The following is a 115,343-nucleotide window of genomic DNA, read 5'->3' on the forward strand; positions in this document are numbered from 1 at the left end:
TGCTGATTTTATCACCCAGTCAGTTTAAAAGATGTTGGTAATGACAAGCTTTTTAGGGAGGGGCTGGTCGATGTGAGTGCGTAAATCCTAAAAGTGACCATCAACGGGCATTGAATACGCTGCGGTATATTCACGCCAATCCGAAAGCGGCGGGAATGCAAGAAGGCTTTTTCTATGATTTTAGTAATTATGGAATCTATGACCGACTGGGGGATGATGGTTTAACAACTTGGCATCCGGCTTTTTTGACGTTGGGTAAAACTTTGAATGAATGTGCTGCTAAATATCGGTTTTTTTGTAAGAAGTACAAACCAAAAGCAAAAACAGAAAAACGGTATTTTTGGGGTAATCAATTTTTGCCTAAAGTAATTAAAGGCAAAAGTAAAAAAACATCACCAGGACAGATGCGATTGCCTTGGGATAGTTGGGAAACAAGTAATCCAGAAATTGTTGATGTGGCTGAAAAATTTATTTTTGCTAATTGTTACAATCCGCAAGTTGCAGGGATGATTTTTCGAGATCACAGTCAATGATTTGAGATGAAGATAGGAGTAGTGTCTCTATTTATCAGTAAAAATGTCTTTTTTAGAGGAATTTGCTACTTACTGGTAATCTCAGCGACTCTAAATTACCTCTTTTCAATTCCTTTTGTGTTATTTGTTTTTTTCTTTGGGTTGTGCATTACAATTCTCTGAAAGCCCTATCTGCTACAATTTACAAGTCTCTGCAAGAAGAGAGAAAACAACTCAAATGAACTCAACGACGATGCCCCGTAGGACTCCACCCCCCTCGCATAAGGCACAAAAACCCCCCTCTCCTAATTGTAGTAAGGGAGTTCTCCCCTCCTAGATATAGATACCCCTCCCTGATCCTTCAGCTTCATGGGTAATTCCTCATATTTAATCAACTTTCCATCCTGTCCTTTCCATCCCACACTTTTTGTAAAATCATTATACCCTTTCTCGTTCCTATTTTTCCATCCTCCCTTCTCCCAGTCAAAATCGAGAGAATTTCCACTAGCCAAATATATTTTTTTCTGGACACTATAACCAAAATACCCCTTAGAGTTATTAACCCAAAGTGTATCTAGTTGTTTTAAATCCTTACAATTAAAGTTTTTGACATCAATTAAATCTAAATAGAGTTGTTCTTCCTTTCCTGCTGAATAGACAATAAACTCCCAATTTTTTGAATCTGCTTCCCTCCATCTTTCTTGCTTCATAAAATAGTCTAATTCATTTAATAAATGTTCCTTTAAATATTGATCATAATCTGAATTTGAGCCGTCTAATTCTTTAAGTTTACGATAAAGCAAAGTCACAATATCAGCATTGCTATTGTAAAGAATATTTAGGTCTAAAGTAAATAGATCAAGATTAGATTTAAACTGAGATTCTAGACTGTTGATATTTTTAAATGCTTTTTTGTAATCTGCTAAAGCCCTAACTTTATCTGAGCGTTCTTCTACTTTACCTTTAACATAGTTAATATAAACTAAAGTTGCTAAATTATTTGAATTATTCTCAACTTCATTTTCTACTTTTGATAATTCAGGTAGGATTTTTTTAAAATTTATTTCAGCTTTTTTTAAATCATTTTTTTTATTTACCTCGTTTATTGAATCAACTAGATATTGATATCCTAAAACCAGAGAACTATCTAATAAAGCCTCTTTTAACTTGGGATTATTAATTTTACCCTGCAAAACCAAACCTGTAATATTTAAAAACTGATTGGCTTGGTTTGTTTCCCCTTTTTGTTGAAGTTGAGAAGCCACCGTTGATAGTTCTCTAATTTTAGCAATTGATTGGTTGAGTTCCTTTGTATTTCTGTTAGCGGTTTCAAGCCCAATAAATGCACCTATTCCTATCAAACATGTAAGCCCTAAAGTAACAAACAAAACCACTATTCCAAAACGTATTCTTTTCCTAGCAATTACCAATTGCTTTTCTGCTTTCTGTTTAGCATTACCTTCAATTTGTCTAGCTCTTTCTGCTGCTTCCTTTTCTTTCCTTTCTCTTTCTAATTCTGCCTGGATTTCTGTTTCTGCTAGTTCCTCTTTTCGCTGTAGTGTGCGACTAGCGGCTAAAAATTCTCCATCTTGAAAACTTAAACTTTTACCTTTTGCCCAATTTTCCGCTTCTACTAAAGCTTGACCCCGCAATAAACGAGACTCATCCTCTTTTTTTGATAATATCCACTGACGATAATTCTCTGCATAAGGGCGCAAACTGCCTAAAGTTTTCTCAATCCATAAATTATTAAAAATAGTTTGATAAATCAGATTATAAACCTTTAATGTACTCTCTTTTTTAACAACGATTCCCGCTAACTGTAAATCACTCTGCTCAATACTATTATCAATATCAATTCCGCCTGAGTACCATACTTGCTGATATAAATCTAATAAATATGCGGCTTTCTGTTCATCTCTTTTTAAAATTCTATCCCGAATCGTTCTAAAGTGTTCCGGTTCATCTTGAGATTCCCAATTCTGAATCACTCTATTTCTGACTAAATTCTCTACAAAATGAGCTTCTTCACCTGGGAGAATTACAGTTGCAGATTTACGGACAAATTCACAGATTTTCTGAGTTAAAAAGGGCTGTCCCCCAGTCCAGTCTAAAATCGCTTTTAGTACGGCTTCGGGGTTGCTAGTTTGTCCAGATAATCCGTTAATTAAAGGTAAAGCTTCTGCAAATTCAAATCCGGTTAATTCAATTCCTTTGCCAATATTAAAAGGAGTACGCTTTTTATCTTGAATTAACTCAGAAGGAGTAGCTACTCCCAAAAGCACAAAATTAATGCGCTGATATTCAGGATTATCAACTCTTTGATTAAAGAATGCTCGAATTAAAGCAAAAAAATCATCAACTGGAAATTTTAAACTGAGAACACTATCAATTTCATCTATAAAAATAACAATTTGTGTGGAAACTAATTTGAGTAATTTGTCAATAAACTTACCAAAAATCTGCACATCAGAAAATCGGGAATTTTCTTCCCATAACTCATCTATATCAAACTGCTCACCTAAGTTTAAACTTTCAGAACCAGCAATAGTATCAATAATCCCAGAATACCATTGTTCAGACTTTAGCCCTGATGTTCCAATTGCGGTTAAATCAATAGATACACAAGCAATTCCTTCATTTTGTAACCTTTGCATTGTGCGGACACGCAGACTGGATTTTCCCATTTGTCGAGAGTTGAGGACAAAACAAAACTCTCCAGCTTTCACAGCCTGATACAAATCTGCATCAGCTTTGCGTGTGACGTAGGTAGGTGCATTAGCAGGAAGACTACCACCAAATTGATATTGATAATCTTGGGGAACTGGCAAATTCATAGTCATATTCTACATTGCTAATACCCAGGTGATATGTCAATTAAGACACAATATACTACTTGAAGGCTGAAGTTTCTTTCATAAGTGTATGAAAATTTTGATTGACCAATTAAGAGAAGTAAGCTAAAACCCAATCTACAATATCAGGCGATCGCGTAGCCCAGAGTAGGTATCGCACTTTTGATTTCAATGTCTGAGCCGTCCTCTCTTATTAAGGCTACCGTGTACACACAAGTCTGAAATAGCTGATTAACTAGGATTTTACCCCACCCTAACCCTCCCCTTGGAAAGGGGAGGAAACTAGATTTCTTTTTTCCCCCAATGCATCGGGGGGATTAAGGGGGGTAATCCAACTTGTGTGTACACCGTAGCTTACCAAGGCAGGACTACACGGGGGTTAAAACGATCTTAAATTCTCACGAATGATTTAGGACTGCTATATAAGCAACAGATACCTCGAAGTCATGTTGAAGTACTCCAAAGTCGTTTTGAGGTACTTAAAAGTCGTTTTGAGGTACTTAAAAGTCGTTTTGAGGTACTCCAAAGTCGTGTTGAGGTACTCCAAAGTCGTGTTGAGGTACTCCCAAGTCGTGTTGAGGTACTCCCAAGTCGTTTTGAGGTACTTCAAACTTTGTCGCACCGGGATCAAGTACACAGGTACGTAGGCGTAGCCTGCACTTGACTTTTAAAACAGTCGCTACAATATCAGGCGATCGCACTTAACAATCAAGACAGTCGCTACAATTATCCTTAAGTGAACCGTAGTGACTTATATTTAGGAATAGGCTGATTGCTAATCACTGCATAGAGAACATCTGGATCGAGGTCGGCTCCCGATCGCCATTGGATTGTCCCTAATTCGTGGTTTAATTCAACCTGAGCAAAGTATTTTTGATCTTGTAAAGGTGCAAAAACACCTGTAAATTTAATCAGCTTACTAACATCAATTATTCCTTCCACTTCGTCTTCAAAACGGATATATAGTTGATAATTTTCCCTTGGTTCTACTGCAATAATGTCTTTTAACATATTTTACTACTCCAATGGTAAGACGCTATTGAGGATTTGATTGTCTCTAGCTAGTTTCCAGTTTTCTATCAATTCATTTTGATGTAAATTTGCTCATTCTAATATAAGTTTAAAAGCTCTGGAGCTAAGTTTACCTTCTAAAATTTCTAAAGTTTCAATACTAATAATGGCTTTTTGCTGGATTATATCTTACGTGAAAATGTGGGGGCGGATGGTCATTGTAATACATAGTGACGATCATCCCGAAAAAACGACTAATTTCTGGCATACTTTATTTACTCTTCAGAATGTATTGGAAGCCAATGTGCGTCTACGTTCAAGGGATTCATGGTAAGTCAGACGATTGCCACTTTGCTACTTCTGAAAATATCAACTAGGCAATTGATTTCTTAAGGAAATATCGCCAACTCAGTTTCCGGATCAAAAAAGTGAATTTTCTCTGGAGTTAGCGATAACCATAGTTGCTCACCAGCTTTTACAAATCGGTCTGGTGGGATTCGCACTTGCAGGGATTTGGCTGTATTGGCTCTTTGAGATTCTGGTTCGGCAATCTTAACAGCAAGAAAGGAATCGTTACCGAGATTTTCTACCAAATCTACTTGTACGGGTAGATTTTTGGTGGCAGGCATACTCAAGTTCAAGTGTTCTGGGCGAATGCCTAAAATTAGAGTTTTCCTATCATATTTTTGTAAAGCTTTTCCCCAAACTTCTGGCAGGGTGAAACGCAATTGTGAATGAGTAATCAACTGCGGAGCATGAAATTCTACAGGAATAAAATTCATCGGTGGTGAACCAATGAATTCTGCTACAAAAAGATTGGCTGGGCGGTTGTAAAGTTCTAAGGGAGAAGCAACTTGTTGAATTTTACCCTCAGACATAATCGCAATGCGATCGCCCATTGTCATCGCTTCTGTTTGATCGTGGGTAACGTAAATTGTCGTTGTCCCCAATTGGCGCTGCAATTTAACAATTTGGGCGCGGGTTTCCGCCCGTAGTTTGGCATCTAAGTTAGAAAGCGGTTCATCCATTAAAAATACTTGCGGGTCACGCGCGATCGCTCTTCCCAATGCAACCCGTTGTCTTTGTCCCCCAGATAGTTGTTTGGGTAAGCGATTCAACAATGTTTCGATTTGCAACAGTTGAGCAACACTACGCACCTGTTCATCCACCGCCCGTTCTTTGTCAGAAGTGTAGCGCAATCCTTTAGGTAACTTTCTGGTCGCTCCTACAAAAAGATTTTCCGCCCACGTCCGAAAATAAGGAGACGAGGAAGTATATCCTCTGCTCCTCTGCTCCTCTGCTCCTCTGCTTTCCCTGCGGCGCAACCCAAAAGCGATGTTGTCATACACCGTCATGTGAGGATAAAGGGCGTAATTTTGAAACACCATTGCAATGTCGCGTTCCTTGGGTGGTAAGTCATTGATCAAGCGATCGCCTACCCAGATATTACCGCCAGTCATCGTTTCCAACCCAGCGATTAACCGCAGCAAGGTACTTTTACCACAACCAGAAGGGCCTACCAGCACCATAAATTCACCGTTTGCGATCGTTAGGTTAATCCGCCGCAAGACATTGACACTTTCTGCCCGTTCTTGGGCTACATCGATTTTTTCCCCAGGCGTGAGAGGAGATTGGGTTTGTGAGGTAACACTTTCCCCTTTACGCGAGGAAAAACTTTTATAAACGTTTTCTAAAATAACTTGGGACACAACTAATTATTGTGATTGGGGATTGGGGATTGGGCATGGGGCATGGGGCATGGGGCATTGGGCATTGGATTTGGACTAATGACCAATGACAGTTTAGCGCCCATCATAATACACCTTCAGGGTAAATACGAAAAGTTAAAAAAACAGCTTGCAGTATCAAAAGCAAACTATTCTAAATTTTAGGGCTATCAAGAGGTGTTGTGATGACTACCGATGTACCTAAAAATCTTTCCCCAGATCCAAGTATTAACCCTGTCCATGACATTGTAGACGTACAAACCACAGATTGTTGCATTGTGGGGGGTGGCCCAGCAGGAGCAGTATTGGGGCTGTTGTTAGCGCGTCAAGGCATTTCGGTGATGCTGCTGGAAGCACACAAAGACTTCGATCGCGACTTTCGCGGCGATACGATTCATCCATCGGTGATGGAAATTATGGAGGAATTGGGATTAAGCGATCGCTTGTTAGAACTTCCCCATACCAAAATGCGCCAAATTAGTATTCAAACTCCTCAAGATACTGTCACATTCGCAGATTTTAGCCATCTGAAAACCCATTATCCCTACATTACAATGCTTCCCCAGGTAAAATTCTTGGAGTTCATCACCCAAGAAGCACAAAAATATCCTAGTTTCCATCTGGTGATGGGTGCGAATGTGCAGGAATTAATTACCGAAAATGACGTGATTCAAGGTGTCCGCTATCGGGGAGGCGGTGGTTGGCATGAAATCCGGGCAATATTGACAGTGGGTGCAGACGGTCGCCACTCACGTTTACGCCACTTGGGAGAGTTTGAGTCCATCGAAACTTCGCCGCCAATGGATGTCCTCTGGTTTCGCCTACCGCGTCAGCCAGAAGACTCTGAAGGGGGAATGGGGCGCTTTGGTCAAGGTAAGCTAATCGCCATGCTTGACCGTGGTGATGAGTGGCAAGTTGCCGATGTCATCCCGAAGGGAGGCTATCAACAACTGCGGGCTGCGGGTTTGGAGGAATTAAAAAAATCGGTTGTCGAAGTAGTGCCAGAATTCCAGCAACGCATCGAAAATTTACATGACTGGTCACAAGTAGCTTTTCTCTCTGTCGAGTCCAGCCTTGTCAAACGCTGGTATCGTCCGGGACTGTTACTCATTGGTGATGCAGCTCATATAATGTCCCCTGTTGGTGGAGTTGGCATTAATTACGCGATTCAGGATGCTGTAGTCGCGGCGAATGTACTCAGCAAACCGCTCAAAAACCGACAAGTACAACTGAGTGACCTAGCAAAAGTACAACGTCAACGCGAATTGCCCACACGCATCATTCAAGCGTTTCAGACTTTTGTCCAAAAGCGGGTATTGGCCCCGGTTATCACCTCAAATCGTAGCTTTGTACCACCTGCATTTTTGCGCTTACCCATCTTGCGCGACCTTCCAGCCAGGTTGATCGCCTTGGGTGTTTTTCCAGTTCACGTCAAGGCTTAATTTTTGCCAAGAATTTTTTCTATTTAATGGGACTTAGTGGTACAATTATACTACTCTATGCAGAATTGAATGCTCAATTTAGTCAAGCGAGGGTGGCGAACGGTATACTCAATGCTGTTCAAAGCGATCGCTTGGCTTTTATGCTAGAAAGGACTAAAAAGAATTCAGCACCCAGGTGGTCGCCGAGCGTAGCCGAGGTGAGTCAGAAGTCAGAATTGATCGGGAGTTTAGTATGATTAATATATTCACTGATCAAGTGTTCTCCTGACTGTTGAATTCTGACTCCTGAATTCTGTTAGAAAATTTGTTCAAACATTATTAAAAAATGCAAAAGATTAAACCTATTTAGATATTAATTGGCACTACATAGAAAAACCTTCTCTTTTTGAATCAGTACTTTTTGCAGTCAGGAGTAATTTTAATGAACAGCTGCGTTTTGATGGCGGAAATTATTAACGAACCGCAACTCCGCTACACAGCCGATAATCTGGGAGTCACGGAAATGTTGGTGCAGTTTCCCAACTCCCAAAAACCCGAAGATCCGCCAGCCACCCTAAAAGTTGTCGGCTGGGGGAATTTAGCGACAGAAATTCAGCAAAATTACCACCAAGGCGATCGCGTCATCTTGGTAGGACGTTTAAGTATGAATACTGTCGATCGTCAAGAAGGTTTTAAAGAAAAACGCGCTGAATTGACAGTACAACAAATTCAATCTGTTGGAGGTAGTTTTAATACCGATCCATTACCCTCAGCAACCCCAACTTCATCATTTACTGAAACTACTCCCCGACAACCATCAGCATCTCGTCCGGTACAGAAAGACGTTCCCACTTACGAGTCACCACGTCCAGCGCCTACCCCAGCGACAAATCCTGTTGGCGTTGCTCCCCAAGCGAAAACTTACGAACCCGTACCCCAACCCACAAATTATGAGCGAACCACTTATCCAGCAGTGAAAGAGGAAGAACCAGATCCAGATGATATTCCGTTCTAAAAGTTGGTAGTTGAGCGTGTATTCAATTTGCTAAGTATGATTAGCAAAAAGGATTGCGATTAGACAATTTCTACAAGTAGCCATCCTTCAGGATGTGCTATTTTTTTTGTTTGCGTTGAAGCTTTGCATTTTGTTGTGAGACATTTACCTACTCTTACTCAACAATTCTCCATACATATCTGGGTTGTTGTGGGCACTACTCACCTTAGAGATGCATTGTTATTGATTATTAATTAAGAGATTTGCTTTCTATAAAGTTGATCTGCTCTACATTTTTTAGCAACCGTGGCATTTTGAACTGTGCTTCTGAAGTACCTTGAGAAATCATTTGGTTTTTAAACATTTTGAAACTGTCTCTTTCAACAAGTTTAATTTCAGGTGCGCCAATAATATTCGCTTTCCTTGTATTCAGATAAAGCACATTTAAATCATAAATAATCTGTTCAAATTTATCTTGAAATGATGTTAAATCAGGAAGAATTGTAAAGATTTTTGAAACCTCTAGGTAAATAATGTAACTCAACGGAAATGATGAAACATCAATGCTTGTGGTATAGTCTATTATTTTGCAGTCGTCTCCCCAAATTTTGCAAGCTTCAGTAATAGCAGCAAAAATTTCGTTTTCAGAAATTTTAACTCCGCTAATATTTAGCAGCGAACCTTGGCGATACAAAAATTCAATCATGGGACTTTGGTTATAGTAGCCCACACATTTAACGATATCCCCCATCCTGTACCTGTAAAGTCCAGCTACTGTCGTCACAACTAATTCGTAACTTTCACCTACCTCTAGAGAAGTCAAGTCAACTGTAGTGGGTTTTTCTGCATCAATTTGGGAAATAGGTATAAACTCAAAAAATGCCGAATGAGGAGTAATTACGTAAGCTGGAGAATCTTTTTGTGGCTCTAGGTTACACCCGATCCAAGCTTCAGAAGCACCATAACCATGTGAGTAAATTGGTATTTCACCTGCATAAAATTTCAAACTTTCTTTATATAGTTGCAGCGACCCAGTTATAATACATTGTATGTTAGACAACTGCGGCCATATTCTGGGTATAATACCCTCAAATCCTTTTTCAAATTCAGTTCGGAGTGTGTTACTTTTTTCTGGATTAGGTTTGAGCCTATTTTGTAGCTCATTTCTTGTAGCTGTATCCAGTTCCAAGTTGGAATTAATTTGACCGTGGTAAATATCATTTATTATTTGTGACCACTCTCGTTCTAATATTTGTAGAGCATCCAAAACATTGGAGGCAAAGTTTGCCGTAATATAAGTAAGCTTTGGCTCCAAGAGAGCAAAAAGCATATGGCAATAATAAGCGCTCCTATAATCGGGAATCAAGAATATGCTAATGGGGCTAGAAAAATTGAGACTGACTATTTTTTGAAATAATTTGGATTGTCTAATTCCTCCGCTAGTTCCTGAACCTCTAGGAATACCGCTAGGTGTAGATTTAAGTGGTTGTGCACTAGCCAAAGCCAAACCAAGACTGTTTTTTGCGTATGCTTTACCATTGAGATAGTAAGAGCGTGCGATCGCGTTTATAGCCTGAAAAGATTTTTGTGAAGTTGATAGTAAGCGTTTTGTTCTGGGTATAAGTTTAGATTTGCCCGTTGTCCCCGACGTTTCTTGAAAAAGAATAATTGGCTCTGCTACCAGTTGAGAGAAATTTCCACTCTTAGCAATATCTTCGATAATTTCGCGGTAATTTTCATAAGTGGTCAGAGGATGTATCCTTTGGAATTCTGCAACCGAACCTATAGCCGCCAAATTATACTTCTTACTGTATTCCGTATCCTTTTGAAGTTTGAGAATATTTCTAAGAAGCTTTTGTTGGACAGAGACAGCATTAACAGTGTCTTTTTGCAAACTTTTCAGGCTTCTTTTCGCTGCTACTTGCAACAAATAAAGGAGAAAAATCTCTGAAATTTTATTGAATATTTCTTGTGCTTGTTCTCGAATTTTTAAGTTCATACGCAGCAATGGTTCTATAAAATACCTTATCCCAATCTGGAAGTCTTGTATCGCCTCAAAAGAATTAAATCTGGGCTTCAATCATTGTTTGCGACCGAAGTCAAGGATGAGTAGCCTGTAGGCGATGTCTTACGACAAGCTGCTTTGCATCTACTCCCAAAGCAGGGAGTTAATTAAGAGATATTACCGCTATCTGTTCAGTGTAGACGCTTTTGAGGCATTGTTTAGTACAGCACTTGATAATCCAAAATCCTTTTTAGCGGTAGCAATCGAGACAACAGAATTGTTTCAAATTACAACAGCAGATTTGGCAGCACAAATAGCTGTAAAGAAAGCTAATGCAACTCAATCAGCCGAAAATTATCTTGATGGATGAGGCAACTAGTTCTCAAAACATTGAAAATTGTAGTTGAAGTCTAAGCAGTGAAAAACCGCCAAGAAGTGTAAAAACCAAATTTATTGACACATACATCAAAACTATTGTTAAAATCCAAATAATTTTAAGTTAGAATTCCTACCCAACTCCTATGAGAGAAACTGTCCTAGAGGTTCACAATCTCCAAGTTGAATTTCCCGGTGATGGCAACACTGTCAGAGCTTTGGATGGTATTTCCTTTGCGCTGCATCGAGGTGAAACTCTAGGAATAGTAGGAGAATCGGGAAGTGGTAAATCGGTGACAGCCTTAGCTGTGATGGGTTTGTTGCAAACTCCTGGCATAGTGAGTGGCGGTGAAATCTGGTTTCGTCCTCAAGAGAATGGCAACCCCATCGATTTGGTAACATTGCCTCCTGAGCAAATGCAGTTACACCGGGGTGGCGACATCGCCATGATTTTTCAAGAACCGATGAGTTCGCTTAATCCGGTTTATAACATCGGGTTTCAGCTAACAGAAGCGATTATGCGGCATCAAAATGTGTCAGCAGCCCAAGCACGACAAATTGCGATCGCAGGTCTGCAAGAGGTTAAACTTCTACCTAGCGATGAGGATATCCAGCAGCAGTATATCGAAACTTGGCATCAAACCAACGCCAATTTATCGAAACCAGATGCACCAAAGTTGGCACAGTTGGTTAAAGAACACAAAGAAGCTATGCTGGAACGCTATCCTCATGAACTTTCTGGAGGTCAGTTGCAACGGGTGATGATTGCAATGGCAATTTCTTGCAACCCATTAATCTTAATTGCCGATGAACCAACCACAGCTTTGGATGTGACGGTGCAAGCGACTATTTTAGAGTTAATGCGAGAATTGCAGCAAAGCCGTGACATGGCAATGATTTTCATCACCCACGATTTGGGGCTAATTTCAGAAATTGCTGACCAAGTAGCGGTGATGTATAGAGGTAAAGTTGTCGAATCTGGTACTTCTCGGCAAATTTTCAGTAGTCCCAAGCATCCATATACTAAAGGTTTGATAGCTTGTCGCCCCACACTCAACCGCCGTCCCCAAAAATTACTCACTGTTTCCGACTACATGAGTGCAGAAGAGACGCCAACGGGACAAGTCGTAATTCAGCCGAAAGAACCCGCACAACCCACAGAAGTTACCAAAGAAGAGATTGCTACAAGATTGGCAAACTTGAATGAATTGGAACCCCTGCTGCAAATCCGCAACTTGAAAGTTAGTTTTCCAGTGCGTGGGGTGTTCGGTAGTATAAAAAGTTATAATATGGCAGTTAATGGCGTTTCTTTTGATGTTAAACCAGGAGAAACACTAGGTTTGGTGGGAGAATCTGGTTGCGGTAAAACGACCCTTGGCAGAACCTTGCTGCGCTTAATTGAACCGATGAGTGGTCAGATTATCTTTGAGAAACAAGATATTACTAGCCTCAAAGGAGAACGGTTGCAAAAACTGCGGCGGGAAATGCAAATAGTCTTCCAAAATCCTTTTAGTTCCCTCGATCCCCGGATGAAGGTTGGGGATGCGGTAATGGAACCTTTGTTAATTCACGCTGTTGGGAAGACAAAACAACAACGACGACAGCGAGTAGTCGAACTTTTAGAACGGGTGGGGTTGAGTGCAGATGCGATTAACCGCTATCCTCATCAGTTTTCTGGCGGTCAACGCCAACGGATTTGCATAGCTCGTTCTTTGGCGTTAAATCCTAAGTTTATCATCTGCGATGAGTCAGTTTCAGCGCTAGATGTTTCAGTACAGGCGCAAGTATTAAATCTTCTCAAAGAATTACAGTCAGACTTTCAGCTTACTTATATCTTTATTTCTCACGATTTAAGTGTAGTGAAATTTATGAGCGATCGCATTTTAGTCATGAATCGCGGTCAAATTGTTGAAGAAGGGACAGCTGAAAGCATTTACCAAGAACCTAAAGAAGAATACACGCAAAAATTAATTGCTGCGATTCCTACCGGTAGTGCTGAACGGGTGCGAAGTCGTCATCAGAAGGCTTTATAGAAACAGAATTCAGGAGTCAGGAGTCAGAATTCAGCATAAATTCTGTACAAGTGGCGCATAGCCAAGGGGTAGCGATGCAAACATCTGAATAAACGACGTTTTTGCACACCCACTCAATATGCAGATTTAATTGTCTTGATTCTGACTTCTGAATTCTGACTTCTGAATTCTGAATTCTTTTTCAACAGATATTGGTGCAAACAAAGTTAATTACATCTGCAAGTCCAGAGTGAGTTTTTAAATTAGTAAAAATAAAAGGTTTATCGCCGCGCATTTTTTTAGCATCTCGTTCCATCACACTTAAATCTGCACCAACATAAGGTGCTAGGTCAGTTTTGTTAATCACCAATAAATCAGACTTGGTAATACCGGGGCCACCCTTGCGGGGAATTTTATCACCAGCTGCAACATCGATGACGTAAATCGTTAAATCCACCAATTCTGGACTAAAAGTAGCAGCTAAATTGTCGCCACCACTTTCCAAAAACACCAAATCTAAATCGAGAAAACGTTCTTCTAATTGTTCAATTGCTGCCAAATTCATCGAAGCATCTTCGCGAATAGCAGTGTGAGGACAACCACCAGTTTCTACACCCAAAATGCGATCGCTAGCCAACGCCTGAGAACGCACTAAAAACTGAGCATCCTCTTGAGTATAAATATCATTCGTCACCACCGCAATCTGATATTGCTTGCGCAATCCCTTACACAAAGCATCAACTAAAGCCGTCTTCCCTGAACCCACTGGCCCAGCAACCCCTACTCGAAATGCATTCATTTTTATTTGTCCTTTGTCATTTGTCATTTGTCATTTTTTCTTGGTACATGCTTATCGGGACTTAGTTTTTGACCAATGCCCAATGACCAATGACCAATAACTAATGACTAATTCCTAAATAACCTTGTATACTGCGTTTCATGCTGCATACTTGCCAGCGATAAACCCCAACTACAGCAGGCGAGTTCATCGTCATCCAACGCGAGAATTTCTAATGCCGCCGCACTGAGTAGTGGTTGCAAATCTAGCAATAACTGCTGTCCTGCGGTTTGTCCAAGGGGGATCAGTTTCACGCCAGCAGTAATCAAATTACTTGCCCAACTATGCAGATATGCGAGTAATGCGGCTTGGATGCTGATTTGCCAATGGGCAACGGCAATACCAAAAGCGATCGCATAATTGCAAGGATTACCTACAGCATTGGCAATAGGCATAATCTGCGGTTCTAGTTTACCAAGTAATTGGATGAGCGATCGCCCCATCTGCCAACTAGAGGCGCGTAATTCTTCTGTTTCCCTAGCGGCAGATAACCACAGATTCCAACGGCATAGCGACTCTACATTACCTATTTTTACAGCTTGCTGCGATCGTACCATCACCGCCGCCTCTAACCGAATTGCCCCGTAGAGCAACTCTGCTTTTAACCAATCTTTGAGATGTGTGTGGTTAGCGATCGTACTATTTTCTACCAGCATTTCCAAACCTTCAGAATAACTATATGCTCCCACAGGTAAAGCGGGGCTAGCCAGCTGCAAAATATTCAAAAGATGGCTATCAGTGAGGATGATGGTGTTGTCCATAAGCTCCTAATTCTGGTTGAAATGGTAAAATTTCCTCTTTAATTTCTAACCCCAATTGTTCCAACATAGTGCGTAAAACTGAATCTGAAGACAAGCGTAAATAAGTTGGAGTAATTTCTACAGGTACATGGCGATTTCCCAAATGATACGCCGCCCGTAATAATAAAAGTGGTGTTTGGGCAAAAGCAGTTATTACTAGTTCTGGTTTGGCAGTAATTCTGATTAAACTGCTATGGGTTTCTTCTTGCAGAATATCGCCATCATGTAAGACAGTTCCTCTCGGTAAATGTAAAAACACAACCTTACCATCTTCAGTTTCAAAACGATGACGACTGCGGGTACGTTCTTCTGCTGTTAGCGCCAGAGTAAAAGTAACAGCGGCATCGTAATTAGGTGGTTTAAGTTGGGTAAATGTCAGCATACAGAGTTTCGCCTGAACTTTTGCTTTTCATTATGGTTCTAATTTAAATACAATATCTGCCTTGCCGGAAGAAAAGATAAAATTAAACAAAGGCAACGAGCTAAATGGGGACAATTATGAACCAAGCCATTGAGGGAGTACGCTGGACAATTCACGATTTAGAGGTTCTACCCGAAAATGAGTGGACGCGCTATGAAATTATTAATGGAGAACTCTTTGTGACTCGCACACCTCACCGCCGTCATCAACAAGTTTGTGTAAAAATTGCTCGACAACTCGATGTTTGGTCAGATTTGAGTGGTTTAGGGGAAACAATTGTGGCTCCAGGCGTGATTTTTTCGCAAGCAGATAGCGTTATACCGGATGTAGTTTGGGTAAGTCGAGAACGACTGGCGCAAATTGAAGATGAAGCAGGACATTTGACAGGCGCACCAGAGTTAGTAATAGAGGTTTTATCCCCAGGTAAACAAAACGAACTTCGAGACAAGGAAGCAAAACTGAAACTTTATTCAGTTCAAGGCGTGCGTGAGTATTGGATTGTCGATCGCTTCACTAAACAAGTCGAAGTTTATCGGCGAGAAAAAGCACAGTTGGTTTTAGTTGCTACTTTATTAGGCGATGATGAAATAACATCGCCACTTTTACCCGGATTTTGTTGTTCTATTCGTTTCTTTTTTCCTGAATAATAGCAAATTTAAAAAAATATTTTTGGTAACAAAAAGGTTTAATTAGCAACTTCATGCTGTGAGCTACTAATTGGTAAGGTAAACCAAAATGTTGCCCCTGCATTCAATGCACTGTTCACACCAATTTCGCCACCGTGAGCATGAATAATTTGCTTGCATAGATACAACCCTAATCCCAAACTTACAGAATTGCCGATACTTGCACCCCGAAAGTAAAGGTCAAAAAGCCGATCGCTTTGTTGTTGACTAATGCCCACACCGTTATCACTAACAGTACAATAAATCATGTCATCCTGACGGGTAGCATTGATTGTCAAAAGCAATTCAGGGGGATTATGTTTCAAAGCATTGACAATTAAGTTAGAAAAAACTCGCCATAGTTGCGTAGGATCTACATTCACTAATGGCAAATCTGCGGATACCAGATTTGTCAGCTTGGCTTGATTTTGCTCTAGCAATGGCTCTAAATCTGCGATCGCAGCTTCGATAACTGGCAGTAATTGTACGGCTTGGCGTTGTAAAACAACACCTTGCACCTCACTGATATGAGTTTCCATCAACGAATTAATTAAGTTCAGTTGGCGATCGCTACTTTGAATCATTCGCTCTAAAATTGAACGGGAAATCGTAATATTTTCCTCTGAACGGGCCAACAAATTCTTCAGTACCATTAAAGTACCTAGTACTGGGTTGCGTAAGTCGTGGGAAACTGCATGGAAAAACACTCGGAGTTCTTCTTCAGTTTGCTTGCGCTGGGTAATGTCTTCAATCAAACCTTCGTAGTAAAGCAGTTTTCCTTGTTCGTCACGGACTGTATAGGCTTTTTCGGAAATCCAGACAATACTCCCGTCTTGACGATAAATTTGGGACTCGAAATCGGAAACGCTGCCATACTTTTCCATCAGACGCACAAATTCTGCTCGGCGGTTCGGGTCAACGTACAATTGTTGAATATCAGTAAAATTTGCTGTCACGTCGTCTACTAAAGAGTAGCCATAAATCCTCGCTAAAGCAGGATTTGCCGTAATGTAATGTCCATCGGGACTGCTTTGAAAAATCCCTTCAACAGCGTTTTCAAAAATACTGCGATATTTAGCTTCGGCAACCTTGAGTTTTTGGTAGGCAGATTCTAGTTCTTGGCGGGCGAAAAATTCCGAACGTTGCAGGCGATCGTACAGATAAACACCGATGTCACATATAGTACAAAACCAGAAAATATATAAAATGAAGGTTACATTATATATTCCTGGGTGGTCGGGGATTGGTGTTTTTAGCCCAAGTACTGTATTCACACCAAAATAATAAATCAGCACACTCACTTGAGTCAGCAAGTGAAGAATCCAGCAAACAGGCATCAACACAGCTTGGCTCAAGAACAATAGCGACCAGCCGATGGTATCGGGTAGTGCGAAACCGCTGATGGTTGCAAACAACTGCGACGCTAAACTAAGTGACCAAGAAGACCCCAAAAATAATAAATCTGGACGATGACGACCTAATTTAGTTTTATGTAAAGCAAAGCAAATAATTATACTTGCAAGCATTGCAACATTAATTACCAGGCGTTGAGTTCTAAGTACTTCTGGCAGCGGCTGCAACTCTGCAAAAGGAAAAAACAAGCCGTAAAAGTCGCGCAAAGTAAAAGTCAACAGACAAATCAGCGCCAGCCATAACCATAAACGTAATCTTTGCCACAAAAAACGGTTACGCCAAACTCTGTAAAGAGTAACGATTTCATCAGTTGTTGGTGCAAAAAAGGTTTTTTTCCACCACCTTTGCACTGTTGTCAATGGAGTAGCCAATAGCATCCGAGCAACTTTGCCCATATCTTGAGGGTGTTTCCTTTACTCAACATTGCCATAAATAACACCCTCTCATTTTTTGGTGATTTATGGGCGATTTGTTGCGGATGAAGTTGCCAAAGGTAGTGTAAACCAGAAAGTTAACCCACGCTTGCGGTTATTTATAACTCCGATTTCGCCGCCATGCGCCTTAATAACTTTCCGACAAAGATACATTTTTAAGCCAATGCTTGTAGAGCAGCAATCTTGAGGATCGCGGACATGCAGATCGAAGAGGCGATCGCATTCTACTTTACTCATTCCCACACCGTCATCTTGAATCTGAGTGCGAATCATTCCCCCTTCAACGGTGGCGCTCAGGGTAAAATTTAATCCTGGCGGATTATTTTGCAAGCCATGTGCGATCAAATTGACCAAAACTTTCTGCAATCGAATCTCATCTGCCATTACTAACGGTAAGTCTGCCCGAATTAAGTTCTTCAGAGTCGCTTGATTTTGTGTCAGCATAGGTTCCAACTGAGAGGAACATTCGCCCACTAGGGTGCTAAGTTGTAGAGGTTCGAGTTTGATTTCAATACCCTGTTTTTCACAAGAATTAATTTCTAGCAATGAGTTAATCATTGTTAGTTGGCGATCGTTGCCCTGAATCATTCGCTCGATGATTGAGCGAGATATTGGAATTGAAGATTGGGCAGAAGAGGCAGGGGAGCAGGGAGCAGGGAGCAAGGGAGAAGAGTTTTCCCCTCTGCCCCCCGCACCCTGCCCCTCTGCCTCTTTTGCTCCCCTGCTCCCCTGCCCTTGATTTAATAAATTCTTTAACACCATCAAGTTACCCATCACGGAAGTTCGTAAATCGTGGGCAACTGTATGCAAAACAACATCTTTGACACGATGCAAATTTTCAACTTCTTGCATTTTCTGCTGCAACTGTGCTGTCCGTTCTTGGACTTGGTATTCTAAATTAGTGTTGAGTTCTGCTAGCTTTTGGCATATCTGACTTTGTTGAATCGCGATCGCTAGCTGTTCTGACATCTGCTGTAACAAATCAATTTCTATGGGCTGCCAATGACGCGGCCCTGAACATTGATTGGCAATTAACGCCCCAAATAATTCATTGCCTAGCATAATTGGTACAGCCAAGCTAGCCTTGGTTTGGAATTTTTGACAGTGTGCTTTTACTTTGGGAGATGCTGATATTTGCGTTACGTCTTCAACCACACGCACACGATTATCTTTTAATAAGTTTCTTAATTCTTGTAGATAAGCTTCATCATTAGTAGACCAACCTGAGACTGATGGATACTTATGATCTACTGATTCGGCAAGAGTTTTGACTCCTAAATTGGCATTATTTAAACCAATGAAAACTCGATCTGCTTGCAGAAATTGCCTGACTTCCGTCACGGTGGTTTGAAGAATTTCCTCTAATTTCAGTGAAGACCGAATTCTTACTAGGGTTTCTGCCAACAAGCGATCGCGTTGGGCACAAAAGCGTAATTGTGCTTCTACTTGTTTGCGTTCTGTAATGTCGTGATGCACTGCTAAAATGGCAGGAATACCATTCAAATCAATGACTTCAGCTGACAGCAGCGTTGTAATTATCTCGCCAGATTTTTGCCGAAAATCAATTTCTAAGTTACGAGCAACTCCCGTGCTTTGCAACTCTTGCACTAAGTTTAGGCGATCGCGATCGTTTACCCAAAGATTTAATTCAAAAGAAGTTTTACCAATTGCCTCATCTCGCCCATAACCGGAAAGATTCACAAAACTGTCGTTAACTTCGATAAAGCGTCCTTCTTGCAGCGTGCTAATAGTAATTGAATCGGGGCTGCAACTAAAAGCTTTCGCAAATTTTTGGGCAAGATTTTGTAAGGCGACTTCCCCTTGTTTGCGATCTGTGATGTCTCGGACAATTGCTAGTACCTCATCTGTACCACTAACTACCAATCGCGCCTCATAATCTTTGATTCCCAAAGATGTTGGTAGTTGATATTCACAAGTTTGCAAAATTCCCGAATCTAAAGTTTTAGCGATCGCTACTTGGCTAATGGCTGCAACATCACTCGGCAATAACTCTTGCAAATTTTTTCCAACTATTTCTTCTCTCGAAAGAGTGATATTTGCCCCCTCACTTTTCAAATCTAGATACTCGCCATCGCGGCTGATGCGAAACATCAAATCGGGGATAGCATCCAAAATTGCTTTATATCGTGCCTCACTCTCAAGCAATTTTTCTTGGGCTTGTTTTCGGTCTGTAATATCCATAACCAAACCATGCCAAAGAAAATCACCTGTTGCTTGTAATTCTGGCTGCAAAGTACCTTGAATCCATTTAAGTTTGCCACTAGGCGTAATAATCCGACTTTCCCAATGCCAAGGTGTAAGAGTAGTACGACAAACAGCAATAGATTCTGTAAAAGCTTTTATATCTTGTGGATAAATCAGTTTGCATAACATTTGAAAGTCTGGCTGTATAGCCTCTGGTTCTAATTCATACAAATATTTACAACCAGAACTAATATAAGGAATAAATACAGAACCATCCTGCCGTTGGAGAATTTGGAAAATCATTCCCGCTAAATTGGCAGCAATTGTTTCCAGCAGGGGGATCTTCTCTGGTAGAAAATCTGGTTTCTGCGATGATTTTACAATTTCATCCACTCTTAGACCCTTTGATATATAAGCAATTGGCATAATATTCAAGGTAATCATAGCCATTGTAAAAGTTTTTTAGCTGTCAGCGCGGTCACTAAGAGCAAAAAAGTGGCTCTACTTTCAGCGTAGTTCTGGATGCTGCGATCGCATTCACCCAATCGGGTGAACCATTTGTCAAAGAGCGAATGACATTCAGGAGTGCTGACAGAATACCCTGAGATCGTCAACTTCGATCGCAACAATCAGATAGAAAGTAGTTTAACGATACATTTAATCTAGTTTTACCTAAAGGCAAAAACTAATCATGGGCAATCCAAAGTGGGGTATTTTGCAATAGATTTGAGGAGGGATGAATGCAATTACAACAGACACAAATTTTAGAAGAAACACTATGGGAAGCAGTTCTCAATCGAGACTTTGCTTTTGAAGGTAAGTTTTTCTACGGTGTTCGCTCCACAGGCATTTATTGCCGACCTATTTGCCCTAGTCGCAGACCGAATCGGAATCAAGTTTGTTTTTTCCAGTCGGTACAAGATGCTGAAATTGCAGGTTTTCGACCTTGTAAGCGCTGTCAGCCACAATCTGAAATAGTTCCAAATACAGCCAAAATCTTAGCAGTATGTCGATATATTGAAGCACAAGTTGATCGCATACCAACTTTATCGGAATTATCCTCTCAGGTAGAAATGAGTCCTAGTTACCTACAAAGAATATTCAAGCAGATAATTGGCGTATCGCCTTTTCAATATGCAGATGCGCTGCGTAGCCAGCGATTGAAACAGCGTCTTCAGTCGGGGGAAGAAATTGCTGATGCAGTTTACAACACGGGGTATGGTTCAAGTAGCCAATTGTATGAGAAAGCACCTAAACAATTAGGAATGACACCCAAAATTTACCAACAAGCTGGAAAAACAATTAACATTATTTATGCGATCGCTTTATGTTCGCTAGGATATTTGCTGGTGGCAACAACAGAGAAGGGTATCTGTGCCGTTAAACTAGGTGATGAAGCAGACAAGCTTGAACATATCTTAAACCAGGAATTTCACCAAGCGCACATCAGACGTGATGACCACACACACAAGGAATGGATACAAGTAATTCTTGACTTTATAGCAGGAGGTGAAACAAATCTCGATCTACCACTTGATGTCCGTGGGACAGCATTTCAGAAACAAGTGTGGGAAGCATTACAAAAAATTCCTTACGGCCAAACCCGCACTTACGCTGATATTGCCCGTAATATTGCCAAACCCCAGGCAGTCCGCGCTGTAGGTAATGCTTGTGGCGCTAATCCGATCGCGCTGATTGTACCATGTCATCGGGTGCTGTGGACTGATGGCAGTCTTGGTGGTTATCACTGGGGGATTGAGCGCAAACAAAAACTGCTTACACAAGAATCAACCCCAAAGGAGAATTCAAAATTCAAAATTCAAAATTCAAAATTACAATCTCCATAAATCAATTCACTTGCTCTGTATCCTATTCTTTTTAGGTTGAAATTTCTTAAAGATGACAGTGGAAGAAACAGCTGCACAAACACTTAAACTAGAATCGCTGACTGAAGAAAGTTTAACCCGTGGTTTAATGGTGCTTGCCAATCTTGATAGCGATTTGGCTCGGATTTTAGAAACACTGGGGCCACCACCGATGTGGTCAAGAGAAGCGGGTTTTGCAACGCTGTTGTGTATAATTCTGGAACAGCAAGTTTCTGTAGCGGCTGCAAGAGCAGTATTTACAAGACTTTGTGCGGTTGTTGTAACTTTAACGCCAGAAAATTTTCTGATTTTAGATGATGCTCAATTAAAAGCGATTGGATTTAGTCGGCAAAAGATTTTATACTGTCGTGGGTTGGCTCAGGCGATCGCAACCGGTCAGCTTGACCTAACCAAGCTCCAAACAATGGACGAAACTACTATCAGAACTGAGTTAAAGCGCCTCAAAGGTATCGGAGACTGGACAGTTGATATTTATTTGCTCATGGCGCTGCAACGTCCTGATGTCTTTCCTAAAGGCGATTTAGCGATCGCGATCGCTCTACAAAAACTCAAAAACTTGGCGACGCGTCCAACACCAGCACAACTAGAAGCCATGACACAGCACTGGCGACCGTGGCGAGCAGTTGCGGCAAGACTTCTATGGCATTATTACCTGAATAAGGGACTGACAAATAAAAAAATATCCAATTAACTCCTGTGAGGTGGGTCGAAAAGCCCGTCCCTTGTATTTTAGGCCTCTCGTGTCGCCCACCCTACAAGAATCATCCCTTGATTCAGCAACGCCTCAAAATTTAATCTAACTCCCGGCGTCCTTCCAACGCCCTCGCCAAAGTAATTTCATCTGCGTACTCCAAATCGCCACCTACAGGTAAACCAAAAGCAATCCGCGTCACCTTAGTAAATGGTTTCAATAGCTGACCGATATACAGGGTTGTTGTCTCCCCTTCTACACTCGGACTAATTGCCAGAATTACTTCTTGAGGTTTTTGCTGACTTACCCGGCGCTGCAAAGCGAGTATATTCAGCTGGTCTGGGCCAATTCCATCAATTGGCGAAATCACCCCGCCTAAAACATGATACTTGCCTTTGTATTCGCGGGTTTTTTCTAATGCAATCACATCGCGAGGATCTGCAACAACACAGATAGTGTCGTTTTCACGGTTGGCATTGCGGCAAATTTCACAAACAGGTTCAGCAGATAAGTGAAAGCAAACAGAACACAAGCCTATCTGTTTTTTTGCCTCAACTAAAGCTTGCGCCAAAGCTTCTACTTCTGCTTCTGGTCGCTTCAAAATATGCAAAGCCAGTCGTTGAGCACTTTTGGGGCCAACTCCCGGTAGGCGTTGCAATTGTTCAATTAACCGTGCTAAAGGGCGTGCGTAAACCGTTGTCTTGTCTCCAGAATGTTTTGACTTTAACTATGATGACATTTTTTGAGTAATTCCATCAGGCGCAACACTTCCAACTCGCGATCGCTCAGTTCTGGACTTTGCAGCCGCTCTACTAGTTTTGTGTCCACAGCAGGATATACGCTTGTTTGCTGTGAACTTTAGTTTTCAAACACGCCCTAGCAAAAACTTATCCTAACCACTCAGGATTTTTGGCTGTACTATCAAATTGATTAGTGGTTTTAAACAATTCATACTGACCTTTGAGAGCAGCTTGGCGAGTCCGATTCAGTAATGCTCTAACTTGTTCCTGACTCATGGGTTTAAAAGTACGTACTGCCTCGAAAGCCTGGTTTAAGATAGGCATACTTTCAATGCCTGTAATCACCGTTGAAGTTGGCAGATTCATCGCGTAATGCAGACATTCGATTGGTTTCACCACATTGCTTTTGAGAATGTTTTGGTCGCCCATTGATTTCATCCCCAGTACAGCAATTCCGTCTTGAACCAGTTTGGGTAAAACTTGCCTCTCAAAACTGCGGAAATGGGCATCCATAACATTTAATGGCATTTGCACTGCATCAAAACGGAAGTTGTTTTGATTGGCAACTTCCAACATTCTTAGGTGTACTAAAGGATCTTTGTGTCCAGTAAAGCCTATGTAGCGAATCTTGCCAGCTTTTTGTGCTTCCACAACTGCTTCCATCGCACCACCCGGGGCAAAAATCCGGTCTGGGTCTTCCATGCGAATGACTTCATGATGCTGTAACAAATCAATGTGGTCTGTTTGCAAACGTTTTAAAGATTCATCAATTTGTTTGGCAGCCGCCGCCTTTGTGCGACCGTCGATTTTAGTCATCAGAAAAGCTTTTTGACGATAACCATTTTGCAGGGCTTTACCCATGCGGATTTCGCTACCTCCATTATGGTAATCCCAGCTATTGTCCATAAAATTAATTCCGCGATCGAGAGCAGTACGGATCAGATTAATACCCTCTTGCTCATCTTTTGGTCTACCAATATGATGACCACCTAGACCAATTACAGATATTTGTTCTTTAGTGCGTCCTAGTTGCCTGTAGAGCATTTCCCCTTTTTTAATCTGGAGTGGGGTAGACTGATTTTGCGCTAAAACCTGTTTGGTTAAACCTTGTAAAGCAAATACCCCAGCTCCACCTAAACCAGAAGCAGAAACTACCTTCAGTAAATTTCGTCTGCTAATATCCACAAATTTATCCTTTGACCACAGTATGATAACTTTCTTTCATAGCTTTGCATAAAGCAAAATTCGTTGCTTCTAGCTGTTGAAGGATAAAGGCAGTGAAATAGAGATAGATTTTTGATAGAGGGAAGGTGATAGAAAAATATTTTATCGTTGTGTAAGTAGAGGAAGCATTGGAGACATCGGCAGCAGAGGAAGAATCTGATAGTTATATTCCTGCTCTCTTTTAAGTAGTTCAAATGTCAACTCCAACACAATACTTTAGTCCGAAAGTTTTCTGGGAGAATTGTTTGTAAATCTTGGCAAATATTATTTGTATTGCTAAACATTTCTTGCAAGATTTTTAAACACAGGACTTATACAAAAATAGCCAAAAAGCTTAATTTATCGAACCATCTTTTCTGCGAGAGGCTGACGCCAACGCGCAGCGTCTCGTAGAGAATACGCCAACAAAGCCAATAGTTCGTAGAGTTTGCGTAAGTCCGTAAAGCATTTAGGGCGTGGTTCAAGAGTTGATAAAATCGAGAAAATTTATTTAGAAAAATCGTAATTTTAAAATTGATTGCGATAATACGTTTAGGTAAATCAAACCTGTTTACCTTAAACTATTAAAGTTCCCGTACTAAACATGAGTAGAGTCAATGACTGCTTCATCACCAGAAAATTTAATCAGTTCATCAAGTACTCATACTTTAGATATAGCTAGGCAAGAGTATCAATATAACTACATCCATATTCCATCAATTGCAATGCTAGATCAGCTTTCTATTGCCGAAGAGTTCACCACTAACTGGTATTTTTTATTAGCCCAGCAGTTACGAATTGTGTTTATTAATACCTTGATTGTCAACAGAGGCAATCAAGGTTCTAAATCGATTCGTGATGATGTCGAAAAGTTTATTTTAGAAGCCTTGCTCAAGGGAGCAGTACCAGTAAAAATCAGTATTCTGGTAAGAATCTTGCAAATTATCCCTCAGTTTTTACTCAGAGGCATCTCTAAGGATGTTAGAGAACTCGACGATCTTTTTTATTCTATTTTGAAAGAAAACGGACTTGTGATCCTCAGAGATGCTCTAAATAGGATAATTAACCTTCTATACGAAGGACAGCCGACAGGACATGCAACCAGTCTCAAGGATTACGAAAATTTGTTTCAAGTGATTGGTGTGCCAGCGATTGCTAAAACTTACCAAGAAGATGAAGTATTTGCCTATATGCAAGTGGCTGGCTACAATCCCGTCACGATCGCGCGAGTCACGACTCCAGGCGATCGCTTCCCAGTCACAGAAGAACATTACCAAGCAGTGATGGGAACTGACGATTCATTAGCAGCAGCCGGACTTGAAGGCAGACTCTACTTAGCTGACTATAAAATTTTAGATGGTGCGGTCAACGGTACATTCCCACACGAGCAAAAATATCTCTATGCTCCCCTAGCACTGTTTGCCTTACCCAAAGGCTCAGACCCCACCCGTTTATTGCGGCCGATAGCCATTCAATGCGGTCAAACCCCAGGCCCAGATTATCCAATTGTTACCCCTAACTCAGGTAAATACGCTTGGCTTTTTGCCAAAACAATAGTCCAAATAGCAGATGCCAACTACCACGAAGCTGTTACTCACCTAGCAAGAACTCACTTATTGATTGGTGCTTTTGCGATCGCCACCGCAAGACAACTACCACTTACCCATCCCTTAAGAATTCTACTACACCCGCATTTTGACAGCACCTTAGCAATTAACGATGCCGCCCAACGTATTCTCATAGCTCCAGGCGGTGGTGTCGATAGATTACTCTCATCATCAATCGATAACTCTCGCGTATTAGCAGTGCTAGCCTTGCAAAGCTATGGTTTTAACAGCGCCATCTTACCTAAGCAATTCCAACAGCGTGGTGTAGACGATTCCAACCTCTTGCCCGTTTATCCTTACCGAGATGATGCCCTACTAGTCTGGAATGCGATTCATCAATGGGTTGCAGACTACCTGAACCTTTACTACCCCACCGATGAAGACATTCAAAAAGATAGAGCATTGCAAGCGTGGGCAGCCGAAATCCCAGCTTACGATGGTGGTCGCATCCCCGATTTTGGCGAAGATGGAGGCATCAAAACGCTCAATTACCTGATTGATGCCACTACGCTGATTATTTTCACTGCCAGCGCCCAACACGCTGCGGTTAACTTTCCGCAAAAAGATTTTATGGGCTACGCCGCAGCCATACCATTGGCAGGTTATTTACCAGCCTCAACTCTCAAAAGAGAAGTTACTGAGCAAGACTACCTTAATTTGCTCCCTCCCTTAGATCAGGCGCAACGGCAATACAACCTACTCAGCTTGTTAGGGTCTGTGTACTACAACAAGCTGGGCGATTATCAGCAAGGATACTTTACAGACCAAAAAGTAAAACCATTGCTACAAACATTCCAGAGTAATCTTCAACAGGTAGAAGATACCATCAAGCAACGTAATTTACACCGTCCACCCTATGAGTATCTACTTCCTTCTAAAATTCCTCAGAGCATCAATATCTGAATTAGAGACAAATGACCAATGACCAATGACAAATGACAAATGATTAATGACCCAAAATAAATACCATGACACTTAAAGATAAAGTCCTCAAAAATCACGATCGCCAGCTTTGGCTTGCACCTATACTAGCTAAAGTAGGTTACGATACTGCGATCGGCAAGTTTCTCCGCTTGATTTTTTATTACATGGATGCGTCAATCATGCTCAATGCATGGCGGGACTTTCTCTACATCCGTAAAGACAATATTGGAGACAAGTATTTTGCAGTAGACCAAGCAATTATGCATTCCTCTCACTCCCAGGTGAAAGAACTAATGCAAACCCAACCACAACTGCGAGGAAATGATTTAGGTATCATCAGAATATTAGCTCCAAGCTACTTGCTGGATAATCCTCTGAGCTTGGGAACAAACGGTAACGAACACACAGGACTACGTACTGTAATCTTACAAGCTTTACCAGAACCGTCAGGGCAGATAGACTTTTTAAGGGATTTAGTTGAGCAAAGCCTGTTAGAGGCTGCTAAACAAGGCAAATTACACATCGGCAACGATTTGCCAAAGATTATGCTGTCGAGTTTGCATCAACTGGTTTTTCAGATATCTTTATCTGAGGAAGAAATCACAGCATCCGATAGTTACATTAAAAATTTGGCTCTTGCATCCTTGCCTAATTTTATCAGCAAGTATCTGCTGGCAATATTAACAGCGCCAAAAATTCGGCATCGTCAATATTTAATTAACCGATATAAACAATCACCTAAATGGGCATCTTACTTTGAAACAGGCGCTCAGTATCAGTTGAACGAACACCAAATTGCTAATACCCTTTTCGATATGATTCATATCGCCGGAACTGCCGGCACGAGTGCGCTTTTAGGATCTGTGATTGGTGTTCTTTGCTTAGATAATACCCTCAGAAATAATGTAGTGTCAGAGGTGAATGCAGTCTGGAATGGCAAGAAAACTTTAGATTCAGACGCTCTAGAAAAGTCAACACTTCTCAATCAAGTGATTTTAGAAACGGCTCGTCTCTATCCACCTGTGCGATTTGTTAGCCAACTCACCACTGAAGCAGGTGAAGTTGAGATTGGAAAACAAAAATGTCCATTCCAAAAAGGTACTCGCTTGCTTGGCTCTATTCTTACAGCTAATCGGGATGCCAATAGATACCAAAATCCAGATGATTTTGACCTAACACGGAATTTTTCAGATATCTTATCTTGGAATGGCGAAGAGCATGAACGAGCCTGTCCTGGTAAATCTTTATCAATTGGCTTTATCAAAATTTTCTGTTTACATCTGTTCCACAACTATCAATGGGACTCAATTACAGAAGTCAAATGGGATTTTGAAAAAGTGACTGCCGTTACTCCTAATAATTTAGTACTACAAGGTTTTGCTCAACGACTGTGAGTAAGAGACTTACAGTAGGGACACACAGGTGTCATTGGTCAGTTTTCATCTATTAAATCTCGTTTCCAGCCTCTGGGCTGGAAATGCACTTCAATGGGGCTGCTGCCGCCAGCAAGGGAGGCGGAGCCTCTAGGACGGCATTCCCAGTTTGAGACTGGGAAAGAGACAACGAGACAACGAGACAATATCTAAAAGCTTGTTATACCAATTTGAAAAATGATTGCGACAGATGGAAAACTGAAACATTTATCCAATGGATGTTTCACAATCCAAAATCTAAAATCTAAAATCCAAAATGGTATTATATGCTGGCTTTCACGTTAAGTTGACACCAATGCACATCTAGTGAAACCCTACTTATCATGCGGAATATAATTTGGTAATTGTTCTGGATTTTTGAGTTGATTTTACTCTTTTTCTAGCGCCAGATTACTCATCTTTCTCTGACTCGGTTTGTTAAAAATTTAGGTATTCTTTTAGCACAAAGTAAGTAATTACAAATAATATGGCTGAATTAATTGAAAAGAAGCAACTTAATAATATTGCAACCTGGATGATTCCAATTAAAGAAACAAACTTACCATCTGTCCTTAAAGGTGTGTTTTTTATGGATGGCAATCCACTGCCAGATACTTGCATTACTATGTACAATTTAGAATGGGATATACAGAATAGAACTTTGCTTTTACCGATATTTGCCCCGCTACAGTGGACTTTTCATGACTCGATTGCTGGCTGGATATTACTACGTTCAATTCAATGGTTTAGAGTAAGTTACAAAATTCAGTTTGAAGATGAAACTTTGCAACAAGCTCAAGTCACACCTGTTTTTCTAGGAATATCAATTCCAAAATCAATTGTCAGTTTCACAATGTCCCAAGACAAAAATTCTCTCAATGGAGATATTTGGCACAGAAATAACGTTTGGTTCGGCGGACTTTCTCGTGCTGGTGAGTATACTCTCCGTAAGGTTGTTGATAAAGATGGTTGTTATACTCCTGCTTTTAACGATATGCTTACCAGAGTACAAAATGAATGTTTAGTAATTCAACGCCACTCAAATTGATTCGGCTTAGGTTAGTCAGCTAAAGCTTAAAGCCTTATCGCCCTACATCGCTAACTTTAAATACAGATTTTATTCTTCTTTAATTTCTGTTTTTGCCAATCTGAAATTGCATTTTTTGTACTCCAAATTCCCAAAGCCAGCAACCCGAATATGACAGAGGGTTCCGGAACAGAATTAACTCGACGGAATTCAATGGGTGTGGCTACAAGTAAATTGCCTTTCTTGTCAAAAATTTTGTCTAAGGAGTCGATGCTACTTTGCTCAATAGTTATATCAGAAACCACTTTGAAGCCATTATTTGTTATACAGCCATTGGGAGCGTTATTGCCAATGTAGCTGTTCGGCTCCCAAAATAGTTGCAGATTACAGGTATTCTTCTCAACATTGTTAACACTAAGCTGTCGCCTAGATGGAGAATGATTGCATAACCCGCGTACAGTATTTTCATTTAAAAAGCTGTTAATACTTAGATTCACAGCCAAATTTTCTTGATTAAAAGAATAAAGACGTAGCCGCTCAAAACCTGGGCTTTCTTGCTCTAGATAAACGTTCTGTGTTTCAGCCAAAGGATTAGTACCATCCAGTTGAACACTACAACTTGATATAGTAATTAATGGCACAGAGGGGCTATTAGCAACCTGTTGAGCGTTATCAAAAAAACCAGTGAACCACTGTGCTACTTGCTGAACCTGTGTCTTAATTGGTGGCGCACTGGTATCAGCATGGCTTTGTTGAACAAATGAAAATGTAGTAACAAAAAATGTCAAAATTGATACTTTAAGTAAATGCATAGAGGTTAGATTCCAACAAGAGCAGATTACAGACTTATGGATAAATAATTTACACTATCAAGCTCCATTTTCCGTCATGAAATAAATTCCTTAGCTGTTGGCTAATAACCCTCTTGTGTCATTTTCCAGATTAAGCAAGTAGTAAATAAGTTCAATTATTTAGATTAGCTACTCAGTTTAATTTTAAAGAGAACTTATCAAGTAGTTAGCTATTATAGGCGAATATCAAAAATTCAGTGCCTTCATAGATGAACTCTGCCATTTTACACATACCCATCTTTTGATGTGCTTGAAGTGATGCTTTGTTGTTTGCCTTGATGAACAGTATTCCTTCCCGCTTTGGTAGCAAATCTTTCAACTTAGCAAACATTACCGCAGCAATACCTTGCCCACGCATCGTTTCATCAACACAAATAGGGCCATACAAGTAAGCATCTTTTGTACCAGGATAGGTTTCTAACATCACCTTTATAATTGGTAGATTAGCAGTTGTCTTTGACCAACTGAGTAAGAATCCCACAACTCGATCATCTTTACGGGCTACAACGCTCGGCATTGTAGATATAGTCATCATCACAGCCTCTGGCTCAAGATGACCTAATAACATACCACCATGTTCTGCGTCATTGGCTTGGGCCAACTTGACGATTCCAGTAACATCACTGGGGCTGGCACGGTCGATCGCTACATCATTGAGACACATACCTGGTTAATATAAATAGGAGAAAGACTTGGAGCAAAAGAATTTTCTTTTAGAAGAATAACAGAAATGACTTTAAGATTGACTGCTTTACTTTATAAGCCAGTAGTCTTTATGATATTTCTCGTTCAGTTTCAGTCAAAATTTTAACTAAACCTCCTATGCCCACCGTTGCGATTATCTATTTTTCTGGTGCAGGTCATACTCATCTTATGGCCCAAGCTATTGCTGAAGGTGCAAGTAAAGTTAAAGACACTACTGTTGAACTGCTACGCGTTACTGGAGAGCAGATAGTCAATGGTCGTTGGAAGAATGATGAGGTAATAGCAACTCTCAATCAAGCTGATGCAATTGTTTTTGGCTCTCCTACTTATATGGGTGGTGTTGCGGCTCAGTTCAAGACATTTATTGATGCTGCTAGCGAAGTTTGGTTCCGACACGGATGGAAAGATAAAATCGCTGGAGGTTTTACCCATTCCAGCTCTCCCAGTGGCGATAAACAAGGTACACTCCTCTATTTAGCTACCAACGCAGCTCAACATGGCATGATTTGGGTAAATGTGGGAGACTTGCAAAGCTTTTTATCTGGTAAAGATGATGGGGTAAATCGATTAGGAGGATTTCTAGGTGTAATGGGTCAAAGTCAACTCGATATGAGTGGCAAAGAACCAGTGCTAGATTCCGGCGATTATCTGACTTCACTACGCTTTGGGGAACGCATTGCAGAGGCAACTAAACGTTGGGTTAAGTAGCTTTTAACACTTGTATTCGGTTATAGCACCCTTGTATTTGATAAAAAATTCAAAGAGTCAAAGTTGTACCAAAACAGCGATCGCGTGAAACAAGCAGTACACTGCTACTATGCCAACCAAAACTTCTAAAGTGCAAAGTGCGTAGGCGTAGCCCAACCTCAGCATCGCTGTTTTTTCTACTAGTAAGAGTGCTTTTCTAATGGGAATACTTTATATATAGTAATTCCAACAAATAGAACTCCTGTAGTATGAGCTACTGTACCAATATTGATTGCCTACGTCCACAAAATTCTGACAGTTCTCGTTTTTGCAATAGTTGTGGTCAGGAATTATTACTTAAACAGCGATATCGTCCACTTGCGGTCATTGGAAGCGGTGGCTTTGGGAGAACGTTTTTAGCTATTGATGAACATCTTCCAGATCGACCCAAATGTGCGGTCAAACAACTATGTTTTCAAAAAGAAAATACTGAGATTTGGCACAAGGCTGTCAATTTATTTCATCAAGAAGCCCTTCGTCTCAATGAACTAGAACACTCTCAAATACCCAAATTACTAGCGCACTTTGAACAAAATCAGAAGTTTTATATAGTTGAAGAATTAATAGATGGACAAACACTCGCTCAGGAATTACAAAAACAGGGCGTTTTTCAAGAACCGCAAATTTGGGAGATATTAAAAAGTTTATTGCTTACATTGCAATTTATCCATTCCCGACAAGTAATCCACCGAGATATTAAACCGGAAAATATTATGCGCCGTTCGGGTCGAGGAGACCTGGTTTTAATCGATTTCGGAGTTGCTAAATTCGCCAATAAGATGAAGCAGCTTCGTACAGGCACCATAGTAGGTAGCCCAGAATATATCGCTCCCGAACAAATGCGAGGAAAGGCATTGCCAGCCAGCGATCTTTACAGCTTGGGTGTAACATGTATTTACTTACTCACCAATGTTTCTCCCTTTGATTTGTTCGATATTGCTAGCGATCGCTGGGTATGGCAAGAACATTTACCAGCATTCAATACTGTTAGCGTTCACCTCTGTGAAATCTTAGATAAACTTTTACAAAATGCCGTTTGGCAACGCTTCCAATCGGCAACAGAAGTTTTACAGACACTGGAGCAACAACCAAATAAATTGCTAAATATTTCTAATTATCGTACAGTAAATACTATTGATTATACGCATTTGCGTGATTTATTAGCAAAGGGAAAATGGGAATCAGCAGATCGAGAAACTTGGGAACTAATATGTCAAGCGCTAGCAAAGCCTAGAGGTAGCTATATATTTAGTAGCGATCTTGAAAAACTTCCCTGTGAAGATTTGCAGACTATTGACTTTTTATGGGTAAATTATAGTCATAAACGCTTTGGTTTTAGCATACAGACACTTATTTACAAAAACGTCAATGGCGACTATGGAATTTTTTGTCATCAAGTTGGTTGGCATATATACAATTCTAGTTCTGCCAATTCGGAATTCAATTTTAGTCTCAAAGCACCAATCGGTCATTTACCCTCACGTCTTTGGATTGGTGGTTCTCAACTGTGGCGCTACCCGGATGCTTTAGCTGTAAAATTAGCAGCTTGTGGTATTAGTTAGTTTTTATAAAAAAATTGTTGAATAAGATTACTAATCAACCTACTTGCTGTTGATCGCTCTTCATCTTTATGAAAAAAGTTAGGTTTAAAACCTCGCCCGCAAGTGGGAAACCCTCCCACGAGAGTGGCTCCCCTTTGTGGGTGGCTGAATTGAATTTTGAATTTTGAATTTTGAATTTTGAATTGATTATTTATGCCCCAGGTATCGCTCCCCCAATCGTTCTATCCACACCTACCCCTCACCGCTCTTGCGCCCATGCAGGATGTGACTAACCTCTGGTTTATGAAGGTGATTGCCCAGTATGGCAGCCCTGACTACTTTTTCACCGAATATTTCCGCGTCAATGATACTTCACGGCTCAATCGTGGCATCTTAGCAGCAATCACCGAAAACGACACGGGTCGTCCCGTTTTTGCGCAAATGATTGGCGAAAGCATTCCAGATTTAGTCAGAACAGCAAAGGAACTCTGCAACTATAATATCGCTGGAGTTGACTTGAACATGGGCTGTCCAGCACCTAGAATCTATCGCAAAAATGTTGGGGGTGGATTGCTGCTCTTGCCGGAAAAAGTAGATCGGATTTTGGGAGAACTACGGCAAGCAGTTAGCGATCGCCCTTTGACTGTCAAGATGCGCGTAGGCTTTGAAAATACAGATAATTTTGACAAAATTCTAGATATAATCAATCGCCACAACATTGATTTGCTCTCTTTGCATGGTCGCACCGTCAAAGATATGTACCACGGGGCAGTGAAATATGATTTAATCGCTGAAGCAGTTAGACGAGTCGATTGTCCAGTGCTGGCTAATGGCAATATCAACTCGGCGACAACTGCTGTTAAAGTGCTTTCTCAAACGGGCGCGGCGGGTGTGATGGTGGGACGCTGGGCGATCGGGAATCCTTGGATTTTTAATCAAATTCGGCAAGCTTTGCGAAAAGAACCGATCGCACCCGTTCCTTTGGCGGAGGTACGCAACTATATCGATCGTTTATGGCAAACCCCCACAGCAGCAAATATGCCAGAGCGATCGCGCGTCGGCTATCTGAAAATGTTCCTCAACTACATTGCCCTGAGTGTTGATACTGAAGGTGATTTTTTACGGTTGATGCGACATACTTCTACTGAGGCAGAATTGTTTAACCTGTGCGATCGCGTTCTCCTTACCGATCTGACAAAAACTTTAGCCTTAGTACCTTCTTTGAGCGTGTGATATCGGGCGTTGTCGATTTGGTTGTGATTTATGGTAAATTCAACCGCTTGCGCGCACCAAATCGAAATAAGCGATCTGGCAATATTGCTTTTAAGCGAGGCAACCATTGTGCCTCATTGCCAACACGATAGCGTAATCGTGGCAACCGACTACGAGCAGCAAATAGAATCGTCTGTGCGACTTTTTCAGGATCGTCGCCTTGTGCAATTGCTTGACTAACAGTTGAGCGAATCACATCGCGTACATTGTCGTAATCAGCGTAATTCAATGTGGATGACAACATGGCGTGGTTGAAGTTGGTCTTAAAGTAACCAGGCTCAATTAAAGATATTTTAATATTGAAAGGGTCTAGTTCCACGCTCAATGCTTCGCTATAACCTTCGAGTGCAAACTTACTTGCACTGTAAAAACCTTGGCCTGGTGCGCCAATCAATCCCGCCACTGAACTGATATTAATAATATGCCCACTACGCTGCTGTCTCATAACTGGCAAAACAGCATTGCTAACTCGGACAATACCCCAAAAATTGGTTTCAAAAACCTCCTTGGCTTGTTCTAAAGAAGTTTCTTCAATCATGCTGGCATGAATTTGTCCAGCATTGTTAATCAGTAAATCAATGCGATTAGTCTGCGCAAGCAACTGTTTGATACATGATTGGACTGAAGACTCAGAGGTAACATCGAGTGTTAACATTTCCACATCTTGTACAGTCGGATGTTCCTTGCGACTAGTGCCGAAGACCCAGTAACCTTCTTGAGCAAGCTTTTGAGCAGTTAACAGCCCAAATCCAGATGATGCTCCTGTTACTAGCACGACCTTTTTATCAGTCATCGGTTCTCCTTTTGCTTGTGAATTCTTTGATACTGCGATGGACTACACCCTGCCTAATAGTCACGTTTTTTCTAAATCTTATTTGTTCTCAATAAAAACATAATTTTAGCAGTGCTGCACTTTGTACATCATCTATTTAAGAACTGCTGTATATGTTTTTATAGCAATTTCATCAGTAACACCAGAACAAAAATATCCCCGACTTCTTTAAAGAAGTCGGGGATCTCAAGCTCTCAATTAGAATTACCAAAGCTATTTAATCACACACCATATCACTCAAATTGCACAAGCGATCGCCCCGATACTACAATAAAACCCACAGAATCAAGTCTCAGAAGTGGCTGGCGAATTCCCTCTAGAATGGCTGCATTTAAAGCAGTTTCTATCTTCAATTCTTCAGCTAATGCGTTATCCCAATTTTGCTGATTTAAACGTAGTCGTAATTGTTCTACTCTATTGGCTAATTTTTTTTCGGCGACTTTAGCACAACTTTGACATAAATCAATAAAATCGGGACGATTGGCAAGTAATTCGGAAGAAGCGTTACGCACTTGATAGCAAAAATTTTGCCATTTACTAGGATCGACAAAATCGTCAATAATTCCTAAGCGCTCTTTTGCTAAGTTGTAATCTCGTCCTTGATTATTGTTTTTATCTTTATATGGACGTTGCAGAATACTTAAAAGAGCTTTATCCTCAACAACCCGGATTGGCTGCTTGCGACCATCAACATAGATAGTTTCTATAATTGGTGGAAATAGAGCATCAACGCGGCGCTGCAAGTTTTTGAATTGAGAATTATCTAGTTTGTTATCTAGTAAAACTTGTTTGGCAATTTTCAAATTTGCCTCGACTACATAATTGCATTGGAAACCGAACCACTCTTTCCCTTCTTTCGCATCCCAAGATGCATCAGTGCGCCACAGAGCAAAGGCTTCACCTCGGTCATCCCAGTTGATATAGTTCAAGAGTGCTTCGATAAATCCTTCGCCAACTCGAAAGAGTTTAACACCAGCTTTCTGGTTTGCCACTCTGCGATTATAAGTACCAAATTGGTCTAGATAACTCTCAGCAAAACGGTCTTTTAACTCATTTATCGGCACCAATGTCCGCGTTGTAGGTTGATAACGTCGCATCTCTGATGAATCGGGGTTATTTAGTCCTCTGAATCCCAGCGCGTCGCAAATCCAGCCTTCAATTGCTCGTTTCATTTCTAGATGACGAGCATCGTAATTATCTAGCTCTTGAAAATACTCGGTAGCAATTTCATGGTTTGCATCAATTTCATCGAGAGCATTTTGTTCGCTAATTTTGGCGATTTCCGCTTCAATTTGCTCTTGGATTGGTGAAACCATCTCTAACAATCCAGCCGCACCTGATTGAAACAAAACTGTTTCTAATTCTGCAAGTTTCTCATCAACATAAAACTGGAGACTGGCAATTGATTGCTGGAAAATACCAAACCCATCTTTTAATACTTTATACCAAGCATTGTGAGGGCTATCTTCCAAATAGGGGCCAATCAAGGCACTAGATTGGATGCCAATTTTGCTGCCAATGCGGTCAAGTCTACCAATTCTCTGCTCTAATTGATTAGGCGACCAAGGCAGGTCAAAATGAATTAACCAATCGGCAAACTGGAGGTTACGCCCTTCTTCTCCAGAGCGATCGCATACTAAAATAAAGCAGTTGGGGTTATTCTTGAACCGATTTAAGCCTTCCTCAACTTTGTCTGGTGATTCTCCAAATTGATGGCTGGCTATTGTCTCTGCACCAAAGGTATCAGATAAATACCGGACAATTTCGCCACAAGTTTGCACAAAACTGGTAAACACAACAAATTTGGGCAGAATATCGCCAGCAATTGGTCTTTTAATTCTCTGCTGTATCCTGGTGATGAATTCCTTTTGATTCTTCCGAACGTTTGCGGGAATTTTGAAATATGTACCTAGCTGATTCAGCAGCACTGTTTTTAAATTTTCCGTCCGCTGTCCGTCCTCTTGAGGTTGACGAATAATTTTTAGTAAGGATTGGAGAATCTCTTCTTCTCCTGAGAATTTGGGGGTTGTAGTTAACAGGCGAACATCATCTTCTTTAAACTCCTGGATGAGTTTAGCATGAGGTTTCGCAGTTAAACGCGCCGTAATTACCTGCTCTAAAATCCCTAACCAAGTACCAGCAGCGAGAAATAACAGCAGAAAAATTCGCTGATATGGCTTTTCATTAGGAGCAACACTTTGCCATTGATTGAGCAGTTCGTGGATATCAAGCGATCGCTCGTCTAAATCATACTCTTCTTTGGGCGTAAAGTTGCGGTCAAATATCACATCTTCCACCGCCGCGCGACGGTTGCGAAGCATTCGCCGATGTAGTCGATAAATATCGCTGACGTGGACGCGAATTGCTTGAACGATTTGCTCTTGTTCAGGAGAATTTGCTGGTAAATTTTCCAAATCATCCGCCAGCTTCAGTAAATACTTATCCTCAGCCAAAAGGTTTCGCAATTGCTGCAAGTTGCTTTTGAGAACCTTTGGCTCTGCACCTTCTTTAAAAGAAAGCAGAAGTTTACCAATTTGCTGACGGCTTTCAACTTTGGCGCGAAAACCTGCTAAATCGCCAATTTTATAGGTTGTCGGGTCGAGCAAGTGCAACATCGCCAGAAAATCCTGCTCGTGATTGAGAACCGGAGTGGCAGATAATAAAAGTAAGCGATCGCTTTTATGAGCAAGTTCTTTGCAAGTCTGAAAACGCTGGCGCACTGTTGCATCCTTAGAGGTTGCCATTGCTGCAATATGATGGGCTTCATCTAAAATTAAGCAGCCTATCTTCGCTTTCAGGTTGATTTTATGAATATCTTCAACCGCCAGCACCGCTACCCGTTTGCCAAAATGGGAGATGTAAAACTTGTTTTCTAACTCAGTCCGCCATTGTTTGAGCAAATATTGCGGAACTATCACCACCGCACCTTTTTTCGGTTCATCGAGAAGAAATTGACGCAGAATCGCACCCGCTTCGATGGTTTTTCCCAGTCCCACCTCGTCTGCTAACAAGTAGCGTTGAATTGGGTCTTCCAGTACCCGCCGCACTACTTCAACTTGGTGAGGATAAAGATTAATATTTGCCGAAATCAGTCCCGTCATCCCGCGACTGACAGCGCGTTGCTGAATTAAGGATTTCACGAAAGCCAATCTTTTGTCGTGGAAATAGGGCGTTTCGTGACCCTTCATCGCTAGAGTTTGGATGGGGTCTGTATTTGGTAGATTACAACGAACGTAAATATCTTCAACAGATGCGATCGCAGTTTTCTTATCTGGTAAATCAATTTGATACATTTCTGTATCATCATCCCAAATAAAAACTCTGCCTACTATCCATTTATCCTGAGTTTGGGACTTAATATAGCATCGAGCCTGGGGTTCCAGCTTCACTTGCGAGAGCGAACTTAAAGGTAAAGTTTTTTGGAGACGTTGCCCTATAGAGCAGAAATACTCAACGTTTGCATTAGTATCAGATATTTCCGTAACTTTTCCGATACCCAAAGAGTTATTCTGGGACTGTACCAATAAACCAAGCTTAATCATAGATCCAGTCCCCTGAACACACTAAAAGAACCTTCCAGAGTAGTTTTTAGCCCATATCTGGCAGTTTTGTCGATCAACATTATAGATAATAACTGGTATTACAGTTTTTGTTAGAGCGATATCTACGACGGGCAATGACGCTCTCTACGAGACGCTACGCGTAGCTTGCTTCCCCATAGGGGTACGTAGACTCGCTAACGCTTTGCTATCGGCGTCGCTTCATCACAGCCAATTAATAAAATTAGCAATTTTCAGGTAAATACACCACACAGTAGAGGTACAGCATTGTTGTGCTTCTACAACATATACAGTTCAATTAAATGAAAACTGCTGTAAATTCACATTTCTCAGCAAAGTTTTGCTTAAAAGCATCACGTTGTTAAACGCAGGGCGACACAACGGCATTGTTCGCCAACGCATTGATATTGCAGGGTATTGCCAAATTAAATTTGCTACGAATTAATGAAATACTGTACTTAGCTGATTATCTGGTGTAACAGATTTACGCTTTAGCTTGATAAGGTAACGGTACAATTAAGATCGTGTAGATTTATTTACTATGAAGAAAATTAGAGACAACACAATTAAGTTAAATCAATTTTTAAAGTTGATGGGTATAGTGCCAACTGGAGGCCAAGCCAAGTTGATGATTCAAGGTGGTGATGTCCAAGTAAACGGGATGCTGGAAACTCGACGAGGACGGCGACTAGTACCGGGCGATAAAGTGACAATCCAAGGACAGACTTTAGAAGTGAATTTGAACAACAATGAAGACCCAGATTTAATGATAGATTTAGCCAAGCAAACCGAGTAAAGAAAGTTTATCTCAAAGTTACAAGTTTCTCTTTTGCCTTGTGAGTAATGCTGCAAATTTCCAATAATGTTATTATCCCACAGACTGAGATTGAAATTACTGCGATTCGCTCTCAAGGAGCAGGAGGACAAAATGTAAATAAAGTTTCCACCGCGATCCACTTGCGCTTCGATATTGCGGCTTCATCATTACCTGATTATTATAAACAACAGCTTTTAAAGCTCAACGATCGCCGCATTAACCAAGAAGGAGTAGTTGTAATTAAAGCCCAGGAACATCGAAGCCAAGAGAACAATCGCGAGTCAGCCTTGAAACGACTTCAAGAACTCATTCAAAGCGCAGTTGTCGTGACAATCAAACGCAAACCCACTAAACCAACTCGCAGTTCTCAAAGAAAACGCCTCGATCGCAAAAGTAAGCGCGCACAGATTAAATCTAACAGAAGACAGGTGACAGATTGTTAATTTATCGATTATTTGTAGAGAACATAAGTAGGTAGACATAATTAAATATCAAATAAACTCCTAGTTTATAGTGAGCGATTTATCGCTCAGAGCAAGGATTATCAGGACTAAAGTCCTTACTACAAACTTGAAATTTATTTATGCCTAGATACTGACATATTATTCAATATCAAAAAAGATGAATAAGACATTACTAAATATTTTGATGTTTGCGCTTTTAATATTGTTTATCATTTCTCCCTTTGCGGCTCTTGCGGGTTTAATGCTTGTAGTGTTAGTTGCGGCATTTTTCTTTTTACTAGGGGACGTGTTTCAAGCAATTATTGGTCGCAACACCGACCCGAAAAAGTCATAAAACCAAAATTCCAAATGGAGATAGGGATTTCCCGCCGTTAAGCAACCAACTAGCGCTGTATTGGATTCAACACAGAAGCGCTATAAACAGCGTTTGTCTCCTTCCCCTGCTCAGACTAGGAATGCTGTTCTAGAGGCTCCGCCTCCCGAACTCGCGGCAGCAGCCCAATTAAAGTGCATTTCCAGCCCAGAAGCTGGAAACGAAAGTTTGACAAAGCTTTTAGCTTAAGTTGACACTTATGAATATTGTTGTGCCCTTACAATAATCTGTACATCACAAAGTTGCAATCTGCTGTAAATGTATCTATTTTAATGAAAAATATCCCTTGTGTTTGGCATAATAATATTTGAACAACTCGCTATTTGATAAATAAAAACACCTAAAATTCATTTATTTGAGGAGTAATAATTATATTTGCTGAAGATAAACACACTGAGGGCAAGTAGAGCTAAACTAAAGAAAAATTAAAAATTAATAGTCACAATATAATAAGTGTTATGAAAATGAATTTTTGATAAATTTCATCACAACATAAACACTTTTTTAAAGTCAACATCAAGCAGAATACACAGATGCGGATAATTGGACATATCAACAACAAAAGGTACCACCCATGAGTTCCCGCGCACTGCTGTTAGTAAATCGTCATGCTCGCCAAGGGCAAAAGGGTCTATCGGAAGCGATTCAAAGTCTGAAAACATTAGGCTTTGATTTAATTGAGGAGTCTACAGAAGATCCCAAACATCTTGCTGAAGTTATACTTCGCTATAAGGATCGAGTTGAGTTGGTAATTATTGGCGGAGGAGATGGTACTCTCAATGCTGCCGTAGATGCCTTAATTGAGACTCAGTTACCTTTGGGAATCTTGCCTCTGGGAACTGCCAACGATCTAGCGAGAACTTTAGGAATCCCAAATACCCTCAACGAAGCTTGCAAAATTATTGGAGATGGACATTTACAGCGTATCGACTTGGGTTGTGTAAATGGCAAGCACTTTTTTAACGTTGCCAGTATGGGATTAAGTGTAAAAATTACCCAACGACTTACCAAAGAAGTTAAGCGCCGCTGGGGAGTATTTGCCTATGCTGCCACTGCATTGCAAGTGCTTTTGGAAGCCAGACCTTTTACAGCAGAGATTGCAATCAACGGTGAATTGATTCGCGTCAAAACAGTTCAAATTGCAGTCGGTAACGGCCGCTATTACGGTGGTGGTATGGCAGTGGCTGACGATGCCACAATAGACGATCAAAGGCTAGACCTTTATAGTTTGGAGATTGAACACTGGTGGCAGGTTATATTATTACTACCCGCAATGCGAGGAGGGCGACATATACATTGGCAAAGTGTACGCTCCCATCAAGGTCAAGAAATAGAGATACATACTCGCAAACCTCGCCCTATTAATACAGATGGTGAAATCACTACCTACACACCTGCTCATTTTCGGGTTATACCTAAAGCTATAGCTGTTTTTGTACCCCCAGAAAGCAGGAGTTAGGAGTCATTCAATTTTAGATTTTAGATTTTCCTGAAATTCAAAATCTAAAATTGGCAAAGTTTAAAAGTTATTCTCTCTCATCTTCTTCTACTACAAAGTGGGAACTCGCATTAACTCACGCCAAATGCATCTGAGATTTTCTCAAGATATAAAATCCCTGTTGCAACGCCTAGCTGAACAACCGCTGACTCTAGGCGATATTCTGACAGAAACCTCAGAACGGGGTTTTAGTCTGGTAATTACATTATTAGTTTTGCCTTTTTTGCTTCCTATGCCACCGGGATTAACAGGCCCATTTGGTGGTGCTTGTTTACTGTTGTCAGTGCAAATGGTTTTAGGAAGGCGATCGCCTTGGCTACCGAAAAGAATCGCTAACTACAAATTTCCTCGTTCCTTCGCCCAGTTACTTTTGCAAAATTTGGGACGGCTTACCAAAGTTTTCCAGAAAATCGCTCGTCCCCGATTAGCAAAAATAGCTCATAATCCTTTAGTTTGGCGACTTAATGGGTTTTGTATCTCTTTATTAACAGTATTACTAATATTACCAATTCCATTTACAAATCCTATCCCGACTATCGGTATTTTACTTTTAACTGTTGCCACCATCGAATCTGATGGTTTATTAATTTGCATCAGTTACGGTATTACTGCCCTAATTACCTTGCTGTTTGGATTTATTGGTTATGCAGTGTGGTTAGCTCCCAGTTTGCTGCCATCAATATTGAAATAATAAAAGCCTCCAGCTTTTGGCTGAGGGCTGTAAATTCTTAGGGTGCATCTACCATTTATTAATCCGCTTTATTTATTGCCATATCCGGGAAAATTAGACTTTTGAATGAATTTATTTTTTCAGAATAAAAAATATCAGCAATAAAAAAAAGCCCTCAACTAAAAGCTGAAGGCTGTGATTTAATTAAGGTGCATCTACTATTTATATATCCGCTTTAGTTATTGGTGCATCAGGAAGAATTGAAAAAAAAGGATGGCTGTGGAATTGATTTCGTTAGCTAAAACGGTAGTACTGACCTCAATGAGGATTACCTACGGTATTTGACTAGGTAGTCATTGACTAACTTCACATTAATTTTACAATTCTCACAATTTTCCTCTGAATACACAAAGTTTCTGTTAATATCTCTGAATCGATATCCGCAATAGTACGAATTTAGTTTATTAGTTGGGTATATGACTATGAAAGTTAGATACACCCAACTTGATGAAGCGATCGCAATTTCTATTAGCCCTTGCTAGTCTTAGTATTGTCGGGGGAAGCTTTTTTCTGAGAACAACTTTTAGCAGTACTAGCGAGCCTAAAATTATAACTGATACATCACGCTACAAAGAAATTCGTAATCAACTATGGTCTGAAAATGACCAAGTAAAACATTTTCCTAATGAGATTCCCCTTGATGCTAAAGACGTTCGTATTGCTTACTCTCCCAAAGTTTTACAAGGAAGTAGTTTTTTTCAAATTAGGTTGAAAGAGCCACCAAAGAAGATAGAAAAATTACTTTCACAATATAGAAATAGTGCCAAGCACAAATATATAGGTGGTGACACAAACGACCACATAAACCAACCTAACGGTGTGCCGACAACTTTCTTCTATACTAGTGATTCTCCTACAGAATCTTTTCCAGTTACTTATGAAATATTAGTATTAAATACAGATGACAAAGGTAGACCTGGCTTTAAGTGGAATCATGGAGACAGCTACGGCGTTGCTATTAATAGTTCCACTTCAGAAATTATCTATTGGTCTGAAAAATGGTAATTGACAATTCAAAATTAATTTGAATGGCTATCAAAAAAATCATTATTTATGACCGAATTAGACGAAGCCAACGGAAGCAAATATTTTCTCATCTTAAGCATTTGAACTCTAAAATTGTATTTGAGCGATCGCGCCAGGACGCAGAATTAACAGAAAAAATCGACTCGTCTATTCAATATACAGATGAAGAAGATTTAAAAATCTCCCCTATTGGTATATTTGGAGAATTAATATAGTTTCTAAAAGTCACTAAGTGTTGCTTTTACCCTTTTGGATATATCACTTTGGGTAGTTAAAACTTATAGTCAACATAGCTAAGATTTATAAGTGCTTAAAAATTATCTGAATATGTAGAATGTCAACTGCTTTAATTACTGGTGCTTCTAGTGGTATTGGTAAAGCCTTTGCTCAAGAACTAGCTGCACGCAAGACAAATCTTGTACTCGTTGCTCGTTCTGAAGAGAAACTAAACCAATTAGCTAAACAACTACAAGAACAATACAACATTCAAATAGATGTTATAGTAAAAGACCTCACAGAACCTAATGCAGCAGCTAGTGTATTTGATGCCACAAAATCAAAGGGATTAATCATTGACTTATTAGTCAACAATGCTGGTTTTGGTTACTATGGCGATTTTGCTGAAGGAGATGGAGAAAAACAAGTCAAAATCTTACAATTAAACATTTTGGCATTGGTAGATTTAACCCACAAATTTTTACCCTTGATGCGGCAACGTCGTTCTGGAAGTATTATTAACGTATCTTCGATTACCGCATTTCAACCAATACCATACCTTTCTGTTTATGCTGCTAGTAAAGCTTTTATTCTCAGCTTTAGTGAAGCATTATGGGCAGAAAATTATCAGTATGGTGTGCGTATTTTAGTCACTTGTCCAGGGCCAATAGAAACAAACTTTTTTGCAGAAGCTAATTTTCCTCCAGCGCTGGCAGGTAGTACAGATAAAGTTTATTCTTGCGAAAAAGTGGTTAAGGAATCTTTAGAGGCTTTAGAAAAAGGCTATCCAACTGTTATTAGCTCTGATAGTACTACTCAAATTAGAAGCAAATTATCTCGGCTTGTACCGCGCAAACTTCTACTGAATATGTTAGCGAAACGTTTTAAAGCCTAAGTATTAAGTATCTATTTAGGAATAGATACATGATTCATCGCGTCTGTACAAGAGTTTGGAGTTAAATAAACTGATGTATTTAAAACTCCTCACTCCTAACTTTTCACTCCTAACTTATTACATATATCTTGTTAATTGAACTCGGTAACGCTCTTTTTTGGTAACGGCTATTTCTCCAACCTCTAAACGTCCTTTAGAGCGAATGGCGATTAAGTCGCCTGATTTGACTTGAGAACTAGCTTGGGTAACTTCCTTCCAATTGACGCGGACATCACCAGCATCGATGAAATCAACCATTTTGCTGCGGGACATACCAAAACCAGCAGATGCGATCGCATCTAATCTTAAAGAAGCCTCCACAGTAGTTAATTCTTTTTTCTTGGGTTCCCGAACCTTTAATTCTGTTAGCTCAATCTGCTGAGTTTTCACAGGAACCGATCGCACCTGTTTGAGGCTCATTGACAAAAATTCTACCAACTCTGGTGTAACAATCGCCTGCGCCCCTCGTTCTCCTAAGACAATCACATCTCCCGTCTTTTCACGAACAATTCCCGTCCCCAACATTGCGCCTAAAAAGTCGCGGTGAGAGGCGGTATCAAACAGAAAATTACCTGCAATTTCTACAGCTACAAGGCTGACTTGAGATCGATCTAAGGGAAGTTCCGAACGAGCGATCGCTATTCTTTGGCGTTCAGCTTGCGGATATCCACCCCACGCCACCAATTGCACTTCTGTTAATCGGTTAAATACCCTTTGAATTTCTGCCAATTCTGGGGGAGATAGAAAATCTGTCAAAACCACTTCCCAAGTTTTGATTGCTTGCTCTGCTTGATCGATTGCACGAGCTACACTATCTCGATTTTCAACACCTTTTAAAAGTTCTTCTCGTGGCAACATTCTTAAAAATTATCAGTTATTAATTGAGAATTAATTTGCTATAACTATCTTGATTCTAGCTTTAATTCCCATTTCTACAGTTTCTGTCCAGATTGGGTTAGCCTTTCTACTTGAGATTTGTTGGCGATCGCAGCGGCTGACGCTATCTCCAAAGAACAGGAAAGTAACTCAAGCCGCTGTGTGGCGATCTGTAAACTATGATTTATTTAATACACAGTATTTGTATCGGCATAACCTTGCATATTTTCTGGATCGAATTGACGTAATATTTTAGTTGCTTGGCGAGTCAGAGTTTCAGAACCTTGAACGACGACTAAATATTTACCTGCATCTAAGCGGTTGCGATAAGGTAAAGCATCACCACCACCTACAAGTAAACCGACTCCGCCACCGACAAAGACACCACCCATTGCACCACTAGCAGCACCCAGCAGTCCGCCAACAATGTGATTGCCAACTTCACCCGCCCAGGCAAAAGTATCTAAACCAGTAATCAGGCTGAATGTAAAACCTGCAAAAAAGCCAAATGGTATCAGCCAGGTTGCCATCTGTTTTGCTTGCTTTTTAGCTTGATCTTTGGGGTCAATTAAGCCAAACTCGTCAGCCGTTTTATACCCCCTTCCCAAAATAGTGCTGTTAATGCCTTCTTTTTCTAAAGCTAAGTAAGCAGCTTCGGCTTGAATGCGGTCTGGTAATACGGCAACAAGGTAATTCATTGATTTTACAATTTGTCTAATAGAAGTTTTGCCTTAATTAACAGCGTATCAGTCCTGGTGGATTGACCCTCGCATAGACCTCTTGGCAAAAGTGCTTTTTGCACCCAATTCTGAGTTCAAAATCCAAAACGCGAGTAGTATTAGGCTCACATCTTGCACCAAAGCACTACAAGGACTACACAAATGCAGTGGAAGTCTTCCCACAGGCTAGTCTGTCTGCACGGACTAAGGTCAGATTAAGGGCTTTGAAGCCGCTTTGCGTCTATGTTTGCGTAGCCGCGATTTTAATCTCACGATTAAAATATGGGACGATCATTTTAGCAAATCTAGTGGCTCACAAAAATTGTTTACGCCTTGCTTGAGGACATATAGCAAAACTGGCGTTGCCAAAATCTTAGGAAACGTTGGCGTTGTTTTTAGATGTTCCATCATCTTCACAAGAGAAGTATTAAGCAAATCTTCTCGATATTCTGGTTCGCAAACGACCACACGCCATTTTCTAGCCAAGGCATCTAACCACTCGGAATTTGCTCTTTCTGGTTGTTGTCCTGCTCGGATAGCTAGCGTCATCGCTGCATCTTCCAAATCTCCATCACAGTCTTCAATTAAATCCAGCGCTTCCATATCGCTAGGATCGTCTGCCAATTGAGAGCGAAACTGTGCAATTTCTTGAGATGTTACTTTAGTCATGAGTCTTTGACAAGGCAAGCGAGCGAACACTCAGTTATGTTAGTCCAAATTTGACTATAGCGCTTATCTGTTAAGTCCAATACATATCTCACAAAAACAACTCTCAATACTGCTCGGGTTTTGGATTTTTGACTCGGAATTGGATTTGGGGAAAAGGTTAAAGGTTTTTTCTTTCCCCTTTTCCCCAAAACCCGACAAGTATTGAAACAACTCTTACCCTTCAGATTTTGTTGGCGTAATTCTTTAGCGATCGCTAAAGAATGTCTCAAGAATTACAATTTACAATATTGCTTTTTGGACTAAAAAGCCTCATCTTTCCAGTTAATACACTGAATAAATGAGGCTTTTAGCTAGCTTTTTATCAAAAACGTTACTGGAATCTGCGATCCTCTGATAGAAGGTGCAAAGTAGATTACAAAACACAACAGCAGTCAAAAATACTGATTCAGTTGAGTTTCAGCTAATTAGCGGAATGCTCTGAGGGTAACAGACCGTTGTAACTGAGCTAAAGCGCGGTTGTAATCCAAAATTGCTGTAACTCGATTACCTTCAGCTTGTGTGAGGTCGTTTTCAGAGTTAATCACATCAGTTTGAGTACCTACACCAGCTTGGAATCGCAAACGCGCTAGACGTAGAGCTTCCCTGGCTTGTTCTAAAGCTGTATTAGCGGTTTGAACATTCTCCAAACTAGATTGCTGGGTAGAATAAGCTTGTTCTACCTGAAACCGAATTTGGTTGCGCTGTTCAGCAAATTGAGTTTCTGCGATCGCAATATTAGCTCTCTGTTGAGATGCTCTTGCTCTTGCTGCTCCGCCATCAAACAAACTTAGAGTTGCCCTAACTCCGAATGAATAACCATCAGTAACGCTGACATTATCATTGAACTGATCGAGCAGGTCGTAGCTGGCGACCAAACTAACTTGGGGGCCCAGTTCTGCAAGAGCCTGTCTACGCTGTTGCTCACTAGTATTGCGTTGTGCCAAAAACTGTTGCAGTTCCGGACGATTTTGATAAGCCAACACAATACTTTGTTCTAGGGTTGGGTTCCAAAGACCAGCTAATTGTACAGGGTCAGCGGCACTGATATTTATTCCTTGCGGCAAACTTATCCGAGTTGCTAATTGACGACGGGAAATCAACTGCTGGGATCTAGCATTAGTTAAATTTTGTTGGGCATTTGCTAAATTCACCTGCGATCGCAACACATCGAACCGCGTACCAACCCCAGCTCGCTCTAAAGCTTCTGCATCACGCAAACTAGCTTCAGAGTTTACCACAGCCGACTGACTAATGCGTACTTGTTCATCCGCTTGTTGCAAATTGTAGTAGTCTGTGGCAACATTCAAACGGATTGTCTCAGACTGAGTTTCTACGGCAAGCTCATAGTAGCGTACCTGTTCTTCAGCCGCTCTGATGCTAGCTTGCACTCTTCCAGAAGTATAAAGGTTATATGAAAGTTGTGCTTGACCAGAAAAAGATGTACTGGGTCGATCTTGGTTAGCGGCAAACGGTCCGCTTAATTCGTTCTGAAGTTGACCGCTAGAAGACTGACTACGAGTCAGATCCGTGCTAACTCCCAGAGTGGGCAATAAAGCAGCTTGTGCCTCGCGTAGAGCCGCTCGATTGCGTTCTAGCTCCAATAAGGACACCTGTAGATCCCGATTGTTACGCCGTGCCAACTCCAGAGCCTGTGCCAAAGTAATCGGCTGATTTCCTTGAAGTTGCACCTCCTCCGGTTTGGTGGGAAATTGCAGGGGATTTGAGTTAGGAATCAGGTTCTCTGGAATTTGCACCGACCCTGACAGTGCAGGAGTTACGGTTCCTGGCAGAGTAGAAGGTTGCCCTGACCCTGACGGTGCAGGAGTTACGGTTCCTGGCAGAGTAGAAGGTTGCCCCGACCCTGACGGTGCAGGAGTTACGGTTCCTGGCAGAGTAGAAGGTTGCTCCGACCCTGACGGCACAGGAGTTGCAGTTCCTGGCACAGTGATTGGCGTCGAATCCGCCGGAATCGTGGTATTACTCTGAGCCAAGCGACCAATAGCATTTTGTTGTAAGCAGGTGCTTGAGGTTAGCAGCATAGCCAAGGAGTCAGTTTTACTTTTGCTCAACTCCTGTGGACACCTCTGCGCTGACAAAAGTTTTGCTGCTCCTGCACCTGTGGCTGAAGTTTGTAAAAATGTTTGCAACTGAGTAACAGTATTTTTCTTTTGAACCACTGGCTGCTGTGCAGAAGACAGGGACAAAATTTCTTTTTGGACAGAAAGGGGTTTTGAAGTATAGTTGGGAACTAGTATCTTCTTTAATTTCTGCCCAGAAGCACTCGAATTACTCTGTTTTTGGTTCTTTTGAGTTTCGGAAGAATTAGAGGTAGGTGTCAAACTAAAAAATCTACCTTTATCTTTCTTAAGTAGTTGTTTTATTGGCACAACAGTATTTTCAGCCGTAAATACGGGAATACTGTTATTACTTAAAGGTTTCACACTAAGTTTAGTAAAACCCAAAGCAGGTATTAGGGTTGGAACACTAACATTTGCACTGTTAGGCAGTTGCCTATTTTTTATGGTATCCACAACCAAGCCTTGACCATAAGTAGAAGTCAAAACACTAGGAGAAGATGCCAGTTGTATCCCAGTTAGTTTCGCAGTACCAGCCCAAGCAGGCTGAGTTGTTAAAACTGCTGCCGTTACACCAGGTAAGAAGCTATAAAATAATTGCTGTCCTTTCACCGCATCCCTCACACGAAAATCAATCTAGCGGCAGAAAACCTTTCTTCACCACAGAATATAGCACGATACTAAACTTAGGAAAGAATATACTACGATACTAAATTTAGGGTTCGGAACTCTGTTTGTCTTCAAAACGTCTAACAATGCGAGAAAGTTCCGCCTTTTCATCGATATTAACGCGAGTAGGAGCACCGCTGATAATCCGTTCGTAGTTTCGGAAAGAATCTTTAATTTCGGGCCCATCAGCAGTAATATTATACTCACGAATGCCCTTATCATGCCAAGATCCGCGCATTTTGAATACGTTAATTGCCCGCGACATTTCTCCACGAATTTCTACGTACTGTAACATCAGAATTGTATCGGTAATCGTGGAAATGTGAGAGTCAGTAATCGAATGCGCTCCTAGAAATTGGTCGGTTGTGTTGGTAAAAAAACCAGTAATTTCTTCTTGTTTAGCATAACCTGTCACACCAATTACAAACTGCCGAAATGCATTATTCGTAACTCCTCTAGCTAATGCTGATAAAGAATCAATGGCGATTCGAGCAGGTTTGAAAATAGCAATTTCTGATTTAATAATTTGTAAGTGGTCTTCTAAACCAGTTGATTCAGGATAGGTACAAATTATTTTGAGTAAACCTTGATGTTCTAATTCTTCAAAATCAATTCCCCAAGAGGAAGCATTACGAGATAGTTGGGCGCGTGACTCTTCATAAGCAAATAATATCGCCTGTTCTCCATTGAGACAGCCATCTTGAATAAATTTACTTACTAACAGCGTTTTACCAGTACCTGTAGCTCCTGTCGCCAAAATAATTGAATCTTTAAAGAAACCCCCACCGCACATTTCATCTAAAGTTTTGACACCAGAAGATACCCTGACATTAGAAGAACGTTGAGTCAAGCGCATTGCTCCGAGTGGGAAGATGTTAACTCCTTCATTAGTAATTGTGAAAGGATACTCGCCTTTCATGTGAGTTGTGCCGCGCAACTTGAGAATTTCAATTGTGCGACGGCGGCGTTCTCCTTCTAAAGCGTTGCGAACAATTACTACATTATCGGAAACAAATTCTTCCACTCCAAAAGAGGCAACGGGTCCATATTCTTCACTACGCTCAGTGGTAATTAGAGTGGTGACACTTAGTAGTTTGAGGCGTGCTACCAGGCGAAAAATTTCGCGTCGCACAACTCCCATCGCTTCATACTGCTGAAATACTGCTGTTATTGAGTCGATTGAAACTCGTTTAGCTTTATATTTGCGGATGGCATATTGCAAGCGTTCAATGAGTGCAGAAAGGTCAAAATTTCCTACGATATCTTGACCTTCTGGATCGGGAGAAGCATCAAGAATAAACAACTTGCCTTCTTCAATTAAGCGGGGTAAGTTCCAACCAAAAATATTGGCATTTTTAATAATATCACTCGGTGATTCTTCAAAGGTTACAAATACTCCTGGTTCATCAAAGTAGGTGATACCATTATAGAGAAACTGAAGAGAGAATAAGGTTTTGCCTGTGCCAGATGTACCACTAATCAAGGTAGTTCTCCCAATTGGTAAACCACCATGACTAATATCGTCAAACCCTTCGATCATCGTCCGAATTTTTTCTACACCCCTAATTATCGGTGGTTGTTTTGGTTCTACTTGCTCGTTTTCACTCATTGCTTGATAACAAAAGGGGATTAAAACCTGTTTTTTTATTACTAAAGTTTTGACTTAATTTTTTATGATTAAAAATTTACTCTTCAAAGTCTTCTTCACTCAGTTCTTCATAGAGCAAATCCAATCCAATCAACACTCTTTCTCTATCTGAAAGATCCCCAATAATTTTGCGAACGGGTGGAGGCAAAATTTTAGATAATGTTGGTGTGGCCAGTATTTTATCTTCTTCCGCCAGTTGTGGGCTTTTCAGTACATCGATTACTTTTAAAGCATAAACTCCTTCAAACTCCTGTTCTAAAATATCTTTTAGTGTTTTTAATGCCCTAACTGAATTAGGAGTGTTACCTGCTACGTAAAGCTTGAGAACGTAGGTTTTTCTGGCTTTATTCATATACTTAATAACTAGTCATAAATAGAGGAATACAATATTTTTCCATGCATCGTTACTCACTCACAGTTGTAGCTTGTTCCAAGTTGAACACAAAGCAATAAATTTAATTTATTTTATCTAGAAATCGAATTCCTATAGACTTCGCACAGGTGAGCTAAGATATCTATTAACGTTAGGCGGTAGTCAAGTAAAGTTTCATTGCTCCTACCTTCTAATTTTAGCTGGTTAGAAAATTCTTCAATTATATCCATGTGAATTTCGATTATTTGGGGCACAGGAATATTAGCATAAAATATAGTATTGATAAATTTATCAATTTTATCTTTGAGTGTTTTGTCTGTAGTAAAATAATCTATAAGAATCACGCTATAATCTATTTTAAGCTGTCTTAATAATGCTTCTCTTTCTGCCGGAGTCATCTCCTGAAAATACTGCTGGCTTTTTTGCATCTGACTGGCAAATACATAAACGTACTGAAGAGTGTATGCCTTACTTGGATTTAGTAGCAGCCAATTTGGTAAATAGTTGATTGTTCCAGAGCTTGTTACAGCAACAGGTAAGTAGCAAAATTGGGCAATAATTGCGTTTATCCATTGCCCCACCCACGTACTCAAACCTTTTAGGTTGGCTAAGTTAACTGGATTATTTAAGCATCTGTTAAGATTAGATTGCAGAATCAATATCGGTAATAACATCTATTCTTGAATATATCTCCTCGATCGCCCTGACCAATCAACATGGGCTGATAAGTTTGGCTAACGCTTAGTAGGGAAATACTGCGTGTGCAGTAAACTACTGATTTAACCCCAAAATAACGCTCTATGCAAGCAGATAGTGCTAGGCACTCAACATTTTAGTGGAGCAACTAACTGGTAAAACTTAGTAGGTCTTTGATGATGAAGTATCCGTCGGCATTGCAAGACACAATATTTAACTCATGATTTACATATCTATGTATATAAATAGATAGATTTTTTTATTTTGCTCCTTGATAAGATACTTAAACGAACTTAAAGGATTGTCGCATTCCAAATCATTATAATTCCTCAAGGTTCTAAAGCGAATCTTTGGGGCCATAATTGTTTTAGCCGTCGCTATCGATGAGGAGTTTAAATACCAGTAAGACACTGGGGAGGCTGGCTAGTTGCTAAAAATTAGAAACGTCGCCTCTTGGAAAAATGCACTTGTTTGCAATTCCCGTGTCCGTTAGGGGAAATCCCGTTGTTTTAATGGCGTTGAAATAACCAGAGTTGCTTATATGAGTCTTCTTAGAGGATATGACTTCAGGCGAAAAGACCATCAACTGGCAGATGGAAATGCCGGAGGGTTCCACAGGAAGAATGACCCCAAAATCCCTATGTTAATGCTAGATTACCCGCTTTATGACTTTCAGGCAACCGTACCTAGCTGCCCCCAAACAAGTTCTCTGGCAGTGGTGTTGGAGATTTTTGAGCAAGAGCAGTGCGATCGCTTGGTAGTAGTGAATCAACAGCAATGCCCGATCGGATTGCTGTATTCTGCCCGTTTAATCCCAAAATTATTAGCCCAAAGTGACGATAAAAATCTAAATTTACAATCGCTTTCTACCTGGGGTCAGGGTCTAATTGAGCCAATACAGACAATATCAGCTTATGAGCGTGTAGAGCAATTAAGCTTGCGCTGGTGCGATTCACAAGTCGAAAAACCCCAAAACTTAGATTGGGCGCTGATTGACTCCGAGGGTCGATATTTGGGGCTATTGGATAGTTCGCGCCTATTGCGATCGCTAGCTCAGGAACGGATGGCTGGCTTACAAAAGTCTAGCGAACATCGTCATGAGTATGATGGTGCGCCAAATGAACCCAAGTCATTAAAACACCAGCCACTGGTACACTTGCTAGAAAGATTGCCTTGGGCTTTGATGTTGCAAACGGGTACTGGCGAGGTAATAGCGCGAAATCCCGCCTGGTGGCAGCAATTAGGAAGCTTAAAAGATCCAGAAGGAGTTAGGCAACAGGTGGAGGCAATACTTGCCCCTAAACGCTCCGAAATAGCAGAATATGCCACCCAACCAGCAATCAAGGTTCATCCCAATGGTAGGGATGAGCATAGTGGTGAAGAAGAACTGATTGGGCAAGAAACATCAGGTGATACTGCATATAGCCGATGCTATTTAGATAGTCAAGTGGGTACTTGTACTTGCGTTGTCGAAGTGCAAAATGGTCAAGAGCGAATCTGGCAGTTTGCCAAAATTCCCTTAGATAGTCCTGAATTTCAAGCGATCGGTGCCCAGGAAATTGCACTCAGCACTGATTTGTGGTTGGTTTTAGCTACTGATGTCACAGAACAGCAGCAACTTTGTAAAGAACTAGCAGCAAAAAATGCCGATTTAATTCAACTAAATCGGTTAAAAGACGAGTTTTTAGCTTGTATTAGTCATGAACTCAAAACTCCCCTAACTGCCGTTTTGGGATTATCGCGCTTGCTAGTGGATCAGCAGTTGGGAGAACTCAACGAGCGTCAAGCCCGTTATGCAGGACTGATTCATCAAAGCGGACGCCACCTGATGAGTGTGGTGAATGACATTTTAGATTTGACTCGGATGGAAACGGGACAAATGGATTTGACGCTGACTCCGGTGAAAATTCGGGCTGTGTGCGATCGCGCCCTATCGGAAGCTAAAGCGATCCACACTCAAACCACCAAAGCGACATCTACCCCGCCACCTGCAAATGCCCGTTCATCTGCTCCTCAATTCTGTCTTTCCATTGAACTAGGTTTAGATCAGATGGTGGCAGACGAATTGCGCTTACGCCAGATGCTAGTACACCTACTTTCCAACGCTTTTAAATTCACCGAAATATCTGGCGAAATTGGGCTGCGGGTAAGTCGTTGGGAAGGATGGATTGCCTTTACAGTTTGGGATACAGGAATTGGTATTCCCGAACACCAGCAACACTTAATCTTTCAAAAATTCCAACAATTAGAAAATCCCCTCACCCGGCAATTTGAAGGCACTGGCTTAGGGCTAGTATTAACTCGCGCCTTGGCTCGCCTCCACGGAGGAGATGTCAGTTTCTTATCGCGTGAAGGTAAAGGTAGCCAGTTTACCCTACTTCTGCCACCCAGTCCCCCGAAAACAGGCTTTTCGGAACCAGATATGGGAATCAGAGAAGACGAGGAAACACGATATCAATTAACACGGGAAAACTCCGCAGCCGCTCGTCAGCAAGTTAGTACGCCCATACAGCATCATCTTGCGAGTTCGCAACGGTTGGTCTTGGTAGTCGAGGCAGTAGCTCGATATATTGAAGATTTGACCGAACAACTCAAAGGTTTAGGATATCGGGTAGTGATTGCGCGATCGGGGACAGAAGCAGTTGAAAAAGCGCGGCGCTTGCAACCAATAGCAATATTTTTGAATCCGTTGCTACCCCTGCTATCAGGCTGGGATGTACTAACTTTACTAAAATCTGACACCGCAACCCGTCATATATCTGTAATTGTCACCGCAACGGCAGCCGAAAAGGAGCAAGCATTTGCTAACCGAGCCGATGGTTTCTTAAGTTTGCCAGTAGAGCATCAGGTTTTAGCACCGGTTCTCGAAAAATTATGTACTGTACAAGCAGTTCCGCAGATAGGGTTAAATAATAGTGCAATTATCCCAACAAAAACCCCACTGCGAATTCTCAGGTTGGTGAATCCCCAGTTAGAATCGGTCAATCCTCACCCCTCACTTCGAGAACACCGAGTGATTGAAGTAGATGACCTAGATCAGGCAGAACTTTTGGCGCGGGTATGGCAATTTGATGTGATTTTGCTAGATGTCGAAAGTACCACCGCTCAAATTTATTTGCAACAACTAATTGGACATCCGCGTTTAGCAGCTATACCACTGGTTACTTGCGATGTTGCAACTACCCTAATCGCTTCTAAAATACCAGGGTTATCTGTATTTCCTTACTTGACACCATTTGCGAAAGATAACAGCAGTCGCACCGAGAAAACAGATGCTTTACTATCAGTACTAGAAATTGCTTCTGGTATTTGCTGCCCTCCCAACATCTTAGTAGTGGATTTAACAATGCTACGGGATTTCCCCCAGGTAAGACGTAAACCAGCTAAGGGTTATCGGACAGAAAAAAATTGCTCAATTAGTAGTGAAACCGCTCAACGGGGATCTGAATGGTTCCAAGCTTTAATTCAATACCTGCAAACAGCAGGCTTCAAAGCGGCGATGAGTCCTTGTTGGGCAGAAGTGTTGCAACAGATTCGCCACGAAAGCGTTGACTTACTGCTAATTTGTTTAGGAGAAACCTCTATTCATAAAGATGTGCTCAAAGCACTGAAAACATTAGGAAATTCGCCTTTAAAGTTGCCACCAATTTTGGTACTCAATCAGCGATTAAATCGCTCACAAACCAGTTTCCAGGATGGAGTAGCCGATCGGGAAATTGACAAGCAGAAGAAGAATAGTGTGGAATCGATAGAAACTGTTGTTGGTGCGATCGCTACCCAAGTATTACCGCGATCGATATCAATGGAAGACCTATTAACCCAGATCAATCAAGCTTTAGCTATCAATGGTTACAATCACAAATGTTAATGGAACCATCGATCGTTGGTTCTTTGTCATTAGTCATTTGTCCTTCGTCCTTTGTGAATAACCAATAACTAAGGACTAATGACTACTAATGACTAATGACAAATTATGATATATCTATTTTTTGATTCTTCATTTTCTTAAAAGGAACTCGAACCAAGTTATAAGCACCCTTGGTTGATAAATTCTTGTAATCATCTGGTTGTAAGTCCATTTGTAAAAACTTTTTCTGTTCGGCTAACAGTAGCACTGAGGAAGGTTTTAGTCCTTTAGCAGCCTGGTTTTTAATATGCTCTACAGCCTCTTGGGGAAATTTTAAATAATTTACGTGGATGTGGCTGTAAAATACCACACTCGGCTTTTTGAAGCCAAGCATAATCAATTCTTCGTTTGGTTGTTTTGTTTCTAGAATGACCGCAGACAATTCCCTTAAGGGTAATTGACGTTCTCGATCGATAAAGAACGAAGCAGGCGTTAAGACAAAAATTACAAACGCCACAAACCCGATTAAATTAATACCGATAATGTAGTTCCAGCGGCGACTCAATAATAAACCCGCGACCAAAACAGCAGAAACTAGCCAAATTATACCGGCGATTACTGGTAAACCAGATTGTTCAATTAGTTCGTGGAAGTTACTGATCGCTGGATCGGTACCTAATATGTGGGTGATATTGAGCAGTGCTGTTGCCAGAATTGATAAAAATACTACATTCACCCAACCACTTATTCGCAGCAAAGACGCGGAGATAGGCAAAGTGGGAGAGGGAGAAACAGGAATTGTTTGCCGTGTCTTTGTATCTGAAAAAACGTCGCTCCACAACAAGGCTACCAGGATTGCTGCTGCTGGCATTAAAGGTAATACGTAGCTAGGGAGTTTAGTAACGGCAATGCAAAAAAAGCTAAAGATGCTAGCAAACCAGAACCAGGCAAATAAACCAAATTGCTGAAAACGTTCAACAGATCGCCAATGCGATCGCTGCCAAAACTTTAGTCTGATTATAGAAGCTGGTAAATACACTGAGTATGGTGCAAAACCCAACAGCACGACTACAAAGTAAAAATACCAAGGTGCTGAGTGACCATTAACTACTTCTGTAAAGCGTTCCAGGTTGTGATAACCAAAAAAGGAGTTAATGTAATTCCAGCCATTGCGCCAAATTACTAAAGCATACCAAGGCACTGACAAAGCGATAATTATCAGCATACCTACAAGAAGGTGCATTTCCCGCAACACCTCTCGCATTTTACCCACGTAAAGCAAAAAGGCAGCAACAATTAGCCCCGGCAAAACAATTCCCACTGGCCCTTTGGTCAAAATTGCACCAGCAATCAGCACATAAAAAGCTAAGTACCACTTATTAGGGAATAGGGCAGAAGAGGCAGAGGGGCGGGGGGCAGTGGGTAGAGGAGAGGAATTTTCCCCCTGCTCCCTGCTCCCTGCTCCCCTGCTCCCTTCCTTCCCTGCGTACCCTAGAAAGAAACATAACAAAGCCGATGCCATACATCCGGTGAGCAGCATATCAGAGACACCTGTTCTCGCCCAAATAATAATTTCGGGATTGAGTGCCATCAACGCTGCCGCTATAAAAGATGTTAAGTAACGACGAGTAGGACGTGAAACTTGCTCTAATTCGTCTTGTTTAGCCAAATACCACTGGATGGTGTAAAAAGCTAAACAAACTAAGCCGAATGCGGCGATCGCAGAAGGAAGGCGTACTGCCCATTCATTCACGCCAATCAGATGATATGCGATCGCCTGACACCAGTAAATTAAAGCAGGTTTATCGAAACGAGTGTCACCATTGAAAAATGGGGTAATCCAATCACCTGTAACGTACATCTGGCGAGAAGCTTCGGCAAAAAGCGGCTCTGTCTCATCAATTAAGCCAATGTTGCCCAAATTCCACCCAAAAGCCACCCAACCAACCACTATCAACCACAAAATCGACACAGTTAGGCTCAGGGCTGGATTTTTTGCTATTTTGTTGAACCACCGATCAACAGTGTGCTTAACACTCAATTTCATTCTCATTTAGTCAATAGTCAACAATCACTAATCAATAGTCGTTGGTTATCTATCTTTTGTTCTTCGGAGTTTTTAATTCAACAATTTTCCTCTATCCATTACTTAACACTTTACCAACTGTAGGGTAAGGATGTAAAAATAAAGGTTTGAGCATATTTATTAGACTTCTTGGCATTGTGGGAAAAGGGTAAGGGGAAAAGGTTCTGTATTGTCCCCTTACCCTTTAACCAAAACCTTTTCCCCCAAGAGTGCAAAAAGCACTTCTGCAATAAGTCTATTGACTCAGCACAAGTTGCCATTCTCTATTTTGGGAATTCCACTTAGGTAATTGAGTTTCGCCAATAATATAAGGGCCCCAGTAACGACGGGAACCATCTTGTGCAAAAGCAACTAAAACATCTCCTTTTTCCAGCTTTAAATTATTTTGAGGTAGAGATAGAACCAGTCCCTTCTCACTACCTTCTTCGGGAGCAAAATCCCAATGTGCCGGTACATCGTAGTGAGTTTGTTTTTTACTAGCTCCTTTTGCTACTGACTCTCTTGCCAGTAGAACTAGCCGCACAGGCTGATTTGTTTGATTGCTCATTCGCAAAGTACCTCGATCCTTGGCAATGCTTGTTGATTTATCACGCTCTGCCAAGACAGGATAAGTATTCTCTTTACTGCTATGTTCTACTCGATTGGTTGGGGTAGGTACTGGAGTAGATAGGCTAGTGGAAATACTTTTTTCAGGTACAACCGAAGTTGTATGCCACTCTTGAGTTTCTGTTGGCAGTTGTGAAGATGTATCTGGGTTTGTATCTGGTTTGGTGGACTCAAAGGATACGCTCAGTCCCAGGCATCCCACCAGAGCAACAAGCAGTCCCAAGCACAAAGCTGTAATACCGACGTTACGATACACTGAAGATTTCATATTGATAGTTATTTAGAAATAAATATTTTGTCTAGGCTTGACCAAATAGTAGCCTATTATCCCAAAAGGCAATCACACAAAACAGCCGAATATAGACTTTCCTCAAATTAGGAATAGGAATGTATGATAAATATCGTTTTGATTAGAAAACATTTGCAGGATATAATCTCTTTGATGTTTGAAAAACAAGAGATACAGACATCCATTACTTTGGTTTTTAACCGTAAGTATGGATAAAAAAAAGATAAATTTATACCTGTTGAACCAATTCCTTTCTATAAAAAAAATAAAAGTTTCCTGAAACCGTTAGCAGCCTCAACAAGGCGTCTTTTGCTAAACGTCAGTCCTTAGAGATCCTCCTTTCTAAATCTACGCAAGTTTATTCTCCTGTTGGGAGACCCTACGAGGAGCTTACTTCCATACATGAATACAAGTCAGCAAACGCGCTTAACGAACTAGCTTCCTTAAAAAAGGGGAATTTTGAATGATTTTCCCATTTTTTCAGGCTTGCTCGTGAGGATCAAACTAAATATTTATTTTTTCCAAACATCCTCTAAGAAACTGTACTTCTGAAGAAGATGATAGAATAGTCAAATTTGAATAAACACTGCAATTCCAGTAGATATCTACAATAGTAACAAACAAGCTGATGCTAAAACCAATATCCTTCTTACATTAATATAGATATATTTCAAGATATCTTGACTTTTCCCAGAAGTCCCTTTGATGCAAAACACTCGTCTCAATAACTTGTTCGATGGCATTGCTACACGCTTTGGGCAATGGTTTTTAAATCCTTGGCGACGACTATCGTTGCTGATAATTAGTTTTTTGTTCGGTTTTTTTCTAGGAAACGCGGCTTCCACAACAGCTGGACAACGGGCAGAGTTAGACATTGTAGTAGCTGGTTTTTTAGTAATGTTGACGGAAATTACCAGTCGGATATTTTATAGTCGCAGCTTTTTGGAAAGGCGATCGCTCTTGATAGACTCACTAAATCTCCTCAAGGTTGGTTTCATCTACAGCCTGTTTCTCGAAGCTTTTAAGCTGGGATCGTAGTCAGATGGAGAATTTATGAATTTGTGGCTGAGTGTTTTGGCAACCAATGGGATGGGGGAAACTTGGAAGCAGGAAGCAAGAGAAGCAGCACTGGCAGATCGGTTAAGGGCTAAAGCTTTTGGGATCGCGCCGGAAAATGTTGATGAAATGCTCGAAAGGCGATCGCATTTACTAAAATCTGTCTTCCCAGCTTTTAGCGAATTCTGTCAAGTGACTTTCCAAGTACAACCCCAGGAAATGTTACAGATATTGTGGGACTTGTGGCTGCCTTTGGGGATCAAACTAGCATCGCAGCGCCAACAGTTGGGACGCCCCCTGATTCAAGGAATATTGGGAGTACAAGGCACTGGTAAAACCACAATGTCCAAAATTCTCATTTTGATTCTCGATCATTTGGGATACAGGACTGTGAGTTTATCTTTGGATGACTTGTATAAAACTTACAGCGATCGCTTGGCTTTAACACAGCAAGATCCCCGGTTAATTTGGCGCGGCCCCCCAGGAACTCACGATATAGACTTAGGCTTAAATATACTAGATCAAATCCGTGAGTTGCAAAGCCCGGTGATGCTTCCCCGTTTTGATAAATCAGCTTATGGAGGTGCTGGCGATCGCACTAATCCAGAAATGGTTACGGATGTAGATATTGTACTATTTGAAGGTTGGTTTGTGGGTGTGCGACCAATCGACCCTGATTTCTTTGATACTGCACCGCCGCCAATTGTCACAGATGAAGATAGAGCATTTGCCCGTGAGATGAATCTTCGCCTCCACGATTATTTACCACTGTGGGAGCGATTAGACAGTTTAATTGTGCTGTATCCCACTGATTACCGCTGTTCTTTGGAGTGGCGCAAACAGGCAGAACAACAAATGATTGCTGCGGGAAAATCGGGGATGATTGATGCACAGATAGAGCAATTTGTCAATTACTTTTGGCGATCGCTGCACCCGGAATTATTTATCACGCCGTTGGTAAGAGATGCAACAATGGTTGATATGGTGATTGAGATTAATCCCGATCGTAGCTTTGGTCAAGTGTATTGCGATCGCACTTAGGGCGTTAGTTCTCAAGCAAATCAGCTAAAAACACTATACTTTGCTTAAAGCGTGATTTATCCTACTCCATCAATGCTTTTAAAGCTGACAAATTGCTTTTAAAACTTGTAGCAACTGACTTGAACGCTCTCTTTCCATTAAATTTAATTCTGGCAACAGATAATAAATAGGGGGATTTCTTTGTTCAATATAGACAAACTGATAACTTCTACCATTAGTCGTTAATCCCCAAACTGATTTTTGATTATCTAAATTTTTATAAGCATAAGTAAGTAGCTGAGGCAAACCTGTTGATATATCAACTTGACAGTTTTTAGATTCAATCAACAGTACCCAAAAATATGTTTGAGTTTTTGTAGTTTTAGCTTTATTAACAGCTAAAATATCAAACCTTCCTTTAATTTTTATATCTTCATCTTCAACTTCAATATCAGCAATATTCTCTTCCAAAACAATCTCGATCGGATAGCGATAAAAACCAGCTAATCTTAGTAAAGGTGCAACTGCAAGAAACTTTACCTGACCCTCAGAAACTTTACCTATTGTTAGGTATCTATCAAAGTCATCCTGAATTTGTTTTAGTTCCTGCTGTTCTGCTTCAGTGAGAGGTTCCAAAGATAAGTAGTTAGAAAATGAATCATTGTACTGTCTTTGAAAACCAAATAGACGATGAACTTCTTCTAAGGATAAGTTACGAGCGTTGAGAATTGTCATATATTTTTGGTTAATTCAGGTGCAACTCAATCCAAATTCCCTATATAAAACCTATTTTAACCCCTGGCTGATTACATAGAATACAAACAATTGGTAGGGTAGCACAGCTGTGATACCCTACCGTGAAGCAAATTCAATCTAGCTTGACTACTACAGAGTAAATGGTTTGCGATTACGATCTATCAGACGATCCCATTGCATAGTTAAAGTGCTTCCCATTTTTTCCTGTTGTTTTGCCCACACCGATAGTAAGTCTAGACAAGAGTGATCTATATAAGCCAAGTCTTGCATATAAACATACAATTCACTTCCTGGAGGCACAAGTTCTAAAATGTTCGCCAATTTTGGTAGCCTTACAAATGTTGCCGCACCTTGTAAATAAATGTCTATTCGCTGATTATCTTCGTGCTTAATAACTTGGATATTCAGCACAGACATTTTGTGAATTAGTAAAACTCCTGTCAACAGAATACCAATTAAAACACCTGTAATTAGGTCAGTAACAACAATCCCGATTAAAGTGGCAGCAAATATTACCAGAGGAAAACGTCCATACTTTTTTAACTGGCGAATATGTTCTACTTCGATTAGTTTGTAACCAGTAACAACTAGAATTGCTGCCAAACTAGAGATGGGAATTATTTTGAGCAAGGTTGGGGCTGCAATTACTAAAATTAACAGCCATAAACCGTGAAGCATCGTTGATAATCTAGTTTTAGCACCAGCTTCTACGTTTACAGAACTGCGGGCGATCACTCCTGTCATCGGCAAAGCACCCAAGAACCCACATATAACGTTGCCAATTCCTTGGGCTGTTAATTCGCGATCGAAATCGGTTCTTGTCCCGGTATGCAATCGATCTACTGCTACGGCTGAAAGTAAACTTTCTGTACTAGCAATAAATGCGATCGCGATCGCATCTAGCAAAACTGGTGCCTGAATTAAGCGTGGTAAGCTGGCAAGTGTTGGTAATTGAATTGCTTGTGCTAGATTTCCAGGTACATCAACATACTGAATCGGTAATCTACACACTGTAGTGATGATGGTAGCAATGACAACGCCGACAAGCGCGCCAGGTATCAACTTTAAACTATTGGGTTTAAATTTTTCCCACAGCAGAAGACTGATAATAGTTGTTACACCTATGAGTGCTGCAAGGTGATGAACGTTACCATCAATAGAAAAGAAAGCGTTGTAAATCGTGTTGGGAATCGAAATTAAATTCTCAATGCCGTGTATCCGCGGTTGGTCGTCTAACATCACATGAAATTGGGAAGCGAAGATTAATATCCCAATACCTGCAAGCATTCCATAGATGACAGCCGGTGACATGGCGCGAAACAACTGACCAAGTTTAAATATACCTGCGAGTAATTGGATTAAACCTGCTAGGAGCAGAATTGGCCCAACCATTTCAATGCCATATTGTTGAACTATTTCTGCAACAACCACCGCCAGCCCTGCTGCTGGGCCACTAACTAGCAGTGGAGAACCGGAAACCGCACCAACAATAATTCCGCCTACTATTCCTGTAACTATGCCGCGAGATGGCGGAAGTCCCGAAGCGATCGCAATACCCATACAAAGAGGAAGGGCGACAAGAAACACCACAAATGATGCCGGTACTTCACTAGTCAATGAGGATTTGTCTATGATTGCTTTCAAATTTCTCATTTGCTTCTCCTCTTATGAAAAGTTTTTAATTTTTGGCTGCCAAGGTGAACTGTTACAATGCAGCCGAAACTAGACTTGCATTGAATAGTTCAAACCTATTCACTGAGTTTTCATTGCAACAAAATTGTACGGGCATACTCAGCCCTGAAATAGCAAGCACAAAATCATTAAGTTAAATTGACTTATGGTTATAGTTACTATTTACATTTCTTAATGATTACAAGTCCATGATAACAATACTGTTATCTGATTGATGTTACATAACTTTTTTATTGGATTTGTAGCAAAGTATTAAGTTAAATTAAACAATGGATTAGAATTATCTTGAAAAAAGGTATATTAGAACACATTTTATTAAGTTGAATTTTCTCTTAAGGATTTTAATCCCCAACTGCTACCTATCCCAAAAAATTAGCTTGCCAAGCATATTGATTATCATTCTCAGGATTTTGAGAAATTATTTTTGAAAGTCTCTTAGTGCTTGATGGGATTCATCCAAGCTTCTAATCGGCTAAATGCTTGGGAAGAAAGTAACGTCAAACACAAATAAACCACTGCTACACCTGCGTAAATTTCAAAAGCGCGATAGTTATCAGCAACAATTAGCTGTCCTTTACGTAGTAATTCTTCAAACCCAATCACAGAAACTAAGCTAGTATCTTTCAACAAACTAATAAACTCATTACCCAAAGGTGGAATCATCCGCCGGAAAGCTTGGGGAAAAATTACATAACTCATAGTTTGCACAGAACTCAAACCTAATGATTTTGCTGCTTCTGCTTGTCCTGGTTCAATTGATTGAATTCCAGCACGAACAACTTCGGCAATGTATGCAGCGCTATTCAAACTTAAGGCAATTACCCCAGCACTGAGACGATCGAAAGAAAATGTCCAACCAAGTTCTTGTAAAATTGCTGGTAAACCAAAGTAAATCATAAAAATTTGCACCAGCAAAGGCGTTCCTCGAAAAAAATCTACATACGCCCTCGCCAACCAACGCACAGGTGCAATATGAGAAAGGCGAACAATACCAATTAAGCAACCGCCAATTAAACCAAATACTACCGAAAGTATTGTCAATTGCAACGTTACCAATGCACCCTGCAATAGACTTGGAAAAGCCTGCAATATCACCCTAATTGAAGTTAATATTTTAGATACGCCAGCGTTAGTTTGATTTTCAAATGGTGATTTAGCTGGTAGTGATGGTGGTTCAACTTTAAACCATTTCTGGTAAATTTGGGAATAAGTGCCATTTTTCAGCACTTTATCCAAGCCATCATTTATCAATGTTAGATTTGGCGAGTTTTTAGCTGTAGCAATTCCATAAAACTCCTCCGTCAGCAATTTCTGTACTACTTTAATTCCCTGAAGATTGCCTGTATTAATTGCATATAAAGTTACAGGTGCATCATTAATTACCGCATCTACATTACTGTTGAGCAATTCTTGCAGGGCTAAGGGTGCTGAATCAAAACTGCGAATTTGTACCCCAGGAATAGTCTTAGCCTTTGCAGCCCCGGTTGTGCCAATTTGTACTGCAATTTTTTTATTTTTGAGACTGTCAAAACCAGTAATATCTTGATTGTCTGCACGAATTGCGATCGCTAACCCAGCCTTAAAATAAGGACGAGAAAAAGAAACCGTTTTTGCCCTCTCCTCAGTAATCGTAATCGAACTAATGGCGGCATCTACGGTTTTGGCTTGCAAAGCGGGGATAATGCCATCAAAAGGCAGACTTTGAAAATTCACTTTAAAGTTAGCAGAAGAAGCAATTGTATTCATCAAATCAATGGAAAACCCCTGCAACTCGCCACCTTTTCCTTGAAACTCAAAAGGTGGAAACGCCGGTTCCGTAGCAATCCGCAAAGTTTTCCCCGCGCTAGAGTTTACAGCACAGCCAGCCAGTAACAAACAACTAAAACCTACGAAGACACATAAATACAGCCAACGCATAAAACCAACTTTAGCCATATTATTTTCTCTCCTTCTGTGCCTTTGCGGTTTCTTAAAATATTACAATCAACTGTAGAGCAGCTTGACACAAGTAATGGATAATACCATCCCTGCGATTATTTTTGAGAATATCGAAAAAAACTTTGGTTCCCTAAAAGTCCTCAAAGGAATCACCGGCGAAATCAACCGAGGAGAAGTTGTGGCAGTTATTGGTTCCTCCGGCTGTGGTAAAAGTACCCTACTACGTTGCTTCAACCGCTTAGAAACCATTGACAAAGGGCGTTTAATCATCAATGGAATTAACTTATCCCGGCCCACTGTCAACTATAGCCAACTGCGGCAACTACGAACACAAGTAGGCATGGTTTTTCAACAGTTCAACTTGTTTCCCCATCTCAGCGTCTTAGAAAATATGACACTCGCACCGCGTAAAGTCCTGGGTAAAACACCAAAAGAAAGCGCCCAACTAGCGAGATTATATTTAGAAAAAGTTGGTTTATCTGACAAAGCCTCTGCTTATCCCGAACAACTTTCTGGCGGAGAAAAGCAACGAGTAGCGATCGCTCGTAGTTTATGTATGAATCCCCAAATCATGCTATTTGACGAACCCACCAGCGCTCTAGATCCCGAACTCGTCGGTGAAGTTCTGCAAGTGATGCAACAATTAGCCACAGAAGGCATGACAATGGTGGTTGTCACCCATGAAATGCAATTTGCAAAAGAAGTAGCCCATCAAGTGATATTTTTAGACAAAGGTATTGTCACAGAACAAGGCCCAGCCTATGAAGTGCTGACCAATCCCCAAAGCGATCGCCTACGTATTTTCCTAAGTCGCCTCAACGTTAGATAGTTAGGAGTTAGGAGTTAGGAGTTATAAATTAAAAGCTTCTTTTGGACTCATCACTCATTACTCATTACTCATCACTCTTTAAAGGTACTCACGCAAAAAATCAAAGGGATCGTCTTCCCAACAAGGTTCAGGTATTAACCAAAATAAACTACCGCTGATGTCGGCTTCAATTTCATCACCGTCGTCTCTATCAAACAGTTCTATCAAAGCTGTCCAATCACGTTCTCTGAGAGATGTTATCGATGGGGCATATAGCTGGAGATTATTTGAGTAATTCACGCGCAAAGTTGTGCTTAACAGCCGTAAAAAGTTAGTATAAAAGTTTATAAATAATCAGATTCTAGCTTTGACAATCGCAGTTATACCAATTCAAAATATAAAAAGTCTGATTTAATCTGGCTTTTTAGGTTTGTATCGATCGCATTCTTTTTTTAAATGAGTATTAAATAGTTATTTTAATACTATTAAATATGGACTACTCTTATAAGTGTCTCATAATTTAAATAGGACTGCTATAGTATTTATTACATATTACAAGCGGAATTTACTCAGATAGGAAAAACCCTTGAGGCTGAGATTCTACTAATTCCACGCCAAAGACTTCCGCAAAAGATTGTGCTATGTAAAAACGCACTTCTTGGCAGGTGATACCTGGAATCCATTCGGCTAAACTGCCTACAGGTTTGTCAGAAATACCGCAGGGTACAATGCGCTCAAAGCCTGTCATGTCTGGACAAACATTTAACGCAAAGCCGTGCATAGTAATCCAACGGCTGACTTTAATACCAATAGCCGCAACTTTTCGCCCTTGCAACCAAACGCCAGTAAAAGCCGGAATTCTTTCTCCTTGCAATCCATAAATTGCCAATACGCGAATTATTACTTCTTCGATTTGCCGCAAGTACCAATGGAGGTCTTTACGATAACGTTGCAGATTTAAAATTGGATAGCCCACGAGTTGACCGGGACAATGGTAAGTAACCTCGCCGCCTCGTTCAACTCGATGCACATCGTATTCACCTTTGTCAATATCAAATTTGAGAAAGTCTGAGTTGCTTCCTTGTCCCAGAGTGTAGACAGGTGGATGTTCTAGCAAAATTAACACGTCATCTAGACTTGGGTCATGAATGCGATCGCTTAGAAGCGATCGCTGCCATCCATGAGCTTCTAAGTAAGGCATTAATCCTTGATTATACAGCAAACAAATGTTTTTTTGCGATCTATTACTATGGATCATCCCAAAATTCAACCGTATAAAGAACTAAATATATTTCAAGTTACCTAATGAGAATCAAAAATTGTCAAGCTTTGCAAAGGATTTTAAAGGAAAGTCAAGGGAAGATGCATTAGAAAAAACAAAGTGCTAGCTTGAATATTAACCTCAATAGGTTTTAGGAGGAATTCTCTGCAATAAGCATTATGCCAAGACAATAAGGAAGAATGTACTGGCTGATGACTTTAATATCATTGTTTGCATTTCAAACAAAATCAAACTTCCACAGAACCTTGTATTCTTGAACAACAGCAAGCAAACCTCAATCCAATACAGAAGGAGCAAATATCAACAGTTCTGTTAAGCATTCCTTTAAAGGAAAAGGTAGTCATAGGAGCTACAATTAGATTTTCTCAACTCTTGAGTGCTAATTGGATATACAATAAGACATCAGCGCAGAGATGAGGAGGTAAATCAAGGGTATACTTGACAATTCCTCAGATGCAGCAACCTGAGAGATAGCTTAACAGCAGTAGATACAATATAGTTCACAATTTGTTTTGGCGGGAGTAATAAACCTTACCGCAATTTCTTTTCATACAAAGCAAATTCACACATCTAAAATATTCAGCGGGAGAGTATTACATGAAGCTTGTCATCCACGGCAAAAATATTGAAATCACCGATGCGATTCGTGAGTATGTACATCAAAAAATTGAAAAAGCAGTTAGTCACTTTCAAAGCATTACAAATGAAGTAGATGTGCATCTTAGCGTCGCCCGGAATCCCCGAATTAATCCAAGACAAGCGGCTGAAGTAACTATTTATGCTAATGGTAGCGTTATTCGTGCCGAGGAAAGCAGCGAGAGCCTATATGCCAGCATTGACTTAGTTGCAGATAAAATTGCGCGTCAACTGCGGAAATATAAAGAACGGCGTCAAGACCACAAAACTCATGCTCAACCAACAGAAGTGGTTATTCCAGAGTCGATAGTAACAGATTTAATTGGCGATCGCACCGCAGAATTGCCCAACGAAGTCGTCCGCACCAAATATTTTTCTATGCCGCCCATGACTGTTGCAGAAGCTCTAGAACAACTGCAACTCGTGGGACACGACTTTTATATGTTCCATAATTCTGAAACTGGAGAGATTAATGTAATTTACGAACGTAACCACGGCGGTTATGGTGTCATCCATCCCCGTAATGGTAACGGGAATACTAACGGCAAAAATGGCAAGGCAAGCCATACTAATATAGTCATGCCGGAAAAGTCACATTCTAGTAAATAGGCACTGGAGAATAGTGGAGATGAGGTGAGCAGGGGAGAAATTGCAGTAGGTCTTTCCCCTCTCTACCTCTGCCTCTTCCAACGTCCATTTGATCATTTCGCAAACTTTTGCCAAGTTTTCAGATATTTAGAAAAGATTTTCACTTTAAAATAGCAAACTTATCCATAACTTTCTAGATGATGTCTGCACAAGCTAGATAGTAAAGATTGACAGTTTCTCTAGTTTCTAAGTAGACATCAGACTTTTGTGTTGTACTGCGCAAAATATAGCCACATCTGCTTCACTTTGCATCCATAGTACCGAAGGAATTTTTTATCGAACATCATTCAGGAGTCAGGAGCAAAGCCAAAGAAGCTCCGCCTCCGGTAGAATATAGCCCAATACGCTTGGGTTAAGCAAATTTATCTGTTAAGACAGGCTGTTCTTGAGCAGGGGAGGTAGGTGAAGCAGGGGGAGAGAAAAAAGCTTAACTGAACTGTATCGGAATATAGCCCATCACATGACAACTCATACTTTTTATTTATCCAACCCTATTTTTAAGTTAGATACAAAATTTGAGAAAGTTGTGAGCAAATATTTCAATTAAACAGTTTTTTCATCTATTAAAAATAAATTTTCAGAATTGATTATTCAGAATAGGTTAAACTGCATATATAAACTGACAGAATATTAGTACCATTTTGCAACGAATCTTAATGTACAGGTTAAGAATAAATGGGTTTTGTTGGCATATATTGAATGACATTAAGGAGGTAAATATCATGCAAAAAGAATATATGGAGATTTTAGAATCATTAATTAATCAACTGACATTATCCGCAATATTAGAAATGTTAGAACGAATTTGTCACAAAAAAGCGGAAAATCTGAGAACTCATTGGCAAGATGAAACTTCAGCAAAGCTTTGGGATAAAGCTGCTAGACAGATAGAACAGATAAATGTTGATGTCTGATTGAAGAATAATTCAGAATTCAGGAGTCAAGTTTATACCCTTATTGCATGACCAGAAAGAAAAAGGTACAAGCCCCTAAATTTATGGAGAACAAAAAAATGTATTTCGAGATACGTAGTCAAAAAAATACTATGTCAGTTGACTCAAGCCCCTAAATTAATTTGTGGGGATCAAAAATTATTGAATTTTGAATTTTGAATTTTGAATTTCCCGAAGGGGTTGACTTTGCTATCAATTGGGAGTGAAAAATCACGAGACCATTCATTCCAAGAGCCAAAATAATTTCTAGCAGAAATTCCTGCCTCTTCAAGGGCTATTAATGTATTCGCAGCCCTTGAACCCTTAAAGCAGTAAATGTACACAATTGACTTTGAAGTAATACCTACTGACTGACAAATTTCTCGGATTTCATCTGGCGATCGGAACGTAGGGATTTCTGATTCAGAATTCATCAGATGATGCCATTCTAACCATATAGAGTTAGGAATTCTACCTTTGCGGGGACAAAAATCAGGATGGTAAGGAGAAGAACTTAACCCAAGCCATTCGTTGCGATCGCGCACATCTAATTTAATAATTGCTGGATTCTCAATTGCTTGCAACATCTCTGTGGTAGTTACCATGATGTCAGCATTGGGATGCAATCTAAATATGCTGCTTTCACGCTTCGGTACTTCATCGGTAGTAGGTAATCCTGCCTTGAGCCATGCTTTATATCCTCCATGTAAAATAGATACCTGAGCGCAACCCAAATATTTCAGTAAGAAAGCTGCTCGACAAGATTGACCATAACCTTTATTTAAAGCATCTTCATACACAATTAAATGTTCTGCACCAGATATTCCTACCTTGCTCATGATTTCTGCAAAATACTCTTGCAATTCCTTTAATCCTGCTGGGGAGGAATTCTCTAAAAGATAGGTGAAAAAATCTCTAATATTTATGGCTTGATAAATATGAGAAATATCATAATCTTCTTGACTTCGCGTATCGATAATCACAGTCTGGGATGATTTTTCTGCTAACAGTGACGTGACTTCTTGAGGAGAAATGAGGAGTTTTTTATTCACGCTTTCATGCTTCTGTTATTGTACCATTAGGCATTATCGCCCTTGGTAGATTTGCATTTTGGAGTGCAAATTACAGAAGAATAAATGTTGAATGTTACGAGAGAACTTGCATTGCAGAATTTTCAGTCAGAATTTCGGCACTAATTAGCGTTAAATGTTCATCACGCTCTACTTGCAGCAACCTTCTAAGAGGATGTCTGAGAAGTATCAAATATTTATTGATCCCCCCTAACCCCCCTTAAAAAAGTAGGGCTGATTCATTCCATTTCAAACAGGATTTGTCAAGATGGTTAGCGATAAAAATTGTAAGTGAGAGTGAGAACCAGATGAACTTTTAAGCACTTGAACACCAGTAAAATTGTTCATTTTCTCGCCACGTTGGTAACAAAACAATCAATCTTTAATCGCTAGAACCCTTGATTTTTAAAGCTATTTAGGGAATGAAACAGCCCTGCCTTAAAAAAGGGGGAATAAGAATCTTAAAGTCCCCCTTTTTAAGGGGGATTTAGGGGGATCTCCAAGGTTTAGATGTATATAAAATAACTTTTCAGACATCTTCTAAGTAGTTCAGTTTCTAAACCGTGACATTGGTAGCGATCGCTAACTAGCATTGCAAACTCAGCTTCATTTGTACCAAGAAAAATTTTGGCAAAGGTATTGTTTCCAGTAAAGCTTGCAGGTATGAAAAACTTGACTTCTAATTTGTCGCTCTATATTTTTCGTGAAAATCGCTCAAAGCCAGTTCTGCAATGGCTCAAATCGAGCAAATTCCGACTCTAGCTGCCATTGAATCCGCGCGCGATCGTTCTTGTGCAAAAAAGCATTGCACCCTTGAGAAACAGACGTTTCACCAGGGGTATCGCTTGCACAAGCTGGAACCATTGCCTTAAACTCAGGTGACTTCCAGAGACTATTTCCCGGAGCGAAACTATATTCTAAGCTATTGCGAGCCAGTCGCTTGAGGTCTTTATATCCCAGTCCATATCTCGTTGCCGCTAACAGATATTCATGACTCAAATCAATCCGGGAAATGCCTTCATCATCTGAAGCAAGGGTCATTGGTACTCCAGCCTTCCAATACTCCCTAAAAGGATGCTCATCTCCCTGGACATTCAAAATGACCTGATTACTCGTCAGGCAGATTTCGAGCAACACGCCGAGTCGCCGCATTTGCTCCATCAACTGGAAAGGACGCTCCTCAAAAAGAATATCCACGCCATGTCCGATGCGAGATGCCTGTGCCACTTCTACAGCTTGCCGAATATGAAAACGTAAATCCTCTGTCGGAACCAACCCCAGAGTTAACTCTCCTGCATGGAGTGCGACCTTGACATCGGGAAATTGGCGTTTGAAAAATTGCAGCATTTGCATTTGCAGGGTGTAGTCGCGCAGTGCAATCGGGTTGTCTTCTGGGGCGACGAGATTGATGCCAACTACCCGCGAATCTGATGAAGCTAGTGCAAAGGCATAAGCTAACTGAGCAAACACTTCAACAGGCGACTTTGTTCTTGTCGTTTGCTGCAAATAGCGCACCGTCACTGCACATCCAGGCTGTGCTGATGGAGTGCCGCAACCGAGTGTTTTCGAGACTTCGCCCTCCAACTGTGCAAATTCCTGGCTGCCCAGTGTCACTAGCTTGGTTAATCCTCGTTTGAGCAATTGACGGTGCATCTCTTGCAAATCTTTATTCCAACCAACTTCACGCCCTAGCTGTCGAACCTCACTGCCCTGAACGGTAAGCATTAACTCTAGATAATTAATATGCTGCGAAGCTGCCCGATTTGCTACTGACGCGACCATATCATCCCGACGGCTCATAGAGTCTGAGATTGTCCCAAAACCACTAAAAGCTTCAAAAAATTGGTCGTGTCCGGATTTACCAGCAAATTGGAGGTTGCGAGTAGACCAACGATTTATTAGAGAATCATAAATAGATGTTCGGTTTAACAATTCTGAAGCTGGAAAATAACTACTGTCCTGACCGCAAGCTTTAGGTTCAACTAAAACCCCTACCTTTGGATTCACACAATACCCATCGGTAGCTGCCCACTCCAGATAGTGTTCTGCGTACACAGCCCCGCTGAGATGACTGTGGATATCTCCTCCCTTCGGCATTCGCTGTACAAATGCTCGTAAAGCGCCTGACTGGGCGCGATGGGCTTCAAACCAACTAGCAGCTTGAGCTTCACTCCGAGTCGAGGATTGCTGCGAATTAGATGGGACTTGGGCTGCTACACTGAAGATAAAACAGCTAGAACTCGTTAATACTCCTAAAAATAAATAATATAAGGGCGTTCGTCTATGCATATAGATTTATTTTTTTGTAAAACATGGCCAGTATGAGTGTAGTTATCATGCTGTTTAAAACCATCAACTATCAATCTTTATAAGCCAAATAAACTATAACCTAAGATAGATACGTATTAATTAATTTTATTTAGTTCAATCTGAACTTATCATTTTTTAACATTAATATTGCCAGCACAATCCGCCGCAAAATCTCCAACTAAGAACTAGTCCATGCGATTGCTTGTCTGCGACACGCACTTACGTTCGTAGTTCCTCTTCTCTACAAGACGCGGCGCGTAGCTTGCTTCTCTGTAGGAGTACGCAATGATAGTTATAGGACTTACGCACGATTTACGGAATAACGAACCGCAGAGGCGCAGAGGACACGGAGAAATCAGAGTTTGAGAGATATTTTGCGTAAGTCCTAAGTTATTCTCTCAGTGCAAAATAAAAACTGGGATGCATTCCTTAATAACTCTATTGCATCTGGAGATTCATTCAGACTTAATAATGGTATTAACTGATAAGTTCTAGATGAAAATGAATGTAAACTAAATAACTCAGCAATTTTTATCTAGCTTAACGAAAATCTAAACAGCGTCTAGCACAACTAAGCTAAAAATAGTTTTCAGTAACAATACCGCTCGTAAATGTAATCATGGCTCAACCAACTATAGAATCAATCCTACAAGAAAACCGCCTTTTTCATCCTAGCTCAGAATTCTCGCAGAACGCCCATATCAAAAGTCTGGATGACTATCAGCGTCTCTACGACCAAGCCAAAGCCGATCCGCAGCAATTTTGGGCAGATTTAGCTGGAAAAGAATTAGAATGGTTCCAAAAATGGGACACAGTATTAGATTGGCAACCACCTTTTGCTAAGTGGTTCGTTGGCGGTAAGATGAATATTTCTTACAACTGCCTTGACAGACATCTCACTACCTGGCGCAAAAATAAAGCCGCATTGATTTGGGAAGGAGAACCAGGTGATTCCCGTACCCTTACCTACGCCCAACTGCACCGGGAAGTTTGCCAGTTTGCCAATGTATTGAAGCAACTAGGCGTACAAAAAGGCGATCGCGTTGGTATTTATATGCCAATGATTCCCGAAGCTGCGATCGCCATGTTAGCTTGTGCCCGAATCGGTGCACCCCATAGTGTGGTATTTGGTGGTTTTAGTGCCGAAGCTTTGCGCGATCGCTTAATCGATGCTCAAGCTAAACTGGTAATCACGGCTGATGGTGGTTGGCGCAAAGATGCGATCGTTCCTCTCAAGGCACAGGTAGATAAAGCCTTGGCTGATGGTGCTGTTCCCAGCGTTGAAAATGTCCTAGTTGTCAAGCGCACCGGACAAGAAACTGATATGCAGTTGGGCGGACGCGACCATTGGTGGCATGATTTGCAAAAAGGTGTATCAGCAGATTGTCCCGCCGAACCGATGGACAGTGAAGATATGCTGTTTGTCCTCTACACTTCTGGCAGCACCGGCAAACCGAAGGGTGTAGTGCATACAACTGCTGGTTATAATCTGTATACCCATATCACCACCAAGTGGATATTCGACCTGCAAGATACAGATGTATATTGGTGTACCGCCGATGTCGGTTGGATTACGGGACACAGCTACATTGTCTACGGCCCGCTTTCCAACGGTGTAACCACGGTGATGTATGAAGGTGCGCCCCGGACTTCTAATCCTGGCTGTTTCTGGGATGTAATTGAAAAATACGGTGTGAATATTTTTTATACTGCACCTACGGCAATTCGGGCATTTATTAAGATGGGCGAACAACATCCGAATGCGCGAAACTTGTCTTCGTTACGTTTGCTGGGAACCGTCGGCGAACCGATTAACCCCGAAGCTTGGATGTGGTATCACAAAGTTATTGGTGGAGAACGTTGTCCAATAGTTGATACTTGGTGGCAAACGGAAACCGGCGGTATCATGATTACACCGCTACCAGGAGCAATTCCCACTAAACCCGGTTCGGCAACTTTTCCTTTCCCTGGAATTATTGCAGATATCGTGGATTTAGAAGGAAACACCGTACCCAATAAGGAAGGTGGTTATTTGGCAGTGCGCCATCCCTGGCCAGGAATGATGCGGACAGTTTACGGCGATCCAGAACGCTTCCGCCGCACCTATTGGGAACACATTCCGCCCCAAAATGGGAACTATACTTACTTTGCTGGTGATGGCGCTAGACTTGATGAAGACGGCTACTTCTGGGTAATGGGTCGTGTGGATGATGTACTGAATGTCTCAGGGCATCGACTCGGTACAATGGAAGTAGAATCAGCCTTAGTTTCCCATCCAGCAGTTGCAGAAGCGGCGGTAGTGGGTAAACCGGATGAACTTAAGGGTGAAGAAGTAGTGGCTTTTGTGACTTTAGAAGGCACTTATCAGGGAAGTGAAGAACTGAGTAAAGAACTCAAGCAGCACGTTGTCAAAGAAATCGGTGCGATCGCACGTCCGGGAGAAATTCGCTTTACAGACGCTTTGCCCAAAACGCGATCGGGTAAAATTATGCGCCGCTTGCTGCGGAATCTAGCTGCTGGACAAGAGGTATCTGGAGATACTTCTACATTGGAAGATCGGGGTGTGTTGGATAAGTTACGAGAAGGTGTGTAAATAATTCCAAATTAGCTTAATAAGGGCGCATATATATGTGCGCCCTTACCGTCTCTCTTGTGAGGCATTACGCGCTAACGCAGACCAATTTATCATAAAGATTAGAACATTATTGAGGCATTCAGGGCGATGAAGGTGAAGTGCAAATCCAAATCAGCATTTGTTCAACCTATTAGCTGCATGATGCTGAGTATTATCAGTGTAATGGGAATATCACCATTAGTCTTAGCGGTTCCTAGACAAGTTTCTTTGCATTCGCCAGAACAGTCTGCACAGAGACAACCACAAAAAATAGCACAAGCTTCAGGTACAGATACACCAGAGCGATCGCAGCTAATCCAACAAGCTAATACTCTGTATAGTCAAGGAGACTTTAAAGGTGCAGAAGAAAATTTACGCCAATTTATTAAAAAATTCCCAGAAGATGCTTTTGGGCACTTTCAATTAGGAAACGTGCTTTTTCAGCAAAAAAAATCAGAAGAAGCAATTAGCGCTTATCAAGAAGCCATTCGCCTTAAGCCAAAATATGCTCTAGCCTACAATGCAAGCGGTATGGTTTACGCAAGTCAAAGTCGCTGGCAAGAAGCCATTACTGAATATAAAAAAGCTCTGGAAATTAATCCTAATTATGGCGAGGCACTGACTAATTTTGCACTAGCAATGTGGCAAACAAATAAAAAAGATGAGGCGCTATCTTCTTTAGAAAAAGCTTTAAATATTTTCAAAGAGCAGAATAGAGGTGAAAAAGTTAACCAAGTAGAACGAATTTTAAAAGAGATCAAAACTGCTGAGGATACTGGTGTTTCATGAAAATCATAGTTAAGAAGAGTTGCTGCGATCGGCTTTAAAGATGCTTTGCTAGAAATGCGATCGGGTATTATGCATCTATTACTGCGGAATTTTGCATTTGGTTTGTAATGATTGTGGGGTGGGTTAGCCCACCCTCTAAAAAGTATCGAAACAGAATATTGTATTGTAATGAATGAAATATTTCTGTTAGCCAGAGAAACTGTAAGAGTGATTTTTCACATGGACGGGAGATACACAAGGGTAATCTGGGAACGTTCGGAAAATACTGCATGGGCAGGCATAGGATGGATTTTTGATATACCAACTGATGTAATACCATACGATTTACGAGCAATAGGTTCTCATTTTCTATTGTCTATAGTTAAGCCGAATGCGAAGGATTGTGAGGATATAGAAAATATCCGCAGTAATCGTAATAGCTTTTTTTATATAGAAAGATTGACTTTTGTTATATAAATGGCATTTAACTTAGTAGCACGTCTATTCAAAAATAGCAAAATAGCAATCTACAATAAAAATCAGACAAACCTTCGTTAAAGCCTATGACTTCCCTATCGGCATTAACTTTACCGGATCACACCCAGTTACCAGACTCAGACGGTACATTCGTGAAAAATCTTCAGGAGCATCCGCAAAGTATTTTAATCACAGATTCAATTAAACCTATTTTAGAGAAACTTCATCCTGACGGTCAATATTGTATTGGACAAGATTCTGGTATCTACTGGCGATTGACAGATCCTCCTGAGAAAGGGGCTGAAGCACCAGACTGGTTTTATGTACCCAATGTACCACCGACACTTAACGGTAAAATGCGCCGTTCTTATGTGTTGTGGAAAGAGTATGTTGCGCCCTTGATTGTGATTGAATTTGTCTCTGGAGATGGTTCAGAAGAACGAGATAACACACCGCCATCTCAAGGTGAAGGTGGAAATGTTGGTAAGTTTTGGGTTTATGAGCAGGCAATTCGAGTGCCTTATTATGGAATTTATGAAGTAGCAAAAGCTCAAGTAGAAGTTTACCACCTACTCGATAATACTTATCAACTGATGCAACCCAATGAACGAGGACATTACCCAATTGCTCCTATGGGCGTAGAGTTAGGAATCTGGCAAGGATTTTATCAAAATGCAGAGTTACCTTGGTTGCGGTGGTGGGATATACAAGGAAATTTACTGCTAACAGGTGAGGAACGTGCTGTGGTTGAGCGACAAAACGCTGAAACTGAACGACAAAAGCGGCTCTTAATTACAGAGAAGTTACGATCGCTTTCTGCTGAACAACTCAATGCTTTAGGAATTGATCCAGAAATGTTAGATTAGGAAATACTCTCATCTACTAATATTACATCTTCATATATTTCTGGCATCGCACAACGAAAATCAACGCTAGCTAAATGCACTTCTCCCCCTTGTTCATAAGGGTAAAGTACCCACTGTCCTTGTTCGTTGCGACGGAAGCATTCTACACTCATTCTATCTGGTGAAATTAGCACATATTCTTGTAATGATTCTAAGTGTCGATAACTAGCAAATTTCTTTCCTCTGTCATAACCTTCGGTTGATTCAGAAAGGACTTCAATAATTAAGGAAGGATAGCACTTAAAATATTCAAATTCTTTATCTCGTGGATCGCAAGTCACCATTACATCGGGATAAAAATAGCGATTTATAGCCTCGATTTGTGCTTTCATATCTAACATATAAACACGGCAACCACTACCCCGGAGATGGTTTCGCAGTAACATAGATACATTCATGCTAACTGTGACATGAGCATCACTCGCCCCTGCCATTGCGTAGACTTGCCCATCAATATACTCGTGTTTGATTTCACTTACTTTCTCGCCTTCTAAATATTCTTCTGGGGAGATATAGTACTCACTTTGGCTAATGACCATTTTAGTACCTTACTAGTTTTATCAAACATTTTAACCCATACGACACAAATCTAATGAGCAACAGCGCCACCACTTGGCTTCACCTTTTTGAGGAATAAAATAGCAATTCCACTAACTAACAAAGCAATGCCAATAAAGTAGAAACAATCGTTAAAAGCCATCACAAATGCTTCCCGGCGGACTATATTAGATATAGATGCGATCGCTTGATTTTGGGCTGTACTTAAATCTGCTCCGCGACTGACAAAATACTGTGTCATTTGGTCAATTCGCTGTTGAGTTTCTGGATTATATAAAGATACTCCATCACCCAATCTATTCGAGTGAAATTGCTCTCTATTTGCTAATAAAGTTGCTAAAGAAGCAATTCCAATAGAACCGCCTAGATTCCGCATCATATTAAATAAACCACTTGCTGAACCTGCTTCTTTCGGACTCAAACCAGCAGTAGCAATAGAACTAAGCGGCACCATAATTAGGGGTTGTCCCATTGCGCGCACAAATTGCGACCAGCGTAGTTGATCTAACCCTGTTTCATTAGTCATTCCAGAGTTCATAAATGCACTGATGGAAAACAAAGTCACACCAAAAGCTACCATGAAACGCACGTCAATGCGTTGCATCAATTTTGGTATGAAGGGAATAATAAATAGTTGGGGAATACCGGCCCAAATTAATACTTCACCAATTTGCAGAGCATTGTATTGTTGAATTTGAGCGAGATACAACGGTAAAATATAAATTGAACCATACAATCCTACTCCCAAAGACACATTAACAATACTGGCTAAACCAAAGTTACGTCTAGATAAAAGCCGTAAATTAATGAATGGTTGTTTACGAGTTAATTCTATAAAGAAAAATATCGCCAAAAAAATTGCCGCAATTACACTTAAGCGCACAATCAACGCTGAACCAAACCAATCTTTGCGGCTACCTTCTTCTAAAACAACTTGTAGGGAACCTAAGCCAATAGCCATCGCAATAATTCCCCACCAATCACCTTGTTTGAGTAAATTAATTTGGGGTTTTTCTTGCTTAATTCCGTACCAAACACCAGCTAGCATTAATGCTCCTGGAATTACATTTATATAAAAGTTGTATTCCCAACCAAAATTTTCAGTTAACCAACCTCCCAATGTCGGGCCAATTGAGGGTGCAAAAACTGCACTAAACCCAAATGCAGCCAGTCCAACTGATTGTTTTGATTGAGGTAAAGTTGTTAAGACAACTGTCATAGCAGTGGGAATTAAAACTCCTCCGCTAAAGCCTTGCAAGGCGCGAAAGAAAATCATGGAATTAAGATCCCATGCCCAAGCACAGCATATAGAAAAGAAGATAAATAGTGCAGTATTTACTAACAGATAACGTTGCAGAGAAAATACTCGTGACAACCATCCTGTTAGAGGAATTACCACAATTTCTGCGACGAGATAGGCGGTAGAAATCCAAGAACCTTCTTCGAGAGTTGCTCCTAAACTTGCTTGAATGTCTTGCAGCGAAGCATTAGTTATTTGAATATCCAATACTGCCATAAATGCACCAAGCATACTGGCTAATACGCCAATCCAAGTTTTTAGCGGTACACGCTCTGGTGGTAAAGCAGGATTTTGCCCTTGCTGACGAATTACACCTGTATTAGCCATAAGTTTGTTCCAGTCTCAAGGTGAAGTAGCAAAAAACTTTATTATTGAATTTTATACTAATATGTTCTTTGCCTATGCGTGAGCTTGAATCAGCAACACTAAAAATAAAAAATAATTACTATAGCAAGCCTTGCTCGCATAAATATTAAATTTAAATGTGGCTATTTCTCTTAACCTTCTGGAGCCGTTATAATGCCTTTTCGCTCATAAATTGGACGCATTATTTTCCTTAAAGCAGGTAACTGTCTGCTAAAAATAATTGACCCTAAAATACAAGCTATCCCATCAATCATTAAAGTGTTAGGAGCGCCAATACGACTTGCTAAAAAACCTCCTAATAAATTACCCACGGGAATCATTCCCAAAAATGACATTGTGTATAAGCTCATCAATCGCCCGCGTTTATCGTCTTCAACAATGGTTTGTAAAAATGTGTTGCTAGCAGCAATCTGAAGAATTGTTCCTAAGCCAACAAATAACATTGTAAATAAAGAGAGTGGTAAAAATCTAGATAAAGAAAAGGCAATTAGACCAGTTCCTAAAATTGCTGGAGCTAAAGCAATTAATTTCCCAATTCCTAAGATTGTTTGGCGCGTAGCTAGATAAATACCACCAGTTAAGGCTCCAACTCCAGATGCCGCCATCAAAAACCCTAAACTTTCTGCACCACCTTTAAGAACTTGTTCGGCAATAACGGGGACGAGAATAGTGTTTTGCAGTCCCATCAGGCTGACTAAAGCTGATAGCAACAAGATAGATCGAATGGGTGAGAAGCTAAAGGCATATACAAATCCCTCTTTGACTTTTTGTAAGGGATTACCATCAGTTTCCGAATTTTTCCAAGGTTTAACTTTCATCGCCAATAAACCGGCGATTACAGCAACGTAGCTCAAACCATCAATCAAAAAACAATAGCCAGTTCCAACGCCAGCAATTAATAAACCCGCGATCGCAGGGCCAATTAATCTAGCACCGTTGAACATCGTAGAGTTGATGGCGATCGCATTGGCTAAATCTTCTCTGCGTTCAACTAATTCTGGCACAAAAGCTTGACGGGCTGGCGCATCTAAGGCGTTAATAAATCCTTGAAACAAGCTCAAGGCGATGATGTGCCATACCTCAATCACTCCAGTTAACGCCAGCGCTGCTAATGTTAACGATTGAATCATCGCCAAGACTTGCGTACCAATTAAGGTGCGATACCGAGAAAAGCGATCTACAAATACTCCACCAAAGGGAGCTAAAAAAAAGTTAGGAATTTGACTAGAAAATCCCACAACTCCCAGCATGAATGGGGATTTTGTCAAGTCATAAACTAGCCAAATTGTGGCAAGTTGCGTCATCCATGTCCCAATTAGGGAAATACCTTGCCCAGCAAAAAACAGTTGGTAGTTTCTTGACCTTAATGCAGGTAGTAGAGGTTTTTTCATCTCAGGCTTGTTTTATACCAATCTGCTTTCATAGATATCATTTCACCTTATCTCTACACGCCTCTCTTTAGATGTAAGAGAATGTCATAGGTAGAAGGAGGTTTTTCATCTGTTTTCAGCCGATTTGGTATTACTTGACTTCCACCGCAACTTCCGCAGACATCCCCGGAGTAATCCGCGATTCGTATCCTTGAATGCTCTTTTGGTCGAAAACTATTTTAACGGGAATGCGTTGGACGACTTTGGTAAAGTTACCTGTAGCATTATCCGGTGGCAATAAGGCAAACTGAGCGCCGGAAGCTGGCGAAATACTGTCAACACGACCAATAAAGTTGTGATGAGGGAAACTATCCAGCTTGATCTCTACTGGCTCCCCTGGGCGCATCTTTTCTAATTGGGTTTCTTTGAAGTTCGCAACTACCCAATAGCTGTTATCCACGATCGCCATTAATGGTGTTCCTGCTGCGACGCGGTTGCCAACTTCCACATTTTTCCTACCTACCCGTCCAGCACTGGGGGCGGTAACATTTACATAAGATAGTTGCAATTGTGCGTCTTTGAGCGATGCTTCTGATTGGGCGATCGCTGCTTTTGCCGCTTCGTATTGACTACGCTTAACTGTGGTATCTTGTCCGCCTGCGGTCGCTTGTTGCAATCCTCCCTTAGATGCTGCCAATTTAGCTTGGGCATTGGTGACATTTTCTTGCGCTTGTGCTAATTGAGACTGGGCTTTAGCGACACCAACTTTGGCGGAGGCTAACTGGGCTTGCGCTTGTTGTACTCCTTGAATCGCAGCGTTTTTCTGTGCTTTAGCTACATCATAAGCGGCTTTCGCTGTGTCTAGTTGCTGACGAGGAATCGCACCTGTTTTATACAATTCGTTGTAACGATTGTAATCTGCTTGGGCTTTTTCCAAATTCGCATTTGTTTGCGCTACCTGCGCTTGGGCTGCGGGAATCCCAGCTTGAGCTTCTTGCACTGCTGCTTGAGCGGCAGGAATCCCAGCTTGGGCTTCTTGTACTGCTGCTTGGGCTGTAGAAATTGCTGCTACTGCACCACTGACATCTCCTTGTGCTTGAGTTGTCTTACCAGTGGTGGTTTGTGAACTTAAGGCAATATTTGCTTGAGCCGCTTGCGCTTGACCGCGAGCATTTTCGAGGGCGGCTTGTGCCTGTTGTACCTTACTTTCATAGTCCCGTGGATCTAACTTCACCAACAATTGTCCCGGTTGCACCAGTTGGTTGTCATTCACCAGCACTTCACTTACAGTTCCAGGAATGCGGCTACTAACTTGGTGAATATTTCCCGCAACGGTGGCGTTGTCTGTTTCTTGGTGGGTGGAGGCGTATTGCCAGTAGTGATAACCAAAAGTACCTGCGGCGATCGCACCCACGCCTAATCCTGCCAAAATTAAACCAGTCGGTCTTTTCCGCTTCGGTTTCGCTGGAACTTCTTTCTCTGTCTCAGGAGTTACAACAGGTGCTTCTGCTGTTGCGGATGTCTCTGTAGTAACAGTTTCTAAACTCTCTAAATCGGGAATCACTTCTTTTTCTAAAACTGGGGTTTTGTGTCCGTTGCGTCCGTTTAAAGTATTAGCACCCATGATTCTTACCTCGTTTGCCCGTTCAATAACTTGATTAATAGTCGTTTATTTAGAATGCGTAGTTTTCCCTGAAAAAAATCCTTATTCCTTAGTATGCGTAATATTATCTCAAAACATATCTTTACACTGCCTCCCCCGGTCGGGTGATTATAAAATCATCTTTAAGACAGGTTAGCGATCGCTCGATTCAAGATTTGGGAAAACAGTTCTCGATCGGCAAAAGAAATACCATCCATTGCTTCATCACGCACGGCTGCGGCGATTGGCGGTAAAACAGCTTCTAATTCCTTTCCTGCATCCGTGAGCCAGATTCGCCAGATGCGCCGATCTTGAGTGTCGCGTTCGCGACGCACTAAACCGCGTTCTTCCATCCGATCTAGTACGCCTGTTAAAGTTCCTCCCACTTGTTTGAGTTTGTCCCCAATACTAGAAGTAGGTAAACCATCTTCTTGCCAAAGACAGCATAACACTAACCAGTGAAATGGCGTCAGTCCAAAAGGTTCTAGCTTCTCAGTAAACTTGCGACTCAGCAGTTGTGAGACTAATTTGATTCTGTAGCCCAAATTATATGGTGCCAGATTTTGCTGCCACGACTCTAAGGTTGGAGAGTGATTAGATGTAGAAACCATTTAGCAAAATACTTAGTGTACGTACTATATCATAACTAAATTAATTTCTTTTAGCAATAGTTGCTTTACATCTATCTTAGGGAAGAACTTAAGTCAACTGGTACTCTTTTACTGTACCAAGAATGCGGTAAAACCGAGGTAATTTAGGGGACTGGTCAGCATAGATCCAAGCATAGCTCAAAACTGGTATTTGCGAAATAGAGGCTACTTGTTGGATATGAATGGGAAGATATAGGACTCATATTTGATTGCGTGAAAAAAACTCAGTACACCTTTATTCCTTCTTGCCAGTCCCCGGCTTAATCCAGACTAGTTCGGCTTTCATAACCTTTCGTTCCGGGCAAAAAACAGAGCGTTGCTAGAATTATTGGCTTGATAAATGACCGCTCAGTACTTGAAGATTGTACAATCAGAAAAATTCAAAAAAGCTTTTGATTTTCCTAATTAACATAATTTATTCAGACATAGACGCGTGCAATGCTAATTTCACTATTACAAAAATTTTTAACAACACCTATTACTCAAAAAAGCCGACATCAATCTAGATTGACTGTTATTTTTTGGTACAGTCTCAGTCTAACTTTTGCTGTTGGTTATATTTTGATGGGGCTGCGACAAGCTTTCACCAGCAAATATATAGTGAGCGACGATGCACGGGAATATATTTCTTGGGTCTATCGTTACTTGAACCCAGATTTATTTCCTGGGGATTTAATTGCTGATTATTTTCAATCGGTGACACCAATTGGGTATGGTATTATTTATAAAATAATTGCAGCTTTAAATATAGATCCAATTTTATTTGGCAAAATTTTTCCATTAGTACTGGGACTAATTACAACTAGCTATTGTTTTGTAGTTTGTATGGAGATATTACCAGTACCAATGGCAGGGTTTATCGCCTCTTTACTTTTAAATCAAAGCCTTTGCCTTCATGATGACCTATTTTCTGCTACACCTAGAGATTTTATTTATCCCCTGGTTTTAGCTTTTATATATTATTTAATCCGGTCTTCGGTATTAGGTATATTAATTGTATTTGCGCTTCAATGTTTAATATACCCTATTATAGGTTTTATCAATTTATTAATTTTACTTTTGAGACTATTTCGCTGGCAGAATGGGCAGATAGCTATTTCTCATAACCGAAAAGATTTTATTTTATTTGTAGCAGCCACTATAACTGCTGGCATTCTAATTTTACCTTATACTATTCAATCATCACAATTTGGCCCGACAATTACTGCTGCTGTTGCGAGAACTATGCCAGAGTACTGGGATGGAGGAAGATTCAGGTATTTTACTCATAATATTATTAGTTATTGGTTTGATGGTAGAGATAGCGGTTTTTTTGCTTTAATTGCACCTCCTCAACTATTATTTGGTTTATTCTTACCAATTATCCTGAAATTCCAGTCTCACTTTCTTCTAACCAAACAAGTAAAGGATGAAGTCAAACTATTACTACAGGTAGTAATAGCTAGTTTAATCATGTTTTTTACTGCCCATGCCTTAGCTTTTAAACTGCACTGGCCTAGCCGCTATACCCATCATACTTTTAAGATAGTACTTGCTCTTGCAGCAGCAATCTTTATTACCTTAATTTTAGATGCTGCATTGCGATGGTCGAGACAAAATGGCAGACAAATTTTAATCTTAGGAACTATTACTATCCTTGGTGCAGGACTCGTTTTGTACCCTAGTAGCTTAAAAGTTTTTCCTAAAACTCCTTATTTAGAAGGTCAAGCCCCAACATTATATAATTTTTTGCAAAAGCAACCGCAAAACATTGTCATAGCCTCTACTTCCCAAGAAGCAGATAACATACCCATCTTTGCTCAAAGAACAATTTTGGTGGGTAAAGAATATGCATTACCGATCCATACAAAATATTACGCTCAATTTCGCCAGCGGATGATTGACCTGATTAATGCCCAATATACTGATGATATTAATCAGATTAAAGACTTTATTCAAAAATACCACATAACTTTTTGGTTATTAGAACGTTCTGCATTCCTTCCAGAATATATAACTAAAAACACTTGGCTACAACAATATCAGCCAGCCGCACAACAAGCGAACGCAAATTTACAGAAGACTTTACCTGTTTTAGCAACATTAATTAACTCTTGTGCAGTTTTTGAGACTGATAATTTAGTCCTTCTGAAAACAGAATGTATCAAAGCAGTAGCGAAAACTTGAATATAATGTCTTAGGGAAGAACTTGAATCAACTGGTACTCTTTGACAGCGCCGATAATGTGGTGAGGTCGAGATAATTCAGAAGACTGGTTAGCATAGATCCAAGCATAGCTCAAAGCTGGTACTTGGGAAATAGAGACTACTGGTTGAGGACGAGTAGGAAGATAGAAATTAAGTAATACTTTTGTTTTAGCGTCCATCTCCACATAGTACGTAGGATGAGATTGGAGAATTGAAGCGATCGCACTTTGTTGTAAAAAAGTTTTTAAACCAGAGTTATAATCACTTAACAGACCGATGCTACCTATCGCCGCCAAAGCCAGCCAACAGGGAATTAACCAACCTGCAATCCAATAACGCGCTGTGAGAAACTTTTTATCAAAGTGGTAACGAGCAATCCACACCACAGGTAAAATTAACCAACCCAAGCCCATAGCCAAGCCAATACTTGCATACTTGCGGATATCAGAACTACCCCAGCTAAAAATGCCAATACTCGCTATAACAAGTAAAACACCTAATCCACCCAAGCCATAACTGAGGTTTCGGGGAAGATGATTTCTGGCAAAAAGGTTCAATATCTTTTTTTTACTTTTTTGAAGAGGTGATTGTAGGGGAATTCCTATTTGATAAATATTGCCTAACCAACTTAAACCCACAGATGCCAACAAAGCGATAAACGGATAAAGGCAAAGACTATAGTGAGATAAACGAGTGCTAAAAATACTAATTTCTACAAATAAAACAAGTGGAAAGCCAACTAATATTAACTGGTAACGAGGAATGGGACAACGGAGAGTTAAATACAAACCTACAAGTCCGAAAAAAGCCCAAGGAAATGCGTTTACAGGAATATTCCAGACATAGAATAGTAGCCCATTATGTTTCCGCTCTTCAGAACTTAGTTGTACAACAAACTTGAGTAACTCTTCAAAGCTACTATTTCCGTAGTGCAGCCAGCTTAACCACAGCCAAACACAGGTAGGTATTAAACCTACGAAAAAACCTAAATATAAACTTGGGTTAGTAAGATGACGATGACGGCGATGTTCCCAAATTAAATAAGGTAATAAAGCTATAATTGGCAAAAAAATCATAAAGCTTCTAACTAAGAAGCCTAAACCTAAACTTAAACCAGTTATAAAACTCCACCAGTAGCGATATTTGGGATATAATTCCGTTTTGATTAAAGACAAAATAGCTAAAAGCACCAAGAGAACCATCGGTACATCAGGTGTACTTAAGCGAGAGTATTGTAGCCAGAGAAATTCTACGCTTAAAATTGCAGCAGCCAGCCAACCTAATTTTTTGCCTAGCATAATTTTGCCAATTTCATACACAAGCCACAAGCTAAAAATGCCAGCAATCATACTAGGAAGACGCGCACTAGTATCACTGATACCAAACAGCTTGTAGAAACTGGCAATTAACCAATAAGGGCCAGGAGTTTTATGATGTGCTGTTTCCCAAGGAGCTATCCAATTACCAGAATCAAACATCAGACGCGCACGCGATGCATAAAGCGCTTCATCATGTGCCATCAAGCTATTATGTCCAGAAGTAAATAGTAATAAAGGCAGTATCCAAACTAACAAACTAAAATAGGGTAATGATGCGACTAGGCGGATTTGTCGCCAAATATGCTGCAAGAAGTGTAGTTTATATAACATTGAATTGATAAAAATTGAATACTGCTATTTAGGTATTTTGCTGTTATTAAAATATGTTACATAGTGTTTGTGAAAAAGTATCTGAAATTGCCGCAAATTTCGGAAACAGTACTCCAAAACAGAGATTTATGCAGTTAAGACCGAATCAGCGCCTGAAATTAGATGACACAGACGATAAACTGTTCTACACCTATCCTCGCTTCGTCACCCATGTCGATGAAGGATTTATTCAACAGCTAACGGATTTATACCGCGATCGCCTCAAACCCAACACCCGCATTTTTGATATGATGAGCAGTTGGGTGTCTCATCTACCAGAAGAAATGCAGTTTGACCATGTGGAGGGACACGGACTCAACGCTGAGGAATTAGCACGAAATCCCCGTTTAAATCACTACTTTGTGCAAAATCTTAACGAAAATCCCCAGCTACCTTTACCAGATGAAGATTTTGATGCTGTTCTCAATTGCGTATCTGTGCAATATGTGCAATATCCAGAAGCAGTATTTTCCGAGATTTACCGTATTCTAAAACCCGGTGGTGTTGCAATTATCAGCTTTTCTAACCGGATGTTTTTTGAAAAGGCGATTCAAGCTTGGCGGGAGGCTTCAGAAGGACAGCGAGTCGAATTAGTCAAAGCTTACTTCGCGTCAGTTCCAGGATTTACAACCGCAGAAGTGATAGCTCATAAATCAACATTACCGAATATTTTACAGTGGTTGGGTGCAGCTGGAGGAGATCCGTTTTATGCCGTCATAGCTTACCGCAGTTAAGCCAAATATTCACTAGTGCAAGAGGGTTTGTAGTAAACACTTTAGTGCTTAAAAAATAAGGACTAAAGTCCTTACTACGAACTTATTTACCTGCTCAAAATTAAAATGCTTTTGTATATAGATAATTTCTGTAGATGAATTATTGGTTAATGAAATCAGAACCAGAAGCCTATAGCATTGCTGACCTTCAACAGCAGAAAGAGACTATCTGGGACGGCGTTCGCAATTATCAAGCTCGCAACTTATTGCGCCTTATGGATGAAGGAGACTTAGCTTTTTTCTATCACTCCGGCACGAATACTCCCGGTATCGCCGGGTTAATGCGTGTAGTGAAAAAAGATATTGCTGACCCGACCCAGTTTGAGCCAGAAAGTAAATACTACGACCCGAAATCGAGTTCCGAATCACCTCGCTGGCAAACAGTTGTAGTAGAATTCGTTGAAACTTTTTCTAACCCCATCTTGCTATCAATACTCAAAGAGAAGTTTAGCGCCGAAGAATTAATGTTGGTGAAACAAGGAAATCGGTTATCAGTGATACCCGTCCCTGAAGCAGTGGCTTTGAAGATTCTAGCGATGAAAACCTCCTAGTGGTCTATCGCATTAATTTTGCAGGGTTGGATAAATCTTTGAAAGTTTAGCTCTTAGTCTTCTGTACGAAAACCCCAATTTATGCAAGCCTTTCTCCAAATGTTTACCAAATATGATACTTCCAGTCCATCTTCCTTATAGGTCTGGGTGAATCTGATAGATTGCAATCTTAAAAACAATTAGTATTGCTATTGAAGATTACAAATGCTCTTAGACGTTTCAAAAGTTAATATAATCAAAACATAATTCTTGTAGTTATATTTTAGAAACAAGCTGTATTGCCTTGATTTTGTAGATTAATTCTTATAAAATTTGAATTAAATAGATTAAGCATTGACGGTTTAGTTCTACTAATAAACGAAATTCATGGCAATCAATACCTTCGCCAATTTACGACTATTGGCCTAGATCAAACCTAAGATTTTACACGCTTGTTTTTTGCCTTATAGCAAAAACAAGCGTGTAAAATCCTGTGTGGTTTTTGTATAAGGAATTTATAGTATCGTGTCCGTTTGGACTAGGGCTTTACGTTTTGCCTAACAGTCAACCACGGTCTGGCGTTGGACTATTTCGCCAAAAGCTAGACGACCTCTATTTTTTGCGAAGGTATTGATAGCGATAAAACTCAATTTATCAAAGGAGAATACTCGTGTCTTATCTCACAAAGCTAAGTCAGTCACCACGTTTAATAACTCTTGTTGCTTGTAGTGCGATGTTGGCTACAATTCCCATTGATGCTGCTTTTGCAAGGCCAACCTCTCCTAGTACTTATCAAAATTCTTGTCGGAACATTCGTGTTTCTGGAGATATTTTAACAGCAAGCTGTCGTAGAATAAATGGCACATTCAACCTAACATCAATTCGGATTCGGGGAATCGAGAATATTGATGGGAAATTGAGGTATACTGGTAGATCCACAGCCCCTAGCACTTATCAAAATTCTTGTCCGAGCATTGGTGTTGCTGGAGCCACCCTATCAGCAAGTTGTCGTAGAATAAATGGCACATTCAACCCAACATCAATTCGGATTCGGGGAATCGAGAATATTAATGGAGTCTTGAAGTATTCATAGGTAGCAAGTAGGATGCAATTAGAGACAGCTTTGCTGCCCGAACCTTTTGAGTAAATGAACTATTCCACCTGAATTTTAAAATCAGGTTGGGTAATTCACGTGCAGCAAACACTACGTGCTACGTAAAGCTGTAACAGGATTTAGCTAACTAGCTCTTAGAGCCGGAAGAAAACCGGTGTCGATCCCCACTAATAGCTCCGACCTCAATGACAAGGCTGCTATTCCGACTCATGCAATTCTGAAGCTGAGGTTATATTTAGTAGCTTATGGTCGTAGTTTACGCCCATTGCACAGGATCTAATTGATAGTAACGTTGTAGTTGCTCATAAAGTGCCGGATGCCTAGACAGCAATTGGTGCGGTTTTTCAAAGAATGTCTCAGTTGCTACGGCGAAAAATTCTGCGGGATTTGTTGCGCCATAGCTATCCATTACCGTCTTTGCACCTTGTAGAACATCATTGCAAAGTTGCTGATATGCTTCTGTCATCACCTTTGCCCAAATAGTATAGTCTGAGTTGTTTTTCAGTATCGGAACTCCTTCAGCTTTACCATCTTCTTGATCTAATTGATGGGCGAATTCATGAAGCACAACATTACGTCCATCTCTCCAGTTATTAATGTCTTGTTTCACCTGTTCCCAAGACACTACTACTTGGTCATTTGTCCACGATTCACCCAGTCTTGCCACACGCTTTTCCTCAACAACATATTTTCCGACGGAATTCGTTTCCTGAACAAAATAAGCGTTGGGATACACCAGAATTGAACGAAGTCTAGGGAAGTACTGCCCACGTTCATTTAATAGAAGTAAACAAGCGATCGCAGCAAGAGTCAGTTTCATTTCTTCCGTTATCTGTAATCCTCTACAGCCAATAAATTGCTTTTCTGCTAAGAATACTTGAATATGTCCCTGAAGTCGTCTGAGTTCATCGGGAGAGAGACACAAATAAATAGGAAGATTATTTTCAATAATGGCATTCCATAGTGGAGGAAAAGGACGATGTTTGAGACGGTTTCTTCGTCTTTTAACTAGAACGGGATTGACTAAAATACCAATCAAAATCATCCCAATGATGATAAATACAACTATTGTTTGAATCATTGACTTTGAGCAATTTACATATTTAATTCCCTAGTAAGCAGAAAGTTTAGAATAATTGTTATTGTTGTGCCTCACTGACTACCGCTATTGAATCAGAATTATGCAAGATTGAACCTTGGCAGAAAGGCTGTTTTGAAGTCCTTGCTCAACTTTGACAATCAATTTATCAAAAGCCTCTTGATTTGCTGTCAGTTGTTCTTGAAGAACTTTCTCTAACTCCGGCTTTATTTGCTCGCATATATCCTCAATTTTTTTGTCGCTCAAAAAATTAGAACGAATCCAACTAGGTACATCTACATTTGTCTTAATTACTTCTTGAACACCCTTACGATTTAGCTCCATTCCTGCTGCCATCAACGAAGCCCCATATACTAGTGCAATCGGCCAGGTTAAATGCCCAGTTAGGATGAGAGTAATGATGCTAGCCACAGCGCCTCCACCAATTACTATATTGACAATAAATGCTACTGTCTCAGCCAGAATAGCATCTCCAATTTGTAATTCTGGGTTAACAAAAGTTGGGTCAATACTATCCTGGAACCTTAAGCTGCTTCTAGGTATCTGAAATTTTCGACAGATTGGATCGGTTTGTGCGGCTAAATCGGGTTGGATTTTATTGCTAAACCAAGAAGCGCATTGATGATTAATTATCTGCACGGCGCGATCGCTTTTGAGCCACTGTTCTGCCCGACCGATCAAAGCTGTTTCCAAATCGGCTAAAGTCCGTATTTTGTTTTTTTGCCAATCTTTTAAACTTGGTTTAACTGCGTTGACAATCAAGCCATCCGCCAAAGGCTTAGTTAGTGATTCGATTAACTCTGGAATATGTCTTTCAATCAAACCTTTAAGCTTGTTCGAGGTAAATAGTTGGTTGACTTCTTGCTTAAAAGCAGCAGCACGCAGATCCCATCGTCCTACTCTTGCTAAACCCATTGCAATGCACCGTTCCGGCTCTGGATCGGGGCGAAGCAGGGTTTCTGGTTCGGGAAACATTTCCTGACAAAGAACGTGCGTAAACTTCATACGAGATGCACCGCCAGTCATCAACACAAGTTTCGGTACGATTCCAAGTTTTTCCAGCTTTTCTTTCGCCTTGGTTAAAGAGTCACGAAATGATTTAATCCAACTACGATGCTCTAATTCAGGTAAGGGTTGGTTTAAGATTTCCTCCATCAGCAATTTATTGACTTGGGGAATAAAATAAATCTGTTCGTTGATCGACTCGAACCCACGCGCAAAGGATTCAGGATCGCTGTATAACTGTTCATTAGAAAAGTAATCTTCTTTAGCTTTGCGACAAGCAAGTTCACAACGAGCTTGGTGATGCGGATATTCCTGAAATACTTTTTCGAGTAATACTTTTTGTTCGTGGTTGGCGAGAGTCCGGGCAAAAATAGCTTTGTCAATTAGGGATGCACCTAAAGTATTACTCCCGAAATCTATCGGGATTTCTTCTAAGCTTTTAACCAGAGTAAAATCTGTGGTTGAAGAACCAATATCGACAATTAGCACCGATGCAACAAGTTTGTCATACTCCAGTTTCCCGGCTTCCTTAGCTTGCATGAAAGCAGCCCGCGATTCGGGTACAACATTTAGTTTGGGAATGCCAGCTTCTTGAAGTAGCTTTTGGTATTCGGTGCGATCGCTAACTGTCCATCCTGAAGGGCAACCAATGTAAAAATAGCTACTTTCTCCACCCGCAAGTTGGTTGCTTTCTTTCAAAAGTCGGTAGTAGGTTGCTACAAAAGTACTAATTGTTTCCCGATATTTGGGATCGTTGTGGGGTTTTTGCTTGAAAGAGATTGTCAGTTGGGTAACACCAGCTTGAATTAATGCTTGTTCGCCGACCAGATAACCGAGTTTGGGATGCCAACCAAGGGCTGTAATTTGGTTTTTTTTGTTATTAATCTCCAGCATCTGGGGGGGTTCGATGCTTTCCACGATCGCTTTAGCTATAGCCGTTTCACCGTGTCCCAAATCAAAACCGATTGTTTCTAAAATTTCCATACCCTTATTGTCTATTATTCTCTAGCAGAGGAATATGCTGGTTCAATTACCCTACCGCGCCTAATCAAGCGATCGCCTTTTAACAAAGCCGGCGTTAGAGTCACGTGTTCTTTGGTATCGGGGTCAATACTTGGCTCAAAGTCAAAATATTCGCGATCGCTATTCGATCGGTAAATTTGAGCGTTAATTCCCTGAGACATTAAAATCTGTGGCAGAAGTTTCGCCAGTTCATAAGCCATTTGGGGTTTATCAAGTTTGGATGCGCCCATTAGTCTTTGGAGAAAATTCAATAACTCTGGCAGTTCTTCTATTGCTAAGTCGCCTTCATGTTTATTTGATTCTTCTACTCTAGCCACTGCTAGGTCAATAGTGTTGAGAGCATCGCCAAGATGATCTAGAAATACTTTGCTATCAACCCGAAGAATCGGTTGAGGTAATTCCAATACTTCTTCAGATATAGAATTATTTTGCTGGTTGTTTGATTCGAGTTGAAGTACAATTTCTAGTCCGATAAGTAGAGAAGTTAATAAGATAGCCATCCACGCACCTGGAGTAGTTTTAGTTAAAGAAAACAACGAACCTAAGATGCCTATATAAATTAGTCCCTTTAGCAGTTTCAGGATTAATCTGCTGCTAAACAACTTTGTCCCTATATTAGTAATTTGCCTTTGTTCTGTTGGAGCAACTTGAAGATAGTTAGCCGCAGCCAGAGTGGCGATGGACTGCCGCAGCGTATCCAAGAAAAAGGAAGCCAGACGAACTTGAGCTAAATTAAGCTTTTCAATGTAAATTCTTTCGAGATTATCGAGTCGGTTTTGTACCAGTTTAACTATTTGCTCAATACCAATTGTGTTATCAATATCTGTCTGAAGTTGGTTGCGTTCTTCGCTAAAAAGTGAAGTAATTGTTTTCATTGCATTGATTAAGACTTTAACGTTATTAATTAGAAGTGAAATGAACACTCGTTTTTTTCATTTCACCCGGTAATCAGATAATGACGAAATAATTCATAATTATTAATTATGAATTAGGTTGATTGCAAATTACCCCATCAAAAGGAGGAGCAGAATGTTTATCTGCGTCATTGCAGACTACGGTACAGGAGATCCGGCATTTACTGAAGTCACACAACGTCTGCTGATGACTTTTCCCGATGCTCAAATTCATTTGCTTTCGGTTCCAGCATTCAGTACCTTAGCAACGGGATTCTGGATTGCCCAACTCGGACTCAACCCTGGCCCTAGCGATCGCCTAATTTATCACAACTGTGCCCCTCGTCAGGACGATCCTGAAGCTCGTCGAGATAATGAAGGTGAAGGGCTAACTTATGCCCTTCTATCCAATGGTGTAAAAGTCGTGGGTGTGAATGCAGGCTACACCCTCTCCTTTATTAAAGACCATACAAAGGAGTTGCGAGTCGTCAACGTTTCCCGTGGTGGTTCGCAGTTTCGCTCGCGGGATGTATTTCCTCCGGCTGCGGCTGCGGTTATGAATGAAGATTTTAGCATTCTGGGAGATAGCCTCAAGAGCGAGCAAATTCCAGATGTTCCACCAGATCGCATTGCCTGGATTGATGGCTACGGCAACATTAAAACAACTATTGGGGCCCATACAGTTAACTTGGAGCCTCAAAGCAAGATTGCGATCCGAATTGGAGATGTGGTCAGCGATGCAGTGTATTCTGATGGCAGTTTTAAGGTGTCTGAAGGAACTTTAGCCTTTGCTCCTGGTAGTTCTGGTTGGTCAAGAGGCGATTCAGGAGAACCATTGCGCTTTTTAGAGCTATTTTTGCGAGGAGGGAGTGCTTGGGAACGCTTTGGTCGTCCCCGTGTGAATCAGCAAGTAACTCGAATTGTCTGAAATCGGGTAATTGGCTTGTGTTACTGTCAGTAGACCGAAAATTTTTCCAGAACCCTTACCAGCCGTTGATTAGAGTTTAGAAACACAATTTGCCGGAATCCTGTTAGAGTCTGCTTTTCAAGGAACGAGTGTTGTTGGTGGTTTAAGGGTGCAGTACAAGTATAGGCGCAGTTCGTCGTAGACATCGCTCGCGATCGTCAACAGCGAAACCTCGTCTGAAACCCTGATTCTTTCGTCAACTTACAAAACTTTTCGATCTACTGACATTTAGTCTTAGCGTCAGTCATAACGTGTTATTATTTGCTTCGAGATTCCTAGCTGTTTGTTCTGATAAAATACAGTGCTTGTTTTTGTTATCCCACTCAAAAGTGCACAAGTTTCCAATTCTTGGGAGCGTGTTACACAATTATTTGAAAGATGTATTAAATCAGTTTGCAATCAAACCTCACCTAACTTTCACGTTATTGTTGTTTGTAACGAAAAGCCCAAAATAGAATTCACTCATCCTCATATTACATACATTACAGTTAATTTTCCACTTCCAAACGAGCCTACCCCTGTAGCCAAAGGAGACACAGATAAAGGGCGTAAAATCTTAAAAGGATTGATGTATGCACGTCAATTTTATCCCACTCACACTATGACAGTTGATGCTGACGATTGTGTTAGTGGAAATTTAGCCAAATTTGTTCAACAACACCCTGATTCTAATGGATGGTTTATAAATAAAGGTTATAAATATCAAGAAGGCAGTGATTACATATATATCAAGAGAAGCAATTTTTATAAAATGTGCGGTACTTGTAACATTATTCGATATGATTTGAATAATTTGCCAGAAACCGCAGAATATAATCGCGGCTACGGATACTATAAATATTATATAGACCACGCTCAAGTCAGAGATATTTTAAAGAGCAAAGCAAAAGCCATTAAATCATTACCATTTCCAGGTGCAGTTTATATTTTGGCAACAGGAGAAAATCTTTTTAACAATTCAACAAGATTAAGATTTAGTATTTTTAATCGGAAATTGTTAAATCAATCATTGAAAGATGAATTTGGATTATACAAATTACAGCAATCCAAAGAGATTTATCAACTATCGGAATTTTAAATTGTTTTTAGAAAAATCTCATAAATGGTCTTCTATGGTGTGTTAGCGAAGTGTAACGCACCAAAAGCTTGAAATTGTGCCGTAGTGGCATGGCAAGGCTAAAATGACGTGAATTCGATGAACCTCTCCCGGACAACCTCCCTCCTCCCACGGGGAAAGGGAGAAGCAACGAGAAATTAGGGTTTTGGCTTTCCTCTCCGTGTCCAAGAGGGGTTGGGGGAGAGGTCAAAAAAGGGCTTGTCGAACTCACGTTAAGAGGCTGCGCCAACGCTTAAAGCAAATACTCAAGTGTCGGGAACCTCCGCAACGCACTGGCCCCTACGTGTATTTTATAAATCAAATATTAGTCCTATATAATGGAGTCTTTTGCGAGGCTGATAGGCTACAGTGCCACTATGCCAAAATTTAAATCAAAATCTCAGCAATCTAAAAAATCGAAAAAGCAGGCTAAAAAGGAAACTTCTACCCTTAGTCTCAAAGAACAGTTAGCCCAAAAGCGCAAATCTGCTCAAGTACGTAAAGAACTCACTAGCTTACTCACCACCGCCATTTTTGGCGGTGTCTTCGTTGGCATTCTACTTTTTTTCGTAGCTGGAATTAAAGCAGCAGTCCCTGGCGTGTTAGGGATAATAGTCATGTCCCTTTCCTACAAATATCCGCGCCAAGCTCTATATGCCTTCATCATTTACATACCTGTGGGAGGTACTGTCACCTACTACTTGGGCAATAGTCCCATACTCCAATTAGCTAAAGATGCCTTTTACGTTCCAGCGCTAATTGGACTTTGGCAGACTTGCCGTAGACAGGGGCTACCCTTAATTATTCCCAAAGGCATTAAAATCCCACTTTATATTGTTTTGGCTTGCAGTTTGCTAACACTGTTGTTTGTTAATGGTGGACAGCAATTTAACCCGCCTAGTGCAGGACTATTAGAAAAAGCACCCCCAGAAATACCATTAGGTATGGGAATTTTGGGACTAAAAGTATTTTTAGGCTATGTCCCTTTGATTGGTTGTGCCTACTATCTAATTCGCGATAAGCGGGATTTTCTATTTTTATTGCGCCTCCAAATTGTCCTTACACTGATTTGCTGCGCGCTGGGATTTATTCAATATTTTTTACTACTAACTGGTGTCTGTCAGGGTACTAGAGGTCTGGAAGGAGATGCTTTATTTAGAGCAACACTCGAAGCCCGATGTTATTTTGGTGGAGCGCTAGTATATAGTCCCGAAGAAGGAGTTATTCGTCTACCAGGGACATTTGTAGCTCCTTGGCAATGGGCATGGTTTTTAATTTCTAGCACCTTTTTTACCTTTGCCACCGGCTTCACCGATCCCTCACCAATATGGCGGATTATCGGTTTAGCTTCTATAGCGGGAGTCTTTATCGATGCTGTAATCTCTGGACAGAGAATAGCCTTAGCTTTAGTACCAATCTGCTTCGGGATTTTGCTATTGCTTACCGGACAACTTGGCAATCTGAAACGATTTATCCCCATAGGCGTGGGACTTGCCTTCATTCTGGGAATTGCGATGGTGAGTAACCCTGCTGTCGTACAAGAGAGAACCGAGAGTTTTATCAGTCGTTGGAACGCTTCACCACCTCAAGATTTTATCATCCAGCAATTTGAAGAAAATTGGAAAAACGTAGACGGGCCATTGGGAAGCGGCTTAGGACGAGCCACAAACTCTGCTCGTGTGATGGGTCAAACTAAGCTTGTGGAAACCTACTACCCCAAAGTACTTTATGAAGTGGGAATTTTTGGATTACTATCGTTTCTGGGTTTGGTAACAACTTTAACAGTTCTGGGCTTTAAAACCTATCGCTCTATAAAGAACCGTAATTTCCGTAGTTCCGGAGCAGCTTTATGGGTGTTTATATTGTTTATTAGCACCAACACTTACTACTATCCTCTGGATGTCGATCCTGTTGCAGCTTATTATTGGTTTTTTGCAGGAGTTCTTTTTAAGTTACCAGAACTGGAGAAACAAGATAAGGAAGAAGCCAACCCCGATCAAAAAAAGAAGAAAAAACGTCTAAAAACAATTTAAATGAAATAAAAATGGCCAAAGATATGATTGGAGGTCAAAAATACCTCAGTATTTCAAACCTACCTCGAAATTCTCGCCATACACTTATTTTTCGATGATACTTATTGATGGGTAAGTAATTTCGTAGTCAGGGAGAGGAATGAAAGTGAGGTTTTCCAAAATCCGTGAAAATACAGTATGTAAATTAAAGCAATAGCCACTTACTGAATTTCATGAAAATTAATTTCTACAAGGCTATTATATAGGTAGTAAAATTACTTAATAAAATTTATGAATAATTGGCCATTAGTTACTGTAGTTATTGCAACCTACGGACGAGAAGAAGCGCTACGCGATAGCATTGTGGATGTCTTAAAACAGGATTATCCAAATTTTGAAGTTTTAATTGTAGACCAAACTCCAAAACACCAACCAGAAATTCAAGCCTACCTAGAAGAGATGGCAAAGGCAGGTAAAATTAAATGGTTGCGCTTAGATTGGGCAAGTTTGCCAGGGGCGCGGAATTATGCCATCCGGCGGTCATCTGGTGAAATAATATTGTTTATTGATGATGATGTTCAGTTAACCCCTGGATTGTTAGCAGCCCATGCGAAAAATTACGTACAAAACCCAGAGGTGGGGGCTGTAGCCGGTCGAGTCTTTGACAAAATGAAATTAGGTGATTCTGGAGGAAATTTACAGATTGAATATCTGCCTCCCGAAGCTATGGACCCAGGAATTGCTTGGTATCATATTGATTTAGTACATACTATCAAACCCCAACAAGTACTGACAGCGAGGGGCTGTAATATGTCATTTCGCGGCGAAATTTTTACTAAGTATGGATTGAGGTTTGATGAGAGGTTTGGCGGGAGTGCAGTGCGCGAAGAGTCAGATTTTTGTTTGCGGTTGCGACAAACTGGGTATAAGATTTGGTACGACCCAGAAGCCCATTTGGTGCATTTAGGCGAAGAAACAGGGGGTTGTCACGATATTAGTATGCGATCGCTAAAATATCAACTCACCTTCTACCACAACCATTTTTTACTGGGGCTGAAAAACCTGACTGCAACTCAAGCTTTGCGTTTATATGGTCGTTTATTTGACTGTCATGTTCTGGGACGCCCACCTTGTCACAAAAGCGGTTCCCCCATCAAAATTGCCACTCGCGCTATTTTCTACACTTTGGGTTTTTTCAAAGCCTTGGGTACTGTCATTCAATCACTTTGGAACGATGGTCAAATTTACAGTCGATTGGATGAACAAGTTTAGTTATTAGTCATTTATCATTGGTCATTAGTGAATAACAAAGAATAAATGAAAAATGAGAATTTTAGTTGCTAGTCATACTTATATCGTAGACCTCAACTGTGAAAAATTACGCGCTTTATCTCAACTAGAACAGGACATTGAAGTGACAGTTGTAGTCCCAAAGCGCTGGAAACCAGGCGGTGTACAAAACAAAATTATTGAAACTAAATACCGTGATGAAGGCAGATTTAAAATAGTTCCAGTTTCTAATTTTAGTCAAAATCATCAGGGACTTCTTACTTTTGGCGCTGATTTGATATATTTATTAAAACAATTCCGCCCGCAAATCATCCAAGTTGAACAAGGTTCTAGAGCCTTGGCTTATACTCAAATGATTGTCTTAAATCAGCTACTAGGACTCAATTCTAAAAATATATTTTTTACCTGGTGGAATCTTCCTTACCAACTAAAACTACCAATTTCTTTATTAGAGAAATATAACCTCAAGCACAGCCACGGTATTATTTCTGGCAATCAAGATGGAGCAGAAATTTTGCGGCAACGAGGATATACAGGTGCAATTAAAGTCATGCCACAACTGGGTGTAGATGAAAATTTATTTACTTCCAAAGTTCAACCAGAATTAGCAGCTAAATTGGGCATCGAAAAAGAAGATTTTATAGTAGGTTTTGTAGGTCGCTTTGTGCAAGAAAAGGGTTTGTTAACGCTTTTGCAAGCTTTAACTACTTTGAAAAATAAACCTTGGAAATTACTATTATTAGGACGAGGAGAGTTGCAAAGTGAATTAATGAAAATTGCGGCAGAAAACAATATTAAAGAAAGATTAATTTTGATAGAAAGTGTTCCCCATCATGAGGTTGCAAGTTATATCAATTTAATGAGTACTTTAGTATTACCTTCAGAAACAACTTACAAGTTTAAAACCTTAACTTCTGCTGGCTGGAAAGAGCAATTTGGTCATGTCCTAATTGAAGCAATGGCTTGCCAAGTTCCTGTGATTGGTTCCGATTCTGGAGAAATTCCCTATGTAATTGGTGATGCTGGCTTAGTATTTCCTGAAGGTGATATTCAAGCTCTTGCTAATTGCTTAGTTCAATTAATGGATAAACCAGATTTTGCTCATACTCTCGGTGAAATGGGTTATCAAAAAGCAATGATTCAATATACAAATAAAGCTTTGGCTAAACAGCAATTAGAGTTTTATAAAAAGTTAGTCATTAGTCATTAGTCATTGGTCATTAGTGAATAATAAAGGGCAAAAGTCAAATGAAAAATCACAAAAGACAAATGACAAATGATAAATGACAAAAAAATGAAAGTGTTACAAATTGTTCCCTCAATTTCTCTAATTTACGGTGGGCCTAGTCAAATGGTACTAGGATTAGCTCCAGCCTTAGTAAAAGAGGGAGTAGAAGTTACAATTCTCACAACTGATAGTAATGGCGATAATGGTCAAACACCTCTGGATGTTCCTTTAAATCGCCCAATTAAACAAGATGGCTATGAAATAATTTACTTTCGTTGCGCGCCGTTTCGTCGCTACAAATTTTCCCTCGATTTATTAAACTGGCTAAAACGTCACGCTCATAAGTTTGACATAGCACATATTCACGCTCTATTCTCGCCAATAATTAGTGCTGCTGCTCTTGTATGTCGTCAGCAAAAGCTACCTTATATTTTCCGTCCTTTGGGTACTCTCGATCCGGCTGATTTACAAAAGAAAAAGCAATTAAAACAGCTTTATGCTGCAATTATAGAACGTCAAAATTTAGCTAGTGCGGCAGCAATTCATTTTACCAGCGACCAAGAAGCTAAAATATCAGAACGATTTGGAGTATCTACACCAGATTTGGTGATTCCCTTGGGTGTGATTCCCCGTCAATCTTCTATTAAAAATGTATATAGTCAGTTAGAAATACCAAAGGATGTACCATTGGTGCTGTTTATGTCACGAATTGACCCGAAAAAAGGGTTGAATTTGTTGATTCCGGCATTAGAGAAACTGTTAGCGATTGGTTATAAGTTTTATTTTGTCTTAGCTGGGACAAATCCCCAAGAACCAGATTACGAACAAAAGATAATATCCCAAATTCAAAATTCACCATTGCGATCGCACACTACAATTACAGGTTTTGTCTCTGGTGAACTCAAAGTTAGTTTACTACAAGCTGCTGATTTATTTGTCTTACCTTCCTACTACGAAAATTTTGGGATTGCTGTAGCTGAAGCGATGGTAGCAGGTGTACCTGTAGTCATTTCTGACCAAGTGCATATTTGTCAACAGATACGTGATAGTGAGTCGGGTTGGGTAGGCGCAACGGATGTGCAAGCATTGGTAGAGTTACTACAAGAAGCTTTGCAAAATCCCGCAGAACGTCAACGGCGGGGATTAAACGCTCAAAAGTATGCCTTGGAAAATTTTAGCTGGGATGCGATCGCAAAGCAAACAATCCAAGCCTACCAAAAAATTCTCACAAACAAATGAATTTAACCCAATGCAGATAAAAGCAGTTTTTGCCAAATAGGTGCTAGAACCGCTTTCACAACGATATCCGCAATCACAAAACCAATTCCAATCAACATATAAGTTTTCGGAAAGGGAGACTTTGGAACTTCGCCTCTGATGCGAGTTATTAGATTTAATCCTAATGCAGCTAGAGCCACCCCAGTAGCGATATATCCGATTATTCGCAAAATTGACCAGGGATACCATCCTAAAATAGCTGCTAGCCAGGGTTTAGCACTAACTTTTACTAATTTTGCAACATAAAAATTCATGTAGTTTAGCATCCAAGTACCAAATATCAATGCTGCACTACTTAAGGTGACAACGCAGAGAATACAAAAAATTCCGTAGTGCAATAAATGGTCTGGTAAAAATAAACGGATTGTTCCTTCCATACCTTCTCCCGTGCGAATCCAGTGGAACATTTCTGTAGTGTATGACTGTCCACGAAGGATAACTTTTGCTGCTGTTTGTGGCGCGATTGTTGTTGCGATAATCACGGCAATACTCTGCAAAACTCCCCACAGTAACATCCACCAAAAAGCACTTTTATATTCTTGACGACGCACTTGTAAAAAGAAAATGGGATAGGATATAGCAGCACCTAAAATTGGCATCAACCAAGGAACTCCAAAAACAAAACTCGTAGTTGTGCTGAGGATAACACCAATCGCTAAAAAGGTTAGTATCATCATAAGTTATTCAAAAATAAGAAATATTTTGTAGTCTTTATTCTCAATACTTGCTTTATAAAATTAATTTTTAACAGATTATAAATTTTTCAAAATCTTGTATCTATGCTAAAAAAAAATTTCTCGTAATTCTGCAATAATGTGGAAATATTGCAACTCAATAAGCCTAGACCTGCAATAGCTTGTAGTCATCTATCGCCCTGATATTTGCAATCCTCTATGTAAATAAAAATCTATAGGGAAGACATATTAATTAAATGCATATATATGAACTTTAGTCAATAGAATTATTGGCATTTGTCCGGGAAGAGGGTAAAGAAACTTAAAATCCTTTCCCTTTAACCTTTACCCTTTCCCCTAAGAGTGCAAAAATATATTTTTGCAAGAGGTCTAATAGTTTTTACCTCTCTTTCTTCCGTTATCCGAGAGCGCTGATAACCTAAAATTTTGTTTCAAACTGCTAAACTCCGACTGGGAAATAGGGGTTTTATGTCATGATGGCATACTAGAATATATATGCTTTTCTAACTACAGGGAATCTCTCATGGCTCTCCGTCTAGGTGATACAGTACCCAACTTTACGCAAGCCTCAACACACGGCGACATCGATTTTTACCAATGGGCAGGTGACAGCTGGGTTGTGCTGTTCTCTCACCCTGCTGATTTTACACCTGTTTGTACAACAGAACTTGGCACAGTTGCCAAGCTTAAACCAGAATTTGACAAGCGCAATGTCAAAGCGATCGCACTCAGCGTTGATGACGTAGAATCCCATAAAGGCTGGGTGGGAGACATTGAAGAAACTCAAAGCACCACTCTGAACTACCCAATTTTAGCGGATGCAGATCGCAAGGTTGCCGATCTGTACGACATGATCCACCCGAATGCTAATGCGGCTGTGACAGTGCGATCGGTTTTCGTGATTGACCCCAATAAGAAACTCCGCCTGAGTTTCACCTATCCTCCTAGTACAGGACGTAACTTTGATGAACTTTTGCGGGTGATTGATTCTCTGCAATTGACTGATAATTACAGCGTGGCGACACCAGCTGACTGGAAAGATGGAGAGGATGTTGTAATTGTCCCTTCACTTAAAGATCCAGAAGTACTTAAAGAGAAATTCCCCAAAGGTTATGAGGAAATCAAACCCTATCTGCGGATGACTCCTCAGCCTAACAAGTAAATCTGAAAATGATTTCAGATAAAAAATCAAAGGCGCAAAGTTATAATTTTGCGTCTTTGTCTTTTCTTTGTCTTTTCTTTGTCTTTTTGCCTGAGAATATAGTCAGTGAGCTAGGCATCTGAAGCTGGAGGAAATCCCGATGTTCTCATCTCCTTTGGTTTTGCAAATTCCGTCATCAATGCAAATGACAGACGAACAATTTTTTGAGTTCTGTCAGATGAATCGTGACTTACGCATTGAGCGCAATAAATTTGGAAAATTGGTAATTATGCCTCCTACTGGTTCAGAGACAGGAAACCGAGAAGGTAACAATTTTATCGAACAGAATACATAATATTATACCAATTTTAAAAAAGAATGCGACAGATACATACTCCCAAACCTTTGTTCTGTCTAGCTTCCCTAATTTTGAATTTTGAATTTTGAATTTTGAATTGGTATTACTTGTTGTACCAGGCTTTTCGCCACTGTTGCATTTGTTTAATTTCTATATCTTGGGCTTTCACAATTTCTTGGGCTAATTTCTTGATTTCAGGTCGCTTAGACTTACTTAAGGCATCTTGCGCCATTGTTACAGCGCCTTCATGGTGAGGAATCATCGCATTGATAAAGCGCAGATCAAATTCTGCATCAGCTGCACCTAAATCTTGACTCATCATCATAGTCTTCATTTGGTCAGATGACATTTCCATCATGTGGTCCATTTGACTGTTGTAAGCCATTGGTTTATCTCCCGCCTTGGGATACCAAGCTTGTCGCCACTGCTTCATCTGAGTGATTTCTTGGTTTTGCGATTTGATGATATTGTCTGCTAGCTTTTTGATTTGAGGGCGTTTTGATTTCTGCTGCGCAACATTTGCCATTTCCACAGCCCCTTGATGGTGCGGTGTCATAGCGTCGATAAATCGTAAATCAAAATTAGCATCGGCTGGGCCTAAATCCATTCCCATACTGTGATTCATCATGCCACCACCATGATTCATCATCTGCTTGTCATTAGCATTGCTGGTGGTTTCCTTTGGCGCTTGGCTTTGGTTCTGGGAAGCAGTATTGCTACAGCTTGTAATGAACCCACTAGTTGAAGTGATCGCAACAAAAGTTAGCGCTAAAAAGCCATTCCTGAAAAATAGCAGTTGCATAAATCTTACTTAACATATTTCTAATTTTAACTATCTAATAATCCAATGAAATTAAGATAAAATTTAAAGATTCCCAACAACTTATTTTTACAAAGCCAGGGATCTTGTTTCTCATTGCACTGATTGCTCATGCCTATACTCGGTACATAGGAGATTTCTCGGGTTTACGAGCGATCGCTAATGTCTGAACCTACTACTGTAGAATCGATTGCTGACGCTATTTCAGAAAACTAAGTTATTTTGAACAAGAACGTTTACGTGCCGAAGAGGCAGAAGAACGGACTAAACAAGCAGAGTAAGAAATAGATCGACTGCGGGAGGCTTCACGTTTACAGGGCATCGACCTAGAGAATATTCGATTGCATTAGGAGATTAATTAAATACATTTTCAAGTTAAAATCTAGTAATAAATGTGTAAAAAAGCGTAATTTTCTGAAAGTAGGGCATCGTTTGCAAGCAACAGAAATTAAGGATCGGTTAAAGTCCCTTATCGAGCAAGCCTCCTCGATAGATCATAATCTAGCGAGAAGATTAGATGAAATCAATCGTTGGGTAAAAGACATCAAGCCAGGTTCTCTGACTGCAAAACCCTTTGTAATTGCCTTTCTGCTAGAGGTAATTACAGATTCTACAATTTGGCTGATGATTAAATCCTTACCTTCAGAAGAGGAACAAAAAGCAAAGTTCGAGATGATGACGCCAATTGAGAGATATTGGTATGGTTATCTCTTTCCCAGATGGTTCAATGCAAGTGACTCCAAGTTTTATATTTGGAAACAAAAATTGATGGCAGGCGAGTTTAATCAGGTTGATAATGATATCATTAGATCGATAGCTCAAGATATTGTTCAGCGAGAAGGTAGTTTTTGGCAGCGTTATATAGCCGACCTTTCTATGGCAACAGACTTAATTGTTAGTCGTAACAATCAACCACTGTGCATTCAAGTTACCAGTGTTAGTGAAGAACTCAATCACCAAAAGTACGAAGCTTGGCAAAATACACTGCGATCGTGGGAAATCGAGAGGGGGCTGTTCTTAAGTTACAATCCCAAAGATGCTAATTTTGTCAACCAGTTAGTCAACGTGGCCCTGTATAACAGTGATTACCTTTCTGGTGGCAAATATTTAAAATTTTCGTGACTTTTCAGGAATTTCATATTTCAGATTTGTGTCTAGCCTATATACTTACGTGCTAATTACAGCTTTTATGCCTAATAAGAGAGAAACTCACTGCAACAATCAAGTAGATACATTTGCTGAAGCTTTAGCGACGGCGCGACAAATGCAGCAAAACTGGCTAACTTATGGAGTTGATTTTGTCAATATTTACGTTGAAGATGTGGAGGGAGACTGGCTAGAAACGTGGGGACATGACGAAATATTAGGTAGTTTTCAATTAGATACTATTAAAGAATTTCTGGTCAGTAATGATAATGTAGCTGTGAGGGTAAGAGAACATTTAAGAGAGCGATCGCTGTTTGATTTTGCCGTAAACTTAGATGAGGCTTGGAGAATTTCTCAAACCAATGACAGGTTATCTGCTGTAATACACTTGTTAGCTGGTGAAGGGAATAGTGTTGATACAGATGACATCAGGTTATTGGATTTAGCAAATACTCTTGTTGGAAAGTTAACAGAGATTTTGTGAAATTTAGAATTGCGTAGTGGTAGAGTAAATTTTGAACTCAAGGGTTTTCATGTTTTATTTTGGTTGCTATTGGGTGGTATATAGGCGATCGCTTTTCCAGATAAGCTTTAATAATCTTTGAGATGTGCAATCTTTATCACCGTTAGTAGTAACGGTTGATTCTGAATTTGGTAAATAATGCGGTATTCACCCAAACGAACCTTATACAGCCCTTCAGTATCCTTCAATGGATGAGCATCTTCTGGATGTGGATTTAATGCTAGTTCCTCTAACTTTTTCGCTAGTCGTTGCTGCACCTCTAAGTCTAATTCTGTAATTTTCTGCACCGCTGAAGGTGCTAATGCTACTTGGTAGCTCATATCCCTAACTCTCTTTTAATTTCTTCAAAGGGTTTTGTCCCCAGCCCTGCAATTTCCTCTAATGCTGTATAAGCATCTCTTGCATCAGCCTCATCTAACTTTGCTTCAATTAGCTCATGCATCTGCTCTGTTGAGGTAATTTCAATCCCTGGTTCTTCTCTAAGTTTGTCCGTTAATGCATAAAAAGCTTCTCGATCGTCTCGATGTTCCAACACATAAGCTCTTAACTCTTGTTTAGTCATCCCTTGAAAATTTACCTTAGTCATAAATATCTTACCCTCCCATTTGGCAATATTTCTACTTCAAAGCTTTGTCCAGCCAGAATGTAAATGCGTGTTGTCCGTTCATCTAATCTCACCAAGTAAATTGGTAGGTACATCTGAGTTAAATCCTGACATACCTTAAATAATTCAATTGCTTGTTCATTAGTTGGTTTCATTCAGCATAATTAGCAAAATCTCAGTAAAAAATCCCCAATTTGTAGAGTGCCTTATTAAGGCACTGTCTATTAAAGCCAATTCATAGAAGACATAGCTCCCTAGCAACATCGAGTCTATGTGTGATTTAGAAATTTGATAGAGACTACTGATGCACAATAATGGTGTCTCGGTTTATTTCAATATAGGAATGGTGCTTAAACAATTCAACTACAGATTGGAAGTTAGCTATAAATAGGGATTTCAATTCTGAGTTATTAATATTCCCCGTGGTGATTAAAAGTAATTTATAAGGTTCTTAAACCGTTAAAAAAGAGTTGACAAAATCCACATCTTTGGTAATTAAAATTCGATTTTATTGAATTGATACGGCATTAATCTCATTATCTGGCGTAGCATTTTCTTGTGGTAAGTCTCTGGTGTGGATCGTGTCATAACCTGAAGTTTTGAGAAAACGGGCAAGACGAACTGGTAACTGAGCATTGTTCTCATATTCTAATTCAAGATGCGAACTGACTAGAGTCCATTGCGATCGCACTAAACTAGATGTTAAAACTTTGGGTGTATTGACTTATACGCAAATTACCTCACTTGTAGGGCTATTGCACAGATTTAACCCTCTTCAAAATGCACCATAACCACGTTAAGCTGAATTAGAGTGGCAATTTATTGCGCTTTTTAACATGAAAATCTCTGTTCTTGTCAAAATTTAATTTTTTCTGCTTGAGAAACCCGGAATGCTAGACCGAATTTTTGATTACCTCGACTTTCATTTCAGCCTTGAAGCCCTTATAGTTCTGGCGATCCTGGTGCTTTTAGAGGCGTTGTTATCTGCCGACAATGCGATCGCCCTCGCTGCGATCGCTAAGGGGCTGGAAAACGAAGAACTTGAGCGTAAAGGACTCAACTTTGGTTTAGTCGTTGCTTACGTGCTGCGAATCACCCTGATTCTCACTGCTACTTGGGTACAACAATTCTGGCAATTTGAATTATTGGGCGCTGCTTATCTGCTGTGGTTGGTATTCCAACACTTTACCTCGGAAGAATCTAAGGACGAACACCATCACGGCCCGCGTTTTAATTCATTGTTGCAAGCCATACCCGTGATTGCATTTACAGATTTGGCATTTTCTTTGGATAGCGTCACAACTGCGATCGCAGTTTCTCAAGAAAAATGGCTAGTGTTAACGGGTGCAACAATTGGTATTATTACGCTGCGATTCATGGCGGGATTGTTTATCCGTTGGCTAGACGAATACGAAAACCTAGAAGACGCAGGCTATGTAACTGTAGCGTTGGTGGGCTTGCGTTTGTTATTAAAAGTGGTCAACGATAGTTTAGTTCCACCAGAATGGATTATGATTGCTGCTATCTTCCTGATTTTAGGCTGGGGATTTTCTAAGCGCGTTAGTACTGAATTACCCCAAGTAGAACCAGAAAAGAGCGAACTTTCTAAATAATTGAGGAGGAAGGAAGAGTTAGGAGTTATTAATTATTATGAGTTTTTAACTTTGGGACTTCCAACAAATAAATTCTTCAATCTTGTGGGGTGGACATCTTGTCTGCCCAAGGCTTGGGGCGATCGTGTCGCCCACCCCACAAAAAGTAGTTGAGTATTTTTTTATTTGGAGTTCCCTTTTAACTCCTAACTTTTAACTCCTAACTCCTAACTTCTAACCCCCCATTACTCGTGCAACCAAGGCGTTAAGTGTGGTTGCCAATTGACTAATTCTTCATCCTTAAACCATAGGGCTATTTCCCGTTGCGCGGTTTCTTGAGCATCAGAACCGTGGATTAAGTTGCGACCAATATTCAGACCAAAATCGCCCCGAATCGTTCCTGGCTCTGCTGTTAAAGGGTTCGTCGCACCAATAATCTTTCTAGCAGATGCAACGACACCATCACCTTCCCATACCATTGCTACCACTGGGCTAGAAGTGATAAATTCAACTAGACCAGCAAAAAAGGGACGTTCCCGGTGAACATCATAGTGTTGTTCAGCCAATTCTCGACTGACTTTTAGTAACTTTAAACCAACTAGGGTAAAACCTTTAGTTTCAAAGCGACGGATAATTTCCCCCACTAGTCCCCGCTGTACTCCATCAGGCTTAATTGCTAAGAATGTACGTTCCATTGCTATCTCCCAAAGCTTAATAAAGTTTTTATCTTGTCATTTGTCCTTCGTCCTTTGTCGTCCTCTGTCTTGAGTACAAGGGTTTTGCACTAATGACCAATACTTCGACTTCGCTCAGTACAAGTGACTAATGACCAATGACTAATGACTAATGACATACGACTCTTGACCAATCAGAGTTTATCTCAGAAATTATCCTTGGGTGCATATACGTTCCGAAATGAATGCGCTAAATTGTTAACTCGTGGGTGAAAAACAGAGGTTAGGAAGAAATGGGTGTTGAGTCAACTGCTACATCTGACGAGGTGGTACAAGTACCGTCCAATGGACAAAAAGAAGTGAAAAATCACAAGCACAAAAAACTGTTACCACCGAGTTCTACCACAGGAGATTTACCTCGCTCCTGGAAAATTGAGGATAGCGAAGCCTTGTACCGCATTGAAGGATGGGGACAACCTTATTTTTCCATTAGCGCTGCTGGTCACGTTACCGTGTCACCCAAGGGCGATCGCGGGGGATCTCTTGACTTGTTTGAATTGGTCAACTCCATGAAACAGCGCAACTTGGGACTTCCCATGTTGATTCGCTTTTCCGATATATTGGAAGACCGGATTGAGCGGTTGAATGCTTGTTTTGCCAAAGCGATCGCCCGCTACAATTACCCTGGTGTCTACCGTGGTGTGTTTCCCGTCAAATGCAATCAAGAACGGCATTTGATTGAGGATTTAGTGAAATTTGGCAAACCCCATCAATTTGGTTTAGAAGCCGGTTCCAAGCCAGAATTAATGATTGCTCTAGCTATTTTGGATACACCAGGAGCATTGTTAGTTTGCAACGGCTACAAAGACCGAGAATACATCGAAACGGCAATGTTAGCCCAAAGACTAGGGCAAACACCAATCATTGTCTTAGAACAGATTGAAGAAGTTGATTTGGTGATTGATGCCAATCGCCAGTTAGGTATTAAACCGATATTAGGGGTTCGTGCTAAACTCAGTACTCAAGGCATGGGACGTTGGGGAACCTCTAGTGGCGATCGCGCTAAATTTGGTTTGACAATGCCTGAAGTCATCGAGGCTGTTGACAAGTTACGCGAAGCTAACTTGCTCGATTCTTTGCAGTTGATGCACTTCCATATCGGCTCACAAATCTCCGCCATTAATGTGATTAAAGATGCTATCCAAGAAGCCAGCCGCATTTATGTGGAATTGGCAATGCTGGGAGCTGATATGAAATACCTTGATGTTGGTGGCGGCTTGGGCGTAGATTATGATGGCTCCCAAACCAACTTCTATGCATCGAAAAATTACAACATGCAGAACTATGCCAACGACATCGTGGCAGAGTTAAAAGATACCTGTGCAGAGCGGCAGATTGCCGTACCAACACTGATTAGTGAAAGTGGACGAGCGATCGCTTCCCATCAGTCGGTACTGATTTTTGATGTTCTTAGTACTAGTGATGTTCCTCTCGACAACCCAGAACCTCCACAAGAGGGAGAATCCCCAATTATTAATTATCTTTGGGAAACTTACCAATCCATTAACAAAGAGAATTATCAGGAGTTCTACCATGACGCTACACAATTCAAAGAAGAAGCCATCAGCCGCTTCAACTTAGGAATTTTACGCCTCAGAGAACGAGCTAAAGCCGAACGTCTCTACTGGGCTTGTTGTCAAAAAATTCTTACCATAACTAGACAGCAAGAATACGTACCAGATGAACTAGAAGACCTAGAGAAAATCATGGCTTCCATCTACTACGTGAATATGTCAGTGTTCCAATCGGCACCAGATTGCTGGGCGATCGATCAGCTATTCCCGATTATGCCAATCCACCGTTTAGATGAAGAACCAACACGGCGAGGAATTTTAGCAGACCTCACCTGCGACAGTGATGGTAAAATCGACCGCTTTATTGACCTGCGCGATGTCAAGTCGGTTTTAGAATTGCACACCTACAAGCCCGGAGAACCCTATTATTTGGGAATGTTCTTGAATGGAGCTTATCAAGAAATCATGGGCAATTTGCACAACCTGTTTGGCGATACCAACGCCGTTCACATCCAATTAACGCCCAAAGGCTACCAAATTGAACACGTTGTCAAAGGTGACACCATGAGCGAAGTAGTAAGCTACGTCCAGTATGACTCCGAAGATATGGTGGAAAACATTCGCCAGCGCTGCGAGAAAGCATTAGAAGAAAAGCGCATCACCCTAGCGGAATCTCAGCGACTACTGCAAACCTACGAGCAGAGTCTTAGAAGATATACGTACTTAAATAGTTAGGAGTTAGGAGTGAAGAGTTAGGAATAAAGTTAGGAGTTTAGAAGTGAAGAGTTAGGAATAAAGTTAAAAGTTAGAAGTGAAGAGGGAAATATGAAATAATAACTCCAAACTCCAAACTCTTAACTCCTAATTCCTAACTCCTAACTTTAATTTGTATTCGTTCCTAACAATTCCTCTATCGCTTGTCGCTCAACAGGGGTATGTGATGGCGGTGTCTGACGGGCATCGGTAATCAGCCAGTCTAAAGCAGCAGCTTGAACATCGATCGCAGCGCCAGTTTTATCTACGCAATAACGTCCAAATACCAGCTTATCAACTAACCGGACTCCAGGGCCCAGGCGCGACCATTCAAAAATGACGCTGTTTTCCACTGTTGCGCCACTACATATCCAACAATTGGGGCCAATCATAGCTGGGCCGACAATTTTAGCTCCGTCTTCGATTCTCGTCATTCCACCGATGTAAACTGGGCCTGTGATATCCACTTTGTCCCAATTTACGGCGACATTTAAGCCAGTGTAAATACCAGGGGCGACTTCATGACCAGGAATTTGCACATTTTTGATTTCACCCAGCAGCACACCACGAATCGCCCGCCAATAGTCTGGGACTTTACCAATATCTACCCATTCAAAGTCCATAGGAATGGCGTAAAAGGGGGCTTTGATTTCTACCAATTTGGGAAACAATTGGCTACCAATGTCATATTCAACATCAGAGGGAATATAGTTAAAAACCTCTGGCTCAAAAATGTAAATACCTGTGTTGATGTTGGTGCTGAGGGCTTCTTCAGTTGAAGGTTTTTCTTGGAAAGCTTTGACCCGTCCCTCTTCGTCAGTCACAACCACACCATAGCTAGAAACTTCTTCCTTCGGAACAGATTTAGTGATAATAGTAGCGATCGACCCTTTAGCTCTATGCCATTTAACCGCCGCAGTTAAATCCAGGTCAATTAAAGCATCACCACATAAAACTACAAAGGTATCATCAAAAAACGGTGAGAAGTCTTGGATGCGCCGCATCCCTCCAGCAGAACCTATCGCTTCGCCTACCAGTTTTCCGTCGTCATCAATTTTCCCTTCAAAGGAATAGGCAATTTGCACCCCAAACCGTTGACCATCACGGAAATAGTTTTCTATTTCCTCAGCCAAATGACTAACATTGACTAGAATTTGGTCAAATCCATGATGGCGTAACAGTTCCAGCAAAAACTCCATCACTGGCTTTTGCAGGATGGGCATCATCGGCTTGGGCATAGTGTACGTAATCGGACGCACGCGAGTACCCTTGCCAGCCGCGAGAATCATCGCTTTCATAAAAATTTATTCCTCAACCACAAGCCAGTTTACTTTCATTGAGTGATACTTAACCATCAGTTTTTATTTCTGCTCTAAGTCATCCCTCAGAATAGGGATAACAGGAATTTAGCGTTTATTACAACCATCGATATACTTAGATGACAAGCGATCGCTTATCTTTTCAATTTACTCGGATTTTAGGGCTAAATCAAAAATCTATGACAATGTAGGAAGCAGCCTTGAAGGTTCCCCCCATGAGCGACTGCCGTGGAAACCCCCACAACGCGCTGCCTCCCTCCTTTGTGCGTTTAAACTTAAACCTTTAATTCGCCACGAATTTACGGGCTTAGTTCATCGGATTCTCAAAAGGTTTGCCGATATTAGCTGAATCTCTAATTAAGCGAATTTTAATTTCATGATAAAAGTCCTCTTGAAATAGCTCTACTTTCGATTGAGCCGAGAGTAATAGTAGTGCCCAGAAAACGCTAACTAGGTTACTGTGTTTAGACTCATGTCCAGACCTATGTCCAGACCCATTTTGGTTAAGAAGCTTTGTCTTAGTCCATAATTCTACAAGTTGTTCTAAATTCAACCAATTTTGTTCTAAACTTAGCTCTCTTGCCGACAATTTCAACACCTGCTCCAGTTCCCCAGCGACTTCTGTCAGATTTTCTTGGTGAGCTAACTCCAGCGCCTCTCGCATACTTTGAACGCTAGGTTGACGCCTGGGACGGATAGGTTTGCTGACTTTTTCTACCAGTTTCAGTTGGTTAGCCATAATCTGCAATTGCTCAATTAACTCTTGCAGAGTCACCCGGCGCTTTGGTGGTGGCATTGCCGCTGGACGACGACGTAATTGCCGTTCTAAGGGTAGACGATGACCCTGATGTAATACACCGTCTTCATCTTCCAATAGGACATCATCTTCTACACCATCTTGTGCATCTCCTACTGTTGACAATTGCATCAAGGTATTTGCCTTGAATAATACCAGCATTGATGCTGATAAAAATGCTTGTCCAGATTGAGACAAGTCCGCTTCATAGCCTCTTATTATTGCCCCCGGTGCCATCAGTTCTAAATAGCGGTCAATCACCTCGATCACTTGGACATCCCAAGGATCAATTTCCCCCTGCTCGGCTTGGTAAATCAAAAATGTGATTGTTTCTAACAGCTCGGAAGCTTCCATCAACAGGCTCTAAGTTAATTAATGAGAATCAAAAGACTGTAAATTCAAGACTAAACTAATTGACTATTGGCAAAGCGTATACTCTATACATTCGCTTGCGCTTCTTTTTTTCAGAAATTGCCTGCTGGCAATATCCTTTAAAATTTGTAATCGATCACCATTGTGAATTGTGAGATTAGATTGTGCAACTTTTGACCTTGGGCATTGGGCATTGGGGAGCCACTGCGGTCTTGGGGTCTCCCCAAGTGGAGCAAGTGGCGTCATTGGGAATTGGGAAAGAGGAGGCAGGAGGGAGAAGTTGTACAATGTTTGAATTTTGAATTTTGAATTTTGAATTTTGAATTGATTTCTCCCCTGCCCCCTTAATCAGGAGGCGAATCATGGGCAATAGTGACAGTTGAGACAAAATCACTCGGCTTGCCGCTCTTAATCGCATCGAAAGTGCCCTTAATAGTACCAGCAATTGGAACAGCAACAATTGTCCCTAACAAGCCAGCAATCTCAAATCCCATTAGAATAGCTACAAAAATCCAAATGGGATTGAGTCCGATAAAATTACCGAGTATCCTGGGAGCTAACAAGTTATCTTTAAGCTGCTGCATGAGAATTGCCGCGATCGCAACTTGAACTGCTAACCACCAATTTTGCAGTAGTACTAAAATTGTCACCAGACCAATG

At 40.6% G+C, this 115,343-nt stretch carries 97 protein-coding genes and 1 pseudogene (1 of these 98 running past the window's edge); 47 read left to right on the plus strand and 51 right to left on the minus strand.

Translation table 11 applies throughout. From position 1 onward, the window contains the following. Positions 1 to 110 precede the first annotated feature (110 nt). Entirely contained in the window at positions 111 to 533 is a 423-nt protein-coding gene (locus RM368_RS02825) for a hypothetical protein (protein ID WP_322692643.1), read from the plus strand. A gap of 284 nt (positions 534 to 817) precedes the next feature. Here RM368_RS02825 and RM368_RS02830 read toward each other — a convergent pair whose 3' ends face one another. The 4 genes from RM368_RS02830 to RM368_RS02845 form a co-directional block, all read right to left on the minus strand. After that, positions 818 to 3,349, minus strand: a complete 2,532-nt coding sequence (locus tag RM368_RS02830) for an AAA-like domain-containing protein (protein ID WP_322692644.1) — start codon at positions 3,347 to 3,349, stop codon at positions 818 to 820. Between the two features lie 750 nt (positions 3,350 to 4,099). Next, positions 4,100 to 4,378, minus strand: a complete 279-nt coding sequence (locus RM368_RS02835; RefSeq protein WP_292781405.1) for a DUF2442 domain-containing protein — start codon at positions 4,376 to 4,378, stop codon at positions 4,100 to 4,102. Positions 4,379 to 4,538: 160 nt separating this feature from the next. Further along, positions 4,539 to 4,646 (minus strand): DUF4160 domain-containing protein, encoded by a 108-nt coding sequence (locus tag RM368_RS02840; RefSeq protein WP_322692645.1) that lies wholly within the window; start codon positions 4,644 to 4,646, stop codon positions 4,539 to 4,541. A 121-nt stretch (positions 4,647 to 4,767) separates the two neighbouring features. After that, positions 4,768 to 6,087 carry an ABC transporter ATP-binding protein gene (locus RM368_RS02845; RefSeq protein WP_322692646.1) on the minus strand — a complete coding sequence of 440 codons (1,320 nt, stop codon included), beginning with the start codon at positions 6,085 to 6,087 and terminating at the stop codon, positions 4,768 to 4,770. 203 nt (positions 6,088 to 6,290) lie between these two features. Between RM368_RS02845 and RM368_RS02850 the strand changes: the two genes are divergently transcribed. Together RM368_RS02850 and RM368_RS02855 are read left to right on the plus strand one after the other, a co-directional pair. After that, the gene (locus RM368_RS02850; RefSeq protein WP_322692647.1) at positions 6,291 to 7,547 is read left to right on the plus strand and encodes an FAD-dependent oxidoreductase; all 1,257 of its coding nucleotides are present in this window, start codon (positions 6,291 to 6,293) and stop codon (positions 7,545 to 7,547) included. Between the two features lie 421 nt (positions 7,548 to 7,968). After that, positions 7,969 to 8,541, plus strand: a complete 573-nt coding sequence (locus RM368_RS02855; RefSeq protein WP_322692648.1) for a single-stranded DNA-binding protein — start codon at positions 7,969 to 7,971, stop codon at positions 8,539 to 8,541. A gap of 229 nt (positions 8,542 to 8,770) precedes the next feature. Here RM368_RS02855 and RM368_RS02860 read toward each other — a convergent pair whose 3' ends face one another. After that, entirely contained in the window at positions 8,771 to 10,519 is a 1,749-nt protein-coding gene (locus RM368_RS02860; RefSeq protein ID WP_322692649.1) for a GH3 auxin-responsive promoter family protein, read from the minus strand. 124 nt (positions 10,520 to 10,643) lie between these two features. On the opposite strand from RM368_RS02860, the gene RM368_RS02865 reads away from it, so the two are divergent. Together RM368_RS02865 and RM368_RS02870 are read left to right on the plus strand one after the other, a co-directional pair. Continuing rightward, positions 10,644 to 10,895, plus strand: coding sequence for a hypothetical protein (locus tag RM368_RS02865; protein ID WP_322692650.1), 252 nt, complete (start codon positions 10,644 to 10,646; stop codon positions 10,893 to 10,895). 151 nt (positions 10,896 to 11,046) lie between these two features. Further along, positions 11,047 to 12,933 (plus strand): ABC transporter ATP-binding protein, encoded by a 1,887-nt coding sequence (locus RM368_RS02870; RefSeq protein WP_322692651.1) that lies wholly within the window; start codon positions 11,047 to 11,049, stop codon positions 12,931 to 12,933. Between the two features lie 181 nt (positions 12,934 to 13,114). On the opposite strand, the gene ureG is transcribed toward RM368_RS02870, so the two are convergent. From ureG to ureE, 3 genes are all read right to left on the minus strand, one after another. Further along, the gene (gene ureG, locus RM368_RS02875; protein WP_322692780.1) at positions 13,115 to 13,711 is read right to left on the minus strand and encodes an urease accessory protein UreG; all 597 of its coding nucleotides are present in this window, start codon (positions 13,709 to 13,711) and stop codon (positions 13,115 to 13,117) included. A 107-nt stretch (positions 13,712 to 13,818) separates the two neighbouring features. Beyond that, on the minus strand, positions 13,819 to 14,511 hold the full coding sequence (locus RM368_RS02880) for an urease accessory protein UreF (RefSeq protein WP_322692652.1): 693 nt from the start codon (positions 14,509 to 14,511) through the stop codon (positions 13,819 to 13,821). Beyond that, complete coding sequence (ureE, locus tag RM368_RS02885; protein WP_322692653.1) at positions 14,486 to 14,932, minus strand: urease accessory protein UreE; 447 nt, start codon at positions 14,930 to 14,932, stop codon at positions 14,486 to 14,488. The genes RM368_RS02880 and ureE overlap by 26 nt, the downstream gene beginning before the upstream one ends. Positions 14,933 to 15,048: 116 nt before the next feature. On the opposite strand from ureE, the gene RM368_RS02890 reads away from it, so the two are divergent. Then, the gene (locus RM368_RS02890; RefSeq protein ID WP_322692654.1) at positions 15,049 to 15,618 is read left to right on the plus strand and encodes a Uma2 family endonuclease; all 570 of its coding nucleotides are present in this window, start codon (positions 15,049 to 15,051) and stop codon (positions 15,616 to 15,618) included. A gap of 38 nt (positions 15,619 to 15,656) precedes the next feature. On the opposite strand, the gene RM368_RS02895 is transcribed toward RM368_RS02890, so the two are convergent. Continuing rightward, positions 15,657 to 17,444 (minus strand): ATP-binding protein, encoded by a 1,788-nt coding sequence (locus RM368_RS02895; RefSeq protein WP_322692655.1) that lies wholly within the window; start codon positions 17,442 to 17,444, stop codon positions 15,657 to 15,659. A 63-nt stretch (positions 17,445 to 17,507) separates the two neighbouring features. After that, complete coding sequence (locus RM368_RS02900; RefSeq protein ID WP_322692656.1) at positions 17,508 to 20,138, minus strand: PAS domain S-box protein; 2,631 nt, start codon at positions 20,136 to 20,138, stop codon at positions 17,508 to 17,510. 290 nt (positions 20,139 to 20,428) lie between these two features. On the opposite strand from RM368_RS02900, the gene ada reads away from it, so the two are divergent. Beyond that, positions 20,429 to 21,535, plus strand: a complete 1,107-nt coding sequence (gene ada, locus RM368_RS02905; protein ID WP_322692657.1) for a bifunctional DNA-binding transcriptional regulator/O6-methylguanine-DNA methyltransferase Ada — start codon at positions 20,429 to 20,431, stop codon at positions 21,533 to 21,535. 52 nt (positions 21,536 to 21,587) lie between these two features. After that, on the plus strand, positions 21,588 to 22,265 hold the full coding sequence (locus RM368_RS02910; RefSeq protein WP_322692658.1) for a DNA-3-methyladenine glycosylase 2 family protein: 678 nt from the start codon (positions 21,588 to 21,590) through the stop codon (positions 22,263 to 22,265). 100 nt (positions 22,266 to 22,365) lie between these two features. Here RM368_RS02910 and recR read toward each other — a convergent pair whose 3' ends face one another. Both recR and RM368_RS02920 read right to left on the minus strand, forming a co-directional pair. Beyond that, positions 22,366 to 22,923 (minus strand): recombination mediator RecR, encoded by a 558-nt coding sequence (gene recR / locus RM368_RS02915; RefSeq protein WP_322692659.1) that lies wholly within the window; start codon positions 22,921 to 22,923, stop codon positions 22,366 to 22,368. 229 nt (positions 22,924 to 23,152) lie between these two features. Further along, positions 23,153 to 24,190 (minus strand): aldo/keto reductase, encoded by a 1,038-nt coding sequence (locus tag RM368_RS02920; protein WP_322692660.1) that lies wholly within the window; start codon positions 24,188 to 24,190, stop codon positions 23,153 to 23,155. 635 nt (positions 24,191 to 24,825) lie between these two features. Here RM368_RS02920 and RM368_RS02925 point away from each other — a divergent pair. The 3 genes from RM368_RS02925 (at position 24,826) to RM368_RS02935 (ending at position 29,199) form a co-directional block, all read left to right on the plus strand. After that, a complete protein-coding gene (locus RM368_RS02925) occupies positions 24,826 to 26,718 on the plus strand; it encodes a lipoxygenase family protein (RefSeq protein WP_322692661.1) in 1,893 nt (630 codons plus the stop codon). A gap of 65 nt (positions 26,719 to 26,783) precedes the next feature. Then, on the plus strand, positions 26,784 to 28,133 hold the full coding sequence (locus RM368_RS02930) for a cytochrome P450 (RefSeq protein WP_322692662.1): 1,350 nt from the start codon (positions 26,784 to 26,786) through the stop codon (positions 28,131 to 28,133). Positions 28,134 to 28,638: 505 nt separating this feature from the next. Beyond that, a complete protein-coding gene (locus tag RM368_RS02935) occupies positions 28,639 to 29,199 on the plus strand; it encodes a hypothetical protein (RefSeq protein WP_322692663.1) in 561 nt (186 codons plus the stop codon). Between the two features lie 56 nt (positions 29,200 to 29,255). Here the strand turns inward: RM368_RS02935 and RM368_RS02940 are convergent, their stop codons facing one another. Together RM368_RS02940 and RM368_RS02945 are read right to left on the minus strand one after the other, a co-directional pair. Further along, positions 29,256 to 29,990: a CpcT/CpeT family chromophore lyase gene (locus RM368_RS02940; RefSeq protein WP_322692664.1), complete on the minus strand. Its 735-nt coding sequence runs from the start codon at positions 29,988 to 29,990 to the stop codon at positions 29,256 to 29,258. A 205-nt stretch (positions 29,991 to 30,195) separates the two neighbouring features. Then, complete coding sequence (locus RM368_RS02945) at positions 30,196 to 30,693, minus strand: GNAT family N-acetyltransferase (protein WP_322692665.1); 498 nt, start codon at positions 30,691 to 30,693, stop codon at positions 30,196 to 30,198. Between the two features lie 158 nt (positions 30,694 to 30,851). Here RM368_RS02945 and RM368_RS02950 point away from each other — a divergent pair, with 158 nt between their 5' ends. From RM368_RS02950 to RM368_RS02960, 3 genes are all read left to right on the plus strand, one after another. Beyond that, positions 30,852 to 31,442, plus strand: a complete 591-nt coding sequence (locus RM368_RS02950) for a flavodoxin family protein (protein WP_322692666.1) — start codon at positions 30,852 to 30,854, stop codon at positions 31,440 to 31,442. Positions 31,443 to 31,690: 248 nt separating this feature from the next. Next, positions 31,691 to 33,043 (plus strand): serine/threonine-protein kinase, encoded by a 1,353-nt coding sequence (locus RM368_RS02955; protein WP_322692667.1) that lies wholly within the window; start codon positions 31,691 to 31,693, stop codon positions 33,041 to 33,043. 192 nt (positions 33,044 to 33,235) lie between these two features. After that, positions 33,236 to 34,255 carry a tRNA-dihydrouridine synthase family protein gene (locus RM368_RS02960; RefSeq protein ID WP_322692668.1) on the plus strand — a complete coding sequence of 340 codons (1,020 nt, stop codon included), beginning with the start codon at positions 33,236 to 33,238 and terminating at the stop codon, positions 34,253 to 34,255. A 28-nt stretch (positions 34,256 to 34,283) separates the two neighbouring features. Here the strand turns inward: RM368_RS02960 and RM368_RS02965 are convergent, their stop codons facing one another. Next, on the minus strand, positions 34,284 to 35,087 hold the full coding sequence (locus tag RM368_RS02965) for an SDR family NAD(P)-dependent oxidoreductase (protein WP_322692669.1): 804 nt from the start codon (positions 35,085 to 35,087) through the stop codon (positions 34,284 to 34,286). A 272-nt stretch (positions 35,088 to 35,359) separates the two neighbouring features. Next, positions 35,360 to 38,668: a protein DpdE gene (dpdE, locus tag RM368_RS02970; protein ID WP_322692670.1), complete on the minus strand. Its 3,309-nt coding sequence runs from the start codon at positions 38,666 to 38,668 to the stop codon at positions 35,360 to 35,362. Between the two features lie 559 nt (positions 38,669 to 39,227). Here dpdE and RM368_RS02975 point away from each other — a divergent pair. From RM368_RS02975 to RM368_RS03010, 8 genes are all read left to right on the plus strand, one after another. Further along, the gene (locus tag RM368_RS02975; RefSeq protein ID WP_322692671.1) at positions 39,228 to 39,482 is read left to right on the plus strand and encodes an RNA-binding S4 domain-containing protein; all 255 of its coding nucleotides are present in this window, start codon (positions 39,228 to 39,230) and stop codon (positions 39,480 to 39,482) included. A 47-nt stretch (positions 39,483 to 39,529) separates the two neighbouring features. Further along, positions 39,530 to 39,946 (plus strand): alternative ribosome rescue aminoacyl-tRNA hydrolase ArfB, encoded by a 417-nt coding sequence (arfB, locus tag RM368_RS02980; RefSeq protein ID WP_322692672.1) that lies wholly within the window; start codon positions 39,530 to 39,532, stop codon positions 39,944 to 39,946. Between the two features lie 178 nt (positions 39,947 to 40,124). Further along, on the plus strand, positions 40,125 to 40,301 hold the full coding sequence (locus tag RM368_RS02985) for a hypothetical protein (protein WP_322692673.1): 177 nt from the start codon (positions 40,125 to 40,127) through the stop codon (positions 40,299 to 40,301). A 613-nt stretch (positions 40,302 to 40,914) separates the two neighbouring features. Next, on the plus strand, positions 40,915 to 41,799 hold the full coding sequence (locus RM368_RS02990; protein WP_322692674.1) for a lipid kinase: 885 nt from the start codon (positions 40,915 to 40,917) through the stop codon (positions 41,797 to 41,799). 124 nt (positions 41,800 to 41,923) lie between these two features. Next, entirely contained in the window at positions 41,924 to 42,529 is a 606-nt protein-coding gene (locus tag RM368_RS02995; protein WP_322692675.1) for an exopolysaccharide biosynthesis protein, read from the plus strand. Positions 42,530 to 43,015: 486 nt separating this feature from the next. Further along, on the plus strand, positions 43,016 to 43,573 hold the full coding sequence (locus RM368_RS03000; RefSeq protein WP_322692676.1) for a hypothetical protein: 558 nt from the start codon (positions 43,016 to 43,018) through the stop codon (positions 43,571 to 43,573). A gap of 23 nt (positions 43,574 to 43,596) precedes the next feature. After that, positions 43,597 to 43,809 carry a hypothetical protein gene (locus tag RM368_RS03005; RefSeq protein WP_322692677.1) on the plus strand — a complete coding sequence of 71 codons (213 nt, stop codon included), beginning with the start codon at positions 43,597 to 43,599 and terminating at the stop codon, positions 43,807 to 43,809. Positions 43,810 to 43,928: 119 nt separating this feature from the next. Continuing rightward, positions 43,929 to 44,705: an SDR family oxidoreductase gene (locus tag RM368_RS03010; protein ID WP_322692678.1), complete on the plus strand. Its 777-nt coding sequence runs from the start codon at positions 43,929 to 43,931 to the stop codon at positions 44,703 to 44,705. Between the two features lie 117 nt (positions 44,706 to 44,822). Here the strand turns inward: RM368_RS03010 and RM368_RS03015 are convergent, their stop codons facing one another. The 7 genes from RM368_RS03015 to RM368_RS03045 form a co-directional block, all read right to left on the minus strand. Further along, a complete protein-coding gene (locus RM368_RS03015; protein ID WP_322692679.1) occupies positions 44,823 to 45,602 on the minus strand; it encodes a photosystem II S4 domain protein in 780 nt (259 codons plus the stop codon). 206 nt (positions 45,603 to 45,808) lie between these two features. After that, the gene (locus RM368_RS03020) at positions 45,809 to 46,318 is read right to left on the minus strand and encodes a hypothetical protein (RefSeq protein WP_322692680.1); all 510 of its coding nucleotides are present in this window, start codon (positions 46,316 to 46,318) and stop codon (positions 45,809 to 45,811) included. 312 nt (positions 46,319 to 46,630) lie between these two features. After that, the gene (locus RM368_RS03025) at positions 46,631 to 47,008 is read right to left on the minus strand and encodes a hypothetical protein (RefSeq protein WP_322670819.1); all 378 of its coding nucleotides are present in this window, start codon (positions 47,006 to 47,008) and stop codon (positions 46,631 to 46,633) included. Positions 47,009 to 47,472: 464 nt separating this feature from the next. Continuing rightward, positions 47,473 to 49,734 carry a TolC family protein gene (locus RM368_RS03030; protein ID WP_322692681.1) on the minus strand — a complete coding sequence of 754 codons (2,262 nt, stop codon included), beginning with the start codon at positions 49,732 to 49,734 and terminating at the stop codon, positions 47,473 to 47,475. A gap of 103 nt (positions 49,735 to 49,837) precedes the next feature. Continuing rightward, positions 49,838 to 51,400 carry a circadian clock protein KaiC gene (kaiC, locus tag RM368_RS03035; RefSeq protein WP_322692682.1) on the minus strand — a complete coding sequence of 521 codons (1,563 nt, stop codon included), beginning with the start codon at positions 51,398 to 51,400 and terminating at the stop codon, positions 49,838 to 49,840. Positions 51,401 to 51,476: 76 nt separating this feature from the next. After that, positions 51,477 to 51,791 carry a circadian clock protein KaiB gene (gene kaiB, locus RM368_RS03040; RefSeq protein WP_099099291.1) on the minus strand — a complete coding sequence of 105 codons (315 nt, stop codon included), beginning with the start codon at positions 51,789 to 51,791 and terminating at the stop codon, positions 51,477 to 51,479. Between the two features lie 113 nt (positions 51,792 to 51,904). Further along, a complete protein-coding gene (locus RM368_RS03045) occupies positions 51,905 to 52,486 on the minus strand; it encodes a KaiA family protein (RefSeq protein ID WP_322692683.1) in 582 nt (193 codons plus the stop codon). 662 nt (positions 52,487 to 53,148) lie between these two features. Between RM368_RS03045 and RM368_RS03050 the strand changes: the two genes are divergently transcribed. Next, on the plus strand, positions 53,149 to 56,376 hold the full coding sequence (locus RM368_RS03050) for a hybrid sensor histidine kinase/response regulator (RefSeq protein WP_322692781.1): 3,228 nt from the start codon (positions 53,149 to 53,151) through the stop codon (positions 56,374 to 56,376). Between the two features lie 103 nt (positions 56,377 to 56,479). Here the strand turns inward: RM368_RS03050 and RM368_RS03055 are convergent, their stop codons facing one another. Next, complete coding sequence (locus tag RM368_RS03055; protein ID WP_322692684.1) at positions 56,480 to 58,408, minus strand: glycosyltransferase family 39 protein; 1,929 nt, start codon at positions 58,406 to 58,408, stop codon at positions 56,480 to 56,482. Positions 58,409 to 58,676: 268 nt separating this feature from the next. Continuing rightward, a complete protein-coding gene (locus tag RM368_RS03060) occupies positions 58,677 to 59,315 on the minus strand; it encodes a hypothetical protein (RefSeq protein WP_322692685.1) in 639 nt (212 codons plus the stop codon). A 726-nt stretch (positions 59,316 to 60,041) separates the two neighbouring features. Here RM368_RS03060 and RM368_RS03065 point away from each other — a divergent pair. Beyond that, positions 60,042 to 60,374 (plus strand): DUF565 domain-containing protein, encoded by a 333-nt coding sequence (locus tag RM368_RS03065; RefSeq protein WP_322692686.1) that lies wholly within the window; start codon positions 60,042 to 60,044, stop codon positions 60,372 to 60,374. A 15-nt stretch (positions 60,375 to 60,389) separates the two neighbouring features. Further along, positions 60,390 to 61,433: a glycerate kinase gene (locus tag RM368_RS03070; protein WP_322692687.1), complete on the plus strand. Its 1,044-nt coding sequence runs from the start codon at positions 60,390 to 60,392 to the stop codon at positions 61,431 to 61,433. Between the two features lie 78 nt (positions 61,434 to 61,511). On the opposite strand, the gene RM368_RS03075 is transcribed toward RM368_RS03070, so the two are convergent. The 3 genes from RM368_RS03075 to RM368_RS03085 form a co-directional block, all read right to left on the minus strand. Further along, entirely contained in the window at positions 61,512 to 62,147 is a 636-nt protein-coding gene (locus tag RM368_RS03075) for a restriction endonuclease subunit R (RefSeq protein WP_322692688.1), read from the minus strand. 150 nt (positions 62,148 to 62,297) lie between these two features. Beyond that, entirely contained in the window at positions 62,298 to 63,821 is a 1,524-nt protein-coding gene (locus RM368_RS03080; protein WP_322692689.1) for a SulP family inorganic anion transporter, read from the minus strand. A gap of 474 nt (positions 63,822 to 64,295) precedes the next feature. Beyond that, complete coding sequence (locus RM368_RS03085) at positions 64,296 to 65,795, minus strand: ABC transporter permease subunit (RefSeq protein WP_322692690.1); 1,500 nt, start codon at positions 65,793 to 65,795, stop codon at positions 64,296 to 64,298. Positions 65,796 to 65,871: 76 nt separating this feature from the next. Here RM368_RS03085 and RM368_RS03090 point away from each other — a divergent pair, with 76 nt between their 5' ends. Next, positions 65,872 to 66,627: an amino acid ABC transporter ATP-binding protein gene (locus RM368_RS03090; protein WP_322692691.1), complete on the plus strand. Its 756-nt coding sequence runs from the start codon at positions 65,872 to 65,874 to the stop codon at positions 66,625 to 66,627. Positions 66,628 to 66,705: 78 nt separating this feature from the next. On the opposite strand, the gene RM368_RS03095 is transcribed toward RM368_RS03090, so the two are convergent. Continuing rightward, positions 66,706 to 66,906 (minus strand): hypothetical protein, encoded by a 201-nt coding sequence (locus RM368_RS03095; protein WP_322670805.1) that lies wholly within the window; start codon positions 66,904 to 66,906, stop codon positions 66,706 to 66,708. A 265-nt stretch (positions 66,907 to 67,171) separates the two neighbouring features. Next, complete coding sequence (gene lipB, locus RM368_RS03100; RefSeq protein WP_322692692.1) at positions 67,172 to 67,864, minus strand: lipoyl(octanoyl) transferase LipB; 693 nt, start codon at positions 67,862 to 67,864, stop codon at positions 67,172 to 67,174. Between the two features lie 621 nt (positions 67,865 to 68,485). Between lipB and hpf the strand changes: the two genes are divergently transcribed. Beyond that, the gene (gene hpf / locus RM368_RS03105) at positions 68,486 to 69,133 is read left to right on the plus strand and encodes a ribosome hibernation-promoting factor, HPF/YfiA family (RefSeq protein ID WP_322687893.1); all 648 of its coding nucleotides are present in this window, start codon (positions 68,486 to 68,488) and stop codon (positions 69,131 to 69,133) included. 761 nt (positions 69,134 to 69,894) lie between these two features. Next, positions 69,895 to 70,086: a hypothetical protein gene (locus RM368_RS03110; RefSeq protein WP_292860261.1), complete on the plus strand. Its 192-nt coding sequence runs from the start codon at positions 69,895 to 69,897 to the stop codon at positions 70,084 to 70,086. A 170-nt stretch (positions 70,087 to 70,256) separates the two neighbouring features. On the opposite strand, the gene RM368_RS03115 is transcribed toward RM368_RS03110, so the two are convergent. Together RM368_RS03115 and RM368_RS03120 are read right to left on the minus strand one after the other, a co-directional pair. Next, entirely contained in the window at positions 70,257 to 71,156 is a 900-nt protein-coding gene (locus RM368_RS03115) for a sulfurtransferase (protein WP_322692693.1), read from the minus strand. 732 nt (positions 71,157 to 71,888) lie between these two features. After that, positions 71,889 to 73,463: an adenosine deaminase gene (locus tag RM368_RS03120; protein WP_322692694.1), complete on the minus strand. Its 1,575-nt coding sequence runs from the start codon at positions 73,461 to 73,463 to the stop codon at positions 71,889 to 71,891. A gap of 640 nt (positions 73,464 to 74,103) precedes the next feature. Between RM368_RS03120 and acs the strand changes: the two genes are divergently transcribed. From acs to RM368_RS03135, 3 genes are all read left to right on the plus strand, one after another. Continuing rightward, entirely contained in the window at positions 74,104 to 76,077 is a 1,974-nt protein-coding gene (gene acs, locus RM368_RS03125) for an acetate--CoA ligase (protein WP_322692695.1), read from the plus strand. Between the two features lie 129 nt (positions 76,078 to 76,206). Further along, positions 76,207 to 76,887: a tetratricopeptide repeat protein gene (locus tag RM368_RS03130; protein WP_322692696.1), complete on the plus strand. Its 681-nt coding sequence runs from the start codon at positions 76,207 to 76,209 to the stop codon at positions 76,885 to 76,887. 542 nt (positions 76,888 to 77,429) lie between these two features. Further along, a complete protein-coding gene (locus RM368_RS03135) occupies positions 77,430 to 78,209 on the plus strand; it encodes a Uma2 family endonuclease (RefSeq protein WP_322692697.1) in 780 nt (259 codons plus the stop codon). Here RM368_RS03135 and RM368_RS03140 read toward each other — a convergent pair. From RM368_RS03140 to RM368_RS03160, 5 genes are all read right to left on the minus strand, one after another. Then, positions 78,206 to 78,787 carry a Uma2 family endonuclease gene (locus tag RM368_RS03140; protein WP_322692698.1) on the minus strand — a complete coding sequence of 194 codons (582 nt, stop codon included), beginning with the start codon at positions 78,785 to 78,787 and terminating at the stop codon, positions 78,206 to 78,208. The genes RM368_RS03135 and RM368_RS03140 overlap by 4 nt on opposite strands. A 50-nt stretch (positions 78,788 to 78,837) precedes the next feature. Then, on the minus strand, positions 78,838 to 80,433 hold the full coding sequence (locus RM368_RS03145; protein WP_322692699.1) for a DHA2 family efflux MFS transporter permease subunit: 1,596 nt from the start codon (positions 80,431 to 80,433) through the stop codon (positions 78,838 to 78,840). 170 nt (positions 80,434 to 80,603) lie between these two features. Next, a complete protein-coding gene (locus RM368_RS03150; protein WP_322692700.1) occupies positions 80,604 to 81,863 on the minus strand; it encodes an MFS transporter in 1,260 nt (419 codons plus the stop codon). 130 nt (positions 81,864 to 81,993) lie between these two features. Next, positions 81,994 to 83,466: an HlyD family secretion protein gene (locus tag RM368_RS03155; RefSeq protein WP_322692701.1), complete on the minus strand. Its 1,473-nt coding sequence runs from the start codon at positions 83,464 to 83,466 to the stop codon at positions 81,994 to 81,996. Positions 83,467 to 83,627: 161 nt separating this feature from the next. Next, complete coding sequence (locus RM368_RS03160; protein ID WP_322692702.1) at positions 83,628 to 84,095, minus strand: MarR family transcriptional regulator; 468 nt, start codon at positions 84,093 to 84,095, stop codon at positions 83,628 to 83,630. A gap of 477 nt (positions 84,096 to 84,572) precedes the next feature. Between RM368_RS03160 and RM368_RS03165 the strand changes: the two genes are divergently transcribed. Then, positions 84,573 to 86,300: a hypothetical protein gene (locus RM368_RS03165; RefSeq protein WP_322692703.1), complete on the plus strand. Its 1,728-nt coding sequence runs from the start codon at positions 84,573 to 84,575 to the stop codon at positions 86,298 to 86,300. Positions 86,301 to 86,310: 10 nt separating this feature from the next. Here the strand turns inward: RM368_RS03165 and RM368_RS03170 are convergent, their stop codons facing one another. Continuing rightward, entirely contained in the window at positions 86,311 to 87,969 is a 1,659-nt protein-coding gene (locus RM368_RS03170) for a glycosyltransferase family 39 protein (protein WP_322692704.1), read from the minus strand. Positions 87,970 to 88,097: 128 nt separating this feature from the next. Here RM368_RS03170 and RM368_RS03175 point away from each other — a divergent pair, with 128 nt between their 5' ends. From RM368_RS03175 to RM368_RS03185, 3 genes are all read left to right on the plus strand, one after another. Then, positions 88,098 to 88,742, plus strand: coding sequence for a class I SAM-dependent methyltransferase (locus RM368_RS03175; RefSeq protein ID WP_322692705.1), 645 nt, complete (start codon positions 88,098 to 88,100; stop codon positions 88,740 to 88,742). A gap of 134 nt (positions 88,743 to 88,876) precedes the next feature. Beyond that, the gene (locus RM368_RS03180; RefSeq protein ID WP_322692706.1) at positions 88,877 to 89,332 is read left to right on the plus strand and encodes an EVE domain-containing protein; all 456 of its coding nucleotides are present in this window, start codon (positions 88,877 to 88,879) and stop codon (positions 89,330 to 89,332) included. A gap of 649 nt (positions 89,333 to 89,981) precedes the next feature. Further along, positions 89,982 to 90,404: a CVNH domain-containing protein gene (locus RM368_RS03185; RefSeq protein WP_322692707.1), complete on the plus strand. Its 423-nt coding sequence runs from the start codon at positions 89,982 to 89,984 to the stop codon at positions 90,402 to 90,404. A gap of 277 nt (positions 90,405 to 90,681) precedes the next feature. Here RM368_RS03185 and RM368_RS03190 read toward each other — a convergent pair whose 3' ends face one another. The 3 genes from RM368_RS03190 to RM368_RS03200 all read right to left on the minus strand — a co-directional run bounded on the left by RM368_RS03190 (position 90,682) and on the right by RM368_RS03200 (position 94,427). Next, the gene (locus RM368_RS03190) at positions 90,682 to 91,506 is read right to left on the minus strand and encodes a M90 family metallopeptidase (protein ID WP_322692708.1); all 825 of its coding nucleotides are present in this window, start codon (positions 91,504 to 91,506) and stop codon (positions 90,682 to 90,684) included. 84 nt (positions 91,507 to 91,590) lie between these two features. After that, a complete protein-coding gene (locus RM368_RS03195) occupies positions 91,591 to 93,513 on the minus strand; it encodes an Hsp70 family protein (RefSeq protein WP_322692709.1) in 1,923 nt (640 codons plus the stop codon). Between the two features lie 14 nt (positions 93,514 to 93,527). Beyond that, a complete protein-coding gene (locus tag RM368_RS03200; protein ID WP_322692710.1) occupies positions 93,528 to 94,427 on the minus strand; it encodes a hypothetical protein in 900 nt (299 codons plus the stop codon). Positions 94,428 to 94,581: 154 nt separating this feature from the next. On the opposite strand from RM368_RS03200, the gene RM368_RS03205 reads away from it, so the two are divergent. The 6 genes from RM368_RS03205 (at position 94,582) to hpsP (ending at position 102,277) form a co-directional block, all read left to right on the plus strand. Further along, positions 94,582 to 95,373, plus strand: a complete 792-nt coding sequence (locus RM368_RS03205) for a hypothetical protein (protein WP_322692711.1) — start codon at positions 94,582 to 94,584, stop codon at positions 95,371 to 95,373. Positions 95,374 to 95,713: 340 nt separating this feature from the next. Further along, on the plus strand, positions 95,714 to 96,490 hold the full coding sequence (locus RM368_RS03210) for a glycosyltransferase family A protein (protein ID WP_322692712.1): 777 nt from the start codon (positions 95,714 to 95,716) through the stop codon (positions 96,488 to 96,490). A gap of 395 nt (positions 96,491 to 96,885) precedes the next feature. Then, positions 96,886 to 98,541, plus strand: coding sequence for a hormogonium polysaccharide biosynthesis protein HpsL (hpsL, locus tag RM368_RS03215; RefSeq protein WP_322692713.1), 1,656 nt, complete (start codon positions 96,886 to 96,888; stop codon positions 98,539 to 98,541). Positions 98,542 to 98,811: 270 nt separating this feature from the next. Then, positions 98,812 to 99,792, plus strand: coding sequence for a hormogonium polysaccharide biosynthesis glycosyltransferase HpsN (gene hpsN, locus RM368_RS03220; protein ID WP_322692714.1), 981 nt, complete (start codon positions 98,812 to 98,814; stop codon positions 99,790 to 99,792). Between the two features lie 52 nt (positions 99,793 to 99,844). Continuing rightward, a complete protein-coding gene (hpsO, locus tag RM368_RS03225; RefSeq protein ID WP_322692715.1) occupies positions 99,845 to 101,020 on the plus strand; it encodes a hormogonium polysaccharide biosynthesis glycosyltransferase HpsO in 1,176 nt (391 codons plus the stop codon). An 84-nt stretch (positions 101,021 to 101,104) separates the two neighbouring features. Beyond that, positions 101,105 to 102,277, plus strand: coding sequence for a hormogonium polysaccharide biosynthesis glycosyltransferase HpsP (gene hpsP, locus RM368_RS03230; protein ID WP_322692716.1), 1,173 nt, complete (start codon positions 101,105 to 101,107; stop codon positions 102,275 to 102,277). Positions 102,278 to 102,279: 2 nt separating this feature from the next. Here hpsP and RM368_RS03235 read toward each other — a convergent pair whose 3' ends face one another. Next, positions 102,280 to 102,993, minus strand: coding sequence for a hypothetical protein (locus tag RM368_RS03235; RefSeq protein ID WP_322692717.1), 714 nt, complete (start codon positions 102,991 to 102,993; stop codon positions 102,280 to 102,282). A gap of 541 nt (positions 102,994 to 103,534) precedes the next feature. On the opposite strand from RM368_RS03235, the gene RM368_RS03240 reads away from it, so the two are divergent. Both RM368_RS03240 and RM368_RS03245 read left to right on the plus strand, forming a co-directional pair. Next, positions 103,535 to 104,173: a peroxiredoxin gene (locus RM368_RS03240; protein ID WP_012412697.1), complete on the plus strand. Its 639-nt coding sequence runs from the start codon at positions 103,535 to 103,537 to the stop codon at positions 104,171 to 104,173. Between the two features lie 139 nt (positions 104,174 to 104,312). Then, positions 104,313 to 104,483, plus strand: a pseudogene (locus RM368_RS03245) (Uma2 family endonuclease); the annotation flags it as partial. A gap of 130 nt (positions 104,484 to 104,613) precedes the next feature. On the opposite strand, the gene RM368_RS03250 reads toward RM368_RS03245, so the two are convergent. Beyond that, positions 104,614 to 105,312: a DUF305 domain-containing protein gene (locus RM368_RS03250; RefSeq protein ID WP_322692718.1), complete on the minus strand. Its 699-nt coding sequence runs from the start codon at positions 105,310 to 105,312 to the stop codon at positions 104,614 to 104,616. A gap of 450 nt (positions 105,313 to 105,762) precedes the next feature. Here RM368_RS03250 and RM368_RS03255 point away from each other — a divergent pair, with 450 nt between their 5' ends. Further along, a complete protein-coding gene (locus tag RM368_RS03255) occupies positions 105,763 to 106,452 on the plus strand; it encodes a hypothetical protein (RefSeq protein ID WP_322692719.1) in 690 nt (229 codons plus the stop codon). Between the two features lie 67 nt (positions 106,453 to 106,519). Beyond that, positions 106,520 to 106,960 carry a hypothetical protein gene (locus tag RM368_RS03260; RefSeq protein WP_322692782.1) on the plus strand — a complete coding sequence of 147 codons (441 nt, stop codon included), beginning with the start codon at positions 106,520 to 106,522 and terminating at the stop codon, positions 106,958 to 106,960. Between the two features lie 107 nt (positions 106,961 to 107,067). Here the strand turns inward: RM368_RS03260 and RM368_RS03265 are convergent, their stop codons facing one another. The 4 genes from RM368_RS03265 to RM368_RS03280 all read right to left on the minus strand — a co-directional run bounded on the left by RM368_RS03265 (position 107,068) and on the right by RM368_RS03280 (position 108,294). Next, complete coding sequence (locus tag RM368_RS03265) at positions 107,068 to 107,319, minus strand: type II toxin-antitoxin system RelE/ParE family toxin (RefSeq protein WP_322692720.1); 252 nt, start codon at positions 107,317 to 107,319, stop codon at positions 107,068 to 107,070. Then, complete coding sequence (locus RM368_RS03270) at positions 107,316 to 107,585, minus strand: DUF6887 family protein (protein ID WP_322692721.1); 270 nt, start codon at positions 107,583 to 107,585, stop codon at positions 107,316 to 107,318. The genes RM368_RS03265 and RM368_RS03270 overlap by 4 nt, the downstream gene beginning before the upstream one ends. Next, positions 107,582 to 107,758: a DUF6888 family protein gene (locus RM368_RS03275; RefSeq protein WP_094347859.1), complete on the minus strand. Its 177-nt coding sequence runs from the start codon at positions 107,756 to 107,758 to the stop codon at positions 107,582 to 107,584. Before RM368_RS03275 ends, RM368_RS03270 begins: the two co-directional genes overlap by 4 nt. Positions 107,759 to 108,111: 353 nt before the next feature. Continuing rightward, positions 108,112 to 108,294 carry a hypothetical protein gene (locus tag RM368_RS03280; protein WP_322692722.1) on the minus strand — a complete coding sequence of 61 codons (183 nt, stop codon included), beginning with the start codon at positions 108,292 to 108,294 and terminating at the stop codon, positions 108,112 to 108,114. A gap of 199 nt (positions 108,295 to 108,493) precedes the next feature. Here RM368_RS03280 and RM368_RS03285 point away from each other — a divergent pair, with 199 nt between their 5' ends. Next, the gene (locus tag RM368_RS03285; protein ID WP_322692723.1) at positions 108,494 to 109,216 is read left to right on the plus strand and encodes a TerC family protein; all 723 of its coding nucleotides are present in this window, start codon (positions 108,494 to 108,496) and stop codon (positions 109,214 to 109,216) included. 224 nt (positions 109,217 to 109,440) lie between these two features. Here RM368_RS03285 and ndk read toward each other — a convergent pair whose 3' ends face one another. Further along, a complete protein-coding gene (ndk, locus tag RM368_RS03290) occupies positions 109,441 to 109,890 on the minus strand; it encodes a nucleoside-diphosphate kinase (protein ID WP_322692724.1) in 450 nt (149 codons plus the stop codon). Between the two features lie 272 nt (positions 109,891 to 110,162). Here ndk and speA point away from each other — a divergent pair, with 272 nt between their 5' ends. Beyond that, positions 110,163 to 112,178 carry a biosynthetic arginine decarboxylase gene (gene speA / locus RM368_RS03295; RefSeq protein WP_322692725.1) on the plus strand — a complete coding sequence of 672 codons (2,016 nt, stop codon included), beginning with the start codon at positions 110,163 to 110,165 and terminating at the stop codon, positions 112,176 to 112,178. 146 nt (positions 112,179 to 112,324) lie between these two features. Here the strand turns inward: speA and RM368_RS03300 are convergent, their stop codons facing one another. The 3 genes from RM368_RS03300 to RM368_RS03310 all read right to left on the minus strand — a co-directional run. Continuing rightward, complete coding sequence (locus tag RM368_RS03300) at positions 112,325 to 113,494, minus strand: NDP-sugar synthase (RefSeq protein WP_322670766.1); 1,170 nt, start codon at positions 113,492 to 113,494, stop codon at positions 112,325 to 112,327. A gap of 328 nt (positions 113,495 to 113,822) precedes the next feature. After that, complete coding sequence (locus tag RM368_RS03305; RefSeq protein ID WP_322692726.1) at positions 113,823 to 114,665, minus strand: ScpA family protein; 843 nt, start codon at positions 114,663 to 114,665, stop codon at positions 113,823 to 113,825. Positions 114,666 to 115,027: 362 nt separating this feature from the next. Further along, positions 115,028 to 115,343: the end of an AI-2E family transporter gene (locus tag RM368_RS03310; RefSeq protein WP_322692727.1), read on the minus strand. 770 nt of this gene lie beyond the right edge of the window; the window shows 316 of its 1,086 coding nt (coding positions 771-1,086); its start codon lies beyond the right edge, outside the window; it ends in the stop codon at positions 115,028 to 115,030.

The sequence above is a fragment of the Nostoc sp. DedSLP03 genome, assembly GCF_034530815.1.
Lineage (GTDB): Bacteria > Cyanobacteriota > Cyanobacteriia > Cyanobacteriales > Nostocaceae > Nostoc.

Bases quoted from the DNA above. Each gene is read 5' to 3' on its own strand.
- RM368_RS02830 (WP_322692644.1), bottom strand. From the start codon at position 3,349: ATGAATTTGCCAGTTCCCCAAGATTATCAATATCAATTTGGTGGTAGT.
- RM368_RS02835 (WP_292781405.1), bottom strand. From the start codon at position 4,378: ATGTTAAAAGACATTATTGCAGTAGAACCAAGGGAAAATTATCAACTA.
- RM368_RS02840 (WP_322692645.1), bottom strand. From the start codon at position 4,646: ATGCCAGAAATTAGTCGTTTTTTCGGGATGATCGTCACTATGTATTAC.
- RM368_RS02850 (WP_322692647.1), top strand. From the start codon at position 6,291: ATGACTACCGATGTACCTAAAAATCTTTCCCCAGATCCAAGTATTAAC.
- RM368_RS02855 (WP_322692648.1), top strand. From the start codon at position 7,969: ATGAACAGCTGCGTTTTGATGGCGGAAATTATTAACGAACCGCAACTC.
- RM368_RS02860 (WP_322692649.1), bottom strand. From the start codon at position 10,519: ATGAACTTAAAAATTCGAGAACAAGCACAAGAAATATTCAATAAAATT.
- RM368_RS02865 (WP_322692650.1), top strand. From the start codon at position 10,644: ATGTCTTACGACAAGCTGCTTTGCATCTACTCCCAAAGCAGGGAGTTA.
- RM368_RS02870 (WP_322692651.1), top strand. From the start codon at position 11,047: ATGAGAGAAACTGTCCTAGAGGTTCACAATCTCCAAGTTGAATTTCCC.
- ureG (WP_322692780.1), bottom strand. From the start codon at position 13,711: ATGAATGCATTTCGAGTAGGGGTTGCTGGGCCAGTGGGTTCAGGGAAG.
- RM368_RS02880 (WP_322692652.1), bottom strand. From the start codon at position 14,511: ATGGACAACACCATCATCCTCACTGATAGCCATCTTTTGAATATTTTG.
- ureE (WP_322692653.1), bottom strand. From the start codon at position 14,932: ATGCTGACATTTACCCAACTTAAACCACCTAATTACGATGCCGCTGTT.
- RM368_RS02890 (WP_322692654.1), top strand. From the start codon at position 15,049: ATGAACCAAGCCATTGAGGGAGTACGCTGGACAATTCACGATTTAGAG.
- RM368_RS02895 (WP_322692655.1), bottom strand. From the start codon at position 17,444: ATGGGCAAAGTTGCTCGGATGCTATTGGCTACTCCATTGACAACAGTG.
- RM368_RS02900 (WP_322692656.1), bottom strand. From the start codon at position 20,138: ATGGCTATGATTACCTTGAATATTATGCCAATTGCTTATATATCAAAG.
- ada (WP_322692657.1), top strand. From the start codon at position 20,429: ATGCAATTACAACAGACACAAATTTTAGAAGAAACACTATGGGAAGCA.
- RM368_RS02910 (WP_322692658.1), top strand. From the start codon at position 21,588: ATGACAGTGGAAGAAACAGCTGCACAAACACTTAAACTAGAATCGCTG.
- RM368_RS02925 (WP_322692661.1), top strand. From the start codon at position 24,826: ATGACTGCTTCATCACCAGAAAATTTAATCAGTTCATCAAGTACTCAT.
- RM368_RS02930 (WP_322692662.1), top strand. From the start codon at position 26,784: ATGACACTTAAAGATAAAGTCCTCAAAAATCACGATCGCCAGCTTTGG.
- RM368_RS02935 (WP_322692663.1), top strand. From the start codon at position 28,639: ATGGCTGAATTAATTGAAAAGAAGCAACTTAATAATATTGCAACCTGG.
- RM368_RS02940 (WP_322692664.1), bottom strand. From the start codon at position 29,990: ATGCATTTACTTAAAGTATCAATTTTGACATTTTTTGTTACTACATTT.
- RM368_RS02945 (WP_322692665.1), bottom strand. From the start codon at position 30,693: ATGTGTCTCAATGATGTAGCGATCGACCGTGCCAGCCCCAGTGATGTT.
- RM368_RS02950 (WP_322692666.1), top strand. From the start codon at position 30,852: ATGCCCACCGTTGCGATTATCTATTTTTCTGGTGCAGGTCATACTCAT.
- RM368_RS02955 (WP_322692667.1), top strand. From the start codon at position 31,691: ATGAGCTACTGTACCAATATTGATTGCCTACGTCCACAAAATTCTGAC.
- RM368_RS02960 (WP_322692668.1), top strand. From the start codon at position 33,236: ATGCCCCAGGTATCGCTCCCCCAATCGTTCTATCCACACCTACCCCTC.
- RM368_RS02965 (WP_322692669.1), bottom strand. From the start codon at position 35,087: ATGACTGATAAAAAGGTCGTGCTAGTAACAGGAGCATCATCTGGATTT.
- dpdE (WP_322692670.1), bottom strand. From the start codon at position 38,668: ATGATTAAGCTTGGTTTATTGGTACAGTCCCAGAATAACTCTTTGGGT.
- RM368_RS02975 (WP_322692671.1), top strand. From the start codon at position 39,228: ATGAAGAAAATTAGAGACAACACAATTAAGTTAAATCAATTTTTAAAG.
- arfB (WP_322692672.1), top strand. From the start codon at position 39,530: ATGCTGCAAATTTCCAATAATGTTATTATCCCACAGACTGAGATTGAA.
- RM368_RS02985 (WP_322692673.1), top strand. From the start codon at position 40,125: ATGAATAAGACATTACTAAATATTTTGATGTTTGCGCTTTTAATATTG.
- RM368_RS02990 (WP_322692674.1), top strand. From the start codon at position 40,915: ATGAGTTCCCGCGCACTGCTGTTAGTAAATCGTCATGCTCGCCAAGGG.
- RM368_RS02995 (WP_322692675.1), top strand. From the start codon at position 41,924: ATGCATCTGAGATTTTCTCAAGATATAAAATCCCTGTTGCAACGCCTA.
- RM368_RS03000 (WP_322692676.1), top strand. From the start codon at position 43,016: ATGAAGCGATCGCAATTTCTATTAGCCCTTGCTAGTCTTAGTATTGTC.
- RM368_RS03005 (WP_322692677.1), top strand. From the start codon at position 43,597: ATGGCTATCAAAAAAATCATTATTTATGACCGAATTAGACGAAGCCAA.
- RM368_RS03010 (WP_322692678.1), top strand. From the start codon at position 43,929: ATGTCAACTGCTTTAATTACTGGTGCTTCTAGTGGTATTGGTAAAGCC.
- RM368_RS03015 (WP_322692679.1), bottom strand. From the start codon at position 45,602: ATGTTGCCACGAGAAGAACTTTTAAAAGGTGTTGAAAATCGAGATAGT.
- RM368_RS03020 (WP_322692680.1), bottom strand. From the start codon at position 46,318: ATGAATTACCTTGTTGCCGTATTACCAGACCGCATTCAAGCCGAAGCT.
- RM368_RS03025 (WP_322670819.1), bottom strand. From the start codon at position 47,008: ATGACTAAAGTAACATCTCAAGAAATTGCACAGTTTCGCTCTCAATTG.
- kaiC (WP_322692682.1), bottom strand. From the start codon at position 51,400: ATGAGTGAAAACGAGCAAGTAGAACCAAAACAACCACCGATAATTAGG.
- kaiB (WP_099099291.1), bottom strand. From the start codon at position 51,791: ATGAATAAAGCCAGAAAAACCTACGTTCTCAAGCTTTACGTAGCAGGT.
- RM368_RS03045 (WP_322692683.1), bottom strand. From the start codon at position 52,486: ATGTTATTACCGATATTGATTCTGCAATCTAATCTTAACAGATGCTTA.
- RM368_RS03050 (WP_322692781.1), top strand. From the start codon at position 53,149: ATGTTAATGCTAGATTACCCGCTTTATGACTTTCAGGCAACCGTACCT.
- RM368_RS03055 (WP_322692684.1), bottom strand. From the start codon at position 58,408: ATGAGAATGAAATTGAGTGTTAAGCACACTGTTGATCGGTGGTTCAAC.
- RM368_RS03060 (WP_322692685.1), bottom strand. From the start codon at position 59,315: ATGAAATCTTCAGTGTATCGTAACGTCGGTATTACAGCTTTGTGCTTG.
- RM368_RS03065 (WP_322692686.1), top strand. From the start codon at position 60,042: ATGCAAAACACTCGTCTCAATAACTTGTTCGATGGCATTGCTACACGC.
- RM368_RS03070 (WP_322692687.1), top strand. From the start codon at position 60,390: ATGAATTTGTGGCTGAGTGTTTTGGCAACCAATGGGATGGGGGAAACT.
- RM368_RS03075 (WP_322692688.1), bottom strand. From the start codon at position 62,147: ATGACAATTCTCAACGCTCGTAACTTATCCTTAGAAGAAGTTCATCGT.
- RM368_RS03080 (WP_322692689.1), bottom strand. From the start codon at position 63,821: ATGAGAAATTTGAAAGCAATCATAGACAAATCCTCATTGACTAGTGAA.
- RM368_RS03085 (WP_322692690.1), bottom strand. From the start codon at position 65,795: ATGGCTAAAGTTGGTTTTATGCGTTGGCTGTATTTATGTGTCTTCGTA.
- RM368_RS03090 (WP_322692691.1), top strand. From the start codon at position 65,872: ATGGATAATACCATCCCTGCGATTATTTTTGAGAATATCGAAAAAAAC.
- lipB (WP_322692692.1), bottom strand. From the start codon at position 67,864: ATGATCCATAGTAATAGATCGCAAAAAAACATTTGTTTGCTGTATAAT.
- hpf (WP_322687893.1), top strand. From the start codon at position 68,486: ATGAAGCTTGTCATCCACGGCAAAAATATTGAAATCACCGATGCGATT.
- RM368_RS03110 (WP_292860261.1), top strand. From the start codon at position 69,895: ATGCAAAAAGAATATATGGAGATTTTAGAATCATTAATTAATCAACTG.
- RM368_RS03120 (WP_322692694.1), bottom strand. From the start codon at position 73,463: ATGCATAGACGAACGCCCTTATATTATTTATTTTTAGGAGTATTAACG.
- acs (WP_322692695.1), top strand. From the start codon at position 74,104: ATGGCTCAACCAACTATAGAATCAATCCTACAAGAAAACCGCCTTTTT.
- RM368_RS03130 (WP_322692696.1), top strand. From the start codon at position 76,207: ATGAAGGTGAAGTGCAAATCCAAATCAGCATTTGTTCAACCTATTAGC.
- RM368_RS03135 (WP_322692697.1), top strand. From the start codon at position 77,430: ATGACTTCCCTATCGGCATTAACTTTACCGGATCACACCCAGTTACCA.
- RM368_RS03140 (WP_322692698.1), bottom strand. From the start codon at position 78,787: ATGGTCATTAGCCAAAGTGAGTACTATATCTCCCCAGAAGAATATTTA.
- RM368_RS03145 (WP_322692699.1), bottom strand. From the start codon at position 80,433: ATGGCTAATACAGGTGTAATTCGTCAGCAAGGGCAAAATCCTGCTTTA.
- RM368_RS03150 (WP_322692700.1), bottom strand. From the start codon at position 81,863: ATGAAAAAACCTCTACTACCTGCATTAAGGTCAAGAAACTACCAACTG.
- RM368_RS03155 (WP_322692701.1), bottom strand. From the start codon at position 83,466: ATGGGTGCTAATACTTTAAACGGACGCAACGGACACAAAACCCCAGTT.
- RM368_RS03160 (WP_322692702.1), bottom strand. From the start codon at position 84,095: ATGGTTTCTACATCTAATCACTCTCCAACCTTAGAGTCGTGGCAGCAA.
- RM368_RS03165 (WP_322692703.1), top strand. From the start codon at position 84,573: ATGCTAATTTCACTATTACAAAAATTTTTAACAACACCTATTACTCAA.
- RM368_RS03170 (WP_322692704.1), bottom strand. From the start codon at position 87,969: ATGTTATATAAACTACACTTCTTGCAGCATATTTGGCGACAAATCCGC.
- RM368_RS03175 (WP_322692705.1), top strand. From the start codon at position 88,098: ATGCAGTTAAGACCGAATCAGCGCCTGAAATTAGATGACACAGACGAT.
- RM368_RS03180 (WP_322692706.1), top strand. From the start codon at position 88,877: ATGAATTATTGGTTAATGAAATCAGAACCAGAAGCCTATAGCATTGCT.
- RM368_RS03190 (WP_322692708.1), bottom strand. From the start codon at position 91,506: ATGATTCAAACAATAGTTGTATTTATCATCATTGGGATGATTTTGATT.
- RM368_RS03195 (WP_322692709.1), bottom strand. From the start codon at position 93,513: ATGGAAATTTTAGAAACAATCGGTTTTGATTTGGGACACGGTGAAACG.
- RM368_RS03200 (WP_322692710.1), bottom strand. From the start codon at position 94,427: ATGAAAACAATTACTTCACTTTTTAGCGAAGAACGCAACCAACTTCAG.
- RM368_RS03205 (WP_322692711.1), top strand. From the start codon at position 94,582: ATGTTTATCTGCGTCATTGCAGACTACGGTACAGGAGATCCGGCATTT.
- hpsL (WP_322692713.1), top strand. From the start codon at position 96,886: ATGCCAAAATTTAAATCAAAATCTCAGCAATCTAAAAAATCGAAAAAG.
- hpsN (WP_322692714.1), top strand. From the start codon at position 98,812: ATGAATAATTGGCCATTAGTTACTGTAGTTATTGCAACCTACGGACGA.
- hpsO (WP_322692715.1), top strand. From the start codon at position 99,845: ATGAGAATTTTAGTTGCTAGTCATACTTATATCGTAGACCTCAACTGT.
- hpsP (WP_322692716.1), top strand. From the start codon at position 101,105: ATGAAAGTGTTACAAATTGTTCCCTCAATTTCTCTAATTTACGGTGGG.
- RM368_RS03235 (WP_322692717.1), bottom strand. From the start codon at position 102,993: ATGATGATACTAACCTTTTTAGCGATTGGTGTTATCCTCAGCACAACT.
- RM368_RS03240 (WP_012412697.1), top strand. From the start codon at position 103,535: ATGGCTCTCCGTCTAGGTGATACAGTACCCAACTTTACGCAAGCCTCA.
- RM368_RS03250 (WP_322692718.1), bottom strand. From the start codon at position 105,312: ATGCAACTGCTATTTTTCAGGAATGGCTTTTTAGCGCTAACTTTTGTT.
- RM368_RS03260 (WP_322692782.1), top strand. From the start codon at position 106,520: ATGCCTAATAAGAGAGAAACTCACTGCAACAATCAAGTAGATACATTT.
- RM368_RS03265 (WP_322692720.1), bottom strand. From the start codon at position 107,319: ATGAGCTACCAAGTAGCATTAGCACCTTCAGCGGTGCAGAAAATTACA.
- RM368_RS03270 (WP_322692721.1), bottom strand. From the start codon at position 107,585: ATGACTAAGGTAAATTTTCAAGGGATGACTAAACAAGAGTTAAGAGCT.
- RM368_RS03275 (WP_094347859.1), bottom strand. From the start codon at position 107,758: ATGAAACCAACTAATGAACAAGCAATTGAATTATTTAAGGTATGTCAG.
- RM368_RS03285 (WP_322692723.1), top strand. From the start codon at position 108,494: ATGCTAGACCGAATTTTTGATTACCTCGACTTTCATTTCAGCCTTGAA.
- ndk (WP_322692724.1), bottom strand. From the start codon at position 109,890: ATGGAACGTACATTCTTAGCAATTAAGCCTGATGGAGTACAGCGGGGA.
- speA (WP_322692725.1), top strand. From the start codon at position 110,163: ATGGGTGTTGAGTCAACTGCTACATCTGACGAGGTGGTACAAGTACCG.
- RM368_RS03300 (WP_322670766.1), bottom strand. From the start codon at position 113,494: ATGAAAGCGATGATTCTCGCGGCTGGCAAGGGTACTCGCGTGCGTCCG.
- RM368_RS03305 (WP_322692726.1), bottom strand. From the start codon at position 114,665: ATGGAAGCTTCCGAGCTGTTAGAAACAATCACATTTTTGATTTACCAA.